The following is a 109,979-nucleotide window of genomic DNA, read 5'->3' as shown; positions in this document are numbered from 1 at the left end:
CCGGCTGGTGATAGGCGATGATCGCCAGCGTCTCGATGGCCGCCCGCGACAGCTTGCGCTGCACCTGGCGATGCTCTTCCAGCAGATGCTGCAGGTCCGGCGCGGTCATGAACGACCAGCGACCCGCCACCTTCTTCAGGATCACGCCGCGGCTGCGATACATGTCCTCCAGCGCCGCCAGCACGGCCGGCACGCGGGTCTTCGGCGGCAGGCGCTTGCGCAGGGTCGCCTCGTCCAGCGGTTCGGCGGCGGCGAACAGCAGCGCTTCGGCCATGCGGACGGCAGCGGCGAAGGCGTCTTCCTCCGAGCCCTCGGTCTCCCCGTCTTCGGACTCCCCGTCCCCGGGCTCGCCGTCTTCGGACCCGTCGCGATCGTCATCGGCCGCACTGTCGCCGGCCACGGCGTCCGGCACCGCCGTCTCGGCCTCGGCCGCCATGGCGATTTCGGTTTCGTCCTCCGGCCGCTCCTCGGCCGGCAAAGCGTCGTTCGACTGCATTGCTTACTCTTCCGGATTGGGAACCGCCGGCTGCGGATTGGCCTGGCGGCGGATGTAAATGGGGCCGAAGCTCTGCACCTGCTTCAGCTCGATCATGCCCTGCTTGGCCATTTCCAGGCTGGCATTGAAGGTTGAGGCGATGGCCGAGCGCATCGTGAAGGGATCGTCCAGTTCGGGCGGCAGGAAGCTCTGCAGGGTCGCCCAGTCGGGTATCTGCCCGATCATGGTGCGCAGCCGGGCCAGCGCCTCCTCGACCGAGACGATGCGGCGGCGCGCCACGCGCATGGTCAGGGCTTCGTCAGACCCCTTGCTGGCACGGAATTCAGCATAGGCCTTCAGCAGTTCGTAGAGCGTGGCGTTGTAGACCGACTTGCGGATGATGCGCACGCCCTCGGGCCTGCCGCGCAGGAACATGGCGAGGCCCACCTGGTCGCGGCTCATCAGCTGCTCGGCCGCCTTGCGCATCGCCTCCAGCCGCTGCAGCTGCAGGGCCAGCCGCGCGGCCATGTCAGCGCCGGAGGGCTCGCCCTCCTTTTCCGGCTCGGGCAGCAGCAGGCGGGATTTCAGGTAGGCCAGCCAGGCCGCCATCACGAGATAGTCGGCGGCGATCTCGATGCGCACCTTGCGCAGCTCGGCGATGAAGCCGAGATACTGTTCGGCCAGGGCCAGGATCGAGATCTTGCGCAGATCGACCTTCTGCTCGCGGGCCAGGGTCAGCAGGACGTCCAGCGGCCCCTCGAAGACATCCAGCGACAGCACGAACTGCTCGCCGAGCCGAATGCCGCTCTCGTCGCCGGCCAGGCCGTCGCGCTGGGCCTGCTCGAAGGCCTCGGGCGCGGTATCGGGTGTCTCTGCGCTGTCGCTCACGGCCTCTAGATCCACGTTCCGGCCCCGGATTCCCAACATTGCGGAACGGGGGTGTTAATCCTTCAGTCCGGCCAACACAAGCAGGATGTCCCGCAGCCCGTCGATGATCGGCGCAATCAGCTCGAACAGCGGGTTCCAGTTGGCGCCGAATTCCCGCGCGATCAGCGGCACGCCAAGCATGAGAATCAGCAGGATGACCATGCCATAGCGCTCCAGACGGGCCAAGGGGCGCGCCAGCGCCAGCGGCAGCAGGCCGACCGCCACCCGCCCGCCATCCAGCGGCGGCAGGGGAATAAGATTAAAAACACACAATATCAGATTGATAAGAATGGCATTATTCAGGCTCGAGGCAATCCAGATCAAGCCCTGACCACCCTCGGCCGGCAGCAGGTGGAACCCCAGCATGGCAATGAAGGCCTGCATCAGGTTCACGGCCGGCCCGGCGGCGGCCACGATGGCCATGTCGCGCCGCGGATGCGGCAGGTTCCAGAAATTCACCGGCACCGGCTTTGCCCAGCCGAACAGGAACGGCGCCCGCATCAGCATCAGCATCGCCGGCAGGATCACCGTGCCCATGGGATCGACATGGCGCAGGGGGTTGAAGCTGACCCGGCCGGCCCGCATGGCGGTGTCGTCGCCCAGCTTCCAGGCCACCCAGCCATGGGCCGCCTCGTGCAGGGTGATCGCCAGCAGCACCGGCAGCACCCAGGTCGAAGCGGTGAAGAGCAGGCCGGCAATGTCCCCGGTCATGCCGGGACCCGGTCCATCAGCTGGCGGTAGCGGGCCTCCTCGGCGGCCGAAAGCGGCGCCGGCCGCACCGGCAGCGCGGCACGGGCCGCCGCCACCCGCCGCGCGGCGGCATCGGTCATGGCCGGCAGCGCCGCGAACAGCGCCTGCATTTCAGGAAGGTCGCCCGAGCAATGCAGCACCAGGTCGCAGCCCGCCTGCAGGGCGGCGCGGCCGGATTCCGCCGGACTGCCCTTCAGCGCCTTCATGTTGAGATCGTCGGTGACCAGCACCCCGTCGAAGCCGATCCGCTGGCGGATGATTTCGCCGATCACCTGCGGCGACATGGTGGCCGGCTGCCCGGGATCGATGGCGCTGTAGACGATATGGGCGGTCATCGCCCAGAGCGGCGTGCCGCCGGGGGCATCCTTCAGGGCCACGAAGGGCCGGAAATCGCTGTGGGCCATCTCTGCCAGATCGGTATCCACCACCGGCAGGTCAAGATGGCTGTCGACATGGGAGCGGCCATGGCCGGGAATATGCTTGATGACGGGCAGCACGCCGGCATCGACCAGCCCGCGCATGACGGCGTGGCCGATCGCCGCCACGGTGCCGGCATCGCGGCCATAGGCGCGGTCGCCGATCACGTCATGGGCGCCTTCCACCGGCAGGTCGGCCACCGGCGCACAGTCGACATCGATGCCCAGGGCCGCCAGATCGGCACCGATCAGGCGGTAATTCAGATAGGCCGCCTCCTCGCCGGCGGCACGATCCTGCGCATAGAGGCGGCCGAACACGGCGCCGGGCGGGTATTTCGGCCAGTGCGGCGGCTTCAGCCGGGCGACGCGGCCGCCCTCCTGGTCGATCAGCACCGGCGCCAGGTCGTTGCCGACGATGCCGCGGAAATCCGCGACCAGCGAGCGGACCTGCGCCGGGCTGTCGATGTTGCGCGCGAACAGGATCAGGCCCAGCGGCTTGCGCACGCCGAACAGCACGCGCTCTTCCGCCGTCAGCTGCGGCCCGGCACAGCCGACCACCACCGGCGCGTAGCCGCCCCAGTCGATGGCGGAAACGCCGGCGCCGGGGTCAGCGGCTGACAACGATGCAGCCCTGGTTCTTGGCGGCCAGCTGCTGGCACAGGGCCTGTGCGGCAGAGCGGTCCTTCAGCGGGCCGACCTGCAGCCGCACGAAGGTGCCCTTGCCCGGAATCTCGACCTTCTCGTAAGCCGGCGTCAGGCCCTGCAGCTCGGGGAATTTCTTCTGCAGCACGCCCCAGGTGCGCTGCGCATCGTCCTGGTCCTTCAGCGAGGCGAGCTGCACCCGCCCGGTGCCGCCGGGCGCCGCCAGCGAGGCGGTCTTTGCCGGCTCATCCGCCGCCGGCCTGGCGGCCGGCTTCTCGGCGGGTTTGCTCTCGGCCGGTTTACTCTCGGCCGGCCGGGTTTCCGCGGCCTTCGGTGGTTCGGCCGGCTTCGGCGCCGTCTGGCCGGCAGCCGGGACCGGCGTCGGGCTCGGCGCCGTGGTCTGGTTCGGAACGCTGCCCGGAACGCTTCCTGGCACCATGCTGGGCGCGGGACGCGTTGGCACCGTCACCGCAGGCGAGGTGCTGGCGGCATTGCCGGCGGGCGCGGTCGCCACGGCAGCCGGACGCTCCGGCGGCGGCAGCAGGCGTTCGGTCCTGCCATCGTCGCTGCCGCCCGGCGGATTGCCGCCGATGCGGTCGTAGATCTGCTTGTCCTGGTTCGGGATCTGCATGCCGCCGGGATTCTCCGGCGCCACTTTCGCCGGCCCCTGATCGGCACGCACCAGCGGCGGCGCGCCGCTGGCGCCGCGCTTCACGCCCTGGTCATAGGCGAACCAGATGCCGATGCCGAAAGCCGCCACCGCGCCCAGCGCAATGGCCGCGGTGATCATGCGTTTCGGGCTGCCGCCCTGCGGCTCGGCATCGCCGGGAACCGGGCGCGAGCCCCGGTCGGTTCGCAGATCGCTCATCACTCACCTCATCTCTTCAACTGGCGTCACGCCCATCACCGACAGGCCCGACGCGATCACGATGGCCACGGCCCGCAGCAGCGCCAGCCGCGCCCGGGTCAGCGGCAGATCTTCCGGCAGCAGGAAGCGCACGCTGGTATCGTCGCGGCCGACATTCCACAGACCGTGGAAGGCCGCCGCGACATCCTGCAGGTAGAAGGCCACCCGGTGCGGCTCGTGGGCCTCGGCCGCGCTGTCCACCAGCCGCGGCCAGCCGGCCAGCAGCTTGACCAGCGCCAGTTCCGACGGATGCTGCAGCCGGGTCATGTCGGCCTGGGCCAGGGCGCCGTCTTCCGTGTCGATATCCGGCACTTCCGCCACGGCATTGCGCAGCACCGAACAGATGCGCGCATGGGCATACTGCACGTAGAAGACCGGGTTGTCCTTGGACTGTTCGGTGACCTTCCTGAAATCGAAATCCAGCTGCGCGTCGTTCTTGCGGGTCAGCATGATGAAGCGCACGACATCCTTGCCGACTTCATCCACCACGTCGCGCAGGGTCACGAAGGTGCCGGCCCGCTTGGACATCTTCACCGGCTGGCCGCCATCCAGCAGGTTGACCATCTGCACCAGTTTGACGTCGAGGTCGCCCTCGCCGTTGGAAATCGCCTTCACCGCGGCCTTCATGCGCTTCACATAGCCGCCATGGTCGGCGCCCCAGACATCGATCATCTGGCGGAAGCCGCGCCGGTACTTGTCGTCGTGATAGGCGATGTCGGCGCCGAAATAGGTCCATGACCCATCGGATTTCTTCAGCGGCCGGTCGGTGTCGTCGCCGTATTCGCTGGCCTTGAACAGCTCCTGCGGGCGGGGCTCGTAATCGTCCGGGGTCTTGCCCTTCGGCGGTTCCAGCACGCCGGTATAGATCAGGCCGCGCTGCTTCAGGCGGTCGAAGGCGCCCTGCACCGCGCCGCTGTCATGCAGCGCCTTTTCCGAGGTGAAGACGGCATGGTGGATGTTCAGCGCCGCCAGGTCGTCGCGCACCATCGCCATCATGGCGTCGGTGGCTTCCCTGCGGAACAGCGCCAGCCAGTCGCTCTCGGGCGCGGTCTTGTACTTGTCGCCGTATTTCGCGGCCAGCGCCTGCCCCAGCGGGACGAGATAGTCGCCGGGATACAGGCCTTCCGGGATGCTGATCGTCTCGCCCAGCGCCTCGCGGTAGCGCAGATGGGCCGAACGGGCCAGCACGTCGACCTGGGCGCCGGCATCGTTGATGTAGTATTCGCGGCAGACCTGGAAGCCGGCCTTCTGCAGCAGGGCGGCCAGCGCATCGCCGAACACGGCGCCGCGGCAATGCCCGACATGCATCGGCCCGGTCGGATTGGCCGAGACATATTCCACGTTCACCGGCTGGCCCTGCCCCATCTCGCTGTCGCCATAGGCGGGGCCGGCCCGGAGGATCACCCCGATCTGCTGCTGCCAGTAGCTGGGGGCCAGACGCAGGTTGATGAAGCCGGGGCCGGCGATCTCGACGGCCTCGACGGCCGGATGCGCCTCCAGCAGCGGCTTGATCGCCTCGGCCAGGGCCCGCGGCGCCATTTTCGCCGGTTTGCCGAGCACCATGGCGACATTGGTGGCCAGATCGCCATGGGACGGATCGCGCGGCGGCTCCACGGCAATGGCGGCCATGCCTTGCTTGTTCTGGGGCAGTTCGCCGGCCAGCACGCCCTGTTCCGACAGGGTGCGGATGGCGGCCGTCACGGCGCGGCGGAATTCGGTGAAAACGTTCATTTCGGAAAGGCTTTTCTGGTCATCCTGGAATCGGGCCGGACACTAGCGACTGGCCCTGCCTGCCGCAACGCGCCGCCCGCGCGCCCTGCCAAAATTGACTTCCGCGCAATGTTCCCTAAATTGCTCTCACAATGTGGCAAATTATTGGTAAACCGAGTGTAAACAGCCGATGACCGACGCCCGCACCGATGCCCCCGCCAGCCCCCCGCCGGCCCCTGCCGCCGCCGGAGGCATGGTCGGCGTGACCGCCTCCGCCGCCCGGCGCATCCGCAAGGTGGCCGAGCTGGAGGGCAATCCGGCGCTGGCGCTCAGGCTCAGCGTCTCCGGCGGCGGCTGCTCGGGCTTCCAGTACGGCTTCACCCTGGACGATGCCGAAACCCCGGACGACATCGTGATCGAGCGCGACGGCGCGAAGGTCTATATCGATTCCGTGTCGCTGGAATACCTGCGCGGCGCCGAGATCGACTTCGTCGAGGACCTGACCGGCGCCTATTTCAAGATCAGCAACCCGCAGGCCAGCTCCAGCTGCGGCTGCGGCAATTCGTTTGCGATGTAGGCTGCCTGCTCCGTGCGCATCGCCTCCTGGAACGTCAATTCGGTCAAGGCGCGGCTGGCCAATGTCACCGACTGGCTGCGCGAGGCCAAACCGGATGTCCTGCTGCTGCAGGAGATCAAATGCCAGGATGCGGACTTTCCGGCACTGGAATTCCAGTCGCTCGGCTATCAGGTCCATACCCACGGCCAGAAGACCTATAACGGCGTCGCCGTCCTCAGCCGCGCGAAGCCCGATGCCGTGCGCAGCCGGCTGCCCGGCGACGAGACCGACGAGCAGGCGCGCTACATCGAGGCGGATTTCGGCGACGTGACGATCTGCGGCCTCTACCTGCCGAACGGCAATCCGCGGCCGGGCCCGAAATACGACTACAAGCTCGGCTGGATGCAGCGCCTGCAGGCCCGCGCCGCCGGACTGCTGGCGCAGGAGCGCCCCTTCCTGATGGCCGGCGACTACAATGTCTGCCCGCTGGATGTCGACGTGTTCGATCCGGCAGGCTTCGCCGACGACGCCCTGTGCTGGCCCGACAGCCGCCGTGCCTTCCGCCGCCTGCTCAATCTCGGCCTCACCGAAGCCTGGCGCGCCCTGCACCCGAAGACGGTAGACTACACCTTCTGGGATTACCAGGCCGGCGCCTGGCCGAAGAATAACGGCCTGCGCATCGATCATTTCCTGCTGTCGCCGCAGCTGGCCGACCGGCTGGTCGCCTGCGAGATCGACCGCGGGCCGCGCGGAAAAGAGAAGGCATCGGACCACACGCCGATCGTCTGCGAGATCGCCGACGCCGCATAAAAGACCTGACCGGGGGGAAACAAAAAGAATGGCGACCATTCCGCTGCCGCTGCTGATCGCGGTGCTGCGCTTCACCGGCCGCACCCGCAAGTTCCGCTCCGCCGCCGACCTGCACCGCGAGATCGCGAAGGAACGCCGCGGCTTCAGCCCGGAACCGCCGGCGGCCATCGCCCGCAGCCATGCCGTCAGCCGCGAGGATGTGCTGGGCTGCCCGGTCTACACCCTGGCGCCGAAACAGGGCGGCAGCGCCACCCGCGTGATGCATCTGCATGGCGGCGCCTATGTGTCGGGCATCAGCCCGTTTCACTGGCGCTTCCTCGCCGGGCTGGTGGATGCCACCGGCTGCACGGTGACCATCCCGATCTATCCGCTGGCGCCGGAAGCCAGCCACCGCGAGGCCTTTCCCTTCGTCACCGAGGTATACCGCCGGCTGGCCGCCGTCACCGCGCCGGAAAATCTGGTGCTGTCGGGCGACAGTGCCGGCGGCGGCCTGGCGCTGGCGCTGGCGCAGACCCTGCCCGAGCATCACCTGCCGCAGCCGCGCGACATCGTGATGATTTCGCCCTGGCTGGAGGTGACGGCGAGGAATCCCGGCATCGCCGCCGTGCAGCCCCATGATCCCTGGCTGAAGGTGCCGGGCGCGCTGGAGGCCGCGCGCCTGTGGGCCGCCGGCGAGGATCACCAGCATCCGCGCATCAGTCCGATCAATGGCCCCGTCAGAGGCCTCGGCCGGCTGCATGTCTGGATCGGCCAGCGCGACATTCTGCTGCCCGACTGCCGCGACCTGCGCGACCGCTGCGCCCGCGAAGGCGTACCGCTGGCCAGCTACACGGAAGCGCCGGGGATGATCCATGTCTGGCCGATCCTGCCGATCCGCGGCGCCCACCGGGCCGCGGCCGAGATCGCCAGGGTCGTCAGAGGCTAGTCGGCGGCCTCTTGCGCCGGCGCATCCTGCGCCAGCACCACGTCGAGAAAGGCCTGGCCGAAGCGGTCGAGCTTGGCCTGGCCGATGCCGTGAATGTCGGCCATGCGGTACAGGCTGCCCGGCCGCTTGACGGCGAGTTCGATCAGGGTGCGGTCCGAGAAGACGAGATACGCCGGCTGCTGCAGCTCGGTCGCCAGCCGGCGCCGCAGGTCCTTCAGCGCCGCGAGCAAAGCCTGGTCGGCCGCCGACAGCATGGCTTCGGCGGCCGCCGATGCGCCGGCACCGCGGCGGCGGTCTTTCGCCCGGCCGCCGGTCAGGCTTTCGGCGCGCAGCTCGATCCGCTGCTGGCCCTTCAGCACGGCGCGGCCGGAATCCGTGATGAACCAGCCGCCGCCCTCGGTGATGTCGAGATCGATCAGCCCTGCCCCGTAGAGCTGGCGGAAGATCGAGCGCCAGGCATGCAGGTCGCGGTCCCTGCCGACGCCGAAGGTGGGCAGCCGGTCATGCTCCAGCCGCAGGATGGCATCGGTGGCATTGCCGGTCAGGATCTGCACCAGATGCTCGGTGCCGAAACGCTGGCCGGTGCGGGCGATGGCCGACATCGCCTTCTGCGCCTCGATGGTGGCATCGAACCGCGCCACGCCCTCCTGGCAGAGATCGCAGTTGCCGCAGGGCGCGCTCTCCTCGCCAAAGTATGCGAGCAGCGTCTGCCGGCGGCAGCGCGGACTTTCGCAGAGCGCCACCAGCGCGTTGAACCGCTGGCGCTCGATCCTTTTCCTGTCCTCGTTGGCCTCGCCCTGCTCGATCTGCAGGCGGCGGAAGCGCATGTCGTCGAGGCCATACAGGGTCAGCGTCTCGGCCGGCAGGCCGTCGCGGCCGGCGCGGCCGATCTCCTGGTAATAGGCCTCCACATTGGCCGGCAGGTCGGCATGGCAGACATAGCGCACATCGGGCTTGTCGATGCCCATGCCGAAGGCGACGGTGGCCACCATCACCACGCCGTCATCGCGCAGGAATCTGTCCTGGTTGGCATCGCGCAGGCGCTGTTCGAGCCCCGCATGATAGGGCAGCGCGTCATGGCCGAGCGCGACGAGGCCGGCGGCGAGATCCTCCGTGCGCTTGCGCGACGAGCAGTAGACGATGCCGCTGAGGCCCCGTCGCGCGGCGATGAAGCGGCTGATCTGCTGCCTGGCGCTGGCCTTGGGCTGCATCATCAGATGCAGGTTGGGGCGGTCGAAGCTGCGGATGAACTGCCGGGGATTGCTCTCGCCGAACAGCTTCTGGCGGATATCGGCGCGGGTCGGCGCATCGGCGGTGGCGGTCAGCGCGATGGTGGGCGGCGCGCCGAGATCGGCGCGCACGGCACCCAGCGCCAGATATTCCGGGCGGAAATCATGGCCCCATTGCGAGACGCAATGGGCCTCGTCGATGGCCAGCAGCCGGACCTTGTGACGGTTGAGCATCGCCACGGTGCCGTCGCGCACCAGCCGCTCCGGCGCCACATAGAGCAGCCGGAGAGAACCATCCCGCAGGTCGCGGTGGATGCGCGCCGCCTCGTCGTCGGAAATCGCCGAGTTCAGCGCCGCCGCATTCACCCCCAGCCCCTGCAGCTGGCGCACCTGGTCGCGCATCAGCGCGATCAGCGGCGAGACCACCACCGTGAGGCCGCCGGAAATGATGGCGGGCAGCTGGTAGCAGAGCGACTTGCCCGAGCCGGTCGGCATCACGGCGAGCACGTCCTCGCCGGCGAGCAGCGCCTGCACGATCTCGGCCTGGCCGGCGCGGAAGGCCTCGAAGCCGAACACCGAATGCAGGGCCGCCTCGGCGGCCTGCATGGGGCCGCCGGCGCCAATGGATTCGCGGAAATCTGCGGAGGGAGAAACGCTCATGCCGACCGGGTGACGCGGCGCCGATTCGCCGCTGCCCTTCCGGTCTAGCAGAGACCGGCCGCCGCTTCGACCCCGGGGGGCCTCCGCGGGCATGCCGCCATCAACAAAGATCGTCGCCCCGGGCGAAGACCCGGGGCCCAGCCGCCCTTTCCGCGTCTCCGTTTTGGGGGGGCCGGATGACGCGGCGATGAAGCATGGGCCCCGGCTCGCGCTGACGCCTGGCCGGGGCGACGAGCTATGGGAACAGCCTACTTCGCCGCCCCGCAATACGCCTCCAGCCGGTAGCCGTCGGGATCGACCACGAAGGCCGCGTAGTAATTCTCGCCGTAATCGGCGCGCAGGCCCGGTTTGCCGTTGTCGCTGCCGCCGGCCTTCAGCGCCGCGGCGTGGAAGGCATCCACCGCCCTGCGGCTGGGCGCGTCGAAACACAGATGCAGGCCGTTCTGCGCATCGGCCTTCACCGGCTTCTTCACCGCCAGCAGCCACAGCGGAATGGCGCCGGTCTCTGCGTTGCCGTAGCCCAGCGAGGTCTCGCCCGGCGACGTGCAGGTCAGGCCGAGCGGCTTGAGGGCGGCGTCATAAAACCTGCGGGCGCGGGCGAGATCGGCGGTGCCGAGGGAAATGTGATTCAACATGGGAAAAGCGTCCTCTTCAGGGATCACGGGTTGCGAAGGCCGCCAGCCTGCCCGGCCGGCCCCTGCCCCGGCTTGGGGAATGTTGCTATTCTGGCGTCATGTCCGACCTCGCCGATCTGGCCGACCGCGCCCCCACCCTGACCAGCCGCAATCTCGCCTCCGGCGCCGGCTGGGTGTTGCGCGACATCGTCTGCCGCGCCGGGCCGGACGACCGCGACGCGGAAGAACGCCACGCCACCATGTCGATCTCGCTGGTCACACAGGGCAGCTTCCGCTACCGCACCGATACCGGCGATGTGCTGCTGCATGCCGGCAGCCTGCTGCTGGGCAATGCCGGCGCCTGTTTCGAATGCGGCCACCGCCACAGCCGGGGCGACCGCTGCCTTGCTTTGCATTTCGAGGTCGACCTGTTCAGCGAGATGGCCGCCAGCCGCGCCGGCGGCGCGCGGTTCCGCTTCGGCCAGGCGATGCTGCCGGCCCTGCGGCCCCTCACCCCGGCACTGGCGCGGCTGCAGAGCTACACCATGGCCGGCGCGGATACGCAGCAGATCGAGGAATCCGCCATCGCGCTGGCCGCCCGGGTGCTGACCACGTTAAGCGGCGCGCCGCCCGCCGCCGCCACGCCATCGGCGCGGGATCACAGACGCATCGCCGCCGTGCTGCGGCATATGGAGGAAACGGCCGCCGAGCCGCACAGCCTGGATGCGCTGGCATCGCTCGCCTGCATGAGCAAATACCATTTCCTGCGCTGCTTCCGCCGCATCACCGGCAGCACGCCTTACGATTACCTGATCTCCTTACGCCTGCGCCGCGCCGCCCTGCGGCTGCGTGCGTGCCATGACGGCATCGCCGCCATCGCCTTCGATTGCGGCTTCGGCGATCTTTCCACCTTCAACGCAATGTTCAGGGACGTGTTCGGAGTCAGCCCTGGCGCGTGGCGGCTGTCTTCTTCTGCTGATGATACGTCAGCGCCGCCCGCAGGCAGAGGCTGAGCGGCACGGCCGGCAGCCGGCCGGTCGCCGGGATCAGCAGGGCGCGATTGCCCTCATAGCCGAACAGGTCGCCGAACTGCGCGCGGAAACCGTCGATCAGGCTGGTCTGGCAGTTCACGAATACCGCGCATCGGTCGGGCGCGGCCCTGGTGGCGCCGAGGCGGATGGTGGTGCCGCTGCCGCTGGCGGTCAGATAGGCCGGCTCGCCCCATTTCAGTGTCTCGGTCAGCACGCCGACGCCCTCGGTCTCAGCGGCGACCGCGTAGATCAGCGCGCGAATCTGCAGCAGCCGCCTGCGTACCGGCGCCGGATGGCACGCCAGGGCGGCGGTGATTTGTTTCGGGGGGGCAGAGAGAACCATACTTGGTCAAGAGTATCTTCGCCGCAACGTTGCGCTAAGAGGATTAATTATCGCGGAATATAAGCCTCTCGCAAAACTCTACTAACATCCCCACCAGAAGATACACGCCCCAGTGCTTTTGACAGCGGAGTTTCGACCGACTCTATTTCATCAGCAATATTTTCAGACAGTTCTTTCACCTCAGCAAATAAACGCCGAAGTTGATCGTACTTTCCAGATTCATTGAGAATGCGCCGAGTACCATCCGGCGTCATTAACCCTTCTGCCGTAGACTTATTGTTTACAAGATATTCAAGATTATCCCTTGCAATAGCGACAAGCGTCAAATCTCTCTCAGGAATCACCCTCATGCTGTCGCTATCAAAATGCCAAACTATTGAAGCGATGTCATAGCTAGAAATTTCCACGCGCGGTTCGGCGTCAGCCCTTAACGTCTTCAGCAATCTAACAATCTTTTTTGTACCCCCGCTTGAATCTCGCTCCTTCTCATTGATTCTAGCCATGTGCAGGAATGGCAAGTTCTCAATAATCTTGTCTTCGCTCTTATTCCATATGCAAACCTTACGGAACACCTTGTCCATCGTTCTTTGATATTCAATATCGTCATGCCAATGAGCCGGTACAATATCGACCTTTCTAGATAAGCTCCCTCCGGACAGCGTGATTGATTTACGCCCCGTGATATCAATTTGAGCCGCCGGATAAGCCGCCGTTAGTATCGCCTCACTTGCCCTACGGATGTCTTTGACTTCTTCCTTTGCAACAAGATTGGTCGGCGTGTAGTGAGACGCTCGAGGACCACTCGAGTTGTATGTCAAAACTCGATTTGAGAGCACAAGCACATCAATATCGCTCTGAAATCTTATATGAATATTCAATGGGACCGAGCCTTGGTATTCGAAGTCTACCGGAAGCCCTGCCTCGCCCAACTTACTTTTTAATTGGTTGATGACTCTATCGCCTTCCTCGTAGCTCTTTCTCGTATAACTATCATCGAGCTCCGCCATTGCCAGAAAAGCATACCGCACGGACTTCTGATTACTACGCTTCCACTGCGGTTCAAGATTAATCGCCAAGGCTTCATTTAGCCCTTTTGTCAAATCCTGACGCCGAGCCAAAGCCCGACTCAATCGAGTGTCAAAGTCGCGCGGCATTTATCCAACCTTTTTCAATTTTGTTGTCCCGAAAGTAAATCTTTGCTTGTTGAAATAGTCACCATTACCAACTCCATTCTTAGGATGAAAAATTATCTCCGCGTATCCATCGTGAGGCTTTAGGTCGGGATTACCTAACTTCGGCTCATTCCTATAGGAATACATAAGCCGGCACCCAATATCTCGATCAGGCAATAACGCTGCAGAAATGCTGTATGAGTCTGAAGTCTTAGTTTCTAGAAAGACACGAATTTTCTCCCACGACTGAGTAATGGTTATCAGCCCCTTCCAATCGTGAAGAACTTCACCTTTCTGCCCAAGCGACTGCCCAGTAACCTCCCATTTACCGGCCAAGTTCGGAATGTTTAGTAACCGCGAAGCTACGGGCAACTTCCAAATCCAGTAATCGAATGAGAAATACAGAGCGGCAAACACGACGCCAGACGTGATTGGCCAAATAATCAATGAGCCTGATGTTTCGATGCCAGCTCTTTTTGCGAGATCAATAGCCGCAATCCCTACAGTCACCCCTCCGGACGCAATAAGCCCCGCGCCGATGGCCAGCCACCGCCCGATCTTCGCCCTACTGTGGCCAATAATCGTGTATTCATGAACCCGCACGGATTCCCCCCAAACACGTGCAACAGTTATAAAAGCATCGTATTTCGCGCGGCGTTACATTTCAATGTCACAGATCAGTCCCAATTACGCCTACCATTGCATGCGAGATGCCGTTCATTGTCTGGCACCTAAAAGCTTATATCCGCCCCACGCTCGCCGCTCTCGGCCCGCTGCCGCCCTCAGCAATCGCGCTCGCCGCCAGCCGCAGCACGGCCGCGTAGGATTTCCGGATCTCCATCTTCCCGCCATAGCCCCGGCCCAGCAGCAGGCGATGCGCCTGCGGCAGCCGCCAGCAGGGCACCTGCAGGGCGAGATGGTGTTCGAGATGATAGTTCACCCAGTAGGGCGCCAGCAGCAGTCGCGTCAGTCCTCCGGCATAGGTCGTGCGGGTGTTGCGCAAGGCATCGTCGTTGTCGGGCACCATGGCATGCTCGGCGATGTTGCGGATGCGGCTGACCAGCTGGTACCAGGTGAACAAAGGCAGCAGCCACAGCGCCGGATACAGCCACCAGTATCCGAGTGCGGCCAGCAGTGCGAACAGCGCCAGATTGGCGCCAAGCCCGCCGGCGATGCCGAGCCGCAGCAGCCGCGCCCGGCGCTCCGTCCACCTGTCTCCCTTCCCGCCCCACGCCCCCCGCCACTGGTCCGCGCGGCGGCGCAGGCCGCTGATGCCGGTGAGGTCGCGGCGGATCTTGCGCCACAGGCTGCGGCGGGTGACGGGGAACGGCGCCGACAGCACGAGGTCGGGGTCGTCTGCCTGCTGGGTGAAGCGATGATGCTTCAGGTGATAGGGCCGGTAGAGATGCAGATCGGTGCCGACCGGATAGGCGCACAGCCACTGGCCGGCGAACTCGTTCCAGCGCCGCGTGCGGAACAGCAGGCCATGGGCGGCATCGTGCATCAGGATGGCGAGCCCGAGCTGCCGCCCGCCGATCACCATCACGGCGGCGATGAAGGTCAGCGGGTTCGGCCAGGCCACGAACAGCGCCATGGCGCCGCCGATCAGCGCCCAGGCATGCAGCACGAGGGCCGCGCCCACCACGTCTGAGCGCCGGCCGAGCCGGGCCAGTTCGCCGGCCGAGAAGAGATCGCGGGCGGTGACGGGCTTTGCTGCGGACTCAGCCTGCACGGGATTGGGCTGCATGAAGTCGGGCTGTAGGGGATCGGCCTGCATACGGTGTTCCTCGGATCGTTTCTTCTTGTTGCCGGCAGTGTAGCGCCGGTTTTCTGCCGTCGTCTTGGCCGGATTTGCTCCGGCCATCCCCGTCTGTGCCGCTGCCTGGGCCCCGGCTCAGGGCCGGGGCGACGATTTATGAGATTCATGAGACCCGGCAAAATCCGGGAGACGGTTGTATTCCCCTTGCCCCGCCCCCAGATCGTCACCCCGGGCGAAGACCCGGGGTCCAGCCGCCCTTTCCGTGCCCCTGTCGGCTACAGCAATGATGTAGCGCTACCGCATGGGCCCCGGCTCGCGCTGACGCCTGGCCGGGGCGACGATCTTTGGAGTGGTCCGATTCGGATGAACGAGCTGTATCGCGAAACCCGGCCCTTGAATCCGGCCGTCCGTACGCTAAATGTTCCAGTCACAGGCTCCATTGGCCGGTTCTGACAAAACCGGCCCGGATCAAGGCGTTGGAGCCGAGACGAACCGAAACGAACCGTTATGAACCGAACTGAACCGCTGCGAACCGGAATGAACCGTCGCGAACCAGGACGAACCGCAGCGAACCCGGCACAGCCGTTCCGGGCTCCGGCGCGGCGGAAAGGAGACATGCCGGGTTCGCTGGTGCCTGATCCTGGCGCCGGACTACTGATGTATGCGTCCGCGCGGGCTGAGCCGGATGCCCCTGCGCAGGCGGGCATAGGGCAAAGTCTCGGCCCGCTCGATGAAGGCGCCGGGGCTTTCCACCGTCAGGATCTCGTGGGCGATGTCGGTGAAGTCGCCGCGGAAATGCACGGTGCTTTTCAGGCCGAGGATCGGCCGCTCGCCGGGCTCGATGCCTAAGTGCCGGAACTGCTCCTTGTCGCCGGCCTGCAGGCGGGTCGAGCTGACCACGATGTCGATGCCGCGGCCCGGCGGCGAGTCCGGGCTGCGCACCCGCAGCAGGGCCTGGGGTCCGAGATTGGTGCGGGCGCCCCTGTAGAACGGCCCGGTGCAGAGAAAACGGCCGTCGCCGAGCTTCGCCACCTCGAAGCGGTGGCGCAGCGGCGCGGTGCCGCCGCCGGAGAACAGCTTGGCGCCCAGCGCGATCTCCAGCGCGGCGCCCTCGCCCGCCTGGTGCGCCAGCCGGGCCGCCTCGGGGTCGTAGAGCTGGCAGATGGCGGCATCGGGCACGCCCTCGGCCACCAGCGCCGCAATCAGCCCGGTGGTGTCGCAGGTGGCCCCCGCGCCGGGATTGTCCTGCACGTCGGCCAGCACCACGGATTTGCTGGCGCCGGCGCGGATCATGGCGCGGGCCTCGGCAATCGCCGCCTCGGGGCTCAGCAGCCGGGTGCGGAATTCCGCCTCGCGCTCGGTGATGTGGCGGGCAAGCTGGTCGGCGGCGCGGTCGGCGGCATCCTGCGTGTCGGCATAGGCGATCACGGCCGGGCCGCAGTCGCGGATATCGGCCGGGTGGAAGCCCGGCGCAAACGACAGCGACGAGACCGCGCCGGATTCCATCCGCTCCAGCTCCTCGTAGATGGAGCGGCAGGGCTCGATGAAGGTGCATTGCGCGGTCAGCGGAATGAGAAACGGCAGCTTGCGGAGCGCCTTCGCCTGTTTCGGCCGCTCGCCGGTCAGCAGTCTTTCCAGGTGGCGGGCGACCCTGCCGCCGGTCACCGCCATGTCGAGATGCGGATAGGTACGGTAGGCGATCAGCATGTCGCTGTCATGCACCATCGCCTCGGTGATGTTGACATGCAGGTCGAGGCTGGCGACCACAGGTATGCCCGGCCCGACGATGGCACGCACGCGCCGCAGCAGCTCGCCCTCGCCGTCCTCATGGCTTTCGGTGACCATGGCGCCATGCAGGTCGAGATACACCGCGTCGATGCGGCCCTTGAGGGCGGCGATGCCGTCGGTGATCTTTTTGGCGACGTAGTCGAAGGCCTCGTCGGTGACGTAAGACGACGGCTGCGCCGCCGCCCAGACGATCGGATGCAGGTCCCATTGCAGTTTTTTCGCGGCGGCGATGAACCCGCCGATGGGGATGTTCATCGGCTCGAAAGTCTCGAAGATCGCCGCGCCCTCGGTCAGCGGCGGCCAGCCCTCGCCGGCGATGAAATTCGCCAGCCCGGCCCGGGTCGGCGCAAAGGTATTGGTCTCGTGCTGGAAGCCGGCAATGGCAACGCGGAAGGTCTGGGACATGGGGGGCTCGGTTCTTATCGCGGCAAAGAAGAAGGGCGCCGCAACGGGCGCCCTTCGGGGATGGTCAGGTCAGATATCGGCGTATTCGCTGGTTTCCTTCGCGCCGCCGGGATGCGTCACCGCCCCGTCATGGGCATCGCCCACGGTCTGGGCGTATTTCCACAGGGTGCCCGACTGGTAGTCGGTCTTGCGCGGCTTCCACTTCTTCTTGCGCGCCGCCAGTTCCTTGGCCGAGAGGTCGACCGAGAGAATGCCCTTCACGGCGTCGATGGTGATGATGTCGCCATTCTTGATCAGGCCGATCGGGCCGCCGACCGCCGCTTCCGGGCCGACATGGCCGACGCAGAAGCCGCGGGTGCCGCCCGAGAAGCGCCCGTCAGTGATCAGCGCCACCTTCTCGCCCATGCCCTGGCCGTAGATGGCGGACGTGGTCGACAGCATCTCGCGCATGCCGGGGCCGCCGCGCGGACCCTCGTAGCGGATGACGATCACGTCGCCTTCCTTGTACTTCTTCTTCTGCACGGCCTCGAAGGCGGCCTCTTCCGAGTCGAATACGCGGGCCGGTCCGACATGTTTCAGGCGGGCCATGCCGGCCACCTTCACGATGGCGCCGCGCGGTGCCAGGTTGCCCTTCAGGCCGACCACGCCGCCGGTGGGGGTGATCGGGTTGGTGATCGGGCGCACCACGTCCTGGTCCTTGGGGAATTTCACACCCTTCAGGTTCTGCTCGATGGTCTTGCCGGTGACGGTCAGGCAGTCGCCATGGATATAGCCGCCCTTGAACAGTTCGTTCAGCACCACCTGCACGCCGCCGATCTCGTACATGTCCTTGGCGACATAGCGCCCGCCGGGCTTGAGGTCGGCGATATAGGGCGTCGACTTGAAGATCTTGGCCACGTCGTCGAGGTCGAACCTGATGCCGGCCTCATGGGCGATGGCCGGCAGGTGCAGCGCGCCGTTGGTCGAGCCGCCGGTGGCAGCGACCACGCGGGCGGCATTCTCCAGCGCCTTCTTCGTCACGATGTCGCGCGGGCGGATGCCGAGCTTGATCAGCTCCAGGATCTGCTTGCCCGACGCCTCGGCATACTGGTCGCGGGTCTCGTACGGTGCCGGGGCGCCGGCCGAACCGGGCAGCGCGAGGCCGATGGCTTCCGAAACGCAGGCCATGGTGTTGGCCGTGAACTGGCCGCCGCAGGAACCGGCCGACGGGCAGGCGACGCATTCCAGTTCATGCAGGTCCCTGTCGCCCATCTTGCCGGCGGCATGCTGGCCGACCGCCTCGAAGACATCGACCACGGTGACGTCGCGGCCGCGGAAGCGGCCCGGCAGGATCGAGCCGCCATACATGAAGATCGACGGGATGTTCAGCCGCACCATGGCCATCATCAGGCCGGGCAGCGACTTGTCGCAGCCGGCCAGGCCGACCAGCGCGTCGTAGCAATGGCCGCGCACGGTCAGCTCGGTGCTGTCGGCGATCACCTCGCGGCTGATCAGCGACGACTTCATGCCCTGGTGGCCCATGGCGATGCCGTCGGTGACGGTGATGGTGGTGAATTCGCGCGGCGTGCCACCGGCGGCCTTCACCCCCTTCTTCACCGACTGCGCCTGCCGGCCCAGGGTGATGTTGCAGGGCGCCGCCTCGTTCCAGGTGGTGACCACGCCGATGAAGGGCTGGTGGATTTCCTTCTCGGTCAGGCCCATGGCGTAATAGTAGCTGCGGTGCGGGGCGCGCTCGGGGCCCTCGGTGACATGGCGGCTGGGCAGCATCGCCTTGTCGATCTTGCCGCCCTTCATGACGGATTTGCGCTTCGATGCAGCCTTTTTGGCGGGCTTTTTCATGGGCTGGTCGCTCCCTCGAACGTATATGCAGGCTCGAACGTAAATGCAGGGTCCGGAGCATAGCCAGCCCCCGCCTGCCCGGCCAGAGCCAAGCAGCCGTCCTGTCAGGGTTTTTCTAGCCGCACCGGGGATTAACTGCTGTTTAAGAATCGTTAACGCCGATGGCCTAGGCTGGCCCCATGGGATTGCAGGCTGAAATCGTCGTCCCCCGCTACGTCGTGCTGACCCAGCTGGCGGACAGCTGGATTCCGCGCGCCTCCCATGGCGATGCCGACAGTGCCGAAGCCGAGGCCTTCCGCTGGCGCCGCATCTATGGTCCGCGCCGCACCCGGGTGGCCGAATACTGGATCCCCCAGCAGGAGCCGGAAGAGCACCGGCCAGCGGTCACCGACGTGATCGCCGAGACCATCACCGCCCTGCCGGCTGCCGGGCCGCAGCCCTGCCACTGCCCGACCTGGCGCGAGGCCGCGCTGCGCGCCTTCGCGCTGTATCTCGGCTTCAGCCTGGCCAACAAGGGGCTCGAACTGCTGATCCTGCTGGCCGGCTAGCAATCCGGTCCGCATGGGCTAGAGTGCGGCGAATACCAGTCCGTCCCCACCTTTGAGTCCTTCCCATGCTCGCCGTGATTTTCGCCATCGTGCCCGTCTTCCTGCTGATCGCCATCGGCGCCGGCATGAAACGCGGCAATTTCCCCGGCGACGCCTTCTGGCCGCTGGCCGACAAGGCAACCTATTTCCTGTTCTTCCCGGCCCTGCTGATCGACAACCTGGCCAATGCAAAGCTCGGCAATCTCGACCCGACCGGCATGCTGGGGGCCCTGCTGATCGCCCTGCTGCTGCAGGGCGGGCTGGTCTATCTGCTGCGGCCGCTGATGAAGGTGGATGGCCCGGGCTTCACCTCCGTCTTCCAGGGCGCGGTGCGGTTCAACACCTTCGTCGGGCTCGGCGCCGTCACGGCACTGGAAGGCGGTGCCGGTCTGACCCTGTTCGCCGTCGCCATCTCGATGGCGATTCCGATCATCAACGTGATGTGCGTGCTGACCCTGGCGCGCTATGGGGACCATGGCCGGGGCACCAGCCTGCGCGACCAGGCGCTGTTCCTGGCCAAGAATCCGCTGATCGTCGCCTGCCTGATCGGCATTGCGCTCAATCTGCTGGACATCACCCTGCCGCCGGGCATCGCCCCGGTCTTCAAGATGCTGGGCAGCGTTGCCGCACCGATGGGCCTGCTGACCGTGGGGGCCGGCCTGCAATGGCATGCCATGCGGGCCAGCCTGCAGCCGCTCGGCTTCGCCTGTGTCCTGAAGCTGCTGGTCTACCCGGCGATGCTGTTCGGCCTCAGCCGGCTCTGGGGCCTGGGACCGCTGGAAACCAAGATTCTGGTCCTGTGGGGAACCATGCCGACCGCCAGCGCCAGCTACATCCTCGCCCGCCAGATGGGCGGCAACGCCCCGCTGGCCGCCGCCATCGTGACGGTCACCACCCTGCTTGCCTTCGTCACCGTGCCGGCAATCTTCCTGCTGCTCGGCGTCTAGGCCGGTTCAGCCCTTGGGGAAATCCAGGCCCATGGCCTGGTAGCGCTCGGGATCGTCGCCCCAGTCCTCGCGCACCTTCACGAACAGGAACAGGTGGACCTTGCGGTCGAACTGCACCTGCATCTCCTCGCGCGCCTTGGCGCCGATCCGCTTGATCATCTGGCCGCCCTGGCCCAGCACGATCTTCTTCTGGCTGTCGCGCTCGACATAGATCACCTGCTCGATCCGCGCCGATCCGTCCTTCTTCTGGTCGGTCCAGTTCTCGGTCTCGACGGTGATCGCGTAAGGCAGCTCCTCATGCAGGGCGCGGTAAACCTGTTCGCGGGTGATCTCGGCAGCCAGGAAACGCATCGGCACATCGGCCAGCTGGTCTTCCGGATACAGCCACGGGCCTTCCGGCATCAGTGCCGCAAGCTTCGCCAGCACGTCGTCGACGCCACTGCCCTTCTCCGCCGAAATCATGAAGGTCTGCTCGAAGGGGTAATCGTCGTTCAGCGTCTTCGCCAGCCCGAGCAGCTTGTCGCGCGGCACCGTGTCGATCTTGTTCAGGGCCAGCAGCACGCGGCGCCTGCGCTCCTTCAGGGCCGCGACGATGGCGCGGCTCTCGTCGTCATAGCCCTTGCCAGCGTCGACCAGCAGCAGCACGGCATCGGCATCGTCGATGCCGCTCCAGGCGGCCGTCACCATGGCGCGATCCAGCCGGCGTTTGGGGGTGAAGATGCCCGGGGTATCGAGGAAGATGATCTGGGCATCGTCCTGCACGGCAATGGCGGTGATGCGGGCGCGGGTCGTCTGCACCTTTTTCGAGACAATCGACACCTTCGCGCCGACCAGCCGGTTCAGCAGCGTCGACTTGCCGGCATTCGGCGCACCGACGATGGCGACATAGCCGCAATGCGGCGTCGCCGGAGTATTCTGGGTCTCTTCGGTCATGACCTTGTCTTGTCGAGCCGGGCCAGAAGATGCCCGGCGGCTTCCTGTTCGGCGGCCCGCTTGGAGCCGCCCTTGCCTGTTTCCGGTTCGCCGCTGCCAAGACGGACGGCCACGGTGAAATGCGGTTCGTGTGGCGGCCCTTCCTGGCTGACCACCTCGTAACGCGGGGTGGCCATGCCGCGGGCCGCCGCCCATTCCTGCAGGGCGGTTTTCGCGTCTTTCGGCGCACCGGCCGCGAAATCCTCCAGCACGGGTTCCATATAGCGCCGCACGAAGCGTTCGGCCACCTTCAGCCCGCCATCCAGATACAGCGCGGCCACCACGGCCTCGCAGGCATCGGCGAGGATCGCCGGTTTGCCGGCACCGCCGGAATCCCGTTCGGAGCGCGACAGCTGGATAAAGTCGCCCAACCCCAGCGACTGCGCGAAGCGGGCCAGGCTTTCCTGCTTCACGAGGGCGTTGTAGCGCAGGGCGAGTTCGCCGGCCGCCGCCTCCGGATAATGCTCCGCCAGCAGGGTCGCCACCACGAGGCCGAGAACGCGATCGCCAATGAATTCCAGCCGGTTATAGTCCCGCATGGCCGGTGCCGCGGCAGCTTCCTTCTGGCGGGCGGATTTCGTCCGGCTGCGACGCGGATTGGCGGAAGGGTGCACCAGCGCCTCTTCCAGCAGGCGCGGCTCGGCAAAGCGGTGCCCGAGCATCCTCTGCAGTTCTTCCAGCGGCAGTTTGCGGCTGTCGGCAGACACGCCGGCCTCAGCGGATTCCGGTGAACATACGGTCCCAGCGGAAAGCCCCGAACCACGTCCAGGGCTTCAGCAGCGAGGCGCTCGGCTCGATGGAGATCCAGCGTATCTCGGCGCGGCCGATCAGGTTCTCGGCCGGCACGAAACCGACACCGCCGGTTTCGACCGGGACCCGGCTGTCCTGGGAATTGTCGCGGTTGTCGCCCATCATGAAATAATGGCCGGCCGGCACGGTGAAGACGCCGGTATTGTCCTCACGGCCGAAATCATAGAGGTCGAGCGTGCGGTAGGTGACGCCGTTGGGCAGTGTCTCTTCCCACTGCTTGGTGCGACCGACCACATTGCCGAAATGGTCGCGCTGTTCGAAATCCTCGACGCGGCGGCGCTGCACCGGCTGGCCATTGATGTAGAGCGCGCCTTCCTTCATCTGGATGCGGTCGCCCGGCAGTCCGACCAGCCGCTTGATATAGTCGATCGACGTATCCTGCGGAAAGCGGAACACCACGACATCGCCGCGCTTCGGTTCGGAGTCGAGTACCCGGCCGCTGAACAGCGGCGGGCTGAACAGCAGGGAATACCGGCTGTAGCCATAGGAGAATTTCGACACGAAGACATAGTCGCCGATCAGCAGGGTCGGATACATGGAGGCCGACGGGATATGGAACGGCTCGTAGGCGAAAGTCCGGATGCCGACGGCGATCAGGATGGCATAAATCAGCGTGCGGATGCTGTCCCAGAGATCGCCCCCCGCTTTCGCTTTCGTTTTTGCCACGACCTGCTCCTGCTTCATATAAATCAATCCCTTAGGCGGAAATGTCCCCCTGCGCCGGGGCAGCATCAAGCCGGGAACGGACCGGCAAAGTCAAGCGCCCCCGCCAGCGCCCGTGGTCACATCCGGCGGCGCTGGCCGCCGGGGTATTGCACTGATGATGACGATGGCCTGGGCCAGCGGCGGTTCGTCGGTGATCGACAGGTCGATCTGCGCCTCGCAGCCCGGCGGCAGCAGGCTCTCCAGCTGGCGCAGGGCGCCGCCGGTCAGGGCCATGGTGGGCTTGCCGCTGCGCAGGTTGACCACGCCCATGTCGCGCCAGAACACACCCCTGCGGAAGCCGGTGCCCAGTGCCTTCGAGCAGGCCTCCTTGGCGGCAAAGCGCTTGGCATAGGATTCGATCCGGGTGCGCGCGCGCCGCTCCGAACGGGCCTTCTCCACCGGCGTGAAGATGCGGTCGAGAAACCGGTCGCCGAACCGCGCGAGCGTCTTCTCGATGCGGCGGATATCGATCAGGTCCGAGCCGATGCCGATGATCATGGCCGCGGCTGCCTCAGGCCGAACGGGCGCGGCTGCCACGCGCCTCGTCCATCAGGCTGCGCATGCGGCGAATGGCGCCGTCGAGGCCACCGAAGATCGCCTCGCCGATCAGGAAATGGCCGATATTGAGTTCGACCACCGTCGGGATGGCGGCCACCGGCGCCACCGTCTCGAAGCTGAGGCCGTGGCCAGCATGGCATTCCAGTCCGGCAGCCTCGGCATGGGCCGCCGCGGCGCGGATGCGTTCCAGTTCCGCCGCCTGCACGGCGCCGTCGGTCTCGCAGTACCGGCCGGTATGCAACTCGACCACCGGGGCCCCCAGCGCCTTCGCGGCATCGAGCTGGATGATCGCGGGCTCGATGAACAGCGACACCCGGATGCCGGCCGCCGAGAGCTGGCGGATCATCGGTGCGAGGTGGTCGAACTGGCCGGCGGCGTCGAGCCCCCCTTCCGTCGTCCGCTCCTCACGCCGCTCGGGCACGATGCAGGCCGCATGCGGCCGGTGCCGCAGGGCGATGGCCAGCATTTCCTCGGTGGCCGCCATTTCCAGATTGAGCGGCAGGCTGATCTCGGCCATCAGCCGGTCGATATCGCCATCCGAGATATGGCGCCTGTCCTCGCGCAGATGCGCGGTGATGCCGTCGGCACCGGCCGCCGCCGCCATCCTGGCCGCGCGCACCGGATCCGGATGCCGGCCGCCGCGCGCATTGCGGATGGTGGCCACATGGTCGATGTTGATGCCGAGGCGCAGCGGACGGGCGGTCATGGCCGGAACTCCTGCCGGATTCAGGCGAGGTTGCGCGAGCCGGGCTTCACTGCCGGCAGTTTCTTCATCTCCGGCGGCAGCTCGTCCTCGCGGTAGGCCGGCACCTTGAAACCGCAGAGCGCAAAGAGCGGCACACCGAGATCGACTTCGCCATCGGACCGGTCGACAATGCAAGAAGCCGCTACCGTCACGCCACCATGGGCGGCGATGCAGTCGATGCATTCAAGGCTGGACTTGCCGGTGGTGACGACATCCTCGGCCATCAGCACGCGTGCGCCCTTCGGTATTTCGAAACCGCGCCGCAGGGCGAATTTGCCGTCGACCCGCTCGGTGAAGATTGCCGGCACGCCGAGCTGGCGAGCCAGTTCGTAGCCGACCACCACGCCGCCCATGGCCGGCGAGCAGACCAGGTCGACCGGGTTCGCCCCGAGTGCGGCGCGGATCTTGCCGGCCAGCGCCCGGCACAGGGCCTCGGCACGCTCGGGATGCATCAGCACCCTGGCCGACTGCATGTAGACGGGGCTGTGCAGGCCGGATGTCAGCAGGAAGTGGCCCTCGAGCAGCGCGCCGCTGTCCCGGTAATGCTGCAATACGTCGTCGCGGTTCATCCGTCTCCCTTTTCCTTCCTGCGTCCCGTATGCCGGTCAGCCCTTGGCCCGCTCCACCGAGCTGATGCTCGGCGTGGCGCGCAGGGCCGCGATGATATTGGTCAGGTGCTTCACGTCGCGCACCTCGATATCGACGAACATCTCGAAGAATTCCGGGGTGCGGTTGGTGATCTTGAGGTTGGTGATGTTGCCCTTGTGCTTGGCGATGATGGTGGTGACCGCGCTCAGCGCACCGGGCTCGTTGTTGATCACCAGGCTGATGCGGCCGACATGCCCATGGGCCTTTTCGGCTTCCGCCGGCGAATCCCAGGCAAGATCAAGCCAGCGCTCCGGCTGTTCGGCAAACTGTTCCAGCGCATCGCAGTCGATAGTGTGGATGGTCACGCCCTTGCCGGTGGTAACGATACCGACGATGCGGTCGCCGGGCAGCGGGTGGCAGCAGCCGGCAAAATGCATGGCCATGCCCGGGATCAGGCCGCGGATCGGGATGCCGCTGCCGGTCTTGCCGCTGGGCTTGTGCAGCCGGGGCAGCGGCGGCGCCTTGTCGGCCTCTGCCTCGCGGTTGCCGGGAAAGACGATGTTGACGACCTGGCGTGCCGTGATGTTGCCGTCGCCGACACCGACATAGATGTCCTCTGCATTGCGCAGCTTGAGCACCTTGACCACCGGATCCAGGGCCTTTTCCGACACCGATGCGTCATGCTCGCGGAACGCCTTGGCCAGGATCGCGCGACCGAGTTCCAGATACTGGCCGCGCTGCTGCTGGCGGATGAAGCGGTTGATGCAGGACTTGGCCCGTCCCGACTTGACGAAGTTCAGCCAGGTCGGATTCGGCGCCGGCACCTTGGAGCGCAGGATCTCCACCTGGTCGCCGTTGCGCAGCGTGGTGCGCAACGGCACGACGCGGCCGTTCACCTTGGCGCCGACCGCGGTGTCGCCGACATCGGAATGCACCGCATAGGCGAAATCGACCACGGTGGCATCCCGCGGCAGCGCGATCAGGTCGCCTTTCGGCGTGAAGCAGAAGACCTGGTCCTGGAACATGTTGAGCTTGGTATGCTCGAGGAATTCCTCGGGGTCCGAGGCCTGTTCCAGGATTTCCAGCAATTCGCGCAGCCAGCGGTACTGCCGTGCCTCGGCCTCCGGTGCCTCCTTGCCGTTCTGCTTGTACTGCCAGTGCGCGGCGACGCCCAGTTCCGAGATGTCGTGCATCTGCTGGGTCCGGATCTGCACCTCGATGCGCTTGTTTTCCGGACCGATCACCGTGGTGTGCAGGCTGCGATAGCCATTCTGCTTCGGCGTCGAGATGTAGTCCTTGAAACGGCCCGGCACCGACGGCCAAGTCTGGTGCACCACGCCAAGCGCGTGGTAGCAGGCGGCAAGATCCTTCACAACGACGCGGAAGGCCATGATGTCGGACAGCTGCTCGAACGCGATGTTCTTGCGCTGCATTTTCTCCCAGATCGAGAACGGGCGCTTTTCGCGGCCCGACACCCAGGCCTCGATCCCCTGCTCGGCAAAGGTCCGCTTGAGCCGGTCGGCGATACGGTCGACCATACTGCCGCCCTCGCTGCGCAGCTGGTCGAGGCGGGCGATGATCGAGGCACGCGCATCGCCGTTCAGTTCGGCGAAGGCCAGGTCTTCCAGTTCCTCCTTCAGGTCCTGCATGCCGATGCGGTCGGCAAGCGGGACGTAGATCTCCATCGTCTCCTTGGCGATGCGGCGGCGCTTGTCGGGCGAGCCGACAAAATGCAGCGTGCGCATGTTGTGCAGCCGGTCGGCCAGCTTGACCAGCAGTACCCGGATGTCGTTGGACATCGCCAGCAGCAGCTTGCGGAAATTCTCGGCCTGGCGGGTACGGTCGGACTGCAGTTCGATGCGCGACAGCTTGGTGACGCCATCGACCAAGCGCAGTACGTCCTTGCCGAAATTCTTCTCGATCTCGGTCGAGGTGGCGACGGTATCCTCAAGGGTATCGTGCAGCAGGCCGGTGGCGATCGCCGTGCTGTCCAGCTTCATGCCGGCAAGGATGCCGGCCACCTCGACGGGGTGGGAGAAATACGGGTCGCCCGAGGCGCGCGTCTGGGTGCCGTGGGCCTTCATGGAGAAGACATAGGCGCGGTTGAGCAGGTCCTCGTCCGCATCGGGATCGTAAGCGAGGACCTTCTCGACCAGCTCGACCTGGCGCATGATTCGCGGACGCATCATACCGGCCCGTTCTCCGCCTCCGGCAAACGGTTGTTCCTAAAGACTAATTTTGATCGAAAAAGCGGCGGGGACAAGCCCGCCGCGGTCTGGAAAGCGGCGATTTTTTCCGGATCAGTCCTCGTCCGCGGCCGGCTCGGCCTCGTCGGCAGCATCGTCATCGTCGCCGTCGGCCTCCTCGATGGACATGCCCTCGCCCACCTCGTCGCCATCCTGCGGCACGCCGGCCCATTCGCCGGACTGCATCAGGGCCGCCATGTTGTCTTCTTCCGGCTCGTCGACCTCGACATGCTTCTGCATGCCGCCGATCATGCGCTGGCGCAGGCCCTCGGTGTCCACCGTCTCGTCGGCGATCTCGCGCAGGGCCACCACCGGGTTCTTGTCATTGTCGCGGTCGATGGTCAGCGGCGCGCCGGACGAGATGGCGCGGGCACGCTGGGCCGCCAGCAGAACCAGCTCGAAGCGGTTCGGAATCTTCAGGATGCAGTCTTCGACGGTGACGCGGGCCATGGTCCAACCTCGGCAAAATCGGCTAAAGCGCGCCTGTTTACGGGCGATTCGGCAATCTGGCAAGGCCCTCTGCGGCCATGGCTGCCGGAATGCCCAGCATGATACATCATAACATGCTGATATCCAAGGGAAATGCAGCCCCGATCAAAGCCCCGATTTCTTCGCCGCCGACCGGGTGACGCCAGCCCGGCGCCACCTCCTGCAGGGGCAGCAGGACGAACAGCCGCCCGGCCAGGCGGGGATGCGGCAGGACCGGTCCGGCCCCGGGGCCATCCGCGGCACCGGCCGGCCGGACCTGGCCGCGGAAATCGAGCAGGTCGAGATCCAGAATGCGGGCCTCCCAGGTGCGAAGGCGGACCCGCCCGAAATCCGCCTCGATCCTGTGCAACAGATCCAGCAGGGCCGGCGGATCCAGCGGCGTGTCGACCTCGACCACGCCGTTGACGAAATCCGGCTGGTCCGCGGCCGGAAACGGCGCGGAACGCCACCATGACGAGCGGCGGACAATGGTCACTCCCTCGACAGCAAGCCTGGCAAGGGCCGCTTCCAGGGTCTGGCGCGGCGGACCGTGTACCGGGCTGGCCAGATTGGCGCCCAGCGCAATGTAGATTCCGCCCTGCGGCGACGGATTCGCAATCATCCGGCCCTTGCCTTGGATCGCAGCGCGGCTATGAGTGTATGCATTGGATCTGAGCGTCATTCGCAGTGCAGTCATAACCGTAAAAGGGTTTTGCCATGAAGTTCTATACTCAGGAGCGCGTTGCGCTCTTCATCGACGGCGCCAACCTGTATTCGGCGGCCCGCAGCCTCGGCTTTGAGATCGACTATCGCCGCCTGCTGGAAGCCTTCCGCAAGGAATCGCATCTGGTGCGCGCTTTCTATTACACGGCCCTGGTCGAGGATCAGGAATATTCGCCGCTGCGGCCGCTGATCGACTGGCTCGACTATAACGGCTTCACCATGGTGACCAAGCCGGCCAAGGAATACACCGATGCCATGGGCCGCCGGAAGGTGAAGGGCAACATGGATATCGAACTGGCCATCGATGTGATGGAAATGGCGCCGCATGTCGATCATGTCGTGCTGTTTTCCGGCGACGGCGATTTCCGCCGCCTGGTCGAGGCCGTGCAGCGCAAAGGCGTGCGGGTCAGCGTGGTCAGTTCGACCCGCACCCAGCCGCCGATGGTGGCCGACGAACTGCGGCGCCAGGCCGATACCTTCATCGAACTGCAGGACCTTGTGCCCAAGATCGCCCGCGACCAGGCCGCCCGCGAAGCCTCGCGTTCCGCCGGCGTGCAGGCCACCCTGCGCACCGGCCAGGGCAGCTATGCGCCCAGCCCGGCCAGCGCCATGGACGATTTCGATGATGAGATCGACACGGCCGACCCGCGCAAGCATCTGCGCTGAGCCCGCCGCCATGACCGTTGCCGTCGCGCTGCCGGATCGCGATTGCCGCCTCTGCCCGCGCCTCGCCGATTTCCGCACCGCCAACCGTGCGGCCCATCCGGACTTCTTCAATGCCCCCGTGCCGCCCTGGGGCGATACCGACCCGGCCCTGCTGATTGTCGGACTGGCACCGGGCCTGAAGGGCGCGAACCGCACCGGCCGGCCATTCACCGGCGACTATGCCGGCGACCTGCTCTATTCGACACTGATCAGATACGGCTTCGCCCGCGGCGTGTTCAGAGCCGATCCGAATGACGGGCTGCAGCTGGTGCGCTGCCGCATCACCAATGCGGTGAAATGCGTACCGCCGGAAAACAAACCGACGCCGGCCGAAACAAAGACCTGCATGCGCAGCTTTCTCGAACACGAGATCGCCGCCCTGCCGCGCCTGAAGGCCATCCTGGTGCTGGGGCAGATCGCCCATGTGGCGGTGCTGGATGCCCTGAAGGTGAAGCGCTCTGCCGCGCCTTTCGGCCACAATGCCGCCTTCGGGCTGCCCGGCGGCGTCCAGCTTTTTTCCAGCTATCACTGCTCGCGCTACAACACCAATACCGGCCGCCTGACCGAGGCGATGTTCCACGCGGTCTTCGACCGCATCACGGCCGCAACCGGCTAGCCGTAGCGGTCTTCCTTCCACGGGTCGCCGGTATTGTGGTAGCCCCGCACTTCCCAGTAGCCGGGCGCATCCCGGTCAAGGAAGGCGATATGCTTCACCCACTTCGCCGACTTCCAGAAATAATACTGCGGCATGACGATACGCACCGGCCCGCCATGCTCGCGGGTCAGCGGCTTGCCGTCCCAGGAATGCGCCAGCAGCACATCCGGTGCCGAAAACATCGGCAGGGTCACGTTGGTCGCGTAACCATCATAGGACTGGAACACCACATGGCGCGCATCCGCATGCGGCCGGACGGCCTTCAGCAGGTCTGAGGCCAGCACGCCAGTCCAGCGGTTGTCATAGCGCGACCATGCGGTAACGCAGTGGATGTCGGATACGCTGTCACTCTGCGGCAGATCGAGGAAGTCGTTCCAGGTCAGCTTCACCGGATTGCCGACCAGGCCGCCGACCGTCAGCTGCCAGCGGTCGAGCAGGATATTCGGCTGCACGCCGAGATCCAGTACCGGCCAGTCGCGCACCAGCCGCTGACCTGGCGGCAGGCGGCGGCGGTCGGGCGAAGACGTTTCGCCGGTCAGCAGCCGGCCGTCCCTGGCCCATTGCTGCTTGGAGGCGATCAGCTTGTCCCTGATCTGGCCGATCAGGCCCGGCTTGTAGTCGTCGTCGCTCATGGCCGCCTCCCGCAGGATTACGCGATCATTCCTTGCCCTTGCTGCGCATCAGCCGGTGCTTCTCGCGATCCCAGTCGCGCTTCTTCTCGGTTTCGCGCTTGTCATGCAGTTTCTTGCCGCGGGCCAGGGCGATCTTCACCTTGGCCTTGCCGCGTTCGTTAAAATAGATCGTCAGGGGCACCAGCGTCACGCCCCCGCGCTTCAGGCTCCCGATGAGTTTACCGATCTCCTTGCGCTTCAGCAGCAGTTTGCGCAGACGCCGGGGCTCATGGTTGAAGCGGTTGGCGCCATGATATTCGGGGATATGGCAGTTGATCAGCCAGATTTCCCCATCCTGCTCGGCGGCATAGGCATCCTGTATGCTGGCGCGGCCGTCACGGAGGCTCTTGACCTCCGAACCGACCAGCACGACACCGGCATCATAGACCTCGTCGAGATGATAATCGAAGCGCGCCCGGCGGTTTTCGGCCACCGTGCGCGATTGCTGGGCCATCAGGAACTACTTCTTCTTTTTCGGCTTTGCCTTGGCCTTTGCCGCCTTCGGGCCCTGCAGGCCAAGCGCCTTGACCACGGCCTTGACCTTTGCCTGGGTTTCCTTGGTCGGCGCAACCAGCGGCAGACGCACGTCGCGTTCGCAGATGCCGAGAAGTTCAGCGGCGTATTTCACCGGACCGGGGTTGGCCTCGATGAACAGCACGCTGTGCAACGGCATCAGCTTCTCCTGGATGGCCAGCGCCCTGGCATGGTCGCCGGCGAGGCTGGCCTCCTGCATCTGGGCGCACAGCTTCGGCGCAATGTTGCCGGTGACCGAGATGCAGCCGGTGCCGCCATGCGCGTTGAAGGCAATCGCCGACGCATCGTCACCGTCCAGCATGCAGAATTTGCTGCCGGAGGCCGCGCGCTGGCGCAGCGGGCGCAGCAGATCGCCGGTGGCATCCTTGACACCGCGGACGCGCGGCAGCTTGGACAGCGCCGCCATTGTTTCCACCGACATGTCGATCACGCAGCGCGGCGGAATGTTGTAGATGAAGATCGGAATCTTCGTGGCGTCGTGGATCGCCTTGTAATGGGCAAACAGGCCGGCTTGGGTCGGCTTGTTGTAATACGGCGTGACGATCAGGGCGGCATCGGCACCGGCCTCCTGCGCATGCAGGGTCAGCTCGATCGCCTCGTCGGTCGAATTGGAACCGGCACCGGCCATCACCGGCACCCGGCCGTGGGCCGCCTCGATGCAGATCTCGACCACGCGCTTGTGTTCGTCATGACTCAGGGTCGGCGATTCCCCCGTGGTGCCGACCGGCACCAGGCCATGGGTGCCCTGGGCGATCTGCCACTCGACAAAATCGCCGAACGCCTTCTCGTCCACCTTCCCCTTCCTGAAGGGGGTGATCAAAGCGACGAACGAGCCCTTGAACATGGCGAAATCCTCTGCCTGCGGCTGACACAAAACGGACAAGCCGCGAACATACCTGTGCCGTCCGCCCCCATCAAGGGCAAGCCGCGCTTTTGCAGCGGCCGCGGTCCTGCTATCATGTCCTTGGATTTGCGAAAGATTCGCCGTGTCGACACCCCGTCCTGCCATCCCCTCCCGCTCTCGCGCCGCCAGGCTTGCCGGCCGGCCGATCCGGCAGCTTGCCTTCGGGCTGGCTGCGATCCTGCTTGCCTTCGGTCCGCCGGCACTGGCCGAGCCGCCGCTGCCGCAGACCAAACCGTCGCCGCACACCGTTGCCGCAGCCATGGTCAGCGATGCGCCGCTTCCGGAAAACAAGCCGCGCCGCGGCACGCCACCGGCCCGGCCGGAGCAGACCACGCTGCCCGCCAGCCGCGCCCTGCTGTCCCGTGCCGACCGCGAGGCCGGCCTCAAGGCCATGCAGGAAGCCGATGCCGGCCGGTTCGATGCTGCCCGCCGGCTGGCGGCCCGCGTCAGCGAACCGCTGGTCGGCAAGCTGGTCCAGTGGCTGTGGCTGCAGACCTCAGGCAGCGGTGCACCCTTCGAGGAGATCGCGGCCTTCATCGACGCCAATCCGGACTGGCCGGCCCGGGATGCCCTGCTGCGCCGGGCCGAGGAAAGCATCGACATCTCGGTCGGGGATGACCGCATTCTGGCGTGGTTTGCGGCGCATCCGCCGGGTTCCGGCCTCGGCCTCCTGCGCCATGGCCAGGCGCTGGCCCGCAAGGGCCGCGATGCGGAAGCCTTCGAGACCCTGCGCCGGGCCTGGGTCGACGGGAATCTGGCCAGCCGGGACGAACGCGAATTGTGGGCGGGTTTCGGCAGCCGCTTCACCGCCGAAGACAATGCGGCGCGAGCAGACCGGCTGCTGTGGGACGGTAATATCGAGGCGGTACGGCGGATGCTGCCGCGTCTGTCGCCGCCGGTCCGGCAACTGACCGAGGTGCGGATCGCGCTTGCCCAGAACCTGCATGGTGCCGAAAAGCTGGTCGCCGCCCTGCCGAAGGACCTGCGCGATGATGGCGGCCTGGCGTATGACCGGATGCGCTGGCAGCGGCGGCGAGGCATGGATGATGTCGTCGAGAGCCTGCTCTACAATGCGCCGGACGATCTCGGCCGGGCCGAGAAATGGTGGGTCGAACGCCATTACCGCGCCCGCAAGGCGATGGCCGAGGGGCGCATTTCGGAGGCCTACCGCCTGGCCGCCGGCCATGGGCTCAAGGGCGGAAGCGGCATGGCGGAAGCGGAATGGCTGGCCGGCTGGATCGCCCTCCGCCTGCTGCAGGAGCCGACCGCAGCCCTGAAGCATTTCACGGCCCTGCAGGAAGCGGTCAGCTATCCGATCAGCCTCGCCCGCGCCGCCTACTGGCTGGGCCGGACCTACACCCTGCTCGGCAATCAGGAACAGGCCCGCTTCTGGTTCGGGCAGGCCGCCCAGCACAGCACGACGTTTTACGGCCAGCTGGCGATCCGGGAGCTGGACAGCAAACAGCCCCTGCCGCTGCCGGAACCGGCCCGGCCGAGCCCCGCGCTGGCCGCGGAATTCGCACAGCGCGAAGTGGTTCGTGCCGCCCACATCCTGGTCGAACTCGACCGTGAAGACCGGCTGCGCCCCTTCATCCTGCGCCTGGTCCATACGGCCGGCGGAGCGGAAGAACACAAGCTGGTGGCCGAACTGGCACGCAACCTGCGCCGGGTTGATCTGGCCGTGACATCCACCAAGCGGTCGGCCAGGCAAGGAGTGATCCTGGTGCGGGAAAGCTATCCGCTGGTCGAACCGATGCTGCGGATGGACACGCCGGAAACCGCCCTGCTGCTCGCCGTGTCGCGGCAGGAAAGCGAGTTCAACCAGTTCGCCCAGTCCCCCGCCGGCGCCCGCGGCCTGATGCAGCTGATGCCCAGCACGGCCCGCCATGTCGCCAAGGAAATGAAGCTCGGCTACCAGCCGGCCTTGCTGACCGACGACGCCCGCTACAATGCCAGGCTCGGCGCCTATTACCTGCAGGGGCTGCTGAAGAACTGGGACAACAACTATGTCCTTGCCCTGGCCGCGTACAATGCCGGCGAAAGCCGGGTCCGCCGCTGGATCCGGGACTGGGGCGATCCGCGCAGTCCGGCCATCGACGTGGTTGACTGGATCGAACTGATTCCATTTTCGGAAACCCGCAACTATGTACAGCGGGTGCTGGAAGGGGTGCAGGTCTACCGCGCGCTGCTGGACAAGCAGCCGCCGGCGATCGAGCGCCTCTACGCCGACATGCGCGGCGCATCCATGCAGGCCTGCGGCACGCCGCCCTGCTGAAACAAGACCGACAGGGAGGCAGCTGATGGACAGGTCCTCAGCCGGAATCCGTGCCTGTTTCTTCGATGCCTACGGCACGCTGTTCGATGTCAATGCGGCAGCGCGCGCCCTTGCTTCGGAACTGGGCGACTCCTGGCAGCCTTTGGCAGAAACATGGCGCAGCAAGCAGCTGAGCTATTCATGGCTGCGCAGCCTGATGGGCCAGCATGTCGACTTCTGGCAGCTGACCGGCGATGCCCTCGATTTCGCCATGGAAGCCCATGCCGTGGCCGGCGCCGGTCTGCGCCAGCGCCTGATGGATCTGTATTTCAACCTGGCCTGTTTTCCGGAAGTGCCGGCCATGCTGCAGAAGCTGAAACGCGCCGGCCTCGTCACCGGCATCCTGTCGAATGGATCGCCGGCCATGCTGGAGGCCGCCTGTCGCACAGCCGGGCTGGACGGATTGCTGGATCACGTGCTGTCGGTCGAAGATGTCGGCATCTTCAAGCCGGACATGCGCATCTACAGGATGGTGACCGACCGCACCGGCCTGCCGGCTGCCGCCATCGCCTTCCACAGCAGCAACGGCTGGGACATCCATGCCGGCAAGACGTTCGGTTTTCATGCCATCTGGATCAACCGCAGCGGCCAGCCGCGTGAGCGCCTGCCGAATCCGCCGGACCTGGTCCTGCATGACCTGACCGGCGTTCCCGACGCCGTCGGCGCCGCGGCATGAGAACGGCATGACCGCGCAGCCATTCACCGAGCATTTCTTTCACGCCCAGGACGATCTGCGCCTGTATTACCGGGATTACGGCGACCGGAATGCACCGCGCCTGCCGCTGCTGTGCCTGCCCGGCCTGACGCGCAACAGCAAGGACTTTCACGACATCGCCTGCCGCCATGCACCGCAGCGCCGCGTGATCACCGTCGATTACCGCGGCCGCGGCCGCTCGGCCTATGACCGCGACCCGGTGCATTACGACCCTGTGGTCTATCTCGGCGACCTGCAGCAGCTGCTGGCCGTGGCGCGAATTGATCGTGCCGTCATCCTTGGCACCTCCATGGGCGGCCTGCTGGCGATGGGCATGTCTGCGGCCATGCCGGCGGTGTTGGCCGGCGTGATCCTCAATGACGTCGGCCCCGAAGTCAGCGAGGATGGCCGGCAGCGTATTGCCGATGCCATCGGCACCGATATCCGTGCCGCCAGTTTTGAAGACGCTGCCGAATTGTGGCGGCGCGGCTTTATCGGCGCCTACCCACAGCTCGAGCACGAAGGCTGGATGAAACTGGCCCGCGCCACCTTCGTGGCTGATGGCAACGGCGTGCGGCTGGATTACGATCTTGCCATCGCGGTGAACCTGAAAGCCCAGTCGACCCAGCCCCTGCCCGATCTCTGGCCGCTGTTCCGCGGCCTGCGCAAGCTGCCACTGCTGGCACTGCGCGGCGCCTTGTCCGATGTGCTGTCGGCCGAGACATTCGTGCGCATGAAACGCGAGCATGCCGGCATGATCGGTGTCACCCTGCCCGATGTCGGCCATGTGCCGATGCTGGACGAGCCGCTGGCGCAGGCGGCCATCGACGATTTCCTGGGCGGCCTGTGATGCGCCGCCTTCTCTGCATCGTTGCCGTGCTGCTGCTGCCGGCAGTCATGGCCCCGGCCCAGGAGCGGCCGGCGCCCGAGGCCGCGTCCGGCCGCCGCCAGGCGGCCGAAGCCGTTGCCCGCCACGAGATGGTGGTGGCCGCCAATCCACTGGCAACCCGGGCGGGGCTCGACATTCTCCGCCAGGGCGGCAGCGCCATCGACGCGGCGATTGCCGTACAGATGATGCTTAACCTCGTTGAACCGCAATCCTCCGGTATCGGCGGCGGCGCCTTCATCCTGTACTGGGATGCCGGCCAGAAGCTGCTCTATGCCTATGACGGCCGGGAAACCGCACCGGCAGCAGCCCGGCCGGACCGGTTCCTGCAGCCTGACGGACGACCGATGGATTTCGCTGCCGCCGTGGTCGGCGGGCGCTCCGTCGGCGTGCCGGGTGTGCTGCGGGCCCTGGAGGCGGCGCACCGGATCCATGGCCGGCTCGACTGGGCGGCCGGATTCCAGCCGGCAATTGCGGCGGCGACCGCCGGCTTCCCGGTATCGCCGCGCCTGCAGCGCCTGCTCGAAATCGATCCGGCGCTGCGCCGCGACCCCAAGGCCCGCGCCCTGTTCTATACGCCGGACGGGCCGGCCCTGCCGGCCGGCACCCTGCTGCGCAATCCGGAACTGGCGGCAACCCTGCAGCGGATTGCCGCCGACGGTGCCGACGCCTTTTACCGCGGCCCGGTTGCCGACGCCATCGTGGCGGCCGTGCGCGGCCATCCGGACAATCCCGGCGACCTCACCCATGCGGACCTCGCGGACTACCGGGCGACGACACGACCGCCCCTCTGTGGCAGTTTCCGCCTGATGCGGGTCTGCGGTTTCGGGCCGCCCAGTTCCGGCGGCATCGCCAGCCTGCAGATTCTCGGCATTCTCGAAGCCCTCGGGCCGGCACAACCGGGCCCGGTCACACCGGAGGCGGTTCATCTCTATGCCGAAGCCGCCCGCCTTGCTTTCGCCGACCGCGATGCCTATGTCGCCGACCAGGATTTCGTGCGGGTGCCGGTCGATGGCCTGCTCGATCGTGCCTATCTTGCCCGGCGTGCCCGCCTGATCGATCCGGCCCGCAGCTCGGGCCGGGCCGAGCCCGGCGATCCGCCCGGCCGCCGCGGTCTCGCGCCGCCCGCAGGCCTCGGCCTGCCCGAACGCGGCACCAGCCATGTCTCCATTGTCGACCGTGCAGGCAATGCGCTCGCGATGACCACCACCATCGAAAACGCCTTCGGGGCCCGGCTGATGGTGGCCGGCTTCCTGCTGAACAACCAACTGACCGATTTCTCCTTCCTGCCTGAACGCGACGGCCGGGCCGTGGCCAACCGCGTTGAGCCCGGCAAGCGACCACGCAGCTCGATGGCACCGACCATCCTGTTCGATGCCTCCGGCCGTCTCTACGGCGTGGCCGGATCACCCGGCGGCAGCGCCATCATCAACTACGTGACCCGCAGCCTCTGGCTGATACTGGACAGAGGTTATGATCCGCTGGCCGCCATCAGCCTGCCGCATTTCGGCAGCCGCAACGGCCCGACCGAACTGGAAACAGACGCACCGGCCGAATGGCAGGCCGTGCTGGAAGCCATGGGCCATACCGTCCGGAGGCTGGAAATGACCAGCGGCCTGCATGTAATCATCCGTGGCCCGCAGGGCTGGACCGGCGCCGCCGATCCGCGCCGCGAGGGTCTAGCACTGGGAGACTGACCGTGAATGCACCTGCCGGCCTGCCGCCGCTGCCTACTGTTGCCGATGTCGAGGATGCCGCCAGCCGCCTGCGCGGCGTGGCCGTTCGCACGCCGCTGCTGGAAAGCCCGCTGCTGAACGAAAAACTGGGCGGCCGCCTGCTCGTCAAGGCCGAGCCCCTGCAGCTGACCGGATCCTTCAAGTTCCGCGGCGCCTATAACCGGATCAGCCGGCTGTCGGCCGAAGAACGCAGTCGCGGCGTGGTCGCCTTCTCGTCCGGCAACCATGCCCAGGGCACGGCCTATGCCGCCAAGATCTGCAACACGCCAGCCGTGATCGTCATGCCGGCCGACGCCCCGGCCATCAAGATCGCCAATACCCGCGCCTACGGTGCCGAGGTGGTGCTGTACGATCGCTACAGGGAAGACCGCGAGGCAATCGGCAACCGCTATGCCCGCGACCGCGGCATGACCCTGGTGCCGCCCTTCAACGATCCCTACATCATCAGCGGTCAGGGCACCGTCGGCCTTGAAATCCTGATGCAATGCGCCGAACGCGACATCATTCCGGATGCGGTCCTGGCCCCGGCTTCGGGCGGCGGCCTGATCTCCGGCATCTCCCTTGCCGTGAAGAGCCGGTTGCCGGAATGTAGCGTGCATTGCGGCGAGCCGGACCGTTTTGACGATATCGCCCTGTCGCTGCAGGCCGGCGAAATCCGCAGCCACGACGGCAAAGGCCAGACCTTCTGCGATGCGCTGATGGCGCCGCATCCGGGTGACATCACCTTCGGCGTGATGGCGCGCAACCTCAGCTCCAGCCTGACCGCTACCGATGCCGAAGTGGAAACCGCGATGGCAACCGCTTTCCACTATCTCAAGCTGGTCGTGGAACCCGGCGGGGCCGTGGCGCTGGCCGCGGTTCTCAACGGCAAAATCCCGTGCGCTAACCGCACGGTGGTGGCGGTTGCCTCGGGCGGAAATGTTGACTCCGCGCTTTACTCCGCCATCATCTCCCGCACCCCGCCGGTCTGACCGGCGGGGCATTTTCACACTCGGCCTTCGAGAGACCCTAGGGAGAGACATATGACCGAGGCATTCATCTGTGACGCCATCCGTACGCCTGTCGGCCGCTATGGCGGCGCTTTGTCCAGCGTCCGCGCCGACGATCTCGGCGCGATTCCGATCAAGGCGCTGATGCAGCGCAACCCGTCGGTCGACTGGGATTCCGTTGACGACGTGATCTACGGCAACGCCAACCAGGCCGGCGAAGACAACCGCAACGTTGCCCGCATGGCCCTGCTGCTGGCCGGTCTGCCCGAGAAGGTTCCGGGCGCGACGGTGAACCGCCTGTGCGGTTCCGGTATCGAGGCAACCAGCGCCGGCGCCCGTGCCATCAAGACCGGCGAAGCCGATCTCGTCATCTCTGGCGGTGTCGAGAGCATGAGCCGCGCCCCCTTCGTGATGGCCAAGGCAGATACCGCTTTTTCACGCACGGCCGAAATCTATGACACGACCATCGGCTGGCGTTTCGTGAACCGGCTGATGAAGCAGAAATACGGCGTCGATTCGATGCCGGAGACAGCCGAAAACGTCGCCGAGCAGTATCAGGTCAGCCGGGCCGATCAGGATGCATTCGCGTTGCGCAGCCAGGAGCGCGCGCTGAATGCCATCAAGCTTGGTCTGTTTGAGGCTGAAATCACGCCGGTAACGATCCCGAGCCGCAAGGGCAACCCCTCCGTGGTCGACCGCGACGAGCATCCCCGCGAAACGTCGATCGAGGCTCTCGCCAAGCTGCCGACACCGTTCCGCCAGGGCGGCACGGTCACCGCCGGCAACGCCTCGGGTGTCAATGACGGTGCTGCCGCTCTGATCCTTGCTTCTGAGGAGGCTGCCCGCAAGCATGGCCTGACGCCGCGCGGCCGCATCATCGCGACTGCCGTCGCCGGCGTGCCGCCGCGGATCATGGGCATGGGTCCCGCACCGGCAACCGAGAAGGTTCTGGCCAAGGCCGGGCTGTCTATCCGCGACATGGATGTAATCGAGCTGAACGAGGCTTTCGCAGCCCAGGCCCTGGCCGTGCTGCGGCAGTTGGGCGTGCCCGATGACGCCACCTACGTGAACCCGAATGGCGGCGCCATCGCGCTCGGCCATCCGCTGGGCATGAGCGGCGCGCGCCTCGTCACCACCGCCCTGAACCAGCTGGAGCGCACCGGCGGCCGCTACGGGCTCTGCACCATGTGCATTGGTGTCGGCCAGGGCATCGCCATGGTGATCGAGCGGGTCTGACGCGAACCTCCCGCGCCGGTCAGGTCTTGTAGCCGATCCGGAAGCCGCCCCAGTGGCGGCCCCGGATCATGATCGGCGCGGACACGTCCTTCATCAGAATGAAGACTCCGCCGCCCATGTCGCGGCGATAGCACTGAAGCAGGTAGGGCTTGGTATTCTGGCCACAGGCCAGCCCGACCGGGTCGTTGAAAAGACGGCGGTTGCGGGAATTGGCCGCATTCCAGACCGGGTCGCGTCCCTGCGGCTGACAATATTTCAGGTTATGGGTCGGCAGGTAGCCCTTGCGGTCAACCGCTGCGCAGAAGGCTATCGCGGCATTCGTATCGAGCAGCGGCTCCTGTATCTTCGGCAGATGGGTATCGGTGAATTTCACGAACCGCGTCATGAACTGCTGCGGATTGGTGCCTTTGATCGGTGCATAGTGCTCGTCGAAGAAATCCTCCATCGACATTTCGCCACGATCAACCGCTGCTTCGAAGATGCGGCTGATTTCAGCAGCCGCCTCGCGGGCCGCCACCACGAAGGGCCTGTCGGCCGGCGTCGTGACGAAAGCGATCTGCGTGGCAAGATTGCCGACCTGCTGATCGATATCCTGCACCGACTTGCCGGTCCTCTGGACCACAGACAGGTAGCCGCGGGTCGCGGCGTTCATGTCGGCAATGGCATGGCTGACGCCATTGACCCGTGCCGACTGGTCGGTGCTGGCCTGTTCGATCTCGTCCAGCTGTCCGCCCATGGCATCAATGGCGGCAACGATCCGATTGAGCACCTCACCGGTTTCACTGACCAGGGCAACGCCGGATTTCACCTTGTCGGCGGACTGCTTGATGATGGTGCCGATGTCCTTGGAGGCATTGGCAGAACGCTGGGCCAGGGCGCGCACTTCCTGTGCCACCACGGCGAAGCCCTTGCCGGCCTCGCCGGCGCGGGCCGCTTCGACCGACGCATTCAGTGCCAGCAGGTTGGTCTGGAAGGCGATCTCGTTGATCAGCGAGGTGATTTCAGAAATGCGCTGGGACATGTCCGACATTTCGTTCATTGCCTCAACCGAGCGGCCGACCACGGAAACGCCGTTATGCGCGGCATCCCGCGCCTCGGCTGCCCGCTGGCTGGCCCGCTTGGCCGCCGCCTCGTTGGCGCGCGAAGCCTCGTTCAGGCTGGCCGCATCGGCCGCCGTGCGGTCCAGGCTCGCCGACTGCGTCTCGGCACTCTCGGCCAGTCCCTTGGCTTCCCGGTTGAGCTCCACGGTGGCGGAAGAGATCGAATTGGCCGCCATGACGATGGTGCCGATCACATTGCCGAGCCGTTCCATGGCCTGCTCGACCCCGTCCCGGATAACGGCAAAGTCCCCGCCCCGATCGGTCTGGATACCTTCCGAAAGGTCACCCTCGGCCATCCGGCCGAACAGGGCTTTTAGTTCCCCGAACACCTCGTCCAGAGTTTCGGACATGGTATTGAACCGCTCGGAGAGGGCATGGCCACTGCCCTGCCCGCCATTGATGTCGAGGCGTTGGTCCAGGCGTCCCTTGCTGATGGCCATGCAGACTTCCTGCATCCGGCCATAGCGGGTCTGGTCGGCCGCCCGCAACTGCGCCAGTTCCGCTTCCAGTTCTGCAAGCCGGCGCGCCTGCCCGGCCTGGCGATCCTGTTCGGAACGCCAGCTGCCGGCCAGTTTCCGCAGGGCATCCCGCCAGGCGGCTGGCAGCCCTTCGACAGCATCCGCCTGCCGCGGCCAGTCCCCGAGAATCCCCAGCACGGACGATTGCTGGCCCGGCAGCGTCGCCAGCAGCAGGCAGGCCAGCACCAGCAGAAGCCCTGCCGCGATGACAACCCCGACTGCATCAAACGGAAGCAGTTGATACGCCGTTGCAATCCAGCCGGCCGACAAGAGCGCTGCGCAAAACCCCGCCATTCCGGCTTTCCACCCAACCGATATGCTGGACAGCATCTGTACCTTCCTCCCCATGCCGCAGGGTCACTCTTATCTGTTGCCACAAGACGAATAAAATTGGTGCTTATTTTCTGACAACACCCGGCAACCTGCGGTTTCCTGACAGCATAGCTTATGGAACGGGCTCTTGTGCATCACCCTGCGCCCCGCCTCTGGCCGCATATGCATACGACTTTAGTCGAAACGGCCATTCCAGGGGCCGGAGATGACGGCATCGCCGGCTTCATCATCCCGTCACGTCCGCGGATTATCCATCCCATCCGGACCGCCCCGGTTCCGAATCAGGAGATCGCGTAACATGCCCCAGCCCCCCACCGCCCGTCTCAGCCGGGCGCAAGCCTATGAACTGTCGCAGGATCGCGGCATCAATCCCACCGGCAACGAATCCCTCACCGATGTCGTCCGGCAGCGTTACGGACGCCGGGACATCCTCAAGGGGCTTGCCGGCTCGGCCGCCGGCATCGCCCTTGCCGCCGGGCTGCCTCTGCCTCGCGAAGCCGAAGCCGCCACAGCCGCCAAACCGCGCTTCAGTTTCAGCGAGATCAGCCATGGCGTCGATGAGCGCCATCATGTGGCCCCCGGGTACGATGCCGATGTCCTGATCCGCTGGGGCGATCCGGTCCTGCCCGATGCGCCCGCCTTTGACGTACAGCAGCAGAGCGCTGCCGCCCAGGCCAAACAGTTCGGCTACAACAACGATTTCATCGGGTACCTGCCGCTGCCCGCCGGCAGCAGCAACCCGTCGCACGGATTGCTGTTCATCAATCATGAATACACCAACGAAGAGCTGATGTTCCCCGGCATCGGCCGGCAGGACACCAAGGACAAGGCCTTCCGCGACATGACCCGCGAACGGGTCGATATCGAGATGGCCGCCCATGGTGCCAGCATCATCGAGGTGATCCGCCGCCCCGGCGAGAAATGGGCCGTGGTGGCCGGCAGCGGCATGGCACGCCGCATCGATGCCCTCAGCACGGCCTGCGAGATCACCGGTCCGGCGGCCGGGCATCCGCGCCTGCAGACCAAGGCCGATCCGACCGGCCGGAGAGTGACCGGCATGATCAACAATTGCGCCGGCGGCCTGACGCCCTGGGGCACAGTGCTGACCGCGGAGGAAAACTTCCACGGCTATTTCTGGGGCAAGCGCGAAGACAGCCACCCGGAAGCGGGCAACTTCAAGCGTTATGACGTGCCCGGCAACTGGTACAACTGGGGCCAGCACCACGAGCGCTTCGATATCGCCAGGGAACCGCGGGAAGCAAACCGCTTCGGCTGGATTGTCGAAATCGACCCCTATGACCCGACTTTCGTGCCGCGCAAGCGTACTGCGCTGGGCCGCTTCAAGCATGAAGGTGCGGCTGTTGTCGTCAACAAGGATGGCCGCGTGGTTGTATACAGCGGTGACGACGAACGCTTCGAATATGTTTACCGCTTCGTTTCGAAAGGCCGCTTCAATGCCCGCAACCGCAAGGCCAATTTCGGTCTGCTGGATGAGGGCACGCTATCGGTGGCCAGATACAACGCCGATGGCAGCCTGGAGTGGATGCCTCTCGTTCATGGCCGCGGCCCCCTGACGGCTGCAAACGGCTTTGCCAGCCAGGCGGACATCCTGATCGAAGCCCGCCGCGCCGCCGACCTGCTCGGTGCCACCAAAATGGACCGGCCCGAGGATGTCGAGGTCAATCCGAAGACCGGCAAGGTCTTTGTGATGCTGACCAACAACACGCGGCGCAAGGCCGATCAGCTCGATACAGCCAATCCGCGGGCGAACAATGAATGGGGGCAAATCGTCGAGATGATCCCGCCGAACGGCGATCACACGGCTGATCGCGCCAGGTGGTCACTGCTGCTGAAAGCCGGAAATCCGGCAGACCCCAAGGTCGGCGGCCAGTTCCATCCCGCCACCACGGCCAGCGGCTGGTTTGCCTGCCCGGACAACTGTGCCATCGACAACCAGGGCCGGTTATGGGTCACCACAGACCAGGGCGAAGCCTGGGCCAAGGCCAGCGGCACTGCCGACGGCGTCTGGGCGGTGGAGACCGAAGGCGCCAACCGCGGCCTGTCGAAGATGTTCTTCCGCGTGCCGGTCGGCGCCGAGATGTGCGGGCCCTTCTTCACCCCCGATGACAGGACCCTGTTTGTCGCCGTGCAGCATCCGGCAGCCGATGGCGGTGAGAAATTCACCAGAAGCGGCAAGGATTCGACCTTCGAGGATCCGGCTACCCGCTGGCCGGATTTCCAGCCCGGCATGCCGCCGCGGCCCTCGGTCCTGGCGATTACCAAAAAGGACGGCGGCCAGATCGGGAGCTGAACTGGTCTGCCTGTGGAATCCCGGCACCCGGCCAGCAATGGCCGGGTGTTTTTCGTCGGCTGCCCATATACATAATCTACAGGGCTGCGGTAAAAGGATACCCGCTGTGCGGGCATAAAGATCAGGCAACGCGAAGGGGGGTTCTGTTCCGGCCATGGCCAGAGTTGGCAGCAAGCCCAAATTTATAAAGGCGCCACAGGGCCTGCGGCTGCGCGCGGTCAATCATACGACCGGCCTGGAGCTGACCCTGACTGACGAAGTACGTGCGAGGATTGAGGCCGTGATCGCGGAATCGAGCGATGAATTCTCCAAGGATGTGCTCGAAAAGCTGCGAGAGATGCGCCAGCAGGTCAAGGCGGCCGAGGATGACGAGCTGCAGCGCATTTTCATCATGAGCACGATTTCGGAGATTGCCTTCGACATCAAAGGCATGGGAGGCACGTTCGGTTACCCGCTGCTGACCCATCTGGCCAAGTCGCTGCATGATTTCGTTGCCAAGGTGGGGCTGCCGAACGAGGCCCAGCTGGAAGTGATCAGCATCCATGTCGATGCCATGTATGTGGTGCTCGCCCGCGGGATCGGCGGCACCGGCGGCAAGGCGGAGCGCGAACTGCTCGACAATCTCGGCGTCGCCATTTCCAAGGTTCAGGACTAGCCCTGCATCCGGGGCTAGACTGGTCCACGGTTACCCTTCCCTAACCTTTTGGCGGCACGGTCGCGGCATGACTACCGATGCAGAAATCTGGCGGGCTGCCCGCGACATGATCGCCGAACAGGGTGCGCGCCGGGCCGAGGCCTATGCGCGGCGGCAGATCGATGAAATGGCCAGCGGAGGCAACTTTGCCGGCAACCTAGTCTGGCGACGGATTCACCGCGCCATCAAGCGCCTGAACGGCACCACTGCCGCCAGCGCGGCGGGAAGCATCAGGCGCTGACCGGTTAGTTCCTGCTGCCCGGCAGCACCACCGGCAGGCCTCGCGCTCCCTCGATCTGCGCCCCGCGCAGATCGGCATCGGTGAGGTTGGCATACATCATGTTGGCCTCGCGCAGATCCGAACAGATCAGCCGGGCACCATGCAGGTTGGCATTCGACAGGTTGGCCTTCCGCAGATCCGCGCCGTTCAGATTGGCATGGACCAGATGCGCCCGCGACAGATACCAGCCCGACAGGATCGCCCGGCGCCCCTTCTGGCCATCGGAGTCGATCCAGAGCTGGTGATCGTTCACCACCTGCTCCAGCATCTCCGGCGGAATGATCTGCGGCAACCGGGCACCCGCAACCTGCAGGTCCTTCATCATCTCGGCCGGAAAATCTGCCAGATTGAAATTCGCATCATGCAGCTTGGCATTCTTGAACTGCACATTGTGCAGCGTCGAGTAGGAGAAATCGGCTCCTTCCAGGTCGGCATTATCGAGAATCGCTCCATCAAGGATGGCGCCGACGAAACTCGCGCCCAGCAGCTTGGCCTGACTGAGATTGGTGTTGTGCAGTGTGGTGTCGCTGAGCGAGACGATGCCCCCCTTGCCATGGGGCGGCACCGGCGGCTCGGTCATTGGCCGCATGTCCGCATTCTCGAAGCGGGTGCCCTTCAGGATGGCGCGCGACAGGTCGGCGCCGCGCAGGTTTGCCCAGACGAAACGCGCATTGGTCAGGTCGGCGCCGGTCAGGTCGCAGCCGGTCAGTACGGCCTGGCTGAAATCGGTATTGCGCAGATCGGCGCAGTACAGGCGGCAGCCACGAAAAACCGCCCGCTGCAGGTTCATGCCCACCAGCTTCACCCCCGTGAGGTCGACACCGACCAGGGTCAGCTGCTTGCCGCGGTTGAGCTTGCCCAGGCGGCCGGACAGAAACTCGCTGTGCGACTTGATCTGTTCGTAGAGATCGTCCGGCCAGGTGCCGGGGTTGGCTTCCAGCGTCATTGTTTCCACCCGATCCCTGCCGGCACCGGGCCGCAGGCTGCTATCCAGACAGATTTGTGACGTTACGGGCGGGATTTCAAGAATTCGTTAACTGGCCGCGATACCGGGCCGCAAGCCGGGCATAATGTGTCGCCGTGTCCGGAATATTCTGGATTTCAGCCGTTTCCAGATTGCGCATCAGCCGGGCCGGCCGGCCGGCCCAGAGCTCGCCCCGTCCGATCCGCTTTCCCGGCGTGAGCAGGGCGCCGGCCGCCAGCATCCCGCCGGTCTCGATCACGCAGCCATCCATCACGGTCGCCTGCATGCCGACAAAACATCCGTCTTCCAGCCGGCAGCCGTGGATCAGTGCCAGATGGCCGATGGTGACCCCGGAGCCGATCTCGGTCCCGAATTTCTGACGCGTGACATGCACCACCGTGCCGTCCTGGATGTTGGTGTCGCTGCCAACCCGGATGCTGTTGACATCGCCACGCAGCACACAGCCGAACCACACGGAACTGCGGGCGCCAATCACCGTATCCCCGATCACCGTCGCATTGGGCGCGATGAACGCATCCGCCGCAATGTCTGGTACCGCATCGCCGAACGACAGGATCAGGGACATGGCCAGCGGGACAACAGGGCAGATCAGGGAAACAGCGCGAGCTGGTCCAGCCCCGTGGTTTCCGGCAGTCCGTACATTGCGTTGAAATTCTGCACGGCCTGGCCACTGGCGCCCTTCATCAGGTTGTCGATGACGGAAAACACCATCGCCCGGTTCTTCACCCGATCGGCAAACACGCCGATGTGGCAGGCATTAGTCCCGCGCACATGCCGGGTCTGCGGTGCCACGCCCTGCGGCACGACCTGGATGAAGGGCTCATCGGCGTAGCGCTGCAGCAGTGCTGTCCGCAGGTCTTCTGCCGTCGCGCCGTTCTGCAGCCGGACATAGATGCTGGACAGCATGCCGCGGTTCATCGGCATCAGGTGCGGCGTGAAATTGACCACCACCGACCGGCCGAGGGTGGCAGACAGTTCCTGCTCGATCTCAGGCCCGTGCCGGTGCGAGGCAACGCCATAAGCATGTGTGCCCTCGGCCACCTCTGCGTAAAGGGAGCCTTCCTTCGGGGCCCGCCCTGCGCCGGTGACGCCCGACTTGGCATCGATCACGATGTCATCGGCATCGATCAGGCCCTTCTCGATCAGGGGGATCAGCGGCAGCTGCGCCGAAGTCGGGTAGCAGCCCGGGTTGGCCACAAGCCGGGCCTTGCCCACCGCTGACCGCTTCAGTTCGGTCAGGCCATAGACGGCCTCTTCCTGCAGCTTCGGCGCCCGATGCTCGTGGCCATACCACTTGGCGTACTCCACCGGGTCCCGCAGCCGGAAATCGGCAGAAAGGTCGACGATCTTCAGATGCGCCGGCAGACTGGCGATCACTTCCTGGGTGGTGCCATGCGGCAGGGCGCAGAAGACGGCATCAACGCCGGACCAGTCCACGTCCGCGATGGTAACCAGCCGCGGCAGGCCAAGCCCGATGAACTGCGGGAAGACCGTTTCGATGCCCTCGCCGGCTTTCCGGTCGGCGGTCAGGGCGACGATACGGACACGCGGATGCCGGACGAGCAGACGCAGCAGCTCGGCCCCGGTATAACCGCTGGCACCCAGTATCGCGACCCTGATGGCATCCGCCGTGGACATAACGCCCTCCTGTGGAAAAACACAGGCATCGGTATAGCGCGCCCGGCGGGGCGGTCAAACGTTAAATTGACCCCCTCAGACGCGGAATTGTCCCACTAGTTCAGCCAGCTCCTGGGCCTGCCGGGACATGGCCTGGGCCGAGGCGGTGGTCTGTTCCACCAGGGCACCGTTGCGCTGGGTCATCTCGTCCATATTGGCGACTGCGGTATTCACCTCGTCCAGGCCGACCGCCTGCTCACGGCTGGCGGAGGTGATCTCGCCGACGATATCCGCCACCTTCTTCACCGCCGTGACGATTTCGTTCAGGCTGTCGCCGGTCTGATTGACCAGGCGGGCACCCTCGCGCACCGCCCCGGTGCTGTCCTGGATCAGCGCCTTGATGTCCTTCGATGCATCGGCCGACCGCTGGGCCAGTGCGCGGACCTCCTGGGCCACCACGGCAAAGCCCTTGCCGGCCTCGCCCGCCCGTGCCGCCTCGACCGAGGCATTCAGCGCCAGCAGGTTGGTCTGGAAGGCGATCTCGTCGATCAGGCCGACAATGTCGGAAATCTTCTGCGCGCTTTCCTCGATCCGGCTGACGGCGGTAACCGCATCCTGAACCACGCTGCCGCCTTTCTCGGCGGTGCCGCGGGCGGTGACCGCCAGCTGGTTGGCAGCTTCCGCATTCTCGGCATTCTGCTTCACTGTCGCAGTGATTTCGTGCATCGACGCGGCCGTCTCCTCCAGGCTTGCCGCCTGCTGCTCGGTCCGCGAGGCCAGATCGTTGCTGCCGGTGGAAATCTCGGCAGCCGCATCCCGCACCATCCCGGCCGCACCGGTTACACGTCCGATGGTCTCCGCCAGCTGCTCGGCCGTGCGGTTGCTGTCCTGCTTCAGCCGGTCGAACACACCCGCATATTCGGCACCGATCCGGTGGGTGAAATCACCGGCAGCCATGGCACCGAGCGACTGCCCGAGCGCCGAGAGAACTTCCTCCACCGTTTTCAGCAGGCCGTTCACCCGCTCGCCCAGCCGGGCCATGGTTCCTTCCAGCCGGCTGGTGTCGATGCGGGCCGACAGGTCACCATCGGCAGCAGCCCCCACAACCTCGCCAACGGCCTGGTCGAGCAATGCCTCCTGCGCCCGGCGCTGCTCTTCCGCCACCCGGCGGTTTTCTTCCACCGTACGCTGCAACTGCTCGTTTTCGAGGCCATTTTCCTTGAATATCTGCACAGCCCGGGCCATGTCGCCGATCTCGTCCTGGCGACCGCGGTCCGGAACATCGGTCTGCCATTCCCGGTTGGCCAGACGTGCCATGACAGCCGTCAGAACGGTCAGCGGCGAACCGACCCGGCGACCGATATAGAGCCAGCCGACCAGGAAAGCCGCCAGCAGACTGGCCGCCGCCACGACGACGAGGAACAGTTTGCCGCCATCGCTGGTCCGCTTGGCGTCGGCTGCGGATTCGAGAACCCCCTTGTTCGCATCGCCGACCACCAGCTCGGTTGCGGCACTCAGCCTCTGCGCGGCATCCCGGCTGACCTGCAGCATGCGCCTTGCCTGCTGGATTGCCGAGATTTCCTGCTCGCGCAGGCTGACCACCCCCACGCCGGGACTGCCGAAATCGAGGACATCGCTGGTGACCCTGGCCAGATCCTTGTCCGGCTTGATCTTCTGGATATAGGCAAGCGCCCTTTCGACCCGCGCGGCGGCCTCTTCGTATTTGGTACTCATGGTGCCCAGTTCGTTCATATCCGCCGACTGTGCACCAACGGCGAGAATGCCGACGGTGTTGTTGACCTCCGAGATCAGCCCGCTGATCCCCTGCAGCATCAGAAGATCGGAATTGGCGAGCTTGGCCAGGACCTGCTCGACCTTGATCAGATCGCCGACAGAAGTCGCCGAGGTCATGTTGGTGGTCAGCTCGAACGAGGCTTCCTCCACCTTCGGGCTGGCCGTCTTGAGGAATTCGGCATGGGCGCCGGCAAGCTTCTGGGTCTCGTCAATACGGAACTGCGAAGTGCGGATCCGCGCGTCGACCACCTGACGCAGCTGGCTGATACTGCTCAGCAGCGCCTTGGTCTCCTTCTCGATATTCTCGACATTCGGCCCGCTCATGGTGGCGGACACAACCCCGAGGGTTGCCTCGATCCGCCCTTCCTTCTCCTTGATTCCGGCCTCTAGTGCCTGGATGTCCTTTTCCGTCTGCGCGGACACCAGGTCCGGGGCAACACCGGCAAGGTCGGAGACCTGCTTCGACAGGTTCAGAGCCGCCGCCATCGCCGTAACGCCTTCATCGGTGACGACAGTGATCGACCGATCCAGCCGCGACATGGCAAACCAGCCCGCTGCGGCAGAGATAAGGGCAAAGGACGCAATCACCCCGACGGCCAGATAGAGGCGGTGACTGATCCCGAAGCGGATGTTCGGTATACGCAGCTTCCGGAATTTCATTCTGAATCCCCCCATCACGAATCTTTGGTAGAATTGTTCTGCCTTTTGCTCCCCACCGCAATAGCTTGATTTTCTGACAGAATTTGAGCCCCACTTTGCAATTGACGCGGGTATGGCTGCGGCTGTCGTCCGGCGGCAGGGTTATGCTAGGGTGCGCCTGCGAGGATGGTCGCCATGCTGGTATTGATTGATAACTACGACAGTTTTACGTGGAATCTGGTACATTATTTCGGCCGGATCGGCCCGGAAGTCCGGGTTTTCCGCAATGACGAGATCACCCCGGATGCCGTTCTAGCCCTGAACCCGGCTGGCGTCGTGCTTTCCCCAGGCCCCTGCGATCCCGACCGGGCCGGCATCTGCCTCGACATGATTGCCGCCGCTGCCGAAAAAAGACTGCCGCTTTTCGGCGTCTGTCTGGGCCACCAGGCCATCGGGCAGGTCTTTGGCGGCAAGGTCGTGCGGGCACCGCAGCCGCTGCACGGAAAGATGAGCCGCATCCACCATGCCGGCGACAGCGTTTTTGCCGGCCTGCCGCAGGATTTCCTGGCCACCCGGTACCATTCCCTGACGGTGGACCCGGCCACTGTGCCGAATGTCCTGCAGATCACTGCACGGGCGGAGGATGGCGTGATCATGGGCCTTGCCCATCGCGACCTGCCGATCCATGGCGTGCAGTTCCACCCGGAGAGCATCGCCTCGGAGCACGGCCTTGCGATGCTGGCCAATTTTGTGCGCTATTGCGGCCTTCCGGTTGCGGGGGATCTGGAAGAGAAAGCTGCATGAGCGCTGACGTCACGGAATTCAAACGGCTGCTGGCCCAGGTTGCTGGCGGCGCGCCGCTCGGTGTCGAGGATGCCCGCCTCGCTTTCGACATCATGATGTCCGGCAATGCCACCCCGGCACAGATGGGTGGCTTTCTGATGGCCCTGCGGGTCCGCGGCGAGACGGTCGACGAGATCACCGGCGGCGCCATGACCATGCGCGCCAAGGTGCATGGGGTCTCCGCACCGGCCGGCGCCATCGATATCGTGGGGACCGGCGGCGACGTGAAAGGCACCTGGAATGTCTCGACCTGCTCGGCCTTCGTGCTCGCAGGCTGCGGCGTACCGGTAGCCAAGCATGGCAACCGCGCGGTGTCCTCGAAAACCGGCGCCGCCGATGTGCTGACCGCACTCGGGGTCAATATCGACTGCGACTTCCGCCTGATCGAAAAGGCAATCGCCGAGGCCGGCGTCGGCTTCCTGATGGCCCCGCGCCACCACGGCGCGATGCGCCATGTCGGCCCGACCCGCGTCGAACTGGGCACCCGTACGATCTTCAACCTGCTCGGCCCGCTCAGCAATCCGGCGCTGGTAAAACGCCAGCTGCTCGGGGTCTACGACCGCCAGTGGGTGCAGCCGCTGGCCGCGGTGATGGGCAAGCTTGGCTCGGAGAAGGTCTGGGTCGTGCACGGCTCCGACGGGCTGGACGAGATCACCACCACCGGGCCCACCTATGTGTCGGAAACCCACAAAGGCGCCCTGCGTCATTTCGAGATCACCCCCGAGGAAGCCGGGCTGCCGCGCGCGCGGATGGAAGACCTGAAAGGCGACGAGCCGACAGCCAATGCCGCTGCCCTGCGGGCCGTGCTGAACGGTGCTCCCGGCGCCTTCCGCGACATCGTGCTGCTGAATGCCGCCGCCGCCCTGGTTATTGCCGACCGCACCCCCGATCTGCGCGAAGGCGTCGCCATGGCAGCCGCGGCCATCGACAGCGGCAAAGCACGAACCGCGCTGGCCCGCCTGATCGAGATCACCCATGAACCGCCGCCGCCCGAGCCGGAAGCGGATGAGCCCAAAAAGAAAAGCAGATGAGTGACGTGCTGGCCCGTATCTGCGCCGACAAGCGCGCGCATATCGCCCGCTGCAAGACGCAATCGCCTTTTGCCACGCTGGATGCCCAGGCCCGTACCACCCCGGCTCCACGCGGCTTTCTGCAAGCCCTGCAGGACGCTGTGGCGGCCGGCCGTTACGGCCTGATCGCCGAGATCAAGAAGGCCTCGCCCTCGAAAGGCCTGATCCGGCCTGATTTCGACCCGCCCGCCCTGGCCCGCGCCTATGCCAGCGGCGGGGCCACCTGTCTTTCGGTCCTGACCGACGAGCCGTATTTCCAGGGCAGCGATGACTACCTGCGGCAGGTGCGCGCCACTGTCGACCTGCCGGTGATCCGCAAGGACTTCATGCTTGACCCCTACCAGGTGGCGGAAGCCCGTGCGCTGGGTGCCGACTGCATCCTGCTGATCATGGCGGCGCTGGAGGATGCGCAGGCCGCCGAACTTGAAGCGGCAGCCGGGGATTACGGCCTCGATGTGCTGGTCGAGGTGCATGACGCCCCCGAGATGGACAGGGCCCTGAAGCTGAAATCGCCGCTGCTGGGCGTCAATAACCGCAACCTGAAAACCCTGACGGTGGATATCGCCACCACCGAGGAACTGGCCGCGCGGGTTCCACGCGGCAAGCTGCTGGTCAGCGAATCCGGCCTCTACAGCAAGGCCGACCTCGACCGCATGGCCGCCTGCGGCGCCCGCTGCTTTCTGGTCGGTGAAAGTCTGATGCGGCAGCCGGATGTCGAGGCGGCGACCCGCCTGCTGCTGACCGGAGCACAGGCGGCGTGACCGACAAGCCCACCCTGACCCATCTGAATGCCGCCGGCGAGGCGCATATGGTCGATGTCTCGGCAAAGGCCGAGAGCGAACGGGTCGCCCGTGCCGGCGCCCGCATCCTGATGCAGGCGGCCACACTGGACCTGATCCTGTCAGGCACAACCCCGAAAGGCGATGTGCTGGCCACGGCCCGCATTGCCGGCATCATGGCCGCCAAGAAGACCCACGACCTGATTCCGCTCTGCCACCCGCTGGCACTCAGCCAGGTCAGTATCGACCTCACTCCCGACCGTGCAGCCGGCGCCATCGACATCATTGCCACCTGCCGGCTGAAGGGCCGGACCGGCGTCGAGATGGAAGCCCTGACCGCGGCCAGTGTCGCCGCCCTGACCCTCTACGACATGGTAAAGGCGGTCGACCGTGCCATGCGGATCACCGATATCCGCCTGCTGCACAAGTCTGGCGGCAAGTCCGGCACTTTCGAGCAGGACTGAGCACGCCATGCTGGCCGTTGCCGATGCCCGCGCCCGTATCGTCGCTGCCCTGCCGCAGATGCCGGCGGAAACGGTCGATCTGCGCCATGCGGCCGGGCGGGTGCTGGCGGAGGATACCGCCGCGCGCCGGACCCAGCCGCCCTTCGATGCCAGCGCCATGGATGGCTGGGCCTGCCGGCAGGCCGACCTTGGCTCCCTGCCCGCCCGCCTGAAGCCGGTCGGCGCCGCAGCAGCCGGCAGCCGCCATGACGGCATGATCGGACCCGGCGAATGCATCCGCATCTTCACCGGCGCGCCGCTGCCAGCCGGCGCCGATGCCATCGTGATCCAGGAAGATGCCGATCTGCAGCCGGACGGCCTGCTGTCCGTCCGCGAGGCACCGCGGCCAGGCCAGTGGATTCGCCGGGCCGGCCTCGATTTCAGCGAGGGCCAGAACCTGCTGCCGGCCGGCCGGCGGCTGGCACCCGAGGATGTCGCGCTGGCCGCCGCCATGAATGTGCCCTGGCTGCCCGTCCGCCGCCGGCCGCGCATCGCCGTGCTGGCCACCGGCGATGAACTGGTGCGGCCGGGCGATCCGGTCGGCCCGAACCAGATCGTCAGCTCGAACAATATCGGCCTCGCCGCACTGATCGAGGCTCATGGCGGCGAGGCCGTCGACCTTGGCATTGCCCGCGACACCGAGGCGGATCTGCGCGCCAAGTCTGCCGGCGCGGCCGGCTGCGACCTGCTGCTGACCCTTGGCGGCGCCAGCGTCGGGGAGCATGACCTGATCCATGCCGTACTCGGCAAAGGCGGCGCCGGCATCGATTTCTGGCGCATCGCCATGCGCCCGGGCAAGCCGCTGATGTTCGGCCACGCCGATGTCGCCGGAAACAGTCTTCCGCTGCTCGGCCTGCCCGGCAACCCGGTTTCTGCCTTTGTCTGCGGCCACAATTTCCTGGTGCCGGCCCTGCGCGCCATGCTGGGCCTCGACTGGACCGTCCATTTCGAAACCGCGGTTGCGGCCGTTGATCTTCCCGCCAACGACCGGCGCGAGGATTACCTGCGGGCCAGCCTGCAGACCGACGAAACCGGCCACCTGCTTGCCCGCCCGTTCAGCCGGCAGGACAGCTCAATGCTGCGCCTGCTCAGCCAGGCGGACGGACTGATCGTGCGCCCGCCACTGGCCCCCCCGCTGCAGGCCGGCGGCAGCGTGCCGGTTCTGCGCCTGCGCTGAGTCCGCCATGGCCGGCAAACCGGGCTTCCGCACCGCCCGCACCGCCGATCTCGATGCCCTGGTCGCCCTCGAGGAGCGCTGTTTTGCCGGCGACCGGATGTCGCGGCGCAGCTATGCCGCCGCCCTGCGCAACCCCCGTGCCCTGCTGCTGGTAATCCCCGGCGATACCAGCCTGCTGGCGGCAGCGACGGCCTTCAGCCGGGCTGATTCCCCGGCGGCGCGCCTGTATTCCATCGCCGTCGACCCCGCAGCCCGCGGCGCCGGTCTTGGCCGGCGGCTGCTGCAGGCCATGGAAACCGCGCTGCGCCGGCGGGGCGCCGGGGCCCTGCGCCTCGAGGTCAGCACCGGCAATAAATCGGCGCTCGCGCTGTACCGAAAAAGCGGCTATGGAATCATCGGACGCATCGCCCGCTATTACGAGGACGGGTCCGATGCCTGGCGGCTGGAAAAGCGCCTGGGCGGCGGATTGCCACGGCAAAAGCGGGCCGGATGAAACGGACGCCAGTCAGCGCCAACCGGACAGTCAGATACGGGAGACCATCCCGCCGCCATGCACATCATTGTTGTCGAGCGTAAGACCCATTTCCGCTATCGCAATCCCGGCTGCCTTGTGCTGAACAACCGGGAATTCATCACCCGGCCGGATCTTGTCCAGGCCAAGCGGGCCAAAATCATCAACCTCAGCAAGGATTACTCGTATCTCGGATACGGATATTACTGCTCGCTGCTTGCCGAGGCCCGCAGCCAGAAGGTGATCCCCTCGGTCAAGACGATCCTGGAACTGCGCGAGCGCAGCATCTACAGCCACATGCTGCCGGAACTGGACGAATTGCTGCGCCAGCAGGTGAAAAAGCTGGTGATGCTGCCGACCGCCCCGTTCGCCATCAACGTCTTCTTCGGCCGGACCGACGACCTGCGCTTCCCCGATCTGGCCCGCCGGGTGTTCGACGAATTCCGCGCCCCCATGCTGCGGCTGAACATCTCGCCGGAAGACGGCTGGCATATCGCCTCGATCCGGCCGATGTCGCTCGGCGATCTCAAGCCCGACCAGGAAGAGTTCTTCGAACATGCGCTGGAATCCTACACGCGATCCAGCTGGCGCACGCCCAAGGCCAAGCCGGCTGCGAAATACAGCCTCGCCATCCTGCACAATCCAACCGATGCCCTGCCGCCTTCCGACAAGCGCACCCTGCAGAAATTCATCCGCATCGGCGAACAGATGGGCGTTGATGTGGAGCTGGTCGAAAAAAAGGATTACTCCGAGCTGGCGGAATACGACGCGCTGTTCATCCGCGAAACCACGGCCCTGGACCATCACACCTTCCGTTTTGCCAAAAAGGCGGAAAACGAAGGGATGGCGGTCATCGACGACCCGACATCGATCCTGCGCTGCACCAACAAGGTCTATCTGGCCGAGCTTCTGAAGGCCAACAAGATCCCGACACCGAAGACCGTGGTGCTGGACAATCGCGGCATCGAGGCGATCGAACAGGAAATCCCCTATCCCGTCATCCTCAAGATCCCGGACGGCTCGTTCTCGCGCGGCATCGTAAAGGCCGAGAACCGGCAGCAGCTTCAGGACGCAGCCGCCCAGTTGCTGCGCGAATCCGACGTGATCCTTGCGCAGGAGTATCTTTATACCGACTTCGACTGGCGCATCGGCATCCTCCGCGGCCAGGCCATTTATGCCTGCCAGTATTTCATGTCGCGCGGCCACTGGCAGGTGGTCAAGCATGCCGACAGCGGCCGCTTTACCGAAGGCGGCCTGCGCACCCTGCCGATCGAGGAGGCGCCCGCCGAAGTGGTCGACCTGGCACTGAAAGCAGCCGGCCTGATCGGCAACGGCCTGTACGGTGTCGACCTCAAGCAGACCGCCAAGGGTGTCGTGGTGATCGAGGTCAACGACAACCCGTCGATCAACCAGGGTGAGGAGGACGCCATCCTCAAGGACGACCTTTACCGCCGGATCATTCAGGAGTTTATCCTGCGGCTGGAGCTGCGGCCCGGGATGCAGGAGGCCGGCACGGCAGCCCCGGCAATCGCACCAGCGGCAACGCCGGCCGGCGGAGCCCCCTCGCCGGCCCAGATCGCCGCCCAGGTCGCCGCCAAGGTCTCAGCCGAGGTTGCGGCAAAGATCGCTGCCGAGGTCTCCAGCCAGGTCACACAGGCCATCATCGGCGCAGCCCGGCCATACGGGATCGATGCCGACAAAGCCGAACGGGAGCAGCCGGCGCTGCCGCTGCCGCTCAGCCGGAAATAGCCCTTCCGGCCAGCCGCAGGATTGTCCACAGGAGTCTGCCACAACCGCGCGATTTTGCTTGGGCCCCGCAGGGCCACAGAATAGTATGACAACAAACAAATATAACGAGGAGGAAACACAATGATTCGCATGACCCATCTCGGCATGGCTGCCGGCCTGGCCCTCGGCCTGGCCGCCGCCCAGGTTCAGGCGGCCGACCTTACCCTCAAGGCATCGCACCAGTTTCCCGGCGGCAAGGGCGATGTGCGCGATGAAATGGTGCAGATGATCGCCCGCGAAGCCGCTGCCGCCAATGTCGGGCTCGACATCAAGGTCTATCCCGGTGCCAGCCTGGTCAAAGCCACCGAGCAGTGGAATGCGATGCTGAAGGGGCAGATCGACATCACGTCCTTCCCGCTCGACTACGCCTCCGGGCAGCATGCGGAATTCGGCGCCACCCTGATGCCGGGCCTGGTCAAGAGCCATGAACATGCCAAGCGTATCAACGCCTCGCCCTTCATGCAGGACATCAAGAAGATCATCAATGATGCCGGCGTCGTGGTGCTGGCCGATGCCTGGCTGGCCGGCGCTTTCGGCTCCAAGGAAAAATGCATCCTCGTTCCCGACGATGCCAAGGGCCTCAAGGTCCGTTCGGCCGGCGCCACCTTTGCCGAAATGTGGGCCGGGGCCGGCGCTTCGATCATCTCGATCCCATCCAATGAAGTCTACAATGCGTTGCAGACCGGGGTCGCCGATGCCACCGACACCTCATCGGGCAGCTTCGTTTCCTTCCGGCTCTACGAACAGGTCAAATGCCTGACCGCACCCGGCGACAACGCCCTGTGGTTCATGTACGAACCGGTGCTGATGTCCAAGCGCAGCTTCGACAAACTGAACGACGCCCAGAAAAAGGCCATCATGGCCGCGTCGAAGAAAGCGGAAGACTATTTCGCGGCCGAGTCCAAGAAGCTCGACGAAAAACTGGTCGAGGCCTACACGAAGGCCGGCGTCAAGGTGGTCGAGATGAGCGACGAACAGGCCAATAAATGGCGCGAGGTTGCCAACAAGACCTCCTACAAGACCTTTGCCGACAAGGTACCGAACGGCAAGGCCTTGATCGTCAAGGCGCTGCAGGTTCGCTGAGCCGCACCCAGCACATGGAGCTGTTTGCGTCTTTTGTACGGATGCTGTCGCGGATCAGCGGGGTGGTTTCCACCCTGCTGATCCTGCTCAGCATCCTCATTGTCTGCCAGATGATCTTCCAGCGTTCGGTGCTGGAGCAGTCAACCATCTGGCAGACTGAATTTGTGATCTTCTCGCTGATTGCTGCCACCTTTCTCGGGGCCCCTTACATCCTGCTGACCCGCGGGCATGTCAATGTCGACCTGCTGCCGCTGCTGCTCGGTCACCGTGCACGGATAGTGCTGGCATTGCTGGCTTCCACCCTTGCCCTCGCATTCTGCTTCGCGGTGTTCTGGAATACCGTGACCTGGTGGCACGAGGCTTACGCCACCAACCGCCTGACCAGTTCGATGTGGCGGGCCCGCATGTGGATACCGTTCCTGTCCCTGCCGGTCGGCATGGGCATTCTGTGCCTGCAATACATTGCCGACATCTGGGCCATCATCACTGGTCGTGAGATGCCGTTCGGCCTGAAACCCGAGGATGGCCTGTGAACGAACTGCATCTTGGTGCCCTGATCTGTGTAGTTGCCATAGCCGTCCTTGCCACCGGCATCCCGATCGCCTTCGGCCTCGGCATCGTCTCGCTGATCTTCATGGTCGCACTCGAAGGCTGGGGCACCATCGATTTCCTGGCCGACACCCTGTTTTCCGGCCTTGATGATTTCACGCTGGTCTCGATCCCGATGTTCGTGATCATGGGTGCTGCCGTCGCCTCCTCGCGGGCCGGCAGCGATCTCTACGAGGTACTCAACCGCTGGCTCAACCGGGTGCCCGGCTCGCTGGTGATTTCCAATATCGGCGCCTGTGCGCTGTTCGCGGCCCTGACCGGATCTTCGCCCGCCACCTGCGCCGCCATCGGCAAGATGGGCATCCCGGAAATGCGCAAACGCGGCTATTCGGCTGATCTGGCCACCGGCGCCATCGCTGCCGGCGGCACGCTCGGCATCCTGATTCCGCCCAGCGTCACCATGATCCTGTACGGCATCGCCTCGGAAAGTTCGATCGGCCAGCTGTTTCTCGCCGGTGTGCTGCCCGGCCTGCTGCTGACCAGTCTGTTCATGGCCTGGGCCCTGTTCATCAGCTGGTATCGCGGCGAAAAGCTGGCCGATTTCGGCCGCCGCTATTCGCTGGCCGAAAAACTGGAGCTGCTGCCCCGGGTTCTGCCTTTCCTGGTGGTGATTGCCGGCGTGGTCTATGCACTCTATGGCGGCATCGCCACGCCGTCGGAAGCCGCCGGTGTTGGCGCCATGCTGTGCCTGCTGATGGTCGTGGTGATCTACCGGGTATGGAATCCCCTCCATCTGTGGGAAATCCTGCGCGATGGCATGCGCGAATCCGGCATGCTGCTGATGATCATCGCCGCCTCGATCCTGTTCGGCTACATGATGTCCAGCCTGTTCGTCACCCAGTCGATCGCGCAGTGGATCGCCGGCCTGGATGTGAACCGCTGGGTACTGCTGCTGTTCATCAACATCCTGCTGCTGTTCGCCGGATGCTTCCTGCCGCCGGCTGCCATCATTCTGATGACGACACCGATCCTGGCCCCGATCATTGCCAATGCCGGTTTCGATCCGATCTGGTTCGGCGTGATCCTGACCATCAACATGGAACTGGGCCTCATCACCCCGCCGGTCGGCCTGAACCTGTTCGTGATTAACGGCATCGCACCGGATGTGCGCCTGCCGCAGATCCTGAAAGGCGCCGTGCCTTTCATGGGCTGCATGATCGTGGCCATCATCCTGCTCTGCTTCTTCCCCGGTATCGCCACCTGGCTGCCGCAGACCCTGATGGGGCGGTAGAGCGCCGCCCATGTCCGTCGCAACGCGGATTCTGGTCTGCACCTGCCTGACCTATATCATCAGCCAGTTCTATCGCTCGGCCAATGCCGTCATCGGTCCGGACCTGATGACGGAGCTGCGGCTGACGCCCGACGATCTGGGCATTCTGACCGGCGCCTTCTTTCTGACCTTTTCGGTCAGCCAGCTGCCGGTCGGCATCGCACTGGACCGCTGGGGCCCGCGCCGCACGATCATGGTCACCCTGACCATCGCCCTGGTCGGTGCGCTTGCCTTTGCGCTGGGCCGCAACCTCGCCGAACTGACCGCCGCCCGCGTCGTGCTTGGTTTCGGCTGTGCCGCCCTGCTGACCGGGCCACTGGTGCTGTTCTCCCGCTGGTACCCCCCGGAGCGCTTTGCGCAGATGTCCGGCATCCTGATCGCGGTCGGCAATCTCGGCGTAATCGCCTCGACCGCACCGCTCGCCTGGTTCACTGCCGCCTTCGGCTGGCGTGCCGCCTTCTGGGTTACGGCAGCCATCACCGTTCTGCTGATTGGGCTGGCCTGGCTGACCATCCGTGACCGGCCGGACCAGACCGGGCAGCCGGCCGGCAGCGGCGAAAGCCTGCTGCAGGCCCTGCGCGGCATCGGCATCGTAATCCGCCACCCGGCTTTCCCCTATCTCTTCGTTATCATCTTCACTGCCTATGCCACCTTCATCACCATTCTCGGCCTCTGGGGCGGACCCTTCCTGCACGATGTTTATGGGCTGGATGCCGCCGGCCGCGGCAATGTCCTGATCTTCATGGCGGTTGGCGCGGCTTCCGGCTATTTCATCTGGGGCCCGCTCGACCGCGTCTTCAACACACGCAAATGGTTGCTGGCCGCCGGGATCGGCGCCCAGCTGGTCTGCCTGGCCGGCATTGTCCTCATTCCCGGCCTGGGTATCGTCGCCGTGACGGTCCTGTTCACCGTGATGGGCGTGATGAATGGCTGCGTGGTGATGATCTTTGCCCATGCCCGCTCGGTCTTTCCGCCGCACCTGGCCGGGCGCGGGATCACCACCCTCAATATCGGCACGATGGGCGGCGCCGCTTTCCAGCAGATCCTGACCGGTTACCTGATGGCCTGGCAGACGCCGGCCGGCGGCGCGGCTGATGCGGTTGCCTACCGCACCATGTTCGGCCTACAAGCGGTGCTGCTGCTCTGCGCCCTGCTGTTCTACCTGCGGACCCCAGACGCGAAGCCGCACCAGGCCGCCTGATCTGCCACAAGCAAAGCCATCGTCATGACCGATCCCGTTCCCGCCCGTTTCAACATCGCCCGCTATTGCCTGGCGGAAAACGCCCGCCTGCGGCCGGACAAGACGGCGATGATTCTGGCCGGTGCCGATCATGAATTCCGCATGACCTTCGGCGAGGTCGACCAGGCAGTCCGCAGGTTGGCCGCCGGGCTGCAGGGCCTCGGCCTGCCGCGCGGCAGCCGGATCATGATCCGCATGGCCAATGACGCCGATTACGCCCTGACCTATTTCGCCACCATGGCGGCCGGCTATGTCGCCCTGCCCTCCAGTGCCCAGCTGACAGCCGCCGAAGCCGCCTACCTGCTGGAAAATTCCGGCGCCGCCGCCGTGGCGGCCAGCGCCGAACTGGCCACCGACCTGCAGCTGCCCGCCGGCGTGCTGCTGATCGACCCGGCCCGTCTGGCCCAGCTCAAGCAGGCCGCTCCGCTTGCCGACTATGCCGACACCGCTGCCGACGATCCGGCCTATCTGGTCTACACCTCGGGCACCACCGGCAGGCCCAAGGGGGTGCTGCATGCCCAGCGCGCCGCCTGGGGCCGCCGGCCGATGCACCAGGGCTGGCTGGGCCTGCATGAAAGCGATGTCATGCTGCATGCCGGCGCCTTCAACTGGACCTATACGCTGGGTGTCGGCCTGGTCGATCCCTGGGCGGTGGGCGCCACCACGGTGCTCTACAACGGCCCGCGCGACATCCAGGTCTGGCCGGCCCTGCTGGAAAAACACCGGGCGACGATGTTTGCAGCGGTCCCGACCCTGTACCGGCAGATTCTCAAATACTGCGATCTAGCCAGCCATGACCTGTCGGCCTTCCGTCATGGCGTCACCGCTGGCGAAGCGCTGGCCCCGGCCCTGCTGGCGGAGTGGCAGCAGCGCACCGGCAGGCCCCTCTACGAAGCGCTCGGCATGTCCGAAATCTCGACCTACATCTCCACCGGCCCGGGCATGCAGATCAAGCCCGGCAGCCCCGGCCGGCCGCAGCCCGGCCGCCGTGTCGCCATTCTCGACCCGGATGATGACGGGAATGGCGCCCGGCCGCTGGCGCAGGGCGAAACCGGCCTGCTGGCCGTGCATCGCTCCGATCCCTCGCTCATGCTCGGCTACTGGAACCGTCCGGAAGAAGAGGCTCTGGTCTATCGCGGTGAATGGTTCTGCGGCGGCGATCTCGCCAGCATCGATGCCGACGGCTATGTCTGGCATCACGGCCGCAACGATGACGTGATGAATGCCATGGGCTACCGCGTCTCGCCGGTCGAAGTCGAGATGGCGCTGGCCGAACATCCGGCCATTGCCGAGGTTGCCGTGACCGAGATCCGGGTCCGCGAGGATGTCTCGGTTGTGGCCGCCTTCATCGTGTTGCGCGAAGGCGAAAGCCTGACGGCCGAGACGATTGCCGGCTTTGCCCAGGACCGCCTGGCCGCCTATAAATGCCCGCGCGAATGGCGCTTCGTCGCCAGCCTGCCGCGCACGGCCAACGGCAAGGTACAGCGCAAGAAGCTGGCCCTCGGCTGAACGTCCCGCAACTGGCACCAGCCTTGCAACATCCCCGCTGCAGCCTGCGAGGGGATGACCATGAGCCTGTTTACAAACGCCGCCGCCGAATCCCGCTTCGGCAATCTTCTGACCGCCAGCCAGACAGCCGCCGTCAACACACCGGCGACCGCCGCGGCCTCGAAATTCGCGGAATACCTGGCAGAAAAGCAGCCGAAATCCCCATTGCCGGCAGCCGGCGGCACGGCCGCACCGCGCCCGGAAGACCTGGTGCCGTCGCTGTTCGGGAGCAGCTGGGACCCCACCTCGAAGCGGGTCGATCTCGATGCCGCGAGCAAGACTGTCCGCCTGCGCTCGGCAGAATTTGCCGAGCAGCTGCGCAGCCGCCTGCAGGCTGCCGGCCTCGACAGCAAACAGCCAATCTCGCTGAGCATAGCCGCCGACGGGCGCATCGTCGTCGACAGCAGCAGCCCGCAATCGGAGGACATTGCCGCATTGTTTGCCGACGATCCGGCATTTGCCGAACGCTACCGCGACATCGCCGGGCAGAATGACGCTCTGTCCCAGCTGCAGTCCGGCGCTGCCTATGTGCGGGAATGGCAGGCCGCCGCATCGGAAGGCGACCGCCAGGCCCTGTGGCGCCGCTACAGCGCCCTGATCGACCGTGTCGCCGGCACCTTCGGCAGCCGCATGACCATCGGCCCGGGCACCGTGACGGCCGACAGCCAGCAGATCCTGCGCCGGATGGGCATCGCCGAAGCCGGCTGAGACGGCATATCAGTCCCAGCCAAGGCCGCGCTGCTCGATGGCGGCCTTTTCGTCCGCCTCCAGATTCTGCTGCAGACGGGCGCGGGCCTCTTTCTGCAGGCTGATGCGCTTTTCCATGTCTTCGCCCCAATGGGCATGCATCTGCTTCAGCAGGGCTTCGTTATGGCGCCGGAACATCTGGGTGCGTTTACGGGCCGCATAGCCCCCCATGCCCAGCGCCTTCATGGTTTCCTCCCCCAGTCGCAGGGCCGAGCGGAAAGTCTCGCGTTCAAGCACATCCACGCCGCGGTTCATCAGTTCCATGGCATGCGGAAGGTCGCGGGCGCGGGCCACGATTTTCAGCTGCGGAAAATGCTGCCGCGCCAGATCGACCAGGGTCAGCGAGTCATCCGTATTGTCCACCGCCACCACCAGCACCTTTGCCTTGGCGGCACCGGCTGCCTCCAGAAGATCGAGCCGCGTGGCATCGCCGTAGAAGACCTTGAAGCCAAAACGGCGCAATGTGTCGATGATCTCCGGGTCATGGTCCAGCACGGTGGCGCCGATACGGTTGGCGTACAGAAGACGGACAACGATCTGGCCGAGGCGGCCGAAGCCCGCGACGATCACCGGATTGCCCTCGTCCTCGGGCATGTCCTGCGGGCGGTCGTCGACAATGGTGAACCGTGGCTCGATCAGCCGGTCATTGATCACGACCAGCAGCGGCGCCAGTACCATCGACAGCGCGATGGCCAGGATCAGCAGCGCCACCGTGGCCGGATCGACAATGCCGAACCCGGCAGCGCTGCCCAGCAGCACGAAGGCGAATTCACCACCCTGCATCAGCAGGAAGGCGAACAGCGCGGTTTGGCTGGCCGGCAGTCGCCACAGCCTGGCCATGACCGCAAGCACGACGCCCTTGATCGCCAGCAGGGCAGCCACCAGCCCGATCACCTTCCAGGGCTCCGTTAGCAGCAGGCCGAAATCCACCGACATGCCAACCGCCACGAAGAACAAGCCGAGCAGCAGCCCCTTGAACGGTTCAATATCGCTTTCCAGCTCGTGCCGATATTCCGATTCCGCCAGCAGCACGCCGGCCAGGAAGGCTCCCAGCGCCATCGACAGGCCGGCCAGCTGCATCAGCAGGGCGATGCCCAGCACCAGCAGCAGGGCCACCGCCGTAAAAATCTCGCGCAGGCCGGTGCTGGCAATCAGCCGGAAAACCGGCCGGGTCAGGAAACGGCCGCCAAACACAATGATGGCAATGGCCGCCACCGCCTTCAGCCCGTTGACCAGCCCCCCGCTTCCCTCGGCGACCGCCGGTGCCGCCGCCAGCACCGGCAGCAGCGCCAGCATCGGGATCACCGCAATGTCCTGGAACAGCAGGATCGAAAAGGCCGCCCGGCCGCCGGGCGTGCCGAGCAGGCTGCGTTCCTGCAGCGGCTGCAGGGCAATCGCCGTCGAGGACAGCGACAGGGCCAGCCCGGCCACCAGCGCCGCCATCGGTGACCAGTCCAGGACGAACAGGAAAAAGGCCCCAAGACCGAGAGCCGACAGGCCCACCTGGCCGCCGCCGAGACCAAGGATCGGTGCCCGCATCTGCCAGAGCCGGCGCGGGTTGAGTTCCAGCCCGATCACGAACAGCAGCAGCACCACGCCGAATTCCGACAGGTGCAGGATCGCCTCGACATCGGTGATCAGCTTCAGCCCCCAGGGGCCGACAACAATGCCGGCGATCAGGTAGCCCAGCACCGAACCGAGACCGAGCCGCCGCGCCAGCGGCACCGCGATCACCGCCGCGGCAAGATAGACAACGACATTGGCAAGCAGGCCGTGCTGGTCCATCGCGATGCCTCAGCGGTCAGTTGGCGGCACGACAGGCCGTTCGCAGGCCGGCTGTCGTGCCGGATGCGGATAGCCGTCGAGCCAGTTGCGATAGGCCGAGGCATGGGCCGCCACTTCCGCCGCCGTTTTCTGCCGCACGCCCTGGATCAGGAACGGCGGCCGGTAGGTCATGCCGCACAGCACCGCGCTGCGCTCGAACGGCCGCAGCAGGTCCCCCATCTCATAGCGGTTATAGCCGTCCTCGCGATAGGCGAAATCCGGCCCGCCGGTGGAAATGGCCTGTACCAGATCCTTGCCCTGCAGGGCAATGCCGCCATTGCCGTAAGCCCAGCCGTATTCCAGCACGGCATCCATCCATTCCTTGAGGATGGCCGGACAGGAATACCAGTAGAAGGGATGCTGCATCACCACCACATCGTGAGCGCTCAGCAGTTCCTGCTCGCGTTTCACGTCGATGTCGAAATCTGGATACAGCTCATACAGGTCGTTGACCGTCACATGCGGCAAGTCACGGGCGGTTTCAAGCATAACCCGGTTGATCCGAGAGATGCCCGGATAGGGATGCGCGAACAGCACCAGAATTTTTGGCCGGCCGGCCGCCGCTTCCGTCATTTGCCGGGCCCGTTCAGGTGACCGACAGCCCGTCATCGGCGGCAATGACCGCGCCGTTGATGAATCGCGCCTCGTCGGAAGCCAGCAGCAGCAGCAGGCCATCCAGATCCTGCGCGCTGCCGACCCGTTTGCGGGGCAGCATCTCGACCAGCTTCTGGCCACCCGGCGTGCCCCAGTATTCCCGGTTGATCTCGGTCTCGATATAGCCCGGGCAGACGGCGTTGACATTGATCCCGTAGCGGGCCCATTCCAGCGCCATCGCCTTGGTCATATGCACGACGGCCGCCTTCGACATGCAGTAGACCGACAGCTGCCCCAGCACCCGCAGGCCCGCCACCGAGGCGATGTTGATGATCCGGCCGGCCTTCTTCCGCGCGATCATGTCCCGCGCCGCGGCCTGGGCCACGAAGAAGGCGCCCTTGGTGTTGGTATCCATCACGAAATCGTAGTCTTCGGGGGTCACGTCGGTAATCTTGCCCTGCTTGCTGACCCCGGAATTGTTGATCAGGATATCCACGCCGCCCAGCGCATCCGCCACCTGGTCGAAGGCCGCCTGGATATTGGCATGGTCGTTCACGTCCAGCTTCACCGTCATCGCCCTGCCGCCGGCCGCCGTGATCCGGCCGGCCAGTTCGGTCAGCCGTTCGGTGCGCCGGGCTGCCAGCGCCACGGTCGCGCCCGCCGCGCTCAGGATTTCCGCAAACCGCTCGCCAAGACCGCTCGAGGCGCCGGTCACCACCGCCACCTTACCCTTCAGACTGATACCCTGAGACATCGATTCCTCCTGATTTTCCGCCCGGATGGTCCCGCCTCCGGGAAATATGGTCAAGAGGCTGGCCGTAAGGGCATCCCTGCGCTACCGTTACGGCATGCGCATCGAAATCGTTTCCGACGTCATCTGCCCCTGGTGCTTCATCGGCAAGCGCCGGCTGGAAAAAGCCCTGGCCGAACGGCCCGACATCTCCTTCGAGATCGGCTGGCGGCCCTTCCAGCTTAACCCGGACATGCCGCGCGAGGGTGCGGACCGGAAAACCTATCTCGAAACCAAGTTCGGCGGTCCCGAGAGGGCGCAGCAGATCTATGCCCGGGTTGGCGCCGAGGGTGCCAAGGAAGGCATTCCCTTCGATTTCAACGGCATCAAGCGCACGCCCAATACCCTCGCCGCCCATTCGGTGCTGCGCTGGGCGCTGGGTACCGGCGTGCAGACCGAACTGAAGGAACGGTTGTTCAACCTCTATTTCATCGAGGGCCAGGATATCGGCGATCACCAGGTGCTGGCCGATGCCGCCGCCGCCGAAGGAATGGACGGCGCCCTGGTGAAATCCCTGCTGGACGAGGGCCGCGATGCCGACCTGATCCAGCAGGAGGATGTGATGGCGCGCCAGCTCGGCATCACCGGCGTTCCCTTCTTCATTTTCGAGCGCAAATATGGCGTTCCAGGCGCGCAGGATGCCGAGGTGCTGCTGCAGGTGATCGACAAGGTCGCAGCAGAGCCGGAGGAAGCCGCGGCCGGCTAGGCCGCCTTCCGCGCCTTGCGGGCGATCTCGCCTAGCCGGGCGGCAATATGCATCACGCCTTTCAGGCGATCTTCCGGCTCCGGCCAGTCATGGATCAGCACCACCTTGTGGTCGGGCCGCAGTTTCGCCCGGCCGCGTTCCGACTGGATGAACAGCACCAGCCCGGCAGGATCGGCAAAGGTGTTGTCCCGAAAGGTCAGTGTCGCACCCTTCGGGCCGGCCTCGATCTTCAGGATATTGGCGTCGCGGCAATGCCGCTTGATCGCGACAATGTCCAGCAGATGCTGCACCTCTGCCGGCAGCGGACCGAAACGGTCGATCAGCTCCGCACCGAAGGCATCGATCTCTTCCCGGCTTTCCAGATCGGCCACGCGGCGGTAAAGCTGCATGCGCAGGTTCAGGTCGGCGACATAGCTTTCCGGGATCAGAACCGCCGTGCCGATCTGGATCTGCGGCGACCACTTCTCTCCGCCGCCGGAAGCCTCGCCGCGCGCCGCGGCCCGGGCCTCGGCGATCGCCTCCTGCAGCAGCTCCTGGTACAGCTCGAACCCGACTTCGCGGATATGTCCTGACTGCTCCTCGCCGAGAAGGTTTCCGGCGCCGCGCAGGTCGAGGTCATGCGAGGCCAGCGTGAATCCGGCCCCCAGGGTATCGAGGCTCTGCAGCACCCGCAGGCGCTGTTCCGCCGAGGCGCTGAGCAGCCGACCGGCCTGATAGGTGAAATAGGAATAGGCCCGCAGTTTCGAGCGCCCGACCCGGCCGCGCAGCTGGTACATCTGCGCCAGGCCGAACAGGTCGGCACGATAGACCACCAACGTGTTGGCAGACGGGATGTCGAGGCCGCTCTCGACGATGTTGGTCGCCACCAGCACGTCGTAGCGCCGGTCGTAAAAGGCGTTCATCACATCGTCCAGATCGGTCGGCGCCATCTGGCCATGGGCGACCACCGCCTTCAGCTCCGGCACATGATCGCGGATGAAGGCCATCGCGGTATCGAGGAACTCGATGCGCGGACAGACGAAGAAGCTCTGGCCGCCGCGGAAATGCTCGCGCAGCAGCGCCTCGCGGATCACCACCGGATCGAAAGGCGTCACATAAGTACGAACGGCCAGGCGGTCGACCGGCGGGGTCGCGATCAGGCTGAGTTCGCGCACCCCCGAGAGAGCCAGCTGCAGGGTGCGCGGGATCGGCGTCGCCGACATGGTCAGCACATGCACCTCGGCCTTCAGCTGCTTCAGGCGCTCCTTGTGCTTGACGCCGAAATGCTGTTCCTCGTCGATGATCAGCAGGCCGAGCCGTTTGAAGTCGATGCTCTTCGACAGCACGGCATGAGTACCGATCACGATGTCGACCGTGCCGTCCGCCAGCCCCTTCTTGGTGGCTGTCGCCGCCTTCGCCGTCACCATGCGGGACAGGTGCTCGATACGGATCGGCAGGCCGCGGAACCGTTCGAAGAAGGTGCGGTAATGCTGGCGGCAGAGCAGCGTGGTCGGGCAGACCAGCGCCACCTGCTGACCGGCCATGGCAGCCGTGAAAGCCGCCCGCAGCGCCACTTCCGTCTTGCCGAAACCGACATCGCCGCAGATCAGACGGTCCATCGGCTTGCCGGAGGCCAGATCTTCCAGCGTCTCGTCGATGGCACGGGCCTGATCGTCGGTTTCGTCATAGGGGAAGCGGGCGCAGAATTCCTCGTAGAGGCCGTCCGGCGGTGCCACCTGCTCGCCGCGCCGCAACTCGCGCTGGGCCGCCACCTTCATCAGCTCGCCGGCCATGTCTTTCAGGCGCTGCTTCATCCGCGCCTTGCGGTTCTGCCACGCCACGCCGCCCAGCTTGTCGAGCGTCACTTCCGCTTCGGGCGAGCCGTAGCGCGACAGCATCTCGATATTCTCGACCGGCAGGTACAGCCGGTCGCCGCCATCGTAATGCAGCAGCAGGCAATCATGCGGCGCGCCGGCGACGTCCAGCGTCACCAGGTCCTTGTACTGGCCGATGCCGTGGTCGATATGCACGACATAGTCGCCCGGCTGCAGGGCGCTGGCCTCGGCAATGAAATTCTCCGCCCGCCGCTTCTTCTGGCGCGGCCGCACCAGACGGTCGCCGAGGATATCCTGCTCGGCCACCACGCAGAGATCGCCGGCCTCAAAGCCATGCTCGATCGGCAGCACGGCGATGGCAGCGACCGCTTTCGGCAGGCTGTCGAGATCGGCGGCCTGTTCCACTGTCTGCGGCGCGGTTATGCCATGATCGGCAAGCACATGCCCCAGACGGTCGGCGGCACCGGCCGAGAAGGTGGCGAACAGCACCCGGCGTCCAACCTGTACCTGTTTCGCCAGATGGCCGCCCAGCGCATCGTAGACGCCGACCTTTGCTGCCTCGCGATGCTCGGCGGCCTGTGCCGCCTGGGCGCGTTCGGGGGCGAAATCGCGGCCCGGCCGGCCACCGATATCGACCACCGTGATTCCCGCTCCGCCGACAGCATCGAATGGGTAGAGCTGACCGGCCGGCCGCTTTTCCAGCCGCTGGTCCCATTCGCCGCTGGTCAGGTACAGCCGGTCCGGCGGCAGCGGCTTGTAGGGCGCACCACCCTCTTCCAGCCCACGCTTCATCGCCGCGCGGCGGGCGTCGTAATGGTCGGCAACCGCCTTCAGCCGCTCGTCGGCCGCCTCGCCGCTCAGGTGGTCGAGCGTCACAACAGCCTGCGGCACATAATCCAGCACGGTAACCAGCCGATCGAAGAACAGCGGCAGCCAGTGTTCCATGCCGATCTGGCGGCGACCGGCGGAGACCGCCTCGTAGAGCGGGTCTTCCTTGGTGACGGTGCCGAACAATTCGCGATAGCCGCTGCGGAAGCGGCCGATGGCATCGGCGTCCAGCGGCACCTCGCTCATGGCGGTCAGCGACAGGGCCGGCACGGTGTCGACCGTACGCTGGCTGGCCGGATCGAAGCGGCGGATATTCTCCACCTCGTCGCCAAAGAAATCGAGGCGGAACGGTGCCTCGGTGCCGGGTGGGAACAGATCGACCAGGCCGCCACGGACCGCGAACTCGCCGGGCTCCATCACGGTGGAAACGCGGCTGTAGCCGTTGCCGGCGAGATAGCCCACCAGGGTCTCCGGCGCCACACGGCTGCCCTTCGCGGCGCTGAACCCGGTGCTGCGCAGGTAATCCGGCGCCGGCAGGCGCTGGAGGGCAGCATTCACCGTGGTCAGCAGCAGCCATGGCCCATCCGGCAGGCTGCCGGCCAGGCGGTTCAGGGTATCCATGCGCTTCGCCGCGATCTCGGCATTCGGCGACACGCGGTCATAGGGCTGGCAGTCCCAGGCCGGCAGGGTCAGGACGGCAAGGTCCGGCGCGAAGAAGCGCAGCGCAGCTTCCACGGTGGCCATGCGGGCGTCGTCGCGACAGACATGCAGGAGACCGGCCGCCCCCTGCCGGGCCGCCAGCGCAACCAGCAGGCGCACATCCTGCCCCTCCGGTGCGCCGGCCAGTGCCCAGCGACCCGGCCGGGTCAGGATATCCGGCAACTGGAAGGTCATGGCTGGATCAGAGCGGCAGGCGGTAGGCGCGCAGCAGCTTCATCACCCCGGTATTCAGATGCGCCGGCACCGGGTCGCGGCCGATCGCCCAGGCATAAATCTGTGGGTCGTCGTAATTCTCCAGCAGGGCCTCGTACTGGTCGAGTTCGACCGCGGTGAAGGTCGGCAGATGCCGCGCGGCAAAGCTGCCGAGCAGGATGTCGGTTTCCTTCATGCCGGTATAGCGGCTGCGGTGCAGCAGGCGCTTGCGGCGGGTCTCGGTATCCTCGCGCGGGGCGTCGGTCATGCCTGGCCTGTGGGCTGTCTTAGGGGTCGGGGCAGGATATAGTACGGCAAGCCTCGGATTCTCAAGGTTTTCACGGTATTTTCCCTCATCCATGCGCCCGGAATCGCTGTTTCCCGCCTTTGTGCCGATCACCAGCCTGAAAGGCTGCGGCCCGCGCCTCGCCCCGCTGGTCGAGAAGCTGGCCGGCGGCCGCGTGCAGGACCTGTGGTGGCACCTGCCGGCCGGCCTGATCGACCGGCGCTACCGCCCCAGCATCGCCGCGGCGGAACCCGGGCGGATCGCCACGATCACACTGACCATCGACCGGCACCAGCCGCCGCGCACGGCCCGGCTGCCCTACCGCATCACCGGCCATGACGACAGCGGCGAACTGACCCTCGTCTTCTTCAACGGCCGCGAAGACTTCCTGAAGCGGACCCTGCCCGAGGGCGAGATCCGGGTGGTCAGCGGCACCGTCGAACTGTTCGACGGCCGGCCGCAGATGACACACCCCGATCGCATCGGCACGCTGGAGGAATCCGAGCAGCTTGCCACCGTCGAGCCGGTCTATCCGCTGACCGCCGGCCTGGCGCCACGCACGCTGGCCAAGATCATCGACGGCGCGCTGGCAAAGGCCCCGGACCTGCCGGAATGGCTCGACCCGGCCTATCTGAAACAGCAGGGCTGGCCCGGCTGGCATGCGGCATTGCTGGCGGCGCACCGGCCGGAGACGGCCGCCGATCTCGAGCCGGCCATGCCGGCGCGGCAGCGGCTGGCCTTCGACGAGCTGCTGGCCAACCAACTGGCCCTGCTGCTGGTGCGCCGCCGGCTGAAACGGCTGACGGGCCGGCCGCTGCAGGGTGACGGCCGCCTGCGCGACCAGCTTGAAAAACTGCTGCCCTGGCCACTGACCAATGCCCAGCGGCAGGCCAATGCCGAGATCGCCGGCGACATGGCGTCCGACCGGCGCATGCTGCGGCTGCTGCAGGGCGATGTCGGCAGCGGCAAGACCATGGTTGCCCTGAATGCCATGCTGGCCTGTGTCGAGGCCGGTGCACAGGCCGCGCTGATGGCGCCGACCGAGATTCTCGCCCGCCAGCATGCCGATACGCTGGCGCCCTACTGCGAGAAACTCGGCCTGCGCATCGCCCTGCTGACCGGCCGCGACAAGGGCAAGGCACGCGCCGCCCTGCTGGAGCGGCTGGCCGCCGGCGGGATCGATATCCTGGTCGGCACCCATGCGCTGTTCCAGGACGATGTCGCCTTCCACGATCTGGCGCTGGCGGTGATCGACGAGCAGCACCGCTTCGGCGTCAGCCAGCGGCTGGGACTGGCGGCAAAGGGACAGAGAGACAAAGGCGGCGTCGACGTGCTGGTGATGACGGCGACGCCGATCCCGCGCACCCTGTCGCTGACCGCCTATGGCGACATGGATGTCTCGCTGCTGACCGAGAAGCCGCCGGGCCGCACCCCGGTCGACACCCGCACGGTGGCCGCCGACCGCTACATGGATGTGGTGGCCGCCGTGAAGCGCAAGGTCGAGGCCGGCGAACGGGTCTACTGGGTCTGCCCGCTGGTGGAAGAGAGCGAGCAGAGCGACATGGCCGCTGCGGCCGAGCGCCATTCGGCCCTGAAACAGGCACTGGAACCCGAACTCGGCCCGGTCATCGGCCTGGTGCATGGCCAGATGAAGGCCGCTGACAAGGACGCGGCGATGGAAGCGTTCGCGGCCGGCACGACGAAGCTGCTGGTGGCAACCACCGTGATCGAGGTCGGCGTCGATGTGCCGGAGGCCACCCTGATCGTGATCGAGCATGCCGAGCGCTTCGGGCTGGCGCAGTTGCACCAGCTGCGCGGCCGGGTCGGCCGCGGCGGCCGGCCCGGCTCCTGCCTGCTGGTCTATTCCGGGCCGCTGGGCGAGACGGCGCGGGCGCGGCTGCAGATCCTGCGCGAGACGGATGACGGTTTCCGCATCGCCGAGGAGGATTTGCGGCTGCGCGGCGCCGGCGAGGTGCTGGGCACCCGGCAGAGCGGCCTGCCGGATTTCCGGCTGGCCGATCTCGCCGCCCATGGCGCCCTGCTGGCCGCCGCCCGCGACGATGCGAAGCTGCTCCTGGAGCGCGACCCGGAACTGGCCGGTGCCCGCGGTCAGGCGCTGCGGGTGTTGCTGTACCTGTTCGAGCGGGATGCAGCGATTCAGTATCTGCGTTCCGGCTAAACCACTGTTTTTCCAGAAACCATCTAGGCCAGTTGCGAGCCAATTGCAGCCCATTCGCGCCAATTGGATGCCAATTCCGGCCAATGCGATGCCAGTTTCCGCCAAGTGGCTGCCGATTCCGGCCAGCCGGCGCCCGGTCGGCGCCGTCCGGGGCCGGCCATCCCATGATACACGGTCCGGCACGACCGGGAACATATAGGGGCCAAAAATCCGCCGGCAAGTCCCGGGCCGGGATTTCCTAGCTGCCTGCCCGGCCTGCCGGCAGACCCGCCAGCCAGCCCTCCGCCGCGCGACGGCCGCTGTCGCGCAGGCCGGTGAGGAAATCCCAGTCGAGATTCAGCGCACTCGCCGACTGCAGGCCGTCATGGGTGTCCTCGGCGGCAATCCGGTGCAGCCTCAGCCGCTGCAGCCGCCGGCCGAGCGCCGAACCGAAGATGCCGCGCCGGCGATGCAGTTCCGTGGTGATCGCCAGCAGATCCAGCTCGCGCCGCAGCGGCAGCCCGAAGACGATCTCGTGCAGACGCTTGCTGATCTGCTTCTGGTCGCGAGGCAGGGCGTCGTGATCCGTCGGCGTCAGCTGCACCAGCAGCAGGTCATCGGCCCGCGAGGCCGCCGCCAGATGCAGCAGCGGCGGATTGGCGGAAATGCCCCCATCCCAGTACCAGTCGCCATCGATTTCCACGGCATGATGCAGCGACGGCAGACAGGTCGACGCCATCACCGCATCCAGCGACAGGTCGTCGTTGCGGAACAGCCGCGCGCCGCCATCGCGCACCCGGGTCGCCGAAACCAGCAGCCGCACCGGCGCGGCGCGGCGCAGGCGCTCGAAATCGACCTCTTCGGCAAGGATGTCGCGCAGCGGGTTGATGCCGAGCGGATTGCTCTGGTAGGGCGACAGCAGCTTGGTCGAAACATCGAAGGCCAGCGCGGTCATGGCGGAAGCGGCACCGGCCAGCAGCGGATTGCCGGCCAGCAGGGCAGCCATCGGATGCCCGGCCGCGCCTGCGCCCGTCGATGCCCGGCTCAGCCGGCGCCAGACCCGCTCCAGCTTGGCCCGGGCCGCATCGCGGCCGCCACCGGCCAGCCCGTCGGCCAGCACCACGGCATTGACCGCCCCGGCACTGGCACCGCTGACGGCTTCCAGGGCGATGCGGTCATCCTGCAGCAGGCGGTCGAGCACGCCCCAGGTGAAGGCCCCCAGCGAACCGCCGCCCTGCAATGCCAGCGACAGGGGCCGCGGCCCGGCTTTCGCCTGGCCGAGGGTTTCCCGCGGATGCAGGGCTGCCTCCAGTACCGGACGCAGCCCGCGCAGCCACACCTGCGGTCGGCGCCAGAACGGCGCGGCCGCAGGGGACGTATCGCCAATATCCTGTATTGCCATGGCCTCTATATTGCACTGCAAAATGCATTTGCAATGCAAATATTATAACTCACTGATTATATGGTCTATTATCAAAGTATTTAGAGATATTGCACTGCATTATCTCAGATGGAATCGCACCCTATTCCGCTGCCGCCGCCAGTCCGGCATCGGCCAGGGACACTGCCGGCTGGGGTGCGGAATTGCGGAAGAAGCCGACCAGATCGGCCAGCTCCCCGGCCTGGTTGGCCAGCGCCTGGGCCGAGGCATGGGTTTCCTCGACCAGGGCCGAATTGCGCTGGGTCAGCTCGTCCATGCCGGTCACGGCGTCATTGACCTGGTCGAGACCGCGGGCCTGTTCGCTGCTGGCGGCGGCAATCTCGGCCACGATCGTCGATACCCGGCGGATCGACTGCACGATGTCGCCGAGGCTGTCGCCGGCTTCGTGGGCCAGCTGCGACCCGGCCTTCACCTGGCCGTTCGAGGTCTGGATCAGGCTCTTGATATCCTTTGAGGCATTGGCCGACCGCAGGGCCAGCGCGCGGACCTCCTGGGCCACCACGGCAAAGCCGCGGCCAGCCTCGCCCGCCCGCGCCGCCTCGACCGAGGCGTTCAGAGCCAACAGGTTGGTCTGGAACGCGATCTCGTCGATCAGGCCCATGATGTCGGCGATGCGACGGGCGCTTTCCTCGATCCGCTCCATCGCCGCCACCACATCACCCACCACCTTGCCGCCGCGTTCGGCATTGCTGCGGGCCGTCGTGGCCAGCCGGTCGGCCTCCTGGGCGTTGCCGGCATTCTGGCGCACGGTCACCGTGATCTGCTGCATGGCGGCCGCCGTCTCTTCCAGCGTGGCAGCCTGGCTTTCAGTGCGCCGGGCCAGATCCTCGGCGCCATCGGAAATCTCTGCCGAGGCATTGCGCACCACATTGGTCGAGGCCCCCAGCCGGCCGGCAAATTCCGCCAGCCGCTGTGCCAGATCGTTGGCCGACCGCTTCAGCCCGGCGAACACTCCCCGGTATTCGCCGCGCATGGTGCGGCCGACTTCGCCTTCCGACAGCGCCAGCAGCACCATCGAAAGTTCGCCGATCACTGCCTGCAGGGTATCGGTCAGCTGGTTGATGCTGAGGCTGACCTCGCGGAAATCCCCCTCCTTGTCATCCAGGTTCAGCCGACGGTCGAGATCGCCGGCCGAGATGGCACGGGTCAGCGCGGCGATTTCCGCCGCCATCGCCGCCTCGCGCCGGCGCTGTGCCGTCTGCTCGGCCAGATGGGCGCGCTCGCGCTGCTGCTCGGCGCCGGCCATCTCGCGGCGCTCGATCTCGTGCTCGCGGAACACTTCATAGGCGCGGGCCATGGCGCCGATCTCGTCCTGCCGCCCGGCATCGGGGCTGGCGACATCGAGATTGCCCTCGGCCAGGGCCTTCATCGCCTCGGTCATGCGGCGCACCGGCCGCAGGATGCCGCGGGCGACGATCACGCTGGCGATCAGGATGACCAGAACGATCAGCCCGGTAATGCCGCCGGAAACCACGATCACCTGTGCCCGCGTGCTTTCTGCCGCACTGCGCTCGGCCGCCTCTGTCGCCCTCGCCCGCTCGACCAGCGCCGCAAGCTTCGGGGCCAGTGCCTGCCGGATGGCCGCGGCCTCGGCCTCGGCAGCCCGCAACTGCTCGCTGGCTGACGCATAAGCCCGCGCGGCCTCGATATAGGCGGCATGCAGGCTGCGGATTTCCTGCTTGACGGTATCGAAGAACTGCGCCGTCCTGAGGGTACCGAGGAATTCTTCCGATGCCTTGTCGAGATCGGCCTCGAACCTGGCCCGGTCGCCACTCAGCGCGTATTCGAACTCGAAGCCGCGCATCTGCAGCATCATGATGCTGAGCTGATTGGCGGTATCGAAAGTCATGCCGATCGCCTTGCTGCGGATTTCCTCCAGCTTGTTCTGAAAGGCGCGGCCGGCATCCAGCAGGGCGCCGCGCCGCCCGGAGGCATTGTCGAAGCCGACCGCGCGACGGGTCTCGATCAGCCGGTCGTTGATCTTGCCAAGCGGTGCCGCCGTGCCGGCAAGATCATCGAAAAGAACGACGATGTCCGGCATCTCGATACGCTGGCGGATGGCCCCGAGATCGGTGGCAATCGCCTGCCAGTCACGCGGCAGGCTTTCCGCCAGAGCCGGCTCGTTGGCCGAAATCAGGCGTTCGGCCGACTGCTGCAGGGCAATGAACCGCTTGTCCAGCCCCTGGGCAGCGATCTGCACGGCGGTTGCCGCCCGGACGCGCTGTTCCACCGCATTGACCGCGCGGCGCTCGTAAACCGAGGCGCCGATGATAACGGCAATCGCCAGCAGGGCGCTGACAATGATGGCGCCAATCCGTTGACCGATGGACATCGTATTCTTGTACCCGGGGTAAGGCTGATCTGTTGCGGCCACAGATAGCCGACCTCTGTGACAGGCCGGTGACATCTGCAACATTTGTCGGGTACGTAAAGTGACCGCAGTTACAGGAACGGCGCCTGGACCACCCGGCAGCCGTCAGTTACAGGGCGTGCCGTTGATCTGCAGTGTCGAGCCGGTGATGGTGCCGGCATTGTTGCAGGGTGTGGTGACGGTGGTCGTGGTGATACTGCCGGACGGCGAGCCCAGCGTCGCGGCCGCCTGCACGAATACCCCATTGGTCAGGCTGGTCATGGTCGTCGACGCGAAGCTGACATTGTTGTAGGTGCCGCCACTGGCGAAGCGGACGCCGATGGCGGAATTGCTGACCGTCAGGCTGCTGAACGAGGCATTGTTGCTGCTGCTGTTGAACTGGACGCCAAAGCCGGTGCCGCTGCCCATATTGTTCATGCTGACATTGCTGATGGTCAGGCCGTCCGATCCGGAGACCTCGACACCGTTCTGTGCAGTGTTGGAAATCGTCAGGTTGCTGAGCCGGACATTGTTGGCCGCCGTCATGGTGACGGCATTCTGGCCGCCGGTGATCGTCAGGCCGGTCAGTGACGAGCCGGTGGCCATGTTGAACACGTTGTTGATCGCGCTGGTGCCGTTCACGGTGGCCGCCGAACCCGGCAGGGTGACCGAAGCGGTCTGACCCGTTGCCGATGTCACGGTGATCGTGGAGCCGCCACCGACGATCATCTGGCCGCTGCTGAGGTTGACCGGTGCACCGACATTGACCGTGCCGGCCGCGCCATCCACCACCAGCAGGGAATTCGCACCGGCGCCAGTGGCCGCGGTGATCAGGTTTCCTGCCGCATCCACCGTGGTGAAGGACGATACGCTGGTGCCGTTGGCCAGTGTTGCGGTGGCGGCCTCGGTTTTCGTGCCGCCCAGCCGCGACCCCGCCACGATATCCACGTCGCGCTCGACATAGGTGGTCATGCGCCGCTCGATGGCGCTGAGTTTCGGCTGCGGTTCGCCGAAATTCAGCGGAATGCGCAGCCGGGCCATCAGAAAGCCCTGGTCGCCGCGGATATTGTCGGTCTGGACCTCGCCACCAAGGGTCAGCCGCGAACCCGCACCCAGCAGCGGCAGGTCGTCCCAGCCGGCTTCCAGCCGCGCCCGCGGGCCGGTCACGCTGGGAAAGTCGGGAGCATCGAAATAGAAGCCGCCGGCGAACAGCCGCAGGTCGATGCCGTCGAATGGCAGGCGGTAGCCGAGTTCGGCATCGAAACCCGGTAGGGCGCGTTCGCGCGATTCCGTGCGGCTTTGTACCAGGAAGCTGCTGCCCGACAGCAGGCCGACCGATCCCCCGCCGCCGGTGCCGGGGATCGTCTGCGCGCCGCCCTGGGGCAGGTAGCCGTTCAGCCGCAGGTCCCAGGTCTCGCCGAGAATCTCCGCACCCAGGGTCGCCTGGTTGAACAGGTTGCCGGTTTCGGTGCGGCGGCGGTCGTAGAAGGCATAGCCGCCGGCAATCCAGCTGCCGGCGATGATCTGGCGGAAACCGAGCCCGAGATTGCCCTCGCGCGAATTGCTGTCATCCAGCTTGGCGCGCAGGTCGGCAAACAGCAGGGCGCTGTCATCCTGCAGCAGCGGCAGGAACAGGTCGCTTTCGCCAATGCTGCGCTGGTTGCCCAGCTTGCCGCCGGCCTCGACATGGGGCTGCCATTTATCCGCCGCACCGGCCATGCAGGGCCACGCGGCCACCGCCGCGACCGTCAGCAAAAGCGCAATGCGAATCGGCATCCTTCCGGCAATCTCCCTGATCCGGCCCGGGCCGCATCCTGACACAATCCCTGCACGGACGGCCAGTACCGGCAAGCCGTCGCAGACCCGGGACAGCTCAGACCCGCCGCAGTTCGGCCGCCAGTGCCGCCAGCTTGCCGGCATCGAGCCGGCCCCCGGTGCGCACGCCGCTGCACAGGTCGATGCCGAAGGGCTGCACCGCCGCCACCGCCCCGGCCACATTGTCGGGCCGGATGCCGCCGGCGAGAAAGACCGGCCGGCCGCATTCGGCAACGATGCGGCGGCTGAGGCCCCAGTCATGCGTGCGGCCGGTGCCGCCCAGTTCCTTCACCGCCAGCTTCGTGTTGCCGCTGTCCAGCAGCAGGGCATCGACATGGCGGGCGCGGTCCAGCGCGAAGGCGGCGCTGTCCTCGTCCTCGACATGCACCACCTGCACGATCCGCACGGATGGCAGGGCGCGGCGGATCACGGCATAGGCCGCCACCGGTACGTAATCCACCAGCTGCACCGTGTTGGTGCCGCAGAGCCGCAGATGCTCGACGATGGCCTCGCCGTCATGCCGGCTGGTCAGCAGGAAGGTGGCCACCGGCGGCGGCACCATGGCGGCGATCTCGGCAATGGCATCGTCGCCGATCACCCCGGGCCCGCTCGGCATCTCGGCGACCAGTCCCAAGGCCGAGGCGCCATGGGCGATGGCGAGCCGGGCCTCGTCCGGTGTGGCGATGCAGCAGACTTTCAGGCGGATCATGACTGGCGTGCGATGGCCACGGCGATCAGGCGAATTCGAGGATCACCTGGTCGACCGCGAGGCTGTCGCCCTTCTTGGCATTGACCTTCTTCACTGTGCCGTCGCGCTCGGCGCGCAGCACGTTCTCCATCTTCATCGCCTCGACCACCGCCAGCGCCTGGCCGGCCTTGACCGCCTCGCCTTCGGCAACGCTGATCGACACCACCAGGCCAGGCATCGGACAGAGCAGGTATTTCGACATGTCGGGCGGCAGCTTCTCGGGCATCAGGCGGGCCAGTTCCGCCGCCTGCGGAGTGCGCACGGCGATGTCGAGTTCGGCTCCGCCATGCACGATGCGCAGGCCGTCGGGTCGGCCGGCAACACGGGCAACCAGCGGCTGGCCGTTCACGCTGCCACGGAAGAAGGCCTCGCCCGGCTTCCAGGCCGAACGCACCTTCAGCGCCTTGCCCTTCTTCAGCCTGATGTCGCAGCCGCCTTCGGCGTCGGACACTGTCAGCGGAAACTCGCTGCCGCTCAGGAAGGCGATCCAGTCGGCCGGCGGCTGCCATTCCGGCAGGCCGAGCTTGCCGCCGAGATGGCGGGCACGCAGTTCGTTGCGGATATGCACCAGCACCGCGATGGCCAGCACCGCGTTGCGCCGCTCTTCCGGCAGTTCGGTGCCACCGAAACCGTTCGGCCATTCCTCGGCGATGAAATTGGTGGAGATGTTACCGGCCCGGAAACGCGGGTGATCCAGTACCGCCGAGAGGAAATTGACGTTATGGCCGATGCCGGCGATCCAGGTCTCGTCCAGTGCCGCCGACAGGGTGGAGACGGCCGTCTCGCGGTCCTTGCCGTAAGAGCACAGCTTGGAGATCATCGGGTCGTAGAACATGCTGATCTCGCTGCCTTCCACAACGCCGGTATCGTTGCGGATGACATCCGATTCCGGCGCCGTGCGCCAGCGCACCAGCCGGCCGGTCGACGGCAAGAAGCCGCGCAGCGGATCTTCCGCATAGATGCGCGCCTCGACGGCCCAGCCGTCCAGCTTCACATCATCCTGTTTGATTGCCAGCGTCTCGCCGGCGGCGACGCGGATCATCTGCTCGACCAGGTCGATGCCGGTGATCAGCTCGGTGACCGGATGCTCGACCTGCAGGCGGGTATTCATCTCAAGGAAATAGAAGCTGCGGTCGGGTCCGACGATGAACTCCACCGTGCCGGCGCTGTCGTAACTGACGGTTTTCGCCAGTGCCACGGCCTGTTCACCCATCGCCTTGCGGGTCTTCGCATCGAGGAACGGGCTCGGCGCCTCTTCGATGACTTTCTGATGCCGGCGCTGGATCGAGCATTCGCGCTCATGCAGGAAGATCACGTTGCCGTGCTTGTCGCCCAGCACCTGGATTTCGATATGCCGCGGCTGTTCGATGTACTTCTCGATGAAGACGCGGTCGTCGCCGAAAGAATTCTTCGCCTCGTTGGTCGCCGACGAGAAACCCTGCGCGACTTCATCCGCCGAGCGGGCGATGCGCATGCCCTTGCCGCCACCGCCGGCCGAAGCCTTGATCATCACCGGGAAGCCGATATCGGTGGCGATCTTCACGGCCTCGTCGGTCGAGGCAATGGCGCCGAGATAGCCCGGCACGGTCGAGACGCCGGCCTTGCTGGCCAGCTTCTTCGATTCGATCTTGTCGCCCATCGCGTAGATCGCTTCCGGGTTCGGGCCGATGAAGGCGATACCGGCTTCCTTGAGCGCCGCCGCGAAGGCGCGGTTTTCCGACAGGAAGCCGTAACCCGGATGCACTGCCTGGGCGCCGGTCTTTTTGCAGGCAGCAACGATCTTCTCGATGACGAGGTAACTCTCAGCCGCGGCTGCCGCGCCGATATGCACCGCCTCGTCGGCCATGCGCATATGCAGCGCGCCGTCATCGGCATCGGAATAGACCGCCACGGTCCTGATGCCGAGCCGGCGGCAGGTCTTGATGACACGGCAGGCGATCTCACCGCGGTTGGCGATCAGGATCTTGTCGAACAGCTTCTTGCTCATGATACGCGCCACCTTACAGCGGGATGTTGTCGTGCTTCTTCCACGGATTTTCCAGCTTCTTGTCGCGCAGCAGCGCGAGCGAGCGGGCAATCCGGTAGCGCGTGTTATGCGGCATGATCACATCGTCGATGAAGCCGCGATGGCCGGCGACGAAGGGGTTGGCGAATTTCTGCCGGTACTCTTCCGTGCGGGCGGCGATCTTGTCGGCATCGCCGATCTCGCCGCGGAAGATGATCTCGACCGCACCCTTCGGACCCATCACCGCGATCTCGGCGGTCGGCCAGGCATAGTTGAGGTCGCCGCGCAGATGCTTGGAGGCCATCACGTCATAGGCACCGCCATAGGCCTTGCGGGTGATCACGGTCACCTTCGGCGTGGTCGCCTCGGCATAGGCGAATAACAGCTTGGCGCCATGCTTGATGATGCCGCCATATTCCTGCGCGGTACCCGGCAGGAAGCCCGGCACGTCGACGAAGGTGACGATCGGGATGTCGTAGCAGTCGCAGAAGCGCACAAAACGCGCCCCCTTGCGGCTGGAATCGATGTCGAGGCAGCCAGCCAGAACCATCGGCTGGTTGGCGACGATGCCGACCGTCTGGCCGCCGATGCGGGCCAGCCCGGTGATGATGTTCTTGGCGTAGTTCGGCTGGATCTCGAAGAAGTCGCCCTCGTCGACCACCTTCTCGATCAGCTCCTTCATGTCATAGGGCTTGTTCGGGTTCGGCGGTACCAGCGTGTCGAGCGAGGCTTCCTGCCGGGTGATCGGGTCCCAGCTCTCGCGCACCGGCGGCTTTTCGCGGTTGCTGAGCGGCATGAAATCGAACAGCCGGCGGGTCTGCGCCAGTGCCTCGAGATCGTTCTCGTAGGCATTGTCGGCGACCGAGGATTTCGTGGTGTGGGTGATGGCGCCGCCGAGCTGTTCCTGCGTCACCACTTCCTGGGTCACCGTCTTCACGACATCAGGACCGGTGACGAACATGTAGCTCGAATCCTTCACCATGAAGATGAAGTCGGTCATCGCCGGCGAATACACGGCACCGCCGGCACAGGGGCCCATGATGACGGAAATCTGCGGCACCACGCCGGAGGCCATCACGTTGCGCTGGAATACTTCCGCATAGCCGGCAAGGGAATCGACGCCTTCCTGGATGCGGGCTCCGCCGGAATCGTTCAGCCCGATCACCGGCGCACCCACCTTCATCGCCGTGTCCATCACCTTGCAGATTTTCTTGGCATGGCTGGCAGACAGCGAACCGCCGAACACGGTGAAATCCTGGCTGAACACGAAGACAGGGCGGCCGTTGATGGTGCCATAGCCGGTGACCACGCCGTCGCCGGCCACCTTCTGCTCGGCCATGCCGAAATCGGTGCAGTCATGCTCGACGAACATGTCCCATTCCTCGAAGGAACCGGGATCGAGCAGCAGCAGCAGCCGTTCGCGCGCGGTCAGCTTGCCCTTGGCATGCTGCGCCTCGATGCGCTTGCGCCCCCCGCCCTCGCGGGCCTGGGCACGCTTTTCTTCCAGCTGGCGGATAATGTCCTGCATGCAACTCCCCCCATTGGCCGGACCATCTGCAGCCCGGCCGGAACATGACGCGGCAATGACAATCTCGTCGGTTGGGATAGCATATCGCGCGGCAGTGCAAAATAGCCGGGCGGCTGCACCTAACGCCATGTTTTCAGGCAGTTAGCCTGCCGGTTTGGCCGGATTCTGCGGGATTTGCGTTCCCGAAAGGTCTGCCCCCTGCAGCAGGGCACGCGACAGATCGGCCGCTTCGAGCATGGCATCGCGCAGTTTGGCGCCACGCAGATCGGCCGAACGCAGCAGGCTGCGGGTCAGGTTGACCGGGTGGGCACGGTCGGCGCCGATCATCAGCGGGCGCAGATCGGCATCGCGCAGGTCCGCCCGCACCAGCATGGCATCCGCCATATTGGCACCGCGCAGGTCGGCACCGGCAAGATTGCAGTCGCGCAGGTCGGCGCCGATCAGGCGCACGCCCTGCAGGGATGCCTTCTGCAGGTTCAGGCCCTGCAGGATGCTGCCATCCAGCGAGGCCCCGGTCAGCACCAGCCCGGGCCGCGGACCGATCCCGCGCAGGTCGAGCCGGCTGAAATCGAACAGCCGCCCCTGCCGCCCCCCGGTTTCCACCCAGAGCCGGTAAAGCCGGAAGGCCTCCTCGACCGGCACGCCCAGTTCCGCCAGCGGGCGTCCGCGCGGCTTGTCGTCCAGAACGCCCTCGGTATCGGCGCCTTCCATGACCGTCTTCTCGAATTTCACGCCGACCATCACGGCACCGCGCATCTGCGCGTCCTTGAGGTTGGCGCCCGACAGATCCGCGCCGGACAGGTTGGCGCCTTCCAGCCGGGCTGCCGCCAGGTTGGCCCGGGTCAGCACGCAGTTGACCATGATGGCATCGGTGAAATCGGTGCGGCCGGCGCTGCATCCGGTCAGGTTGGCCCCGGTCAGATCCGCCGCAACCAGCCGCGCCCCTGCCAGATCGACGGCATCGTGATCCGGTTTCTTCAGCTGCATCTTGCCGGTCAGGTCACGTTCGGCGATCACCCCGTCGCGCATGTCCGCGTCATTGAGGCGGGCGCCGGTCAGGTCGGCGCCCCGCAGGGAAGCGCCGCGCAAGTCGGCACGGTCGAGCCGCGCGCCCTGCAGCATGGCGCCGCGCAGGTCGGCGCCATACAGGACCGACTGGCTCAGATTGGTATCGGCGAGGTTGACCGATTGCAGATTGCAGCCGGTGAAATCGGCGCCGGCCAGATCGGCCCCGGCCATGGTCAGGTTCGACAGGTCGCGGAACTGGAAAATAGCCCGCCGCCCGCCCGGCAGACGCTGGCGGTATTTCTCATGGTCGGCAATCGCCGCCAGGAGCTCGCCATACCCGACCTTGGGTTTCTGGCGCCTGTTGAAGTCGGTTGTGGCCATGTCCGGCCCCCCAGCCGACCATGATGCGTTGCTGAATACTTTCCAATTCTATCACTTAGAAACTGATTCCGGGCAAAAAGAACTTGGAGAATTTTTCCCGGCCCTCTACCTCCGGCTGACGAAATGGATGCCACCCGGTACCGTCAGTGTAAATCCGTGCCTTCAGGGCGGGACAGGCATTCCAGAAAGATCTCGACGGCCTGCAGTTCGGCCAGCAGGGCTGCCCGGCGCTGCCGTGCTTCGTCATCCTCGCCCCACTGCTCGGCCTGATACAGCTCGTCCAGCAATCCGGCGGCATGGGCCGCGGCCGCGGCCTGATGCCGCTCCAGCATCGCCAGACCCAGTACCACGGAACCGGTGATCGTGGTCGCGGCATGCAGCGCGGTCAGGCGCATGGCATCGAGGGCATCGCAGATACGGGTCAGACGGACCGGCATGTCGGCAGCCTGCGGCACGGCCACAATCCCCGTGGTGACCTGCAGCTGGATATCGAAGCGCTGGCGGAACCAGTCCAGCAGCGGCTGCCAGACCGCCACCTGCCGCGCGGCCAGACCGGCCGGTTCCGCGACCCGGTAAGACAGCAGGTCAGTGCTGCCATAGCGCAGGATGTCCTGCATCGTCGGCGCCGGATCGGCCGCGACCCGGTCAATCGCCGTGGCCGCCAGCCGGGTCAGCGGCATCTGCAGGGGCGCGATCTTGGTCTGCTGGGCGTCCCATTCCGCGGCAACGGCTTCGGCCAGAGCGCGGGTCGGCAGCACCATCTCGGCCCTGGCCGGGGTTTTCAGGACCCGCCCATCGAGCAGCACGACACTGCCGCCATCGCGCGGCTGCACCGAAACGGTCTTGTAGAAACGCTTCATGGAGCCGGCTTATACCGGCGCCACGACAGCACGGCAACCGGGCACCGGGCCCGGTGCCAGCCCCGCGTCTCAGCGCCCGAGCAGGCCTTTCAGCGACTTGCCGATATCTTTCAGCTCGTTGAGCGGCGATGCCGGCTTCTGCTGCTGGCTGCCGGCCGGTGGCGCCTTCGTCTGCGGCACCGGTTTCCCTTCCGCCAGCGCAATGGCCTTGGCGCAGGCGGCCGCGGAATCATCGCCGCCAGACTTGCCCAGCACCGGCGACAGCACCGCCATCGGGCCCAGCAGGGCAGCCCCTGCCGCAGCGCCGATCACGCTTTTCGCCAGTGCGGCCGGGTCCGGACTGAAACTCGGATCGGTCAGCGACCCGCGCACGCGAACCGGCGGCAGCGCCGCGCTCAGGGAGACATCCCGCGAGGACGGCACCAGCAGCAGCGCCAGCTGCTCGGTACCGAGATTGACATCGCCCTGGCCGGTCAGGCTGATGCGCCCGGTCTCGGCCAGCAGCGAACGGGGGGTGACGACGCCATCCCTGATGTCGAGGCCGCTAACCACGCAGTACAGCTTGGTCTTCGCCGTGGCCCTGCCGAGGATGCCCACCGCATCGGCCAGACGCGGCAGGAAGCTTTTCATGTATTCTTCCTTCAGCTCGCCCTCGCCCACCTTCAGCGTGACCTTGCCGTTCAGTCCCGCCATCAGCTGGTGCAGGCTGCCGCCACGGCTGGTGACATCCAGTGCCAGGTCAGTGACGCCGCCGGTATTCAGGATGTCGGTGATCGCCGCCTGCTTCAGATAACCGCTGAGATCGATCCCGGTGGCGTCCAGCTTCACGCCCAAGGTCTTGCCCGGACCATTCAGGCTGCCGGTGCCCGCAACATGCCCGCCGGCCGCATCCAGCGCGGCGGATCGCAGATTCAGAACGCCGTCCTTCAGCAGCAGCGACAGCGCCACATTCGCAGCCGTCAGGGCCGGTGTGCGCAGGCTCGCGGCCCTGTAGGTCACATCGGCATCGACGGCTTTCAGGCCATCGAGCGGCAGCGGATCGTCACTGAACAGACGGCCGCCAGCCGGCGCCGGTGCCTGACTGCCGCCAGCCGGCGCAGGCGATGCCGCCGCCGCACTGGCGCTGCTGCCGCCACCGCCCTTCATGTCCAGCAGCGGCACGATGTCGAAGCTTTTCGACGCCAGGTCGAACTTCACCGCCGGACGCGCACCGCCCAGCATGATCTCGCCATTGCCGGACAGGTCGCTGCCACCGATCTGCGCCGTGATGTCCCTCAGCAGGAAATGCTGCGGCGCCCTGTCCCGCAGTTCGACCAGCATCTGCAGCGGCGCGGCCGGTGCCGACGCCCCGAAGCGGTTGGCCAGTTTCGCCAGGTCCGGCACCTCGGCAATCACCTTCATCACCAGCCCCTTCCCCTGCAGGGGCTGGGCGATGGTGCCGTCCAGATTGGCGGTTGCCCCGGGCAGCGTGACGGCCAGCCGCACCGGCCAGGGCCGGCTTGGCGCCATCAGCTCGGCCAGGCTGCCCAGCACGCCCTCGGCTGCCACCTCGTTGCCGTCGAGATCGGCGGCCAGCCTGACGGCGAGTTGGTTGCCCGCGACCTGCTTCACCGACAGCTGGCGCAGCAGGAGGTCGTTCTTTGCCCCGGCCTGCGCATCGCGCCAGGCCAGTTTCACGTTTTTCAGCAGCACATCGCTGACAACCGGGATGCCGGTCAGGCCGCCATCCTGCGCCTCGACCTTCTCCTGCACCGGCACCGCCGGAGCCGCGCCGGGCCCGCCCGCCCGTGCAAACTCCCAGTTGGCGTCGCCCTTCGCATTCCGCTCCAGCAGCAGGTCCACATCCGACAGCACCAGCCGGTCGACCTTGATCTGCCGCTGCAGCAGCGCAAACAGGTCGAGGTCGGCAGTGAACTCGCCAATGGTGGCCATCTGTGGCCGGCTGCCCCAGCCGGCATTGCCGAAACTGACCTTCTTCACGCTGACGCCGAGCGGAAACAGGCTCAGCTTCATGTCCGCGGCGATGTCGAGCTTGCGACCGGTGGCATCTTCCACCGCGGCGACGATCTGCGGCTTGAAGCGGTTCACATCGACGGTCAGCAGCACGACCACCGCCGCGGCGACAATCAGCACCAGGACAATCGCAATCCATTTCAACGCACGCATTCGGTACCTCCGATCAGTTCAGCCACTGCTTCCGGAAGTTCCCGGAAGCCGCTGATTATCCTGGACGCTCCCGCCTCACGCAGCATCCGTTCCTCGTGATACCCCCAGGTCACGCCAATGGCCGCTACCCCGGCATGACGTGCCATTTCCATATCGTAAGTTGTGTCGCCGACCATGATTGTCGAGGGCACCGCGGCCCCGGTCTCGGCCATCGCCTGCAGCACCATGTCCGGTGCCGGCTTGCCGGCCGGAACCGAATCCGCCGTCTGCAGGGTGACGAAACGGCCGGTCAGGCCGTGGGCGGCCAGGGTGAAATCCAGCCCGCGCCGCGCCTTGCCGGTGGCGATGCCCAGCAGACAGCCGGCCGCCTCCAGCATATCCAGTGTCTCCAGCAGATCGGGATAGAGCGGTTCGTGGTGGTCGGGATCCTGGCGCTGGGAGATTGCCGCCGTCCGGTATGCATCCAGCACCGGCGCCAGCAGGGCGTCGGGGGGCAGCAGATGCTGGATCGCGGCAGCCAGCGGCAGGCCGACGGTCCGGCGCACCGCCTCGGCTGCCGGCAGCGCCAGCCCATGGGCACCGAAAGCCGCATGCATGGCACCAACGATATGGTGCTGGCTGTCGACCAGGGTGCCATCGCAGTCGAAAATCACCAGCCGCGGCGGGCTGATCTGGGTGAGAGAATCCTGCATGCCCCAGAGTCGCATGACCGGCCCCGCCTCTCAACCCGCCGGACGCGGATGCTTTTTCCCGGCCGCTGTGGCAAAAAAGCCGGCATGAGCAAACGCAGCCCCGCCCCCAAGCAGATCCCCGGCCTAACCCAGCTGGGACAGGCCGCCCGCCAGCCTGCCACGCCGGACGAGGCCGTGCTGGAAACAGCCCCCAATCCGCAGCCCGGCGTGCTGTACCTGATCCGCTTCACCCAGCCGGAATTCACCAGCCTCTGCCCGATGACCGGCCAGCCGGATTTCGCGCATCTGGTCATCGACTACGTACCGACGAAAAAGATCGTTGAATCAAAATCTCTGAAGCTGTTCCTGAACAGCTTTCGCAACCACGGTGCCTTCCATGAGGACTGCACCGTCAGCATCGCCCGGCGACTGGTCGACACCCTGAAGCCGCGCTGGCTGCGGATCGGCGGCTACTGGTATCCGCGCGGCGGCATGCCGATCGATGTCTTCTACCAGACCGGCAAGCCGCCGGCCGGCCTGTGGCTGCCCGACCAGGGCGTTGCCAGCTACCGCGGCCGCGGCTGACCGGTGCGCCCCCTTCTCCTGCTGCTGGTCCTTGCCGGGCTGGCCGGCTGCAGCGGGCTGGAGGACAGCGTGCGCGATCTCAACCGCAACCTCTATCGCAGCTGGGCCGGCGACGGCGACCGGCAGGCCCGCGGCAGCGGCACGACCGCCGGCGACGGCACAGCCGCGGAAACCGCCTGCTTCAATGCCGATAGCGGGCTGCTGTATGCCAGCCGCACCGGCCGTTGCGCGCCGGGGTATGTCCCGATCGGCCTCGATGCGGCAGAACGGGAATTCGGCGCGGCCGGCAACCGGGCGCCGGTGGCCGGTCGTGCCGCCCCCGAAATCGCCCCGCTGCCTGGCAGCGATGTCCGCCCTGCCCGTGCCGGCGGCACCCCGACGGCGACAACCGGCATGACCGCCCCCGAGCGCCGCCTGGCGCTCTGCTACAATGACACCACCGGACAGATTTTCGAGGCCGAGGCCTGTCCGCCCGGCAGCCGCTGGATCGACAGCGCCGATGCCGCGGCCCTGCAGCGCGCCAATCTCGGCTCTGCCCTGTGGTGCTACTTCCCCGGCCGCCGGCTGCTTTACCGCAGCCGGGCCTGCCGCCCGGGCGACCAGGCCCTGACCCTAGCCGAGGCCGACCGCATCTGGGACGACCTGCCACCCGAGCGGCGCACCCGGACCCGCCCCTCGGCGACGGCCAGCAACCTGCAGCCGGTACCGCCGGTGGACGCCGCCCCGCGCGGCGGGGTGAAAGCTACGCCGCTGCCGGCACCGAAATAGCCCCTGTATCCGTCAGGATCGTCGCGAAGCGGTCGCTGAGAGCGGTCAGGGTCACCCGGTGCAGGTCCGCGGCCGCCATGACGCCGCCGCCCAGCGGGTCTGGCAGGTCGCGGGTGGCACAGCCGGCGGCAATGACGGCCGAACGGTAGCCATGGTCGACTGCGCTGCGCACCGTGGCGCTGACGCACATATGGGTCTGGAAACCGGCAACGATCAGCTCCCTGCGGTCCAGCGTCTTCAGCCGCGCATCGAGATCGGTGCCGGCGAATGCGTTTGGCAGCGCCTTGGTGACGATGGTCTCGCCATCCGCCGGGCCGATGCCGGCGATGAACTGCGATCCCGGCCCCTCCGGGTCGAACAGCGCGCCGCCGGGCCGGCCATGGTGGCGGACATGGATCACCGGGGCGCCGTGGCGGCGGGCGGCAGCCAGCAGGCGGCCGATCTCGGCGGCGGCGGCATCGATCCCGGCCAGCGGCAGCCGGCCGGCCGCGGTGTATTCGACCTGGTGGTCGATCAGCAGCAGCCCGGATTTGTCCCACAGCACCGGCTGGCCGGCGGCACCAGCCATCTCGAGCAATGTCTTCGGGCGGGTCATGGCTTTTCTCCTGTTCGGTTGACGGAACAGGTTTAGGCGATGGCGATCTCTGTGCAAATTCCATAAGATTGCACGATGAATGATCGAAAACGCACAGACGCCCTGGACTGGAACGATCTGCGCTACGTGCTGGAACTGTCGCGCCGGGGCAGCCTGTCGGCGGCGGCCCGCAGCCTGAAGGTCAATCACGCCACCGTGGCCCGGCGCATCGCCGCGCTTGAGACGGCTCTCGGGGTCATCCTGTTCGACCGCCATGCCCGCGGCTACCGTGCCACTGCGGCAGCGCAGCCGGTGATTGCCGCCGCCGAACAGGTCGAGGCCCCGCTGCTGCGGCTCGGCCGGCAGGCCGGCGCCCGCCAGGCGGAGCAGGTCGAAGGCCTGGTGCGTATCACCGCCACCGAAGGTGTCGCCAGCTACAGCATCGCACCGCATCTGCCGGCCCTGCTGCAGCGCTGGCCACTGCTGCAGATCGAGATCGTCGTCGAGCATCGCTCGCTCAGCCTGGCCCGCCGCGAGGCCGATATCGCCTTCCGCTGGGCCCGCCCGCAGAGCGGCGATCTCTATGCCAGCCGGCTGGGCACCGTTCCCCACCGGCTGTATCGCGGCGCCCTGCTGGCCGAGCAGAATGCCGTCGCCGCCTTCGACGACAGCCTTGCCGACCTGCCGGAAACCCAGTGGCTGGGGCGGCAGCCGGCCCTGCGCCCGGTGCTCCGCAGCAACAGCATGCAGCCCCTGCTGGCCGCGGCACGGGCCGGCGCCTGCGCCGTCCTGCTGCCGGACTATATCGGCCGCGGCTTTCCCGAACTGGTTCCCGACCCCGGCAAGGCCGTGGTCAGCCGCGATCTGTGGCTGGTGGTGCATCGCGACCTGCGCAGGGCACCGCGGGTGCGCGTGGTGGCGGATTTCCTCGGCGCCGCGATCCGCACGCTGCTGCGGGGCTAGGGCCGCGGGCCCGGCGGCAGGGCCGGCCTATTCCTCCAGCCAGACATCCGCGGACTTTTCCTCGGTCAGTCCCAGAAAATCCCAGCTGCCCTGCATATGCGGCGGCAGCGGCGCCCGCACCTCCAGCATGCCGCCATCCGGATGCGGCAGGCGGATGCCACGCGCATGCAGATGCAGCTTGCGGCTGACGCCGCCGGTCAGATACGCCGCCTGCCCGCCGTATTTGCCATCGCCAACGATCGGCGTCTGCATGGCGGCGCAATGCACGCGCAGCTGATGTGTGCGGCCGGTCAGCGGCGCCATGGCCAGCCAGGCGGCACGTTTGCCGGCGGTATCGATGGTGCGGTACAGCGTGACGGCATTCTTGCCATCCTCCTCGTCTGCCACCATGCGCTCACCGGCGGCGCCGGGCAGTTTGGACAGTGCCAGCACGATCTTGCCCTGTGCCTGCTGCGGCACGCCGACCACCAGCGCCCAGTACAGCTTGCGGGCCTCGCGTGTGCGCAGCGCCTTGGCCAGAGCGGCGGTTGCCGCAGCCGTGCGCCCCAGCAGCAGCACCCCGGAGGTGTCCTTGTCGAGACGATGCACCAGCCGCGGCCGTTCGGCATGTCCGAAACGCAGATGGTCGAGCAGGCCGTCGAGATGCTCGCTCTGGCCGGTGCCGCCCTGGGTGGCGAGGCCCGCCGGCTTGTCCAGCACGATGACGGACTCGTCCCGGTGCAGCACGGCGGCCTGCAGTTCGGCGATCCGTTCCGGCGTGGCCCGGGCCGGCCTTGGCTGACGCACCGGCGCGGCCTCGGCCGCTGCAGGGTCGCCCAGCGGCGGCACCCGCACGGTCTGGCCGGCTTCCAGCCGGGTCGAGGCCTTGGCGCGACCGCCATCGACGCGGACCTGTCCGGTGCGCAGCAGCTTTTCCAGCTTGCCATGACCGACCCACGGGAAATGCCGCCTGAACCAGCGGTCGAGCCGCAGGTCGGCTTCGCCGTCTGCCACAATGCGGGAGGTAACCTGAGACATGACCTGTGCTGCCTGGAGGTGAACGGAGATATTTACCGCCAGACCCGGCGGACGCGGTCGACTTCCTTCGGGGCCTCGGGCAGCGGCTCGGCCTTCTGCTCGGCACGCTGGCGCGCCCGCTCGGCCTGCTCTTCCACCCAGGCGTCATACATTTTCTCGTGGCCCTGCAGCGACTGGATCTCCAGTTCGCATTCCTGCGCCACCTGGACGATGATCTGCCTGTTGATGTTCTTGAAGCGGGCCAGCCGGTCGTAAAAACACTCTTCCTTGGTCGGAACAGGCCTGCCGGGCACGAAATATGGCTCCTCACGCAGCGTGATCGTCGCCGCGCCGAAGAGACCAGCAACCGCCAGCAACGCCAGCAGCAGACCGCCGATCACGCCGTACCGCTGCAGCGCCGAGAACCGGGACAGGGGTGAACTCGTTTCCATAACTGTAGTTTACACCAAATTGGCCGGCCGGTCAGCGATTGCCGACTGCATGGTTAACGCTGGTCACGAGTCGCTGTCGTTTTCTGCCACACGACGCTGGCGCAACTTATGCCAGTATTCCAGTCGTTTGATGATGTCGCGCTCGAAACCCCGTTCAACCGGCCGGTAGAAGCGCTGCCGCTCCATCCCTTCCGGAAAGTAATCCTGTCCGGAAAAGCCATCGGCGGCATCATGGTCATAGGCATAGCCATCGCTGTAGCCGAGCGACTTCATCATCTTGGTCGGCGCATTCAGGATGTGCATCGGCGGCATCAGCGAGCCATGTTCCCGCGCCGCCCGCTTCGCTGCACTTTCTGCCTTGTAGGCCGCGTTGGATTTCGGCGCCGTGGCTAGGTAGATCACGGCCTGCACGAGACCGAGTTCGCCTTCCGGCGAACCGAGAAAGTCGTACATGTCTTTCGCCGCCAGCGCCTGCAGCAGGGCATTGGGATCGGCCATGCCGACATCCTCGGCCGCGAAGCGGACGATCCGCCGCGCGATATACAGCGGGTCCTCGCCCCCCACCAGCATGCGGGCCAGCCAGTACAGCGCGGCATCGCAGTCGGAGCCGCGCATCGACTTGTGCAGCGCCGAGATCAGGTTGTAATGCTCGTCCTGACTCTTGTCATAGAGCGGTGCCCGCTTCTGTAGCAGATCCGCCAAGCCGGCCGGATCGAGACTGCCGCCGTCATGCAGGGTGAATATCTGTTCGGCCATATTCAGCAGATAGCGGCCATCGCCATCGGCCATCGCCCGCATGGCGGCCCGCGCTTCGGCGGTCAGCGGCAGCGGACGGTCCTCCTCGGCCTCGGCCCGCCCGAGCAGCGCCTCCAGCGCCGCATCATCCAGCCGGTGCAGCACGATCACCGAAGCCCGTGACAGCAGCGCCGAATTCAGCGCGAAGCTGGGATTCTCGGTGGTGGCGCCGACCAGAACCACGGTGCCGTCTTCCACGTAGGGCAGGAAGCCATCCTGCTGGGCACGGTTGAAGCGGTGAATCTCGTCGACGAACAGCAGGGTCGCCTGCCCGGCGGCGCGGCGGCGGCGTGCCTCTTCAAAAGCCTTGCGCAGATCGGCCACGCCAGAGAAGACAGCCGACAGCGGTGCGAAATGCAGGCCCGTGGCGTCGGCCAGCAGCCGGGCTATCGACGTCTTGCCGGTGCCGGGCGGCCCCCACAGGATCAGGCTGGCCAGCCGCTTCACCTGCACCATGCGTGCCAGCGGTCCGCCTTCCTTCAGCAGATGATCCTGGCCGATCACGTCATCGAGATTCTTCGGGCGCAGGCGGTCGGCCAGCGGTCCGGCCGGGGCCGTTTCCAGGCCCGCCTTGCTGAACAGCGTCTCGTCCGGCGGCTGGCTCATGCCCGGTCAGAGCCTCACATTCAGGGTGAAGACCTGCCTGCCGCGCTGCAGTTCGACGGACCATTTGTCCGACGCCTGCAGCAAAGCCTGCAGGTCAGCGACAAGGCGTACCGCCCGTCCGTTCACCCGGATCACCCGGTCGCCAGGGCGGATGCGCAGCCGATGGGCCGGCGAACCGGGCTCCACTTCCGTGACAACCACGCCGTCCTCCAGCGTGTCGGCCCCCAGCTCCTCGGCAAAAGCCGGTGACAGATTGCCCACCGTGGCACCGGCCAGCGGCTGGTTGCCACGCAGCAATGTCAGATTCCGTGGCGGGTCTTCCGGCGCCTGTGACAGCGGGACGGCGACCGCGATCCGGCGTCCCTCCCGCAATACGTCCAGACTGGCTGTCTCGCCCAGTTTCCGCGTCGAGATGCGGAATTTCAGGGCCTGCGGATCGTTGACCTCGCGGCCATCGACAGCCAGGACCACATCGCCGGCCTGCAGGCCGGCACGACCCGCCGGGCTGTCGCGGCGGACGGCATTGATCAGCACGCCGGCGGGCCGCTGCAGGCCGAGGCCCAGGGCGATCTCGCTGGTGACCCTCTCGCCATGGGCACCGAGCCACGGCCGGTGAATTCCCTTGCCGGCAACAGCGCTGGCCACCGTCGAGGCGACCAGGTTGGAGGGGATCGCGAAGCCGATGCCGACCGAGCCGCCGGATTTCGAAAAGATCGCCGTGTTGATGCCGGCAAGCTTGCCATCCATGCCCACCAGAGCGCCGCCGGAATTGCCGGGATTGATTGCCGCATCGGTCTGGATGAAGGACTGGGCATCGAGATTGCCGACGCCGGTGCGGCCGAGGCCGGAGACGATACCCTGGGTCACCGTCTGGCCGACGCCGAAGGGATTGCCGATCGCCATCACCAGATCGCCGACCTGCAGGTCGTCGGAATCGCGGAATTCGAGATGCGGCAGCTGCTCTCCCCGCGTGTCGATGCGCAGCACGGCGAGATCGACATGGGGATCGGCGGCGATCACCCTCGCCTCGAATTCACGACGGTCGGCCAGGGCCACGACGATCTCGGTGGCGCCGTCGACAACGTGATTGTTGGTGACGATCACGCCATCCGGTTCGATGATCACGCCGGAGCCCAGCGACTGCGCGATCCGCTCGCGCGGCTGGCCGGGTGGCGCCATATCGCCGAAAAAGCGCCGGAAGAAAGGATCGTCGAACATCGGGGAGCCGCGCTGGACGACGCGTTCGACCTTGCGGGTATAGATATTCACCACGGCCGGCGCGACACGCTTCACCAGCGGCGCGAAACTCAGCCGGATTTCCGCCTCGCCGGCCGGCAGGCGGGTCTGCGGCTGGGCCGCCACGCCCGGCGCAGACAGCGCGATACCGGCGGCCAGCAGTATTTTCAGCAAGCGGATCATCCCGGAGCCCTGATGCCTCATCCAACAGATTAAAGAGCGTTTCCGTTGTTTTTCAATGCCATGGAAAGAAACGCCGATTGTATTTCACAGACTTTCATGGTGCTCTGTCACAAATGGTGAGCGATTCCCCGGATTTTACGCTGGATACGCCCGTACTGCGGCAGCTGCATGCCTATTGGGCGGACAAGTGCGCCGGGCGCCCCTATCCCAGCCGCGACGACATCGATCCGCTCGGGCTGAAATTCATTCTCGGCAACCTGCTGCTGATCGAGGTCGGGGACGAACCCGAGCCGCGCTTCCGCTATCGCCTGTTCGGCAGCGAAATCGCCCGCCAGCAGGGCTTCGACATGACCGGCAAATACACCGACCAGCATCCCTGGCCCGATTTTGCCGCCCGGGCCCGCGAGGTCTATCTCGGTGTGCTGCAGACGACCCGCCCGAGCCTGATCCGGCGGCGCGGGCTGATTGGCGAGCAGGTTTTCGACCATCAGTCCCTGATCCTGCCGCTGGGCAATGACAGGATCGACATGCTTCTGGTCGGTGTGGTGTTTTCGCCCGCCACGCCCTGAAACGAAAACGGCGGCCCGGAAACCGGGCCGCCGCCGTCATGCAATCCCTGGCGCCGCTCAGGCGGCTGCTTCGGCCTCGCCGGCTTCAGCCACCGGACCCGAATCGAGGCCCTTCACCGACGGGTCGCGATCAACCAGTTCGATCACGGCCAGCGGAGCGGCGTCGCCATAGCGGAAGCCGGCCTTCAGCACGCGGGTATAACCGCCCTTGCGCTCGGCATAGCGCTGGTTGAGGGTCGAGAACAGCTTCTCGACCGCCGCCTTCTCCGGCAGGAACGACAGCGCTTGGCGGCGGGCATGCAGATCGCCGCGCTTGCCGAGCGTGATCAGCTTGTCCATCAGCGGCTTCAGCTCCTTGGCCTTCGGCAGCGTGGTGGTGATCTGCTCGTGCTTGATCAGCGACGCGGCCATGTTGCCGAACATCGCACGGCGGTGGGAGCTCGTCTTGTTGAGCTTGCGGCCGGCATTGCGGTGACGCATGTCTACTCTCCTCGATCCTTCGTTAGGCGGGCAGGATCAGTACTGATCCTGCAGCTTCTTCGCCAGTTCCTCGATATTCTCAGGCGGCCAGTTGGGGACATGCATGCCAAGATGCAGGCCCATCTGCGCCAGGACTTCCTTGATCTCGTTCAGCGACTTGCGGCCGAAATTCGGCGTGCGCAGCATCTCTGCCTCGGTCTTCTGGATCAGATCGCCGATGTAGACGATGTTGTCGTTCTTCAGGCAGTTGGCCGAACGCACCGACAGCTCCAGCTCGTCGACCCGGCGCAGCAGGTTCGGATTGAACTCCGGCTCGCTGGTGATCTTCTCGCGGGTCTCGGCCTTCGGCTCCTCGAAATTGATGAAGAGCTGCAGCTGGTCCTGCAGGATGCGGGCGGCAAAAGCGACGGCATCTTCCGGCTTCACGGCGCCGTTGGTCTCGATCTGCATGGTCAGCTTGTCGTAGTCGAGAATCTGGCCCTCGCGGGTATTCTCAACCTTGTACGAAACCTTGCGGACCGGGCTGTACAGCGCATCCACCGGGATCAGGCCGATCGGCGCGTCCTCGGGACGGTTGGCCGATGCCGGCACATAGCCCTTGCCGGTCTCGACGGTCAGTTCCATACGGATGCTGGCGCCGTTGTCGAGCGTGCACAGCACATGGTCCGGGTCCATGACCTCGATGTCATGGCCGGTCTCGATCATCTTGGCGGTGACTTCGCAGGGACCCTGCGCGTTCAGATGCATGCGCTTCGGGCCTTCGCCGTGCATCTTCAGGGCCATCGACTTGATGTTCAGCACGATGTCGGTGACGTCCTCGCGGACACCCGGAATCGACGAGAATTCATGCAGCACGCCGTCGATCTTGATCGACGTGACGGCGGCGCCCTGCAGCGACGACAGCAGCACGCGGCGCAGCGCGTTGCCCAGCGTCAGGCCGAAACCGCGCTCCAGCGGTTCGGCGACGATGGTGGCAGTACGGCCCGGCACGGCGCCCGGCTCGATCACCAGCTTGTTCGGCTTAATCAGATCGGTCCAATTCTTCTGGATCACCTGTAACCTCGTTCGGTTGCGGCGGGCACGGCGCACCGCCTGGACCACCTCGGTTGTGGCAACGGCCGCCCCTCTGTCTGTCGGGGTGCGGCCGGCCTCTCATTCCCGGATCGCGGCGGCCGCGCCGCCACGACAAATCAGATGCGGCGGCGCTTTGGCGGACGGCAGCCGTTATGCGGGATCGGCGTCACGTCGCGGATGCTGGTGATCACGAAACCGACCGCCTGCAGGGCGCGCAGGGCCGACTCGCGGCCCGAACCCGGACCCTTCACCTCGACCTCGAGGGTGCGCACGCCATGCTCGGCAGCGCGGCGGCCGGCGATATCGGCAGCAACCTGCGCAGCATACGGGGTCGACTTGCGCGAACCCTTGAAGCCCTGGCTGCCCGCCGACGACCAGGCAATGGTGTTGCCCTGCGCGTCGGTGATGGTGATCATCGTGTTGTTGAACGATGCATTCACATGCGCAACGGCAGAGGTGATGTTCTTCTTTTCCTTGCGCCGGGGGCGCGCGGCCTTGTCCTTGACCATGAGTATCCTGCAGTCCTTGGAAAACGGGGGTAGGGTTTAGCGGGTCGCCTTCTTCTTGCCGGCGATGGCAACCGCCTTGCCCTTGCGGGTGCGGGCATTGGTGTGGGTGCGCTGGCCGCGGACCGGCAGGCCCTTGCGGTGACGCAGGCCGCGGTAGCAGCCGAGATCCATCAGCCGCTTGATGTTCATCGCGATCTCGCGACGCAGGTCGCCCTCGACCTTGTAGTCGCGGTCGATGGTCTCGCGGATCTGCAGAACCTCGGCGTCGGTCAGTTCATTGACCCGGCGCTCGGCCGGCAGGCCGATCTTCTCGCAGATTTCTTTCGCCTTCACCCGGCCGATGCCGTAGATGTAGGTCAATGCGATCTCGACCCGCTTGTTGGTCGGGATGTTCACGCCAGCAATACGCGCCACGCTTTTTCTCCTCGAATCACTCGCTCCGACAGGGGTCGGAACGTCAGTCTTGGGCGGTTAAACGGCCGCGCGAAATACAGCGAAATCAAAGATTTACGCTGTTCCGCGCCGTCTGTTTTCCTGATCGCACCCGCTGCCCAAGGGGCGCGATTATAGAAACTATCCACACGCAGTCAACTACTTAAGAGAGCCCTCAGAGGCTGGCTAAAACCCCTTCGATCTGCCGGGTCACCTCGTCCATGTCAGCCATACCATCGACCTGGCGCAGAATACCGCGGCCGTCATAATAGGGCAGCAGGGGTGCCGTCTGGTCGTGATAGGCCTTGAGCCGGGGGACCACGGTTTCCGCGGTGTCATCGGCGCGCCGGCTGAACTCGGTGCCGCCACAGACATCGCAGACCCCGGGGGTCTTCGGCTGCTTGAAGGTATCATGATACCCGGCGCCACATTTGGCGCAGGTAAAGCGGCCGGTGATGCGCTCCACCAGGGCGCCGTCATCAACCTTCATCTCGATCACGGCATCCAGCTTGAGCTTGCGCTCGGCCAGCATCTTGTCCAGGGCCTCGGCCTGCTTGGTGGTGCGCGGGAAACCGTCCAGGATGAAGCCCTTACGGCAATCCGGCTGGTCGATCCGTTCCGCGATGATCCCGACCACGATCTCGTCGGATACCAGCGCGCCACTGTCCATCACTGCCTTGGCCTTGAGCCCGGTCGCCGTGCCGGCCTTGACGGCCGCGCGCAGCATGTCGCCGGTCGACAGCTGGACCAGACCATGGCTGGCGGTCAGGCGCTGGGCCTGGGTGCCCTTGCCGGCCCCCGGCGGTCCGAGCAGGATCAGTCTCATTTGCGCGCTCCCCTCAGCTTGGCCTTCTTGATGAGGCCCTCATACTGATGCGCCAGCAGATGCGACTGGATCTGCGCCACAGTATCCATGGTGACGCTGACGACGATCAGCAAAGACGTGCCGCCGAAGTAGAACGGCACCGAATACTGGGAAATCAGGATCTCCGGCAGCAGACAGACCGCGGAGATATAGATCGCACCGACAGCAGTCAGCCGGGTCAGCACATAGTCGAAATATTCGGCGGTCCGCTGGCCAGGCCGGATGCCGGGCACAAAGCCGCCATTCTTCTTCAGGTTATCGGCCGTCTCGGTCGGATTGAAAACCACCGAGGTATAGAAGAAGCAGAAGAAGGCGATCAGCGCGACATACATGACCATGTACAGCGGCTGGCCATGGCCGATCAGCGTGGTCAGGGTCGTCACCCATTCCGGCGCACCCGAGCTGGCCGTGAACTGCGCGATGGTGATCGGCATCAGCAGCAGCGACGAGGCGAAAATCGGCGGAATCACGCCCGAGGTATTCAGCTTCAGCGGCAGATGCGAGCTTTCGCCACCGAACATCCGCTGGCCGACCTGGCGCTTCGGATACTGCACCAGAATACGGCGCTGGGCGCGCTCCATGAACACGATGAAAGTGATCACGGCCACGATCAGGATGATCAGGAACAGGATGAAGAAGGTGCTGAGTGCGCCGGTGCGGCCGAGCTCCAGCGTGGATGCAAGGGCCCGCGGCAGCTCGGCGATGATGCCGGCGAAAATGATGAGTGAAATGCCCTGGCCGACGCCGCGCTGGGTGATCTGTTCGCCCAGCCACATCAGGAACAGGGTGCCGCCGGTCAGCGTGATGACGGTGGTCAGGCGGAACATCATGCCCGGGTCGATCACGGCGCCGCCACGGCTGCCGGACATGCCTTCCAGGCCGACGGAGATGCCGTAGGCCTGGATCGCCGCCAGGAAAACGGTGCCGTAACGGGTATACTGGTTGATCTTCTTGCGGCCGGCCTCGCCTTCCTTCTTCATCGCTTCCAGCTGCGGTGACACCGCGGTCAGCAGCTGGACGATAATGGAGGCCGAGATATACGGCATGATGTTCAGCGCGAAGATGGTCATGCGCTCAAGCGCACCACCCGCGAACACATTGAACATGCCGAGGATGCCGCCGGACTGCTGGCGGAAGATATCCGCCATGATCATCGGATCGATGCCGGGCAGCGGGATATAGGTGCCCAGCCGGTACACGATCAGCGCGCCGATCGTGAACCAGATCCGCTTCTTCAATTCGGTCGCCTTGGCGAAGGCCCCGAAATTGAGGCTGGCTGCCATGCGTTCCGCTGCCGATGCCATGTCCGATCCCTAATCCGAACGCGTGATCCTGAGAAGGCTGGCGGGGCCGAAGCCCCGCCGCCAGTCCCGATTACTTACTTCTTCTTGCCTTTGGCCTTCTTGTCGGCCTTCGGTGCGGCCTCGCTCTTCGGCGGGACCAGGACGGTGATGCTGCCACCGGCCTTCTCGACCGCCGCCTTCGCGGTGGCCGACGCGCCGCTGACCGTGATGGTGATCTTCGCCTTCAGTGCACCGGTACCCAGCAGGCGGACGCCATCCGCCTTGCCCGAGCACAGGCCGGCCTTGGCCAGCGCGGCCTCGTCGATCGGCTGGGCCGCATCGAGCTTGCCCTTCTCGATCACCGCCTGCAGACGGCCGATGTTGACCGCCTCGAAAACAGTGGGGTTCGGCACATTGAAGCCACGCTTCGGCAGCCGGCGGTAGATCGGGGTCTGGCCGCCTTCGAAGCCGTTGATGCTGACGCCGGTGCGGGCCTTCTGACCCTTGACGCCACGGCCCGAGGTCTTGCCCTTGCCGGAGCCAATGCCGCGGCCGACGCGCATGCGCTCCTTGCGGGCGCCCGGATTGTCGGCGATCTGATTGAGACGCATGTTGCTAACCCTTCCGCTCGGACCGGCCGCAGCCGGTTCCTAAGTTCCTTCAGCCTTCGACCTGCAGCAGGTGCTGGACCTTCTTGATCATGCCACGCACCGAGGGGGTGTCCTCGAGCTCGCGGCTCTGATGCAGCTTGCGCAGGCCCAGACCCACCAGGGTCTGCTGCTGGTCGGCGGTGCGCTTGTTGGCCGAGCGCACCCAGGTGACCTTGACCGTCTTCGCCTTGGCCATGACGGATTACTCCTCGGTCTCGGGGCGGCGGCCGAGGATATCGGCCACCTTCTTGCCGCGCTTGGCAGCAATGTGCCGCGGCGCATTCAGGTTCTGCAGGGCGGCGAAGGTCGCCTTGACCATGTTGTGCGGATTCGACGAACCCAGCGACTTGGTCACGACGTCAGCAACGCCCAGCGTTTCGAACACCGCACGCATCGGACCGCCGGCGATGATGCCGGTACCGGCCGGGGCGGCACGCAGCACGACCTTGCCGGCGCCATGACGGCCTTCGATGTCATGATGCAGGGTGCGGCCTTCGCGCAGGTTGACGCGGATCAGGTTGCGCTTCGCATGCTCGGTGGCCTTGCGGATCGCTTCCGGCACCTCGCGGGCCTTGCCCGAACCGTAGCCGACGCGGCCCTTCTGGTCACCGACGACAACCAGCGCGGCGAAACCGAAACGCCGGCCGCCCTTCACCACCTTGGCAACGCGATTGATGCTGACCAGCTTGTCGACGAACTCGTTGTCGCCCCGCTCGCCGCGATCGGCGCCGCGATCGCCGCGGTCGCCCCGTTCAGATCGTTGAGTAGCAGCCATTGTACCCAAACCTTTCTCAGAAACTCAGACCGGCTTCGCGCGCCGCGTCAGCCAGCGCCTTGATGCGCCCGTGGAAGAGATAGGCGCCGCGATCGAAGATCACCTCGGTGACGCCGGCAGCCTTGGCACGCTCGGCAATCAGCTTGCCGACCTCCGAAGCCGCCTTGGTGTCGGCACCGGTCTTCAGCGAACCGCGCAGACCCGGCTCCAGCGAGGAAGCCGAGGCCAGGGTGACGCCATTGGCGTCATCGATCACCTGCGCATAGATGTAACGCGAGGAACGATGCACGCTCAGCCGGGCACGGCCATGGGCGGCGGCCCGGATGCGGGTGCGGTTGCGTTCCTTGCGGCGCTCGTTGAGAGCGTTCAGGCGGGTCTTGATGCTCATGGCGCGGCCCTTACTTCTTCTTGCCTTCCTTGCGCAGGATGGTCTCATCAACATACTTGATGCCCTTGCCCTTGTAGGGCTCGGGGGGCTTGATCGCGCGGATTTCCGCGGCAACCTGGCCGACCAGCTGCTTGTTCGCACCGGTGATCTTGATCGAGGTGGGCTTTTCCACCTTGATCTCGATGCCCGCCGGGATCGGATAGAGGACTTCATGGCTGAAGCCCATGTTCAGCTGCAGGTTCTTGCCCTGCATCGCCGCACGCAGGCCGACGCCATTGATTTCCAGCTCCTGGGTGAAGCCGTCCTTGACGCCTTTCACCAGGTTGCTGACCAGGGTGCGCTGCATGCCCCACATGGAGCGGCCGCGGCGCGTGGCCTGGCGCGGCTTGACGGTGATCTTGCTGTCCGCCATTTCCACCGACAGATCGTCCACGACGGTGAGCTTGAGCTCGCCCTTCGGGCCTTTCGCGGTCAGGGTCTGGCCGGCCAGCTGGACCTGCACGCCCTGCGGCACCGGAACCGGATGCTTGCCGATACGCGACATGGTCACACTCCTCAGAATACGCGGCAGAGGACTTCGCCGCCGACATTGGCAGCGCGGGCCTCGACATCGGACATCACGCCACGCGGGGTCGACAGGATCGAAATCCCGAGGCCGCCGCGGACCTTGCCCAGATCCTTGATGGCCGAATAGACCCGGCGGCCCGGGGTCGACACGCGGTCGATGGCCCGGATGACCGGCTCGCCTTCATAATACTTCAGCTCGATGCGCAGGTTGCGCTTGTTGCCATCCTCCAGCAGCTCGTAGCCGCGGATATAGCCTTCCTTCTTGAGGACCTCGAGGACATTCATCCGCAGCTTCGAGGCCGGGCAGCCGATGGCGGACTTGCCTGCCTGCTGGCCGTTGCGGATGCGGGTCAGCATATCGCCAAGGGGATCGGTAAGAGCCATGCTCGTATCTCCTTACCAGCTCGACTTGACCATGCCCGGGATCTGGCCCATCGAGGCCAGCTCACGCAGCATGTTGCGCGACAGCTTCAGCTTGCGGTACACGGCACGCGGACGGCCGGTGATTTCGCAGCGGTTGCGCACGCGGATCTTGGCGGAGTTGCGGGGCATCTCGGCCAGCTTCAGGGCAGCTTCGAAGCGCTCTTCCGGCGACACGCTCTTGTTCTTGATCGTGGCCTTCAGCTTGGCGCGCTTCGCCGCATACTGCGCGGACAGCTTCTCGCGGCGCTTGTTCTTTTCGACGGAACTCGTCTTCGCCATTTCAGCGATCCTTTCCCGGCTCAGTTCTGGAACGGCATGCGGAAGCCGGCCAGCAGGGCCTTGGCCTCCTCATCCGTCTTCGCCGTCGTGCAGATGATGATGTCCATGCCGCGGACCTCGTCGATCTTGTCGTAGTTGATCTCCGGGAAGATCAGCTGCTCCTTCAGGCCCAGGGCATAATTGCCACGGCCGTCGAAGCTCTTGCCCGGAACGCCACGGAAGTCGCGCACGCGCGGCAGCGCGATGTTAATCAGGCGGTCGAGGAACTCGTACATGTGCTGGCGGCGCAGGGTAACCTTGCAGCCGACCGGCTGGCCCTCGCGCAGCTTGAAGTTCGCGATCGCCTTGCGGGCCTTGGTCGTCACCGGCTTCTGGCCGGTGATGGCGGCCAGCTCGGTCACCGCAGCCTGGACCTTCTTGGAGTCCTGGGCGGCTTCGCCGACACCCATGTTGATCACGATCTTCTCGATCCGCGGAACCTCCATCGGGTTCTTGTAGCCGAACTTCTCGATCAGCTGCTTGCGAACCTGGTTCTCGTAGATGTCCTTCATGCGGGGAGCGTTCATTGCATCACCCTCCATCAACGGTCGATGACTTCGCCGGAGCGCTTGGCAACGCGCACCTTGCGACCATCATCCAGAAACTTGTAGCCAACGCGGGTCGGCTTGCCGTCCTTCGGATCGGCATGCATCACGTTGGAAACGTGGACCGGGGCCTCGCGCTCCTCGATGCCGCCGGCCGTGGCACGGCCCGGCTTGACATGCTTGGTCACCTTGTTGGCGCCCTGCACGACGACACGGTCCATGATGCGATCAACGTGCAGCACCTCACCGGTCGCTCCCTTGGAGCGGCCGGAGGTGATGACGACCTTGTCGCCCTTCTTGATTTTGAACTTCTCGGCCATGGCTCAGAGCACCTCCGGCGCCAGAGAAATGATCTTCATGTGCCCCTTCACACGCAGCTCGCGGGTGACCGGCCCGAAGATACGGGTGCCGATCGGCTCCTGCTGCTTGTTGATCAGCACGGCTGCATTGCGGTCGAAGCGGATGGCGCTGCCGTCGGGGCGACGGATTTCCTTGGCGGTGCGCACGATGACGGCGCGATGCACGTCACCCTTCTTCACGCGGCCGCGTGGAATGGCGTCCTTCACGGACACCACGATGATATCACCGACCTGGGCCGTCTTGCGCTTCGAACCGCCCAGCACCTTGATGCACTGGACCCGGCGCGCGCCCGAATTGTCGGCGACGTCGAGATTGGTTTCCACCTGGATCATTGGACCTATACCTCGCTAAATATCCGGTGTCGGCTCAGGAGGCGTTCTCGAGGACGACCCAGCGTTTCAGCTTGGAAATCGGTCGTGCTTCCTCGATCCACACAACGTCCCCTTCCTTGTGGACGTTGTTCTCATCATGAGCATGGTAATTCTTCGAACGGCGGATGAACTTCTTGTACACGGGGTCCATGATCCGCCGTTCGACTTTCACGACGACGGTCTTGTTGCCCTTGTTGCTCACCACGACGCCCTGCAATACGCGCTTCGGCATCTCGTCTCTCCTTACGCCCGCTTGGCGCCGGCCGGCTGGCCGAGCGCGGTCCGTACACGGGCGATATCCCGGCGCACCTGACGGACGCGCGCGGTATTCTCAAGCTGGCCGGTCGCCTTCTGGAAGCGCAGGTTGAACTGCTCCTTCTTCAGGTCGGTCAGTTTGGTAATCAGTTCGTCCTTGGTCTTGCCGACCAGTTCGCTCGCCTTCATGACTTACGCTCCCTCACCCAGACGGGTGATGACTTTGGTGCGGATCGGCAGCTTGGCGGCGCCCAGCTCGAAGGCTTCCTTGGCCAGCGCCGCCGGAATGCCGTCCAGCTCGAACATCACCCGGCCCGGCTTCACGCGGCAGACCCAGAGCTCGGGCGAACCCTTGCCCGAACCCATGCGGACTTCGGCCGGCTTCTTCGATACCGGCACGTCCGGGAAGACGCGGATCCACATGCGGCCCTGGCGCTTGATGTGACGGGTGATCGCCCGGCGGCAGGCCTCGATCTGGCGAGCGGTGACGCGCGCCGGCTCCATTGCCTTCAGGCCGAAGGCGCCGAAATTCAGCGCCGTGCCGCCCTTGGCAACACCGTGGATGCGGCCCTTGAAGGCCTTACGGAACTTTGTACGCTTCGGTTGCAACATCGCTCGTTACTCCCGGATCAGCCCTGGCGGCCGCCCTGATGGCCCTGAACCTGGTCGGCCAGGCGCTTGTCCTGGGCCATCGGGTCATGAGCCATGATCTCACCCTTGAACACCCACACCTTCACGCCGCAGCTGCCATAGGCAGTCTTGGCGGTCGAGCGGGCGAAATCCACATCGGCGCGCAGGGTATGCAGGGGCACGCGGCCTTCGCGATACCATTCAACGCGGGCGATTTCCGCACCGCCGAGACGGCCGCCGCAGGTGATGCGGATGCCGCCGGCGCCCAGGCGCATCGCCGACTGCACAGCGCGCTTCATGGCGCGGCGGAAGGCAACGCGACGCTCCAGCTGCTGGGCGATATTCTCGGCCACCAGCTTGGCATCCAGCTCCGGCTTGCGGATCTCGACGATGTTCAGATGCACTTCCGACTTGGTCATCTTGGCCAGATCGGAACGCAGCTTCTCGATATCGGCGCCCTTCTTGCCGATCACCACACCCGGACGGGCCGAGTGGATGGTGATGCGGGCCTTCTTGGCCGGCCGCTCGATGACGATGCGGGCAACGCCGGCCTGGGCCAGGCGCTGCTCGAGATACTTGCGGATCTTCAGATCCTCGTGCAGCAGACCGGCATACTCCTTGTCGCTGGAATACCAGCGGGAATCCCAGGTGCGGTTGATGCCGAGGCGAAGCCCGACCGGATTGACTTTCTGACCCATTACGCCTGCTCCCCGCTCTGCTGCACCGCGGCCGACTTCGTCTTGGCCTTGGCCGGAGCCTTCTTCTCTTCCTCGCGCTCGCGCACAACAATGGTGATGTGGCTGAACGGCTTCAGGATCTTGGCGCCACGACCGCGGGCGCGGGCATGGAAGCGCCGCATCACCAGGCCCTTGCCGACGCTGGCCTCGGCAACGACCAGACGATCGACGTCGAGCTGGTGGTTGTTCTCGGCATTGGCGATCGCCGACTGCAGCACCTTGCGGACATCCTTGGCGATGCGCCGCTTGGAGAAAGTCAGCTCCGACAGGGCCGCCTCGACCCGCTTGCCGCGGATCAGGCCGGCGACCACGCCGAGTTTGCGGGGGCTGACCCGGATATTCCGGCCCACCGCCATCGCCTCGTTCTCGCCGAGGCGGGATTCGCGCGCCTGCTTGCCCATGGTTACTTCTTCGCCTTCTTGTCGGCGCTGTGACCGTGGAACGTGCGGGTCGGCGAGAACTCGCCGAACTTGTGCCCGACCATTTCCTCGGTAACCAGCACCGGGATGAACTTGTTGCCGTTGTGGACGCCGAAGGTCTGGCCGACGAACTGCGGCATGATCGTCGAACGCCGCGACCAGGTCTTGATGACCTCCTTGCGACCCGACGACGCCACCTTGTCGGCCTTATTCAGCAGATACCCGTCTACGAACGGGCCTTTCCAGACAGAACGTGCCACGACCTAACCTCCTAGCCCGATCAGCTATGCTTGCCCGACGGGCGGCGGCGCAGGATCATATTCTGCGTCCGCTTATTGTTACGGGTGCGCTTGCCCTTGGTGTTCTTGCCCCACGGGGTCACCGGATGGCGACCGCCCGAGGTCCGGCCCTCACCACCACCATGCGGATGGTCGATCGGGTTCATGGCAACACCGCGCACAGTCGGGCGCACGCCCAACCAGCGCTTGCGGCCGGCCTTGCCGAGCTTGGTGTTCTGGTTGTCCGGATTGGACACCGCACCGATGGTGGCCATGCACTCGGCCTGCACCAGGCGCTGCTCGCCGGAAGCCAGGCGCAGCAGGGCCATGCCCTGGTCCTTACCGACCAGCTGGACGAAGCTGCCGGCCGAACGGGCCATCTGGCCGCCCTTGCCCGGCTTCATCTCCACATTGTGGATGATGGTGCCGACCGGGATCGACTTCATCGGCATGGCATTGCCCGGCTTGATGTCGACCTTCTCGCCGGCAATGACGCGGTCGCCGACCTTCAGGCGCTGCGGCGCCAGGATATAGGCCAGCTCGCCGTCATCATACTTCAGCAGCGCGATGAAAGCCGTCCGGTTCGGATCGTATTCGATCCGCTCGACGCTCGCACCGACATCGAACTTGCGGCGCTTGAAGTCGATCATGCGATAGCGGCGCTTGTGGCCGCCGCCGATATGACGGGTGGTGATGCGACCGGTGTTGTTGCGGCCGCCGGTCTTCTTCAGACCCTCGGTCAGTTCCTTGACCGGGCGGCCCTTGTAGAGCTGCGAGCGGTCGATCAGGACCAGGCCGCGGGTCGACGGCGTTACCGGCTTGTAATTCTTCAGAGCCATGGCGTCAGATTCCCGTCGTCACGTCGATCTTGTGGCCGTCGGCGAGGGTGACCATCGCCTTCTTCCAGTCGGAGCGCTTGCCCGGCTGGCCACGGAACATCTTGGTCTTGCCCTTCGACCGCAGGGTGTTCACCGCCATAACCTTGACCTTGAACAGCGCCTCGACGGCGGCCTTGATCTGCGGCTTGGTGGCCTCGAGCGGAACCCGGAAAGTGACCTGATTGTACTCGGAAGTACGGGTCGCCTTTTCGGTGATCACCGGCGAAAGGATCACGTCGTAGTGGTTGAGATTGCTCATTTCAGGCGAGCCTCCAGAGCCTCGACCGCGGCCTTGGTCAGCACCAGGGTGTCACGGCGCAGGATGTCATAGACGTTGGCGCCCTGCTCCGGCAGCACATCGAGATTGCGGAGCGAACGGGCGGCGCGGGCAAAATTCTCGTCCACCGCCTTGCCGTCGATCAGCAGCGCGCTCTCCAGGCCAAGGCCCTTCAGCTTGCCGGCCAGGTCCTTGGTCTTGGCATCCTTGAGAACCGCCGCGTCGACAACCTTGAGCTTGCCTTCGGCCAGCTTGGTCGACAGCGCGGTCTTCAGGGCCAGCTTGCGGACCTTCTTGGGCAGGTCGATGGCATGGCTGTGCGGCACCGGGCCAAACGCCTTGCCGCCGCCGCGGAACTGCGGGGCGCGGATGCCGCCGTGGCGGGCGCCGCCCGAACCCTTCTGCTTGATGATCTTGCGGGTCGAACCGGCAACCTCACCATAGGTCTTGGATTTGTGCGTGCCCTGCTGGCGCTTGGCCAGCTGCCAGATCACGTAGCGCTGCAGCAGGTCTGCGCGCGGCGGCAGGCCGAACACGTCCTTGGACAGCGCAAGCTTGCCCGCGGACTTGTTCTCCAGGTCGGTCACGCCGACTTCAATCGTCTCGGCCATGGCTGTCTACCCTTACTTCTCGGCGGCCTTGAGGGCGGCCGGCATCGGCACGTCCTTGTGCCGCGGCTTCTTCACCGCGTCGCGGACATACACATACTGACCTTCCGAACCCGGCACGCTGCCCTTCAGCATGATCAGGCCGCGGGCGGCGTCAGTGCGGATTACCTGCAGGTTCTGCTGGGTGCGCTGACGGTCGCCCATATGGCCGGCCATCTTCTTGCCCTTGAACACCTTGCCCGGATCCTGGCGCTGGCCGGTCGAACCGTGGCTGCGGTGGCTGATCGACACGCCGTGGGTCGCTTCGAGACCGCGGAAGTTGTGCCGCTTCATGACACCAGCAAAACCCTTACCGATGGTGTTGCCGACGACGTCGACGAACTGGCCGACGACGAAATGCTCCACCGACAGCTCGGCGCCAACATCCACCATCGCCTCGGCGGCGACGCGGAACTCAGCCACCTTGCGCTTCGGCTCGACATTCGCCTTGGCGAAATGCCCGCGCATGGCCTTGGAGACATTCTTCGGCTTGGCGGCATCGACACCGACCTGGAGGGCGGTGTAACCGTCCTTCTCCTCGGTGCGCTGCGCCACAACCTGGCAGTTGTCCACCTTCAGCACGGTGACCGGCACATGCGTACCGTCCTCCGTGAACAGCCGGGTCATTCCCAGCTTGCGTGCAACCAATCCGGTCCGCATGGGCCCAATCCCCTTACAGCTTGATCTCGACATCCACGCCGGCGGCGAGGTCGAGCTTCATCAGCGCGTCCACCGTCTGCGGAGTCGGGTCGACAATGTCGAGCAGCCGCTTGTGGGTGCGGATCTCGAACTGCTCACGCGACTTCTTGTCGACGTGCGGCGAACGGTTCACGGTGAACCGTTCGATATGAGTCGGCAGCGGGATCGGGCCCCGCACGCGCGCCCCGGTACGCTTCGCGGTGTTGACGATCTCGCTGGTGCTCTGGTCGAGCACGCGATGATCGAACGCCTTGAGGCGGATGCGGATATTCTGGCTGTCCATCGTATCTATCCCAGCTAGACGCCGAAGTTACGCGATGACCTTGGCGACGACGCCGGCGCCGACGGTGCGGCCGCCTTCGCGGATCGCGAAGCGCAGGCCTTCGTCCATGGCGATCGGCGCGATCAGCTCGACATCCATCGCCACGTTGTCGCCC

At 65.8% G+C, this 109,979-nt stretch carries 113 protein-coding genes and 2 pseudogenes (1 of these 115 running past the window's edge); 36 read left to right on the top strand and 79 right to left on the bottom strand.

What is annotated here, in order from left to right:
- The 6 genes in view from scpB to argS are tightly spaced (at most 54 nt apart) and all read right to left on the bottom strand, a layout consistent with a single transcriptional unit that may run on beyond the window.
- Window positions 1-496, bottom strand: the start of a protein-coding gene (gene scpB / locus ACEQZY_RS07255) for an SMC-Scp complex subunit ScpB (RefSeq protein ID WP_370153302.1). Its footprint begins 611 nt before the window's first position; the window shows 496 of its 1,107 coding nt (coding positions 1-496); its start codon is at window positions 494-496; its stop codon lies off the left edge, out of view.
- A gap of 3 nt (window positions 497-499) precedes the next feature.
- Window positions 500-1,363, bottom strand: a complete 864-nt coding sequence (locus tag ACEQZY_RS07250) for a ScpA family protein (RefSeq protein ID WP_341704762.1) — start codon at window positions 1,361-1,363, stop codon at window positions 500-502.
- Window positions 1,364-1,417: 54 nt separating this feature from the next.
- Window positions 1,418-2,113, bottom strand: a complete 696-nt coding sequence (locus ACEQZY_RS07245; protein WP_341704763.1) for a site-2 protease family protein — start codon at window positions 2,111-2,113, stop codon at window positions 1,418-1,420.
- Window positions 2,110-3,189, bottom strand: coding sequence for a beta-N-acetylhexosaminidase (gene nagZ / locus ACEQZY_RS07240; protein WP_370153299.1), 1,080 nt, complete (start codon window positions 3,187-3,189; stop codon window positions 2,110-2,112). The genes ACEQZY_RS07245 and nagZ overlap by 4 nt, the downstream gene beginning before the upstream one ends.
- The gene (locus ACEQZY_RS07235; RefSeq protein ID WP_341704765.1) at window positions 3,176-4,078 is read right to left on the bottom strand and encodes an SPOR domain-containing protein; all 903 of its coding nucleotides are present in this window, start codon (window positions 4,076-4,078) and stop codon (window positions 3,176-3,178) included. The genes nagZ and ACEQZY_RS07235 overlap by 14 nt, the downstream gene beginning before the upstream one ends.
- Window positions 4,079-4,081: 3 nt before the next feature.
- On the bottom strand, window positions 4,082-5,848 hold the full coding sequence (gene argS, locus ACEQZY_RS07230; RefSeq protein ID WP_370153297.1) for an arginine--tRNA ligase: 1,767 nt from the start codon (window positions 5,846-5,848) through the stop codon (window positions 4,082-4,084).
- A gap of 169 nt (window positions 5,849-6,017) precedes the next feature.
- On the opposite strand from argS, the gene erpA reads away from it, so the two are divergent.
- From erpA to ACEQZY_RS07215, 3 genes are read left to right on the top strand one after another with little or no spacing between them, the layout of a single operon-like run.
- The gene (erpA, locus tag ACEQZY_RS07225) at window positions 6,018-6,404 is read left to right on the top strand and encodes an iron-sulfur cluster insertion protein ErpA (RefSeq protein WP_370153295.1); all 387 of its coding nucleotides are present in this window, start codon (window positions 6,018-6,020) and stop codon (window positions 6,402-6,404) included.
- Window positions 6,405-6,416: 12 nt separating this feature from the next.
- Entirely contained in the window at window positions 6,417-7,193 is a 777-nt protein-coding gene (locus ACEQZY_RS07220; protein ID WP_341704767.1) for an exodeoxyribonuclease III, read from the top strand.
- A gap of 28 nt (window positions 7,194-7,221) precedes the next feature.
- A complete protein-coding gene (locus ACEQZY_RS07215; protein ID WP_370153292.1) occupies window positions 7,222-8,118 on the top strand; it encodes an alpha/beta hydrolase fold domain-containing protein in 897 nt (298 codons plus the stop codon).
- Here ACEQZY_RS07215 and recQ read toward each other — a convergent pair.
- Together recQ and ACEQZY_RS07205 are read right to left on the bottom strand one after the other, a co-directional pair.
- Window positions 8,115-10,007: a DNA helicase RecQ gene (gene recQ, locus ACEQZY_RS07210; protein ID WP_370153290.1), complete on the bottom strand. Its 1,893-nt coding sequence runs from the start codon at window positions 10,005-10,007 to the stop codon at window positions 8,115-8,117. The two genes, ACEQZY_RS07215 and recQ, sit on opposite strands and share 4 nt — an antisense overlap.
- A gap of 248 nt (window positions 10,008-10,255) precedes the next feature.
- Entirely contained in the window at window positions 10,256-10,642 is a 387-nt protein-coding gene (locus ACEQZY_RS07205; protein ID WP_370153288.1) for a VOC family protein, read from the bottom strand.
- Window positions 10,643-10,740: 98 nt separating this feature from the next.
- On the opposite strand from ACEQZY_RS07205, the gene ACEQZY_RS07200 reads away from it, so the two are divergent.
- Complete coding sequence (locus ACEQZY_RS07200; protein ID WP_370153286.1) at window positions 10,741-11,634, top strand: helix-turn-helix domain-containing protein; 894 nt, start codon at window positions 10,741-10,743, stop codon at window positions 11,632-11,634.
- On the opposite strand, the gene ACEQZY_RS07195 is transcribed toward ACEQZY_RS07200, so the two are convergent.
- From ACEQZY_RS07195 to ilvD, 6 genes are all read right to left on the bottom strand, one after another.
- Complete coding sequence (locus tag ACEQZY_RS07195) at window positions 11,564-11,995, bottom strand: DUF1801 domain-containing protein (protein ID WP_370153284.1); 432 nt, start codon at window positions 11,993-11,995, stop codon at window positions 11,564-11,566. The two genes, ACEQZY_RS07200 and ACEQZY_RS07195, sit on opposite strands and share 71 nt — an antisense overlap.
- 47 nt (window positions 11,996-12,042) lie before the next feature.
- Window positions 12,043-13,149, bottom strand: a complete 1,107-nt coding sequence (locus tag ACEQZY_RS07190; RefSeq protein WP_370153282.1) for a hypothetical protein — start codon at window positions 13,147-13,149, stop codon at window positions 12,043-12,045.
- On the bottom strand, window positions 13,150-13,770 hold the full coding sequence (locus tag ACEQZY_RS07185) for a hypothetical protein (protein ID WP_370153280.1): 621 nt from the start codon (window positions 13,768-13,770) through the stop codon (window positions 13,150-13,152). It abuts the gene before it with no gap.
- A gap of 136 nt (window positions 13,771-13,906) precedes the next feature.
- Window positions 13,907-14,944 carry a fatty acid desaturase family protein gene (locus tag ACEQZY_RS07180; protein ID WP_370153278.1) on the bottom strand — a complete coding sequence of 346 codons (1,038 nt, stop codon included), beginning with the start codon at window positions 14,942-14,944 and terminating at the stop codon, window positions 13,907-13,909.
- 633 nt (window positions 14,945-15,577) lie between these two features.
- Entirely contained in the window at window positions 15,578-17,119 is a 1,542-nt protein-coding gene (locus ACEQZY_RS07175) for a M81 family metallopeptidase (protein ID WP_370153276.1), read from the bottom strand.
- 69 nt (window positions 17,120-17,188) lie between these two features.
- A complete protein-coding gene (gene ilvD, locus ACEQZY_RS07170; RefSeq protein ID WP_370153352.1) occupies window positions 17,189-18,913 on the bottom strand; it encodes a dihydroxy-acid dehydratase in 1,725 nt (574 codons plus the stop codon).
- 224 nt (window positions 18,914-19,137) lie between these two features.
- On the opposite strand from ilvD, the gene ACEQZY_RS07165 reads away from it, so the two are divergent.
- Entirely contained in the window at window positions 19,138-19,506 is a 369-nt protein-coding gene (locus tag ACEQZY_RS07165; RefSeq protein WP_341703593.1) for a hypothetical protein, read from the top strand.
- Window positions 19,507-19,571: 65 nt separating this feature from the next.
- Entirely contained in the window at window positions 19,572-20,492 is a 921-nt protein-coding gene (locus ACEQZY_RS07160; RefSeq protein WP_341703592.1) for an AEC family transporter, read from the top strand.
- 6 nt (window positions 20,493-20,498) lie between these two features.
- On the opposite strand, the gene era is transcribed toward ACEQZY_RS07160, so the two are convergent.
- The 9 genes from era to folK all read right to left on the bottom strand — a co-directional run bounded on the left by era (window position 20,499) and on the right by folK (window position 28,206).
- Window positions 20,499-21,425 carry a GTPase Era gene (gene era, locus ACEQZY_RS07155; RefSeq protein WP_370153273.1) on the bottom strand — a complete coding sequence of 309 codons (927 nt, stop codon included), beginning with the start codon at window positions 21,423-21,425 and terminating at the stop codon, window positions 20,499-20,501.
- Entirely contained in the window at window positions 21,422-22,171 is a 750-nt protein-coding gene (gene rnc / locus ACEQZY_RS07150) for a ribonuclease III (protein WP_341703590.1), read from the bottom strand. The genes era and rnc overlap by 4 nt, the downstream gene beginning before the upstream one ends.
- A gap of 7 nt (window positions 22,172-22,178) precedes the next feature.
- Window positions 22,179-22,940, bottom strand: a complete 762-nt coding sequence (gene lepB, locus ACEQZY_RS07145) for a signal peptidase I (RefSeq protein ID WP_341703589.1) — start codon at window positions 22,938-22,940, stop codon at window positions 22,179-22,181.
- 90 nt (window positions 22,941-23,030) lie between these two features.
- Window positions 23,031-23,477 carry a holo-ACP synthase gene (acpS, locus tag ACEQZY_RS07140; protein WP_370153270.1) on the bottom strand — a complete coding sequence of 149 codons (447 nt, stop codon included), beginning with the start codon at window positions 23,475-23,477 and terminating at the stop codon, window positions 23,031-23,033.
- A 13-nt stretch (window positions 23,478-23,490) separates the two neighbouring features.
- Window positions 23,491-24,243, bottom strand: coding sequence for a pyridoxine 5'-phosphate synthase (locus tag ACEQZY_RS07135; RefSeq protein ID WP_341703587.1), 753 nt, complete (start codon window positions 24,241-24,243; stop codon window positions 23,491-23,493).
- A gap of 20 nt (window positions 24,244-24,263) precedes the next feature.
- Window positions 24,264-24,851, bottom strand: a complete 588-nt coding sequence (pyrE, locus tag ACEQZY_RS07130) for an orotate phosphoribosyltransferase (RefSeq protein WP_370153268.1) — start codon at window positions 24,849-24,851, stop codon at window positions 24,264-24,266.
- A 36-nt stretch (window positions 24,852-24,887) separates the two neighbouring features.
- The gene (locus tag ACEQZY_RS07125; RefSeq protein ID WP_341703585.1) at window positions 24,888-27,059 is read right to left on the bottom strand and encodes a bifunctional (p)ppGpp synthetase/guanosine-3',5'-bis(diphosphate) 3'-pyrophosphohydrolase; all 2,172 of its coding nucleotides are present in this window, start codon (window positions 27,057-27,059) and stop codon (window positions 24,888-24,890) included.
- A gap of 111 nt (window positions 27,060-27,170) precedes the next feature.
- Entirely contained in the window at window positions 27,171-27,566 is a 396-nt protein-coding gene (rpoZ, locus tag ACEQZY_RS07120; RefSeq protein ID WP_341703584.1) for a DNA-directed RNA polymerase subunit omega, read from the bottom strand.
- Between the two features lie 106 nt (window positions 27,567-27,672).
- A complete protein-coding gene (folK, locus tag ACEQZY_RS07115; protein ID WP_370153265.1) occupies window positions 27,673-28,206 on the bottom strand; it encodes a 2-amino-4-hydroxy-6-hydroxymethyldihydropteridine diphosphokinase in 534 nt (177 codons plus the stop codon).
- A gap of 95 nt (window positions 28,207-28,301) precedes the next feature.
- Between folK and ACEQZY_RS07110 the strand changes: the two genes are divergently transcribed.
- Window positions 28,302-28,973, top strand: a complete 672-nt coding sequence (locus ACEQZY_RS07110) for an NYN domain-containing protein (protein WP_341703582.1) — start codon at window positions 28,302-28,304, stop codon at window positions 28,971-28,973.
- A gap of 10 nt (window positions 28,974-28,983) precedes the next feature.
- The gene (locus ACEQZY_RS07105; RefSeq protein ID WP_341703581.1) at window positions 28,984-29,628 is read left to right on the top strand and encodes a uracil-DNA glycosylase; all 645 of its coding nucleotides are present in this window, start codon (window positions 28,984-28,986) and stop codon (window positions 29,626-29,628) included.
- On the opposite strand, the gene ACEQZY_RS07100 is transcribed toward ACEQZY_RS07105, so the two are convergent.
- The 3 genes from ACEQZY_RS07100 to dapA are packed head-to-tail and all read right to left on the bottom strand — an operon-like array spanning window position 29,625 to window position 31,716.
- Window positions 29,625-30,299, bottom strand: coding sequence for a sulfite oxidase-like oxidoreductase (locus tag ACEQZY_RS07100; protein ID WP_370153263.1), 675 nt, complete (start codon window positions 30,297-30,299; stop codon window positions 29,625-29,627). The two genes, ACEQZY_RS07105 and ACEQZY_RS07100, sit on opposite strands and share 4 nt — an antisense overlap.
- A 25-nt stretch (window positions 30,300-30,324) precedes the next feature.
- Complete coding sequence (smpB, locus tag ACEQZY_RS07095; protein ID WP_341703579.1) at window positions 30,325-30,792, bottom strand: SsrA-binding protein SmpB; 468 nt, start codon at window positions 30,790-30,792, stop codon at window positions 30,325-30,327.
- A gap of 6 nt (window positions 30,793-30,798) precedes the next feature.
- A complete protein-coding gene (gene dapA / locus ACEQZY_RS07090; RefSeq protein WP_370153261.1) occupies window positions 30,799-31,716 on the bottom strand; it encodes a 4-hydroxy-tetrahydrodipicolinate synthase in 918 nt (305 codons plus the stop codon).
- Between the two features lie 142 nt (window positions 31,717-31,858).
- On the opposite strand from dapA, the gene ACEQZY_RS07085 reads away from it, so the two are divergent.
- The 6 genes from ACEQZY_RS07085 to pcaF are packed head-to-tail and all read left to right on the top strand — an operon-like array spanning window position 31,859 to window position 39,631.
- On the top strand, window positions 31,859-34,051 hold the full coding sequence (locus ACEQZY_RS07085; protein ID WP_370153259.1) for a lytic transglycosylase domain-containing protein: 2,193 nt from the start codon (window positions 31,859-31,861) through the stop codon (window positions 34,049-34,051).
- Window positions 34,052-34,076: 25 nt separating this feature from the next.
- Window positions 34,077-34,766 carry a haloacid dehalogenase type II gene (locus tag ACEQZY_RS07080; RefSeq protein WP_341703576.1) on the top strand — a complete coding sequence of 230 codons (690 nt, stop codon included), beginning with the start codon at window positions 34,077-34,079 and terminating at the stop codon, window positions 34,764-34,766.
- Window positions 34,767-34,773: 7 nt separating this feature from the next.
- Window positions 34,774-35,634 (top strand): alpha/beta fold hydrolase, encoded by an 861-nt coding sequence (locus ACEQZY_RS07075; protein ID WP_370153257.1) that lies wholly within the window; start codon window positions 34,774-34,776, stop codon window positions 35,632-35,634.
- Complete coding sequence (gene ggt, locus ACEQZY_RS07070; RefSeq protein WP_370153255.1) at window positions 35,634-37,367, top strand: gamma-glutamyltransferase; 1,734 nt, start codon at window positions 35,634-35,636, stop codon at window positions 37,365-37,367. The genes ACEQZY_RS07075 and ggt overlap by 1 nt, the downstream gene beginning before the upstream one ends.
- A gap of 2 nt (window positions 37,368-37,369) precedes the next feature.
- Window positions 37,370-38,377, top strand: a complete 1,008-nt coding sequence (locus ACEQZY_RS07065) for a threonine/serine dehydratase (protein ID WP_370153253.1) — start codon at window positions 37,370-37,372, stop codon at window positions 38,375-38,377.
- A gap of 51 nt (window positions 38,378-38,428) precedes the next feature.
- Window positions 38,429-39,631: a 3-oxoadipyl-CoA thiolase gene (gene pcaF, locus ACEQZY_RS07060; RefSeq protein WP_341703572.1), complete on the top strand. Its 1,203-nt coding sequence runs from the start codon at window positions 38,429-38,431 to the stop codon at window positions 39,629-39,631.
- 19 nt (window positions 39,632-39,650) lie between these two features.
- Here the strand turns inward: pcaF and ACEQZY_RS07055 are convergent, their stop codons facing one another.
- Complete coding sequence (locus ACEQZY_RS07055; protein ID WP_370153251.1) at window positions 39,651-41,435, bottom strand: methyl-accepting chemotaxis protein; 1,785 nt, start codon at window positions 41,433-41,435, stop codon at window positions 39,651-39,653.
- A 445-nt stretch (window positions 41,436-41,880) separates the two neighbouring features.
- On the opposite strand from ACEQZY_RS07055, the gene ACEQZY_RS07050 reads away from it, so the two are divergent.
- From ACEQZY_RS07050 to ACEQZY_RS07040, 3 genes are all read left to right on the top strand, one after another.
- Window positions 41,881-43,893 (top strand): PhoX family phosphatase, encoded by a 2,013-nt coding sequence (locus ACEQZY_RS07050; RefSeq protein ID WP_370153249.1) that lies wholly within the window; start codon window positions 41,881-41,883, stop codon window positions 43,891-43,893.
- A gap of 280 nt (window positions 43,894-44,173) precedes the next feature.
- Window positions 44,174-44,548, top strand: coding sequence for a hypothetical protein (locus ACEQZY_RS07045; RefSeq protein WP_341702753.1), 375 nt, complete (start codon window positions 44,174-44,176; stop codon window positions 44,546-44,548).
- Window positions 44,549-44,615: 67 nt separating this feature from the next.
- Window positions 44,616-44,828 carry a hypothetical protein gene (locus ACEQZY_RS07040; RefSeq protein ID WP_341702754.1) on the top strand — a complete coding sequence of 71 codons (213 nt, stop codon included), beginning with the start codon at window positions 44,616-44,618 and terminating at the stop codon, window positions 44,826-44,828.
- A 4-nt stretch (window positions 44,829-44,832) separates the two neighbouring features.
- On the opposite strand, the gene ACEQZY_RS07035 is transcribed toward ACEQZY_RS07040, so the two are convergent.
- The 4 genes from ACEQZY_RS07035 to ACEQZY_RS07020 all read right to left on the bottom strand — a co-directional run bounded on the left by ACEQZY_RS07035 (window position 44,833) and on the right by ACEQZY_RS07020 (window position 49,923).
- The gene (locus tag ACEQZY_RS07035) at window positions 44,833-45,813 is read right to left on the bottom strand and encodes a pentapeptide repeat-containing protein (protein ID WP_341702755.1); all 981 of its coding nucleotides are present in this window, start codon (window positions 45,811-45,813) and stop codon (window positions 44,833-44,835) included.
- Window positions 45,814-45,889: 76 nt separating this feature from the next.
- Window positions 45,890-46,417 (bottom strand): gamma carbonic anhydrase family protein, encoded by a 528-nt coding sequence (locus tag ACEQZY_RS07030; RefSeq protein WP_370153246.1) that lies wholly within the window; start codon window positions 46,415-46,417, stop codon window positions 45,890-45,892.
- A 23-nt stretch (window positions 46,418-46,440) separates the two neighbouring features.
- Window positions 46,441-47,490: an N-acetyl-gamma-glutamyl-phosphate reductase gene (argC, locus tag ACEQZY_RS07025; protein WP_370153244.1), complete on the bottom strand. Its 1,050-nt coding sequence runs from the start codon at window positions 47,488-47,490 to the stop codon at window positions 46,441-46,443.
- 75 nt (window positions 47,491-47,565) lie between these two features.
- Window positions 47,566-49,923, bottom strand: a complete 2,358-nt coding sequence (locus tag ACEQZY_RS07020; protein ID WP_370153242.1) for a methyl-accepting chemotaxis protein — start codon at window positions 49,921-49,923, stop codon at window positions 47,566-47,568.
- Window positions 49,924-50,097: 174 nt separating this feature from the next.
- On the opposite strand from ACEQZY_RS07020, the gene ACEQZY_RS07015 reads away from it, so the two are divergent.
- From ACEQZY_RS07015 to ACEQZY_RS06955, 13 genes are all read left to right on the top strand, one after another.
- Window positions 50,098-50,706: an aminodeoxychorismate/anthranilate synthase component II gene (locus ACEQZY_RS07015; RefSeq protein ID WP_341702760.1), complete on the top strand. Its 609-nt coding sequence runs from the start codon at window positions 50,098-50,100 to the stop codon at window positions 50,704-50,706.
- On the top strand, window positions 50,703-51,776 hold the full coding sequence (trpD, locus tag ACEQZY_RS07010) for an anthranilate phosphoribosyltransferase (RefSeq protein ID WP_341702761.1): 1,074 nt from the start codon (window positions 50,703-50,705) through the stop codon (window positions 51,774-51,776). Before ACEQZY_RS07015 ends, trpD begins: the two co-directional genes overlap by 4 nt.
- Window positions 51,773-52,576, top strand: a complete 804-nt coding sequence (gene trpC, locus ACEQZY_RS07005; protein WP_341702762.1) for an indole-3-glycerol phosphate synthase TrpC — start codon at window positions 51,773-51,775, stop codon at window positions 52,574-52,576. The genes trpD and trpC overlap by 4 nt, the downstream gene beginning before the upstream one ends.
- A gap of 47 nt (window positions 52,577-52,623) precedes the next feature.
- On the top strand, window positions 52,624-53,058 hold the full coding sequence (moaC, locus tag ACEQZY_RS07000) for a cyclic pyranopterin monophosphate synthase MoaC (protein ID WP_370153350.1): 435 nt from the start codon (window positions 52,624-52,626) through the stop codon (window positions 53,056-53,058).
- 7 nt (window positions 53,059-53,065) lie between these two features.
- On the top strand, window positions 53,066-54,274 hold the full coding sequence (gene glp / locus ACEQZY_RS06995) for a gephyrin-like molybdotransferase Glp (protein WP_370153239.1): 1,209 nt from the start codon (window positions 53,066-53,068) through the stop codon (window positions 54,272-54,274).
- 7 nt (window positions 54,275-54,281) lie between these two features.
- Window positions 54,282-54,767, top strand: coding sequence for a GNAT family N-acetyltransferase (locus ACEQZY_RS06990; RefSeq protein ID WP_370153237.1), 486 nt, complete (start codon window positions 54,282-54,284; stop codon window positions 54,765-54,767).
- A 57-nt stretch (window positions 54,768-54,824) separates the two neighbouring features.
- A complete protein-coding gene (locus ACEQZY_RS06985) occupies window positions 54,825-56,534 on the top strand; it encodes a RimK family protein (protein WP_341702766.1) in 1,710 nt (569 codons plus the stop codon).
- A gap of 120 nt (window positions 56,535-56,654) precedes the next feature.
- A complete protein-coding gene (dctP, locus tag ACEQZY_RS06980) occupies window positions 56,655-57,656 on the top strand; it encodes a TRAP transporter substrate-binding protein DctP (RefSeq protein ID WP_341702767.1) in 1,002 nt (333 codons plus the stop codon).
- A gap of 14 nt (window positions 57,657-57,670) precedes the next feature.
- Window positions 57,671-58,189: a TRAP transporter small permease gene (locus tag ACEQZY_RS06975; protein WP_370153235.1), complete on the top strand. Its 519-nt coding sequence runs from the start codon at window positions 57,671-57,673 to the stop codon at window positions 58,187-58,189.
- Window positions 58,186-59,496, top strand: coding sequence for a TRAP transporter large permease (locus tag ACEQZY_RS06970; protein ID WP_341702769.1), 1,311 nt, complete (start codon window positions 58,186-58,188; stop codon window positions 59,494-59,496). The genes ACEQZY_RS06975 and ACEQZY_RS06970 overlap by 4 nt, the downstream gene beginning before the upstream one ends.
- Window positions 59,497-59,506: 10 nt before the next feature.
- Complete coding sequence (locus ACEQZY_RS06965) at window positions 59,507-60,736, top strand: MFS transporter (protein ID WP_341702770.1); 1,230 nt, start codon at window positions 59,507-59,509, stop codon at window positions 60,734-60,736.
- Between the two features lie 24 nt (window positions 60,737-60,760).
- Window positions 60,761-62,284: a class I adenylate-forming enzyme family protein gene (locus ACEQZY_RS06960; protein ID WP_370153232.1), complete on the top strand. Its 1,524-nt coding sequence runs from the start codon at window positions 60,761-60,763 to the stop codon at window positions 62,282-62,284.
- A gap of 60 nt (window positions 62,285-62,344) precedes the next feature.
- Window positions 62,345-63,031: a hypothetical protein gene (locus ACEQZY_RS06955; RefSeq protein ID WP_341702772.1), complete on the top strand. Its 687-nt coding sequence runs from the start codon at window positions 62,345-62,347 to the stop codon at window positions 63,029-63,031.
- Between the two features lie 9 nt (window positions 63,032-63,040).
- On the opposite strand, the gene kefC is transcribed toward ACEQZY_RS06955, so the two are convergent.
- The 3 genes from kefC to ACEQZY_RS06940 are packed head-to-tail and all read right to left on the bottom strand — an operon-like array spanning window position 63,041 to window position 66,242.
- Complete coding sequence (gene kefC / locus ACEQZY_RS06950; protein WP_370153230.1) at window positions 63,041-64,855, bottom strand: glutathione-regulated potassium-efflux system protein KefC; 1,815 nt, start codon at window positions 64,853-64,855, stop codon at window positions 63,041-63,043.
- 9 nt (window positions 64,856-64,864) lie between these two features.
- The gene (locus ACEQZY_RS06945) at window positions 64,865-65,467 is read right to left on the bottom strand and encodes an NAD(P)H-dependent oxidoreductase (RefSeq protein ID WP_341702775.1); all 603 of its coding nucleotides are present in this window, start codon (window positions 65,465-65,467) and stop codon (window positions 64,865-64,867) included.
- Window positions 65,468-65,480: 13 nt separating this feature from the next.
- Entirely contained in the window at window positions 65,481-66,242 is a 762-nt protein-coding gene (locus tag ACEQZY_RS06940) for an SDR family oxidoreductase (protein WP_370153228.1), read from the bottom strand.
- Window positions 66,243-66,288: 46 nt separating this feature from the next.
- Here ACEQZY_RS06940 and ACEQZY_RS06935 point away from each other — a divergent pair, with 46 nt between their 5' ends.
- On the top strand, window positions 66,289-66,984 hold the full coding sequence (locus tag ACEQZY_RS06935; protein WP_370153226.1) for a DsbA family oxidoreductase: 696 nt from the start codon (window positions 66,289-66,291) through the stop codon (window positions 66,982-66,984).
- Here ACEQZY_RS06935 and mfd read toward each other — a convergent pair.
- Together mfd and ACEQZY_RS06925 are read right to left on the bottom strand one after the other, a co-directional pair.
- Window positions 66,981-70,520: a transcription-repair coupling factor gene (mfd, locus tag ACEQZY_RS06930; protein ID WP_370153224.1), complete on the bottom strand. Its 3,540-nt coding sequence runs from the start codon at window positions 70,518-70,520 to the stop codon at window positions 66,981-66,983. The genes ACEQZY_RS06935 and mfd overlap by 4 nt on opposite strands.
- 7 nt (window positions 70,521-70,527) lie before the next feature.
- Window positions 70,528-70,806, bottom strand: coding sequence for a succinate dehydrogenase assembly factor 2 (locus ACEQZY_RS06925; RefSeq protein WP_341702779.1), 279 nt, complete (start codon window positions 70,804-70,806; stop codon window positions 70,528-70,530).
- Window positions 70,807-70,897: 91 nt separating this feature from the next.
- On the opposite strand from ACEQZY_RS06925, the gene recG reads away from it, so the two are divergent.
- Window positions 70,898-73,003: an ATP-dependent DNA helicase RecG gene (gene recG, locus ACEQZY_RS06920; RefSeq protein ID WP_370153222.1), complete on the top strand. Its 2,106-nt coding sequence runs from the start codon at window positions 70,898-70,900 to the stop codon at window positions 73,001-73,003.
- A 238-nt stretch (window positions 73,004-73,241) separates the two neighbouring features.
- Here the strand turns inward: recG and ACEQZY_RS06915 are convergent, their stop codons facing one another.
- The 10 genes from ACEQZY_RS06915 to ACEQZY_RS06870 form a co-directional block, all read right to left on the bottom strand.
- Window positions 73,242-74,384, bottom strand: a complete 1,143-nt coding sequence (locus tag ACEQZY_RS06915; RefSeq protein ID WP_370153220.1) for a patatin-like phospholipase family protein — start codon at window positions 74,382-74,384, stop codon at window positions 73,242-73,244.
- Window positions 74,385-74,505: 121 nt separating this feature from the next.
- Window positions 74,506-76,755, bottom strand: a complete 2,250-nt coding sequence (locus ACEQZY_RS06910) for a methyl-accepting chemotaxis protein (RefSeq protein WP_370153218.1) — start codon at window positions 76,753-76,755, stop codon at window positions 74,506-74,508.
- 144 nt (window positions 76,756-76,899) lie between these two features.
- Complete coding sequence (locus tag ACEQZY_RS06905; protein WP_370153216.1) at window positions 76,900-78,549, bottom strand: inverse autotransporter beta domain-containing protein; 1,650 nt, start codon at window positions 78,547-78,549, stop codon at window positions 76,900-76,902.
- Between the two features lie 97 nt (window positions 78,550-78,646).
- Complete coding sequence (locus tag ACEQZY_RS06900) at window positions 78,647-79,297, bottom strand: phosphoribosylanthranilate isomerase (protein WP_341702784.1); 651 nt, start codon at window positions 79,295-79,297, stop codon at window positions 78,647-78,649.
- 25 nt (window positions 79,298-79,322) lie between these two features.
- Entirely contained in the window at window positions 79,323-81,311 is a 1,989-nt protein-coding gene (locus ACEQZY_RS06895) for an acetyl-CoA carboxylase biotin carboxylase subunit (RefSeq protein ID WP_370153348.1), read from the bottom strand.
- Between the two features lie 25 nt (window positions 81,312-81,336).
- Entirely contained in the window at window positions 81,337-82,869 is a 1,533-nt protein-coding gene (locus ACEQZY_RS06890) for an acyl-CoA carboxylase subunit beta (RefSeq protein WP_341702786.1), read from the bottom strand.
- Window positions 82,870-83,010: 141 nt separating this feature from the next.
- Window positions 83,011-84,258: a pentapeptide repeat-containing protein gene (locus tag ACEQZY_RS06885; protein WP_341702787.1), complete on the bottom strand. Its 1,248-nt coding sequence runs from the start codon at window positions 84,256-84,258 to the stop codon at window positions 83,011-83,013.
- A 143-nt stretch (window positions 84,259-84,401) separates the two neighbouring features.
- Window positions 84,402-85,118 carry an ATP12 family chaperone protein gene (locus ACEQZY_RS06880; protein ID WP_370153213.1) on the bottom strand — a complete coding sequence of 239 codons (717 nt, stop codon included), beginning with the start codon at window positions 85,116-85,118 and terminating at the stop codon, window positions 84,402-84,404.
- A gap of 69 nt (window positions 85,119-85,187) precedes the next feature.
- Window positions 85,188-87,284 carry an AsmA family protein gene (locus ACEQZY_RS06875; RefSeq protein ID WP_370153211.1) on the bottom strand — a complete coding sequence of 699 codons (2,097 nt, stop codon included), beginning with the start codon at window positions 87,282-87,284 and terminating at the stop codon, window positions 85,188-85,190.
- Window positions 87,272-87,976, bottom strand: a complete 705-nt coding sequence (locus ACEQZY_RS06870) for an HAD-IA family hydrolase (RefSeq protein ID WP_372530174.1) — start codon at window positions 87,974-87,976, stop codon at window positions 87,272-87,274. The genes ACEQZY_RS06875 and ACEQZY_RS06870 overlap by 13 nt, the downstream gene beginning before the upstream one ends.
- A gap of 84 nt (window positions 87,977-88,060) precedes the next feature.
- Between ACEQZY_RS06870 and queF the strand changes: the two genes are divergently transcribed.
- Window positions 88,061-88,540, top strand: a complete 480-nt coding sequence (gene queF, locus ACEQZY_RS06865) for a preQ(1) synthase (RefSeq protein WP_341702791.1) — start codon at window positions 88,061-88,063, stop codon at window positions 88,538-88,540.
- 3 nt (window positions 88,541-88,543) lie between these two features.
- Entirely contained in the window at window positions 88,544-89,308 is a 765-nt protein-coding gene (locus tag ACEQZY_RS06860; RefSeq protein ID WP_370153207.1) for a hypothetical protein, read from the top strand.
- Here ACEQZY_RS06860 and ACEQZY_RS06855 read toward each other — a convergent pair.
- On the bottom strand, window positions 89,283-89,903 hold the full coding sequence (locus ACEQZY_RS06855; RefSeq protein WP_370153205.1) for a cysteine hydrolase family protein: 621 nt from the start codon (window positions 89,901-89,903) through the stop codon (window positions 89,283-89,285). The genes ACEQZY_RS06860 and ACEQZY_RS06855 overlap by 26 nt on opposite strands.
- Window positions 89,904-89,978: 75 nt before the next feature.
- On the opposite strand from ACEQZY_RS06855, the gene ACEQZY_RS06850 reads away from it, so the two are divergent.
- Window positions 89,979-90,845, top strand: a complete 867-nt coding sequence (locus ACEQZY_RS06850) for a LysR family transcriptional regulator (RefSeq protein WP_341704248.1) — start codon at window positions 89,979-89,981, stop codon at window positions 90,843-90,845.
- A gap of 27 nt (window positions 90,846-90,872) precedes the next feature.
- Here ACEQZY_RS06850 and ACEQZY_RS06845 read toward each other — a convergent pair whose 3' ends face one another.
- The 4 genes from ACEQZY_RS06845 to ACEQZY_RS06830 form a co-directional block, all read right to left on the bottom strand.
- On the bottom strand, window positions 90,873-91,862 hold the full coding sequence (locus ACEQZY_RS06845; RefSeq protein WP_370153203.1) for an RluA family pseudouridine synthase: 990 nt from the start codon (window positions 91,860-91,862) through the stop codon (window positions 90,873-90,875).
- A gap of 32 nt (window positions 91,863-91,894) precedes the next feature.
- The gene (locus tag ACEQZY_RS06840) at window positions 91,895-92,293 is read right to left on the bottom strand and encodes a hypothetical protein (RefSeq protein ID WP_341704250.1); all 399 of its coding nucleotides are present in this window, start codon (window positions 92,291-92,293) and stop codon (window positions 91,895-91,897) included.
- A gap of 63 nt (window positions 92,294-92,356) precedes the next feature.
- Window positions 92,357-93,694, bottom strand: a complete 1,338-nt coding sequence (locus ACEQZY_RS06835; protein ID WP_341704251.1) for a replication-associated recombination protein A — start codon at window positions 93,692-93,694, stop codon at window positions 92,357-92,359.
- Between the two features lie 6 nt (window positions 93,695-93,700).
- Window positions 93,701-95,113 (bottom strand): Do family serine endopeptidase, encoded by a 1,413-nt coding sequence (locus ACEQZY_RS06830; RefSeq protein ID WP_370153201.1) that lies wholly within the window; start codon window positions 95,111-95,113, stop codon window positions 93,701-93,703.
- Between the two features lie 113 nt (window positions 95,114-95,226).
- On the opposite strand from ACEQZY_RS06830, the gene ACEQZY_RS06825 reads away from it, so the two are divergent.
- On the top strand, window positions 95,227-95,682 hold the full coding sequence (locus tag ACEQZY_RS06825; protein WP_341704253.1) for a PAS domain-containing protein: 456 nt from the start codon (window positions 95,227-95,229) through the stop codon (window positions 95,680-95,682).
- A 57-nt stretch (window positions 95,683-95,739) separates the two neighbouring features.
- On the opposite strand, the gene rplQ is transcribed toward ACEQZY_RS06825, so the two are convergent.
- The 28 genes and pseudogenes from rplQ to tuf all read right to left on the bottom strand — a co-directional run.
- Window positions 95,740-96,162 carry a 50S ribosomal protein L17 gene (rplQ, locus tag ACEQZY_RS06820; protein WP_341704254.1) on the bottom strand — a complete coding sequence of 141 codons (423 nt, stop codon included), beginning with the start codon at window positions 96,160-96,162 and terminating at the stop codon, window positions 95,740-95,742.
- Window positions 96,163-96,198: 36 nt separating this feature from the next.
- Window positions 96,199-97,215, bottom strand: a complete 1,017-nt coding sequence (locus ACEQZY_RS06815; protein WP_341704255.1) for a DNA-directed RNA polymerase subunit alpha — start codon at window positions 97,213-97,215, stop codon at window positions 96,199-96,201.
- 137 nt (window positions 97,216-97,352) lie between these two features.
- Window positions 97,353-97,745, bottom strand: a complete 393-nt coding sequence (gene rpsK, locus ACEQZY_RS06810; protein ID WP_341704256.1) for a 30S ribosomal protein S11 — start codon at window positions 97,743-97,745, stop codon at window positions 97,353-97,355.
- A gap of 36 nt (window positions 97,746-97,781) precedes the next feature.
- Window positions 97,782-98,159 carry a 30S ribosomal protein S13 gene (rpsM, locus tag ACEQZY_RS06805; RefSeq protein ID WP_341704257.1) on the bottom strand — a complete coding sequence of 126 codons (378 nt, stop codon included), beginning with the start codon at window positions 98,157-98,159 and terminating at the stop codon, window positions 97,782-97,784.
- 193 nt (window positions 98,160-98,352) lie between these two features.
- Complete coding sequence (locus tag ACEQZY_RS06800; protein ID WP_341704258.1) at window positions 98,353-99,003, bottom strand: adenylate kinase; 651 nt, start codon at window positions 99,001-99,003, stop codon at window positions 98,353-98,355.
- Window positions 99,000-100,346 carry a preprotein translocase subunit SecY gene (gene secY, locus ACEQZY_RS06795; protein WP_370153198.1) on the bottom strand — a complete coding sequence of 449 codons (1,347 nt, stop codon included), beginning with the start codon at window positions 100,344-100,346 and terminating at the stop codon, window positions 99,000-99,002. The genes ACEQZY_RS06800 and secY overlap by 4 nt, the downstream gene beginning before the upstream one ends.
- Window positions 100,347-100,420: 74 nt before the next feature.
- Window positions 100,421-100,936: a 50S ribosomal protein L15 gene (gene rplO, locus ACEQZY_RS06790; RefSeq protein WP_341704260.1), complete on the bottom strand. Its 516-nt coding sequence runs from the start codon at window positions 100,934-100,936 to the stop codon at window positions 100,421-100,423.
- A 49-nt stretch (window positions 100,937-100,985) separates the two neighbouring features.
- The gene (gene rpmD / locus ACEQZY_RS06785; RefSeq protein ID WP_341704261.1) at window positions 100,986-101,171 is read right to left on the bottom strand and encodes a 50S ribosomal protein L30; all 186 of its coding nucleotides are present in this window, start codon (window positions 101,169-101,171) and stop codon (window positions 100,986-100,988) included.
- A gap of 6 nt (window positions 101,172-101,177) precedes the next feature.
- Window positions 101,178-101,750 (bottom strand): 30S ribosomal protein S5, encoded by a 573-nt coding sequence (gene rpsE / locus ACEQZY_RS06780; protein ID WP_341704262.1) that lies wholly within the window; start codon window positions 101,748-101,750, stop codon window positions 101,178-101,180.
- Window positions 101,751-101,766: 16 nt separating this feature from the next.
- Complete coding sequence (gene rplR, locus ACEQZY_RS06775) at window positions 101,767-102,138, bottom strand: 50S ribosomal protein L18 (RefSeq protein WP_370153196.1); 372 nt, start codon at window positions 102,136-102,138, stop codon at window positions 101,767-101,769.
- A 10-nt stretch (window positions 102,139-102,148) separates the two neighbouring features.
- A complete protein-coding gene (gene rplF, locus ACEQZY_RS06770; RefSeq protein WP_341704263.1) occupies window positions 102,149-102,682 on the bottom strand; it encodes a 50S ribosomal protein L6 in 534 nt (177 codons plus the stop codon).
- An 11-nt stretch (window positions 102,683-102,693) separates the two neighbouring features.
- Window positions 102,694-103,089 (bottom strand): 30S ribosomal protein S8, encoded by a 396-nt coding sequence (rpsH, locus tag ACEQZY_RS06765; RefSeq protein WP_341704264.1) that lies wholly within the window; start codon window positions 103,087-103,089, stop codon window positions 102,694-102,696.
- Window positions 103,090-103,101: 12 nt separating this feature from the next.
- Entirely contained in the window at window positions 103,102-103,407 is a 306-nt protein-coding gene (rpsN, locus tag ACEQZY_RS06760) for a 30S ribosomal protein S14 (RefSeq protein ID WP_341704265.1), read from the bottom strand.
- A 20-nt stretch (window positions 103,408-103,427) separates the two neighbouring features.
- Window positions 103,428-103,958 carry a 50S ribosomal protein L5 gene (gene rplE, locus ACEQZY_RS06755; RefSeq protein WP_370153346.1) on the bottom strand — a complete coding sequence of 177 codons (531 nt, stop codon included), beginning with the start codon at window positions 103,956-103,958 and terminating at the stop codon, window positions 103,428-103,430.
- A 29-nt stretch (window positions 103,959-103,987) separates the two neighbouring features.
- Complete coding sequence (rplX, locus tag ACEQZY_RS06750) at window positions 103,988-104,311, bottom strand: 50S ribosomal protein L24 (protein ID WP_341704267.1); 324 nt, start codon at window positions 104,309-104,311, stop codon at window positions 103,988-103,990.
- Between the two features lie 3 nt (window positions 104,312-104,314).
- Entirely contained in the window at window positions 104,315-104,683 is a 369-nt protein-coding gene (gene rplN, locus ACEQZY_RS06745) for a 50S ribosomal protein L14 (RefSeq protein ID WP_370153193.1), read from the bottom strand.
- 34 nt (window positions 104,684-104,717) lie between these two features.
- Window positions 104,718-104,954 carry a 30S ribosomal protein S17 gene (gene rpsQ / locus ACEQZY_RS06740; protein WP_370153191.1) on the bottom strand — a complete coding sequence of 79 codons (237 nt, stop codon included), beginning with the start codon at window positions 104,952-104,954 and terminating at the stop codon, window positions 104,718-104,720.
- A gap of 11 nt (window positions 104,955-104,965) precedes the next feature.
- Window positions 104,966-105,166, bottom strand: coding sequence for a 50S ribosomal protein L29 (rpmC, locus tag ACEQZY_RS06735; RefSeq protein ID WP_341705333.1), 201 nt, complete (start codon window positions 105,164-105,166; stop codon window positions 104,966-104,968).
- A 3-nt stretch (window positions 105,167-105,169) separates the two neighbouring features.
- Window positions 105,170-105,589, bottom strand: coding sequence for a 50S ribosomal protein L16 (gene rplP, locus ACEQZY_RS06730; RefSeq protein ID WP_341705334.1), 420 nt, complete (start codon window positions 105,587-105,589; stop codon window positions 105,170-105,172).
- 6 nt (window positions 105,590-105,595) lie between these two features.
- Window positions 105,596-106,305: pseudogene (rpsC, locus tag ACEQZY_RS06725) on the bottom strand (30S ribosomal protein S3).
- Complete coding sequence (gene rplV, locus ACEQZY_RS06720; RefSeq protein ID WP_341705336.1) at window positions 106,305-106,745, bottom strand: 50S ribosomal protein L22; 441 nt, start codon at window positions 106,743-106,745, stop codon at window positions 106,305-106,307. The pseudogene rpsC and the gene rplV overlap by 1 nt, the downstream one beginning before the upstream one ends.
- A 2-nt stretch (window positions 106,746-106,747) precedes the next feature.
- A complete protein-coding gene (gene rpsS, locus ACEQZY_RS06715; RefSeq protein ID WP_341705337.1) occupies window positions 106,748-107,023 on the bottom strand; it encodes a 30S ribosomal protein S19 in 276 nt (91 codons plus the stop codon).
- Between the two features lie 20 nt (window positions 107,024-107,043).
- Window positions 107,044-107,880 (bottom strand): 50S ribosomal protein L2, encoded by an 837-nt coding sequence (gene rplB, locus ACEQZY_RS06710; protein WP_370153188.1) that lies wholly within the window; start codon window positions 107,878-107,880, stop codon window positions 107,044-107,046.
- Between the two features lie 4 nt (window positions 107,881-107,884).
- Window positions 107,885-108,178, bottom strand: a complete 294-nt coding sequence (locus tag ACEQZY_RS06705; protein ID WP_370153187.1) for a 50S ribosomal protein L23 — start codon at window positions 108,176-108,178, stop codon at window positions 107,885-107,887.
- Entirely contained in the window at window positions 108,175-108,795 is a 621-nt protein-coding gene (rplD, locus tag ACEQZY_RS06700) for a 50S ribosomal protein L4 (RefSeq protein ID WP_370153344.1), read from the bottom strand. Before rplD ends, ACEQZY_RS06705 begins: the two co-directional genes overlap by 4 nt.
- Window positions 108,796-108,819: 24 nt before the next feature.
- Entirely contained in the window at window positions 108,820-109,503 is a 684-nt protein-coding gene (gene rplC / locus ACEQZY_RS06695) for a 50S ribosomal protein L3 (RefSeq protein ID WP_341705340.1), read from the bottom strand.
- A gap of 13 nt (window positions 109,504-109,516) precedes the next feature.
- Window positions 109,517-109,825 carry a 30S ribosomal protein S10 gene (rpsJ, locus tag ACEQZY_RS06690; RefSeq protein WP_341705341.1) on the bottom strand — a complete coding sequence of 103 codons (309 nt, stop codon included), beginning with the start codon at window positions 109,823-109,825 and terminating at the stop codon, window positions 109,517-109,519.
- 27 nt (window positions 109,826-109,852) lie between these two features.
- Window positions 109,853-109,979 (bottom strand): annotated as a pseudogene (tuf, locus tag ACEQZY_RS06685) (elongation factor Tu); the annotation flags it as partial.

The organism is Ferrovibrio sp. (assembly GCF_964218355.1).
Lineage (GTDB): Bacteria > Pseudomonadota > Alphaproteobacteria > Ferrovibrionales > Ferrovibrionaceae > Ferrovibrio.
The sequence above is the reverse complement of the archived record's forward strand: the minus strand, read 5'-3'. Positions and strand labels throughout refer to the sequence as shown.

What these genes read in the sequence shown, in the direction of transcription:
- ACEQZY_RS07245 (WP_341704763.1), bottom strand. Translation starts at nt 2,113, where the DNA reads ATGACCGGGGACATTGCCGGCCTGCTCTTCACCGCTTCGACCTGGGTG.
- ACEQZY_RS07235 (WP_341704765.1), bottom strand. Translation starts at nt 4,078, where the DNA reads ATGAGCGATCTGCGAACCGACCGGGGCTCGCGCCCGGTTCCCGGCGAT.
- argS (WP_370153297.1), bottom strand. Translation starts at nt 5,848, where the DNA reads ATGAACGTTTTCACCGAATTCCGCCGCGCCGTGACGGCCGCCATCCGC.
- erpA (WP_370153295.1), top strand. Translation starts at nt 6,018, where the DNA reads ATGACCGACGCCCGCACCGATGCCCCCGCCAGCCCCCCGCCGGCCCCT.
- ACEQZY_RS07215 (WP_370153292.1), top strand. Translation starts at nt 7,222, where the DNA reads ATGGCGACCATTCCGCTGCCGCTGCTGATCGCGGTGCTGCGCTTCACC.
- recQ (WP_370153290.1), bottom strand. Translation starts at nt 10,007, where the DNA reads ATGAGCGTTTCTCCCTCCGCAGATTTCCGCGAATCCATTGGCGCCGGC.
- ACEQZY_RS07205 (WP_370153288.1), bottom strand. Translation starts at nt 10,642, where the DNA reads ATGTTGAATCACATTTCCCTCGGCACCGCCGATCTCGCCCGCGCCCGC.
- ACEQZY_RS07200 (WP_370153286.1), top strand. Translation starts at nt 10,741, where the DNA reads ATGTCCGACCTCGCCGATCTGGCCGACCGCGCCCCCACCCTGACCAGC.
- ACEQZY_RS07195 (WP_370153284.1), bottom strand. Translation starts at nt 11,995, where the DNA reads ATGGTTCTCTCTGCCCCCCCGAAACAAATCACCGCCGCCCTGGCGTGC.
- ACEQZY_RS07190 (WP_370153282.1), bottom strand. Translation starts at nt 13,149, where the DNA reads ATGCCGCGCGACTTTGACACTCGATTGAGTCGGGCTTTGGCTCGGCGT.
- ACEQZY_RS07180 (WP_370153278.1), bottom strand. Translation starts at nt 14,944, where the DNA reads ATGCAGGCCGATCCCCTACAGCCCGACTTCATGCAGCCCAATCCCGTG.
- ACEQZY_RS07175 (WP_370153276.1), bottom strand. Translation starts at nt 17,119, where the DNA reads ATGTCCCAGACCTTCCGCGTTGCCATTGCCGGCTTCCAGCACGAGACC.
- ilvD (WP_370153352.1), bottom strand. Translation starts at nt 18,913, where the DNA reads ATGAAGGGCGGCAAGATCGACAAGGCGATGCTGCCCAGCCGCCATGTC.
- ACEQZY_RS07165 (WP_341703593.1), top strand. Translation starts at nt 19,138, where the DNA reads ATGGGATTGCAGGCTGAAATCGTCGTCCCCCGCTACGTCGTGCTGACC.
- ACEQZY_RS07160 (WP_341703592.1), top strand. Translation starts at nt 19,572, where the DNA reads ATGCTCGCCGTGATTTTCGCCATCGTGCCCGTCTTCCTGCTGATCGCC.
- era (WP_370153273.1), bottom strand. Translation starts at nt 21,425, where the DNA reads ATGACCGAAGAGACCCAGAATACTCCGGCGACGCCGCATTGCGGCTAT.
- acpS (WP_370153270.1), bottom strand. Translation starts at nt 23,477, where the DNA reads ATGATCATCGGCATCGGCTCGGACCTGATCGATATCCGCCGCATCGAG.
- ACEQZY_RS07135 (WP_341703587.1), bottom strand. Translation starts at nt 24,243, where the DNA reads ATGACCGCCCGTCCGCTGCGCCTCGGCATCAACATCGACCATGTGGCC.
- pyrE (WP_370153268.1), bottom strand. Translation starts at nt 24,851, where the DNA reads ATGAACCGCGACGACGTATTGCAGCATTACCGGGACAGCGGCGCGCTG.
- ACEQZY_RS07125 (WP_341703585.1), bottom strand. Translation starts at nt 27,059, where the DNA reads ATGATGCGTCCGCGAATCATGCGCCAGGTCGAGCTGGTCGAGAAGGTC.
- rpoZ (WP_341703584.1), bottom strand. Translation starts at nt 27,566, where the DNA reads ATGGCCCGCGTCACCGTCGAAGACTGCATCCTGAAGATTCCGAACCGC.
- folK (WP_370153265.1), bottom strand. Translation starts at nt 28,206, where the DNA reads ATGATTGCGAATCCGTCGCCGCAGGGCGGAATCTACATTGCGCTGGGC.
- ACEQZY_RS07110 (WP_341703582.1), top strand. Translation starts at nt 28,302, where the DNA reads ATGAAGTTCTATACTCAGGAGCGCGTTGCGCTCTTCATCGACGGCGCC.
- ACEQZY_RS07105 (WP_341703581.1), top strand. Translation starts at nt 28,984, where the DNA reads ATGACCGTTGCCGTCGCGCTGCCGGATCGCGATTGCCGCCTCTGCCCG.
- ACEQZY_RS07100 (WP_370153263.1), bottom strand. Translation starts at nt 30,299, where the DNA reads ATGAGCGACGACGACTACAAGCCGGGCCTGATCGGCCAGATCAGGGAC.
- smpB (WP_341703579.1), bottom strand. Translation starts at nt 30,792, where the DNA reads ATGGCCCAGCAATCGCGCACGGTGGCCGAAAACCGCCGGGCGCGCTTC.
- dapA (WP_370153261.1), bottom strand. Translation starts at nt 31,716, where the DNA reads ATGTTCAAGGGCTCGTTCGTCGCTTTGATCACCCCCTTCAGGAAGGGG.
- ACEQZY_RS07080 (WP_341703576.1), top strand. Translation starts at nt 34,077, where the DNA reads ATGGACAGGTCCTCAGCCGGAATCCGTGCCTGTTTCTTCGATGCCTAC.
- ACEQZY_RS07075 (WP_370153257.1), top strand. Translation starts at nt 34,774, where the DNA reads ATGACCGCGCAGCCATTCACCGAGCATTTCTTTCACGCCCAGGACGAT.
- ggt (WP_370153255.1), top strand. Translation starts at nt 35,634, where the DNA reads ATGCGCCGCCTTCTCTGCATCGTTGCCGTGCTGCTGCTGCCGGCAGTC.
- pcaF (WP_341703572.1), top strand. Translation starts at nt 38,429, where the DNA reads ATGACCGAGGCATTCATCTGTGACGCCATCCGTACGCCTGTCGGCCGC.
- ACEQZY_RS07050 (WP_370153249.1), top strand. Translation starts at nt 41,881, where the DNA reads ATGCCCCAGCCCCCCACCGCCCGTCTCAGCCGGGCGCAAGCCTATGAA.
- ACEQZY_RS07040 (WP_341702754.1), top strand. Translation starts at nt 44,616, where the DNA reads ATGACTACCGATGCAGAAATCTGGCGGGCTGCCCGCGACATGATCGCC.
- ACEQZY_RS07035 (WP_341702755.1), bottom strand. Translation starts at nt 45,813, where the DNA reads ATGACGCTGGAAGCCAACCCCGGCACCTGGCCGGACGATCTCTACGAA.
- ACEQZY_RS07030 (WP_370153246.1), bottom strand. Translation starts at nt 46,417, where the DNA reads ATGTCCCTGATCCTGTCGTTCGGCGATGCGGTACCAGACATTGCGGCG.
- argC (WP_370153244.1), bottom strand. Translation starts at nt 47,490, where the DNA reads ATGTCCACGGCGGATGCCATCAGGGTCGCGATACTGGGTGCCAGCGGT.
- ACEQZY_RS07020 (WP_370153242.1), bottom strand. Translation starts at nt 49,923, where the DNA reads ATGAAATTCCGGAAGCTGCGTATACCGAACATCCGCTTCGGGATCAGT.
- ACEQZY_RS07015 (WP_341702760.1), top strand. Translation starts at nt 50,098, where the DNA reads ATGCTGGTATTGATTGATAACTACGACAGTTTTACGTGGAATCTGGTA.
- trpD (WP_341702761.1), top strand. Translation starts at nt 50,703, where the DNA reads ATGAGCGCTGACGTCACGGAATTCAAACGGCTGCTGGCCCAGGTTGCT.
- trpC (WP_341702762.1), top strand. Translation starts at nt 51,773, where the DNA reads ATGAGTGACGTGCTGGCCCGTATCTGCGCCGACAAGCGCGCGCATATC.
- moaC (WP_370153350.1), top strand. Translation starts at nt 52,624, where the DNA reads ATGGTCGATGTCTCGGCAAAGGCCGAGAGCGAACGGGTCGCCCGTGCC.
- glp (WP_370153239.1), top strand. Translation starts at nt 53,066, where the DNA reads ATGCTGGCCGTTGCCGATGCCCGCGCCCGTATCGTCGCTGCCCTGCCG.
- ACEQZY_RS06990 (WP_370153237.1), top strand. Translation starts at nt 54,282, where the DNA reads ATGGCCGGCAAACCGGGCTTCCGCACCGCCCGCACCGCCGATCTCGAT.
- ACEQZY_RS06985 (WP_341702766.1), top strand. Translation starts at nt 54,825, where the DNA reads ATGCACATCATTGTTGTCGAGCGTAAGACCCATTTCCGCTATCGCAAT.
- dctP (WP_341702767.1), top strand. Translation starts at nt 56,655, where the DNA reads ATGATTCGCATGACCCATCTCGGCATGGCTGCCGGCCTGGCCCTCGGC.
- ACEQZY_RS06975 (WP_370153235.1), top strand. Translation starts at nt 57,671, where the DNA reads ATGGAGCTGTTTGCGTCTTTTGTACGGATGCTGTCGCGGATCAGCGGG.
- ACEQZY_RS06965 (WP_341702770.1), top strand. Translation starts at nt 59,507, where the DNA reads ATGTCCGTCGCAACGCGGATTCTGGTCTGCACCTGCCTGACCTATATC.
- ACEQZY_RS06960 (WP_370153232.1), top strand. Translation starts at nt 60,761, where the DNA reads ATGACCGATCCCGTTCCCGCCCGTTTCAACATCGCCCGCTATTGCCTG.
- ACEQZY_RS06955 (WP_341702772.1), top strand. Translation starts at nt 62,345, where the DNA reads ATGAGCCTGTTTACAAACGCCGCCGCCGAATCCCGCTTCGGCAATCTT.
- kefC (WP_370153230.1), bottom strand. Translation starts at nt 64,855, where the DNA reads ATGGACCAGCACGGCCTGCTTGCCAATGTCGTTGTCTATCTTGCCGCG.
- ACEQZY_RS06945 (WP_341702775.1), bottom strand. Translation starts at nt 65,467, where the DNA reads ATGACGGAAGCGGCGGCCGGCCGGCCAAAAATTCTGGTGCTGTTCGCG.
- ACEQZY_RS06940 (WP_370153228.1), bottom strand. Translation starts at nt 66,242, where the DNA reads ATGTCTCAGGGTATCAGTCTGAAGGGTAAGGTGGCGGTGGTGACCGGC.
- ACEQZY_RS06935 (WP_370153226.1), top strand. Translation starts at nt 66,289, where the DNA reads ATGGTCAAGAGGCTGGCCGTAAGGGCATCCCTGCGCTACCGTTACGGC.
- mfd (WP_370153224.1), bottom strand. Translation starts at nt 70,520, where the DNA reads ATGACCTTCCAGTTGCCGGATATCCTGACCCGGCCGGGTCGCTGGGCA.
- ACEQZY_RS06925 (WP_341702779.1), bottom strand. Translation starts at nt 70,806, where the DNA reads ATGACCGACGCCCCGCGCGAGGATACCGAGACCCGCCGCAAGCGCCTG.
- recG (WP_370153222.1), top strand. Translation starts at nt 70,898, where the DNA reads ATGCGCCCGGAATCGCTGTTTCCCGCCTTTGTGCCGATCACCAGCCTG.
- ACEQZY_RS06915 (WP_370153220.1), bottom strand. Translation starts at nt 74,384, where the DNA reads ATGGCAATACAGGATATTGGCGATACGTCCCCTGCGGCCGCGCCGTTC.
- ACEQZY_RS06910 (WP_370153218.1), bottom strand. Translation starts at nt 76,755, where the DNA reads ATGTCCATCGGTCAACGGATTGGCGCCATCATTGTCAGCGCCCTGCTG.
- ACEQZY_RS06905 (WP_370153216.1), bottom strand. Translation starts at nt 78,549, where the DNA reads ATGCCGATTCGCATTGCGCTTTTGCTGACGGTCGCGGCGGTGGCCGCG.
- ACEQZY_RS06900 (WP_341702784.1), bottom strand. Translation starts at nt 79,297, where the DNA reads ATGATCCGCCTGAAAGTCTGCTGCATCGCCACACCGGACGAGGCCCGG.
- ACEQZY_RS06890 (WP_341702786.1), bottom strand. Translation starts at nt 82,869, where the DNA reads ATGCAGGACATTATCCGCCAGCTGGAAGAAAAGCGTGCCCAGGCCCGC.
- ACEQZY_RS06885 (WP_341702787.1), bottom strand. Translation starts at nt 84,258, where the DNA reads ATGGCCACAACCGACTTCAACAGGCGCCAGAAACCCAAGGTCGGGTAT.
- ACEQZY_RS06880 (WP_370153213.1), bottom strand. Translation starts at nt 85,118, where the DNA reads ATGAAGCGTTTCTACAAGACCGTTTCGGTGCAGCCGCGCGATGGCGGC.
- ACEQZY_RS06875 (WP_370153211.1), bottom strand. Translation starts at nt 87,284, where the DNA reads ATGCGTGCGTTGAAATGGATTGCGATTGTCCTGGTGCTGATTGTCGCC.
- ACEQZY_RS06870 (WP_372530174.1), bottom strand. Translation starts at nt 87,976, where the DNA reads ATGCAGGATTCTCTCACCCAGATCAGCCCGCCGCGGCTGGTGATTTTC.
- queF (WP_341702791.1), top strand. Translation starts at nt 88,061, where the DNA reads ATGAGCAAACGCAGCCCCGCCCCCAAGCAGATCCCCGGCCTAACCCAG.
- ACEQZY_RS06855 (WP_370153205.1), bottom strand. Translation starts at nt 89,903, where the DNA reads ATGACCCGCCCGAAGACATTGCTCGAGATGGCTGGTGCCGCCGGCCAG.
- ACEQZY_RS06850 (WP_341704248.1), top strand. Translation starts at nt 89,979, where the DNA reads ATGAATGATCGAAAACGCACAGACGCCCTGGACTGGAACGATCTGCGC.
- ACEQZY_RS06845 (WP_370153203.1), bottom strand. Translation starts at nt 91,862, where the DNA reads ATGTCTCAGGTTACCTCCCGCATTGTGGCAGACGGCGAAGCCGACCTG.
- ACEQZY_RS06840 (WP_341704250.1), bottom strand. Translation starts at nt 92,293, where the DNA reads ATGGAAACGAGTTCACCCCTGTCCCGGTTCTCGGCGCTGCAGCGGTAC.
- ACEQZY_RS06835 (WP_341704251.1), bottom strand. Translation starts at nt 93,694, where the DNA reads ATGAGCCAGCCGCCGGACGAGACGCTGTTCAGCAAGGCGGGCCTGGAA.
- ACEQZY_RS06830 (WP_370153201.1), bottom strand. Translation starts at nt 95,113, where the DNA reads ATGATCCGCTTGCTGAAAATACTGCTGGCCGCCGGTATCGCGCTGTCT.
- ACEQZY_RS06825 (WP_341704253.1), top strand. Translation starts at nt 95,227, where the DNA reads ATGGTGAGCGATTCCCCGGATTTTACGCTGGATACGCCCGTACTGCGG.
- rplQ (WP_341704254.1), bottom strand. Translation starts at nt 96,162, where the DNA reads ATGCGTCACCGCAATGCCGGCCGCAAGCTCAACAAGACGAGCTCCCAC.
- rpsK (WP_341704256.1), bottom strand. Translation starts at nt 97,745, where the DNA reads ATGGTCAAGGACAAGGCCGCGCGCCCCCGGCGCAAGGAAAAGAAGAAC.
- ACEQZY_RS06800 (WP_341704258.1), bottom strand. Translation starts at nt 99,003, where the DNA reads ATGAGACTGATCCTGCTCGGACCGCCGGGGGCCGGCAAGGGCACCCAG.
- secY (WP_370153198.1), bottom strand. Translation starts at nt 100,346, where the DNA reads ATGGCATCGGCAGCGGAACGCATGGCAGCCAGCCTCAATTTCGGGGCC.
- rplO (WP_341704260.1), bottom strand. Translation starts at nt 100,936, where the DNA reads ATGCGTCTCAATCAGATCGCCGACAATCCGGGCGCCCGCAAGGAGCGC.
- rpmD (WP_341704261.1), bottom strand. Translation starts at nt 101,171, where the DNA reads ATGGCCAAGGCGAAGACGGTCAAGGTCACCTGGGTGCGCTCGGCCAAC.
- rpsE (WP_341704262.1), bottom strand. Translation starts at nt 101,750, where the DNA reads ATGGCTGCTACTCAACGATCTGAACGGGGCGACCGCGGCGATCGCGGC.
- rplR (WP_370153196.1), bottom strand. Translation starts at nt 102,138, where the DNA reads ATGAGCATCAAGACCCGCCTGAACGCTCTCAACGAGCGCCGCAAGGAA.
- rplF (WP_341704263.1), bottom strand. Translation starts at nt 102,682, where the DNA reads ATGTCGCGTATCGGCAAGCATCCGGTTCCGGTGCCGCAGGGCGTGCAG.
- rpsH (WP_341704264.1), bottom strand. Translation starts at nt 103,089, where the DNA reads ATGGCTCTTACCGATCCCCTTGGCGATATGCTGACCCGCATCCGCAAC.
- rpsN (WP_341704265.1), bottom strand. Translation starts at nt 103,407, where the DNA reads ATGGCGAAGACGAGTTCCGTCGAAAAGAACAAGCGCCGCGAGAAGCTG.
- rplE (WP_370153346.1), bottom strand. Translation starts at nt 103,958, where the DNA reads ATGAAGGACATCTACGAGAACCAGGTTCGCAAGCAGCTGATCGAGAAG.
- rplX (WP_341704267.1), bottom strand. Translation starts at nt 104,311, where the DNA reads ATGGCCGAGAAGTTCAAAATCAAGAAGGGCGACAAGGTCGTCATCACC.
- rplN (WP_370153193.1), bottom strand. Translation starts at nt 104,683, where the DNA reads ATGATCCAGGTGGAAACCAATCTCGACGTCGCCGACAATTCGGGCGCG.
- rpsQ (WP_370153191.1), bottom strand. Translation starts at nt 104,954, where the DNA reads ATGCCGAAGCGCGTATTGCAGGGCGTCGTGGTGAGCAACAAGGGCAAC.
- rpmC (WP_341705333.1), bottom strand. Translation starts at nt 105,166, where the DNA reads ATGAAGGCGAGCGAACTGGTCGGCAAGACCAAGGACGAACTGATTACC.
- rplP (WP_341705334.1), bottom strand. Translation starts at nt 105,589, where the DNA reads ATGTTGCAACCGAAGCGTACAAAGTTCCGTAAGGCCTTCAAGGGCCGC.
- rplV (WP_341705336.1), bottom strand. Translation starts at nt 106,745, where the DNA reads ATGGGCAAGCAGGCGCGCGAATCCCGCCTCGGCGAGAACGAGGCGATG.
- rplB (WP_370153188.1), bottom strand. Translation starts at nt 107,880, where the DNA reads ATGGCTCTGAAGAATTACAAGCCGGTAACGCCGTCGACCCGCGGCCTG.
- ACEQZY_RS06705 (WP_370153187.1), bottom strand. Translation starts at nt 108,178, where the DNA reads ATGAGCAATCTCAACCACTACGACGTGATCCTTTCGCCGGTGATCACC.
- rplC (WP_341705340.1), bottom strand. Translation starts at nt 109,503, where the DNA reads ATGCGGACCGGATTGGTTGCACGCAAGCTGGGAATGACCCGGCTGTTC.
- rpsJ (WP_341705341.1), bottom strand. Translation starts at nt 109,825, where the DNA reads ATGGACAGCCAGAATATCCGCATCCGCCTCAAGGCGTTCGATCATCGC.